This is a genomic window from Micromonospora sp. NPDC047548 (genome assembly GCF_040642975.1).
Classification (GTDB): Bacteria; Actinomycetota; Actinomycetes; order Mycobacteriales; family Micromonosporaceae; genus Micromonospora.
The window spans coordinates 57,243-169,462 of record NZ_JBEYTI010000011.1 but is presented as its reverse complement, the minus strand read 5'-3'; the positions used below and the strand labels follow the sequence as shown (position 1 = coordinate 169,462).

The 112,220-nt window shown below is 74.2% G+C and carries 103 protein-coding genes, 1 other RNA gene and 8 pseudogenes (2 of these 112 cut by a window edge); 56 read left to right on the top strand and 56 right to left on the bottom strand.

The genetic code is table 11. The annotated features are described in order from the left end of the window. Together ABZ807_RS14775 and ABZ807_RS14770 are read left to right on the top strand one after the other, a co-directional pair. A protein-coding gene (locus ABZ807_RS14775; RefSeq protein ID WP_357156810.1) for a TetR family transcriptional regulator crosses the window boundary here: on the top strand, positions 1–441 show its 3' portion. The gene continues 132 nt to the left of window position 1, outside the view; the window shows 441 of its 573 coding nt (coding positions 133–573); the start codon falls outside the window, past its left edge; its stop codon occupies positions 439–441. An 86-nt stretch (positions 442–527) separates the two neighbouring features. Next, entirely contained in the window at positions 528–1,676 is a 1,149-nt protein-coding gene (locus ABZ807_RS14770; protein WP_357156808.1) for a polysaccharide pyruvyl transferase family protein, read from the top strand. 59 nt (positions 1,677–1,735) lie between these two features. Here ABZ807_RS14770 and ABZ807_RS14765 read toward each other — a convergent pair whose 3' ends face one another. Next, a complete protein-coding gene (locus ABZ807_RS14765) occupies positions 1,736–1,933 on the bottom strand; it encodes a hypothetical protein (RefSeq protein WP_357156805.1) in 198 nt (65 codons plus the stop codon). A gap of 173 nt (positions 1,934–2,106) precedes the next feature. Beyond that, the gene (locus ABZ807_RS14760; RefSeq protein ID WP_357156803.1) at positions 2,107–2,982 is read right to left on the bottom strand and encodes a PfkB family carbohydrate kinase; all 876 of its coding nucleotides are present in this window, start codon (positions 2,980–2,982) and stop codon (positions 2,107–2,109) included. 61 nt (positions 2,983–3,043) lie between these two features. On the opposite strand from ABZ807_RS14760, the gene ABZ807_RS14755 reads away from it, so the two are divergent. After that, positions 3,044–6,193 (top strand): DEAD/DEAH box helicase, encoded by a 3,150-nt coding sequence (locus tag ABZ807_RS14755; RefSeq protein ID WP_357156801.1) that lies wholly within the window; start codon positions 3,044–3,046, stop codon positions 6,191–6,193. Positions 6,194–6,213: 20 nt separating this feature from the next. Continuing rightward, positions 6,214–7,161 (top strand): SWIM zinc finger family protein, encoded by a 948-nt coding sequence (locus tag ABZ807_RS14750; protein ID WP_357156878.1) that lies wholly within the window; start codon positions 6,214–6,216, stop codon positions 7,159–7,161. Positions 7,162–7,278: 117 nt separating this feature from the next. Here ABZ807_RS14750 and ABZ807_RS14745 read toward each other — a convergent pair whose 3' ends face one another. Then, positions 7,279–7,536, bottom strand: a complete 258-nt coding sequence (locus tag ABZ807_RS14745; protein ID WP_357156799.1) for a DUF3040 domain-containing protein — start codon at positions 7,534–7,536, stop codon at positions 7,279–7,281. 661 nt (positions 7,537–8,197) lie between these two features. Then, on the bottom strand, positions 8,198–8,869 hold the full coding sequence (locus ABZ807_RS14740; protein WP_357156797.1) for a bifunctional DNA primase/polymerase: 672 nt from the start codon (positions 8,867–8,869) through the stop codon (positions 8,198–8,200). A 248-nt stretch (positions 8,870–9,117) separates the two neighbouring features. Here ABZ807_RS14740 and ABZ807_RS14735 point away from each other — a divergent pair, with 248 nt between their 5' ends. The 5 genes from ABZ807_RS14735 (at position 9,118) to ABZ807_RS14715 (ending at position 14,030) form a co-directional block, all read left to right on the top strand. Then, positions 9,118–10,344: a helix-turn-helix domain-containing protein gene (locus ABZ807_RS14735; RefSeq protein ID WP_357156795.1), complete on the top strand. Its 1,227-nt coding sequence runs from the start codon at positions 9,118–9,120 to the stop codon at positions 10,342–10,344. A gap of 16 nt (positions 10,345–10,360) precedes the next feature. Next, the gene (locus tag ABZ807_RS14730; protein ID WP_357156792.1) at positions 10,361–10,939 is read left to right on the top strand and encodes a flavoprotein; all 579 of its coding nucleotides are present in this window, start codon (positions 10,361–10,363) and stop codon (positions 10,937–10,939) included. 323 nt (positions 10,940–11,262) lie between these two features. Continuing rightward, entirely contained in the window at positions 11,263–12,093 is an 831-nt protein-coding gene (locus tag ABZ807_RS14725) for a Nif3-like dinuclear metal center hexameric protein (protein ID WP_357156875.1), read from the top strand. Beyond that, on the top strand, positions 12,090–12,827 hold the full coding sequence (locus ABZ807_RS14720) for a C4-type zinc ribbon domain-containing protein (protein ID WP_357156790.1): 738 nt from the start codon (positions 12,090–12,092) through the stop codon (positions 12,825–12,827). The genes ABZ807_RS14725 and ABZ807_RS14720 overlap by 4 nt, the downstream gene beginning before the upstream one ends. Positions 12,828–12,830: 3 nt before the next feature. Then, positions 12,831–14,030, top strand: coding sequence for a bifunctional RNase H/acid phosphatase (locus ABZ807_RS14715; protein WP_357156788.1), 1,200 nt, complete (start codon positions 12,831–12,833; stop codon positions 14,028–14,030). A gap of 499 nt (positions 14,031–14,529) precedes the next feature. Here the strand turns inward: ABZ807_RS14715 and ABZ807_RS14710 are convergent, their stop codons facing one another. After that, positions 14,530–14,667 carry a hypothetical protein gene (locus tag ABZ807_RS14710; protein WP_357156786.1) on the bottom strand — a complete coding sequence of 46 codons (138 nt, stop codon included), beginning with the start codon at positions 14,665–14,667 and terminating at the stop codon, positions 14,530–14,532. 90 nt (positions 14,668–14,757) lie between these two features. Here ABZ807_RS14710 and ABZ807_RS14705 point away from each other — a divergent pair, with 90 nt between their 5' ends. Then, a complete protein-coding gene (locus ABZ807_RS14705) occupies positions 14,758–15,462 on the top strand; it encodes a hypothetical protein (RefSeq protein ID WP_357156784.1) in 705 nt (234 codons plus the stop codon). Between the two features lie 10 nt (positions 15,463–15,472). On the opposite strand, the pseudogene ABZ807_RS14700 reads toward ABZ807_RS14705, so the two are convergent. The 3 genes and pseudogenes from ABZ807_RS14700 to ABZ807_RS14690 form a co-directional block, all read right to left on the bottom strand. Continuing rightward, positions 15,473–16,189 (bottom strand): annotated as a pseudogene (locus tag ABZ807_RS14700) (M28 family peptidase); the annotation flags it as partial. A 78-nt stretch (positions 16,190–16,267) separates the two neighbouring features. Beyond that, positions 16,268–16,591 (bottom strand): annotated as a pseudogene (locus tag ABZ807_RS14695) (PA domain-containing protein); the annotation flags it as partial. Positions 16,592–17,122: 531 nt separating this feature from the next. Continuing rightward, positions 17,123–17,884: a sulfite exporter TauE/SafE family protein gene (locus tag ABZ807_RS14690; protein WP_357156782.1), complete on the bottom strand. Its 762-nt coding sequence runs from the start codon at positions 17,882–17,884 to the stop codon at positions 17,123–17,125. A 188-nt stretch (positions 17,885–18,072) separates the two neighbouring features. Between ABZ807_RS14690 and rnpB the strand changes: the two genes are divergently transcribed. Continuing rightward, positions 18,073–18,489: RNase P RNA component class A (gene rnpB / locus ABZ807_RS14685), an RNA gene on the top strand. 295 nt (positions 18,490–18,784) lie between these two features. Here the strand turns inward: rnpB and ABZ807_RS14680 are convergent. Continuing rightward, positions 18,785–19,027, bottom strand: a complete 243-nt coding sequence (locus ABZ807_RS14680; protein ID WP_357156780.1) for a DUF6444 domain-containing protein — start codon at positions 19,025–19,027, stop codon at positions 18,785–18,787. A gap of 381 nt (positions 19,028–19,408) precedes the next feature. Between ABZ807_RS14680 and ABZ807_RS14675 the strand changes: the two genes are divergently transcribed. From ABZ807_RS14675 to ABZ807_RS14660, 4 genes and pseudogenes are all read left to right on the top strand, one after another. Beyond that, positions 19,409–21,838, top strand: a complete 2,430-nt coding sequence (locus tag ABZ807_RS14675; RefSeq protein ID WP_357156778.1) for a PKD domain-containing protein — start codon at positions 19,409–19,411, stop codon at positions 21,836–21,838. Positions 21,839–21,873: 35 nt separating this feature from the next. Next, positions 21,874–22,389, top strand: a complete 516-nt coding sequence (locus tag ABZ807_RS14670) for a hypothetical protein (protein ID WP_357156776.1) — start codon at positions 21,874–21,876, stop codon at positions 22,387–22,389. 191 nt (positions 22,390–22,580) lie between these two features. Then, a pseudogene (locus ABZ807_RS14665) lies at positions 22,581–22,729 on the top strand (AlpA family phage regulatory protein). Between the two features lie 87 nt (positions 22,730–22,816). Further along, on the top strand, positions 22,817–23,224 hold the full coding sequence (locus ABZ807_RS14660; protein ID WP_357156774.1) for a VOC family protein: 408 nt from the start codon (positions 22,817–22,819) through the stop codon (positions 23,222–23,224). Between the two features lie 49 nt (positions 23,225–23,273). On the opposite strand, the gene ABZ807_RS14655 is transcribed toward ABZ807_RS14660, so the two are convergent. Further along, positions 23,274–23,672 carry a hypothetical protein gene (locus ABZ807_RS14655; protein WP_357156772.1) on the bottom strand — a complete coding sequence of 133 codons (399 nt, stop codon included), beginning with the start codon at positions 23,670–23,672 and terminating at the stop codon, positions 23,274–23,276. Positions 23,673–23,737: 65 nt separating this feature from the next. Between ABZ807_RS14655 and ABZ807_RS14650 the strand changes: the two genes are divergently transcribed. The 3 genes from ABZ807_RS14650 (at position 23,738) to ABZ807_RS14640 (ending at position 25,713) form a co-directional block, all read left to right on the top strand. After that, entirely contained in the window at positions 23,738–24,310 is a 573-nt protein-coding gene (locus ABZ807_RS14650; protein ID WP_357156770.1) for a GNAT family N-acetyltransferase, read from the top strand. Between the two features lie 117 nt (positions 24,311–24,427). After that, complete coding sequence (locus ABZ807_RS14645) at positions 24,428–24,754, top strand: PadR family transcriptional regulator (protein ID WP_357156768.1); 327 nt, start codon at positions 24,428–24,430, stop codon at positions 24,752–24,754. Further along, entirely contained in the window at positions 24,748–25,713 is a 966-nt protein-coding gene (locus ABZ807_RS14640; protein ID WP_357156766.1) for a hypothetical protein, read from the top strand. Before ABZ807_RS14645 ends, ABZ807_RS14640 begins: the two co-directional genes overlap by 7 nt. 24 nt (positions 25,714–25,737) lie before the next feature. On the opposite strand, the gene ABZ807_RS14635 is transcribed toward ABZ807_RS14640, so the two are convergent. The 3 genes from ABZ807_RS14635 to ABZ807_RS14625 all read right to left on the bottom strand — a co-directional run bounded on the left by ABZ807_RS14635 (position 25,738) and on the right by ABZ807_RS14625 (position 28,256). Beyond that, positions 25,738–26,241, bottom strand: coding sequence for an NUDIX domain-containing protein (locus ABZ807_RS14635; RefSeq protein ID WP_357156764.1), 504 nt, complete (start codon positions 26,239–26,241; stop codon positions 25,738–25,740). A 230-nt stretch (positions 26,242–26,471) separates the two neighbouring features. Beyond that, positions 26,472–26,915, bottom strand: a complete 444-nt coding sequence (locus tag ABZ807_RS14630) for a hypothetical protein (protein WP_357156762.1) — start codon at positions 26,913–26,915, stop codon at positions 26,472–26,474. 195 nt (positions 26,916–27,110) lie between these two features. Continuing rightward, positions 27,111–28,256, bottom strand: a complete 1,146-nt coding sequence (locus tag ABZ807_RS14625; RefSeq protein ID WP_357156760.1) for a hypothetical protein — start codon at positions 28,254–28,256, stop codon at positions 27,111–27,113. A 72-nt stretch (positions 28,257–28,328) separates the two neighbouring features. On the opposite strand from ABZ807_RS14625, the gene ABZ807_RS14620 reads away from it, so the two are divergent. The 3 genes from ABZ807_RS14620 (at position 28,329) to ABZ807_RS14610 (ending at position 31,179) form a co-directional block, all read left to right on the top strand. Further along, on the top strand, positions 28,329–29,762 hold the full coding sequence (locus ABZ807_RS14620; protein WP_357156758.1) for an RNB domain-containing ribonuclease: 1,434 nt from the start codon (positions 28,329–28,331) through the stop codon (positions 29,760–29,762). A 213-nt stretch (positions 29,763–29,975) separates the two neighbouring features. After that, positions 29,976–30,674, top strand: coding sequence for an NADPH-dependent F420 reductase (npdG, locus tag ABZ807_RS14615; RefSeq protein WP_357156756.1), 699 nt, complete (start codon positions 29,976–29,978; stop codon positions 30,672–30,674). Positions 30,675–30,735: 61 nt separating this feature from the next. Continuing rightward, positions 30,736–31,179, top strand: a complete 444-nt coding sequence (locus tag ABZ807_RS14610; protein ID WP_357156753.1) for a VOC family protein — start codon at positions 30,736–30,738, stop codon at positions 31,177–31,179. Positions 31,180–31,223: 44 nt separating this feature from the next. On the opposite strand, the gene panB is transcribed toward ABZ807_RS14610, so the two are convergent. Together panB and ABZ807_RS14600 are read right to left on the bottom strand one after the other, a co-directional pair. Continuing rightward, a complete protein-coding gene (panB, locus tag ABZ807_RS14605; RefSeq protein WP_357156751.1) occupies positions 31,224–32,069 on the bottom strand; it encodes a 3-methyl-2-oxobutanoate hydroxymethyltransferase in 846 nt (281 codons plus the stop codon). 160 nt (positions 32,070–32,229) lie between these two features. Further along, complete coding sequence (locus ABZ807_RS14600; protein WP_357156749.1) at positions 32,230–33,990, bottom strand: NAD+ synthase; 1,761 nt, start codon at positions 33,988–33,990, stop codon at positions 32,230–32,232. A 217-nt stretch (positions 33,991–34,207) separates the two neighbouring features. Here ABZ807_RS14600 and glnA (ABZ807_RS14595) point away from each other — a divergent pair, with 217 nt between their 5' ends. From glnA (ABZ807_RS14595) to ABZ807_RS14580, 4 genes are all read left to right on the top strand, one after another. After that, complete coding sequence (glnA, locus tag ABZ807_RS14595; protein WP_357156747.1) at positions 34,208–35,557, top strand: type I glutamate--ammonia ligase; 1,350 nt, start codon at positions 34,208–34,210, stop codon at positions 35,555–35,557. Between the two features lie 81 nt (positions 35,558–35,638). Next, entirely contained in the window at positions 35,639–36,064 is a 426-nt protein-coding gene (locus ABZ807_RS14590; RefSeq protein ID WP_357156745.1) for a DUF350 domain-containing protein, read from the top strand. A gap of 35 nt (positions 36,065–36,099) precedes the next feature. Further along, a complete protein-coding gene (locus ABZ807_RS14585) occupies positions 36,100–36,792 on the top strand; it encodes a WYL domain-containing protein (RefSeq protein ID WP_357156743.1) in 693 nt (230 codons plus the stop codon). Positions 36,793–36,982: 190 nt separating this feature from the next. Further along, a complete protein-coding gene (locus ABZ807_RS14580) occupies positions 36,983–37,363 on the top strand; it encodes a VOC family protein (protein ID WP_357156741.1) in 381 nt (126 codons plus the stop codon). A gap of 123 nt (positions 37,364–37,486) precedes the next feature. On the opposite strand, the gene ABZ807_RS14575 is transcribed toward ABZ807_RS14580, so the two are convergent. Further along, a complete protein-coding gene (locus ABZ807_RS14575) occupies positions 37,487–37,987 on the bottom strand; it encodes a hypothetical protein (RefSeq protein ID WP_357156739.1) in 501 nt (166 codons plus the stop codon). Positions 37,988–38,175: 188 nt separating this feature from the next. Next, entirely contained in the window at positions 38,176–39,105 is a 930-nt protein-coding gene (locus tag ABZ807_RS14570) for an LD-carboxypeptidase (RefSeq protein WP_357156737.1), read from the bottom strand. 79 nt (positions 39,106–39,184) lie between these two features. Here ABZ807_RS14570 and ABZ807_RS14565 point away from each other — a divergent pair, with 79 nt between their 5' ends. After that, positions 39,185–39,952 (top strand): type 1 glutamine amidotransferase, encoded by a 768-nt coding sequence (locus ABZ807_RS14565; RefSeq protein ID WP_357156735.1) that lies wholly within the window; start codon positions 39,185–39,187, stop codon positions 39,950–39,952. Position 39,953: 1 nt separating this feature from the next. Beyond that, on the top strand, positions 39,954–43,022 hold the full coding sequence (locus ABZ807_RS14560) for a bifunctional [glutamine synthetase] adenylyltransferase/[glutamine synthetase]-adenylyl-L-tyrosine phosphorylase (protein ID WP_357156733.1): 3,069 nt from the start codon (positions 39,954–39,956) through the stop codon (positions 43,020–43,022). Positions 43,023–43,034: 12 nt separating this feature from the next. On the opposite strand, the gene ABZ807_RS14555 is transcribed toward ABZ807_RS14560, so the two are convergent. Further along, on the bottom strand, positions 43,035–44,666 hold the full coding sequence (locus tag ABZ807_RS14555; protein WP_357156731.1) for an FAD-dependent oxidoreductase: 1,632 nt from the start codon (positions 44,664–44,666) through the stop codon (positions 43,035–43,037). 91 nt (positions 44,667–44,757) lie between these two features. Here ABZ807_RS14555 and ABZ807_RS14550 point away from each other — a divergent pair, with 91 nt between their 5' ends. Next, a complete protein-coding gene (locus ABZ807_RS14550) occupies positions 44,758–45,393 on the top strand; it encodes an XRE family transcriptional regulator (protein WP_357156729.1) in 636 nt (211 codons plus the stop codon). A gap of 225 nt (positions 45,394–45,618) precedes the next feature. Here the strand turns inward: ABZ807_RS14550 and ABZ807_RS14545 are convergent, their stop codons facing one another. Next, entirely contained in the window at positions 45,619–47,205 is a 1,587-nt protein-coding gene (locus ABZ807_RS14545; protein ID WP_357156727.1) for a hypothetical protein, read from the bottom strand. Positions 47,206–47,249: 44 nt separating this feature from the next. Between ABZ807_RS14545 and mptB (ABZ807_RS14540) the strand changes: the two genes are divergently transcribed. Then, a complete protein-coding gene (mptB, locus tag ABZ807_RS14540; RefSeq protein WP_357156725.1) occupies positions 47,250–48,650 on the top strand; it encodes a polyprenol phosphomannose-dependent alpha 1,6 mannosyltransferase MptB in 1,401 nt (466 codons plus the stop codon). A 13-nt stretch (positions 48,651–48,663) separates the two neighbouring features. Continuing rightward, complete coding sequence (gene mptB, locus ABZ807_RS14535) at positions 48,664–50,145, top strand: polyprenol phosphomannose-dependent alpha 1,6 mannosyltransferase MptB (RefSeq protein WP_357156723.1); 1,482 nt, start codon at positions 48,664–48,666, stop codon at positions 50,143–50,145. Positions 50,146–50,190: 45 nt separating this feature from the next. Here mptB (ABZ807_RS14535) and ABZ807_RS14530 read toward each other — a convergent pair whose 3' ends face one another. From ABZ807_RS14530 to glnA (ABZ807_RS14520), 3 genes are all read right to left on the bottom strand, one after another. Further along, the gene (locus tag ABZ807_RS14530) at positions 50,191–51,180 is read right to left on the bottom strand and encodes a hypothetical protein (RefSeq protein ID WP_357156721.1); all 990 of its coding nucleotides are present in this window, start codon (positions 51,178–51,180) and stop codon (positions 50,191–50,193) included. After that, positions 51,177–51,542, bottom strand: a complete 366-nt coding sequence (locus ABZ807_RS14525; protein WP_357156719.1) for a helix-turn-helix transcriptional regulator — start codon at positions 51,540–51,542, stop codon at positions 51,177–51,179. Before ABZ807_RS14525 ends, ABZ807_RS14530 begins: the two co-directional genes overlap by 4 nt. A gap of 100 nt (positions 51,543–51,642) precedes the next feature. Continuing rightward, positions 51,643–53,067: a type I glutamate--ammonia ligase gene (gene glnA / locus ABZ807_RS14520; RefSeq protein ID WP_357156717.1), complete on the bottom strand. Its 1,425-nt coding sequence runs from the start codon at positions 53,065–53,067 to the stop codon at positions 51,643–51,645. 316 nt (positions 53,068–53,383) lie between these two features. Here glnA (ABZ807_RS14520) and ABZ807_RS14515 point away from each other — a divergent pair, with 316 nt between their 5' ends. Continuing rightward, positions 53,384–53,731 (top strand): RDD family protein, encoded by a 348-nt coding sequence (locus tag ABZ807_RS14515; RefSeq protein WP_357156872.1) that lies wholly within the window; start codon positions 53,384–53,386, stop codon positions 53,729–53,731. Positions 53,732–53,803: 72 nt separating this feature from the next. Here ABZ807_RS14515 and ABZ807_RS14510 read toward each other — a convergent pair whose 3' ends face one another. After that, positions 53,804–54,493: a DUF4191 domain-containing protein gene (locus ABZ807_RS14510; protein WP_357156715.1), complete on the bottom strand. Its 690-nt coding sequence runs from the start codon at positions 54,491–54,493 to the stop codon at positions 53,804–53,806. 193 nt (positions 54,494–54,686) lie between these two features. Between ABZ807_RS14510 and ABZ807_RS14505 the strand changes: the two genes are divergently transcribed. Continuing rightward, positions 54,687–54,857: a hypothetical protein gene (locus ABZ807_RS14505; RefSeq protein ID WP_357156713.1), complete on the top strand. Its 171-nt coding sequence runs from the start codon at positions 54,687–54,689 to the stop codon at positions 54,855–54,857. Beyond that, positions 54,854–57,859 carry an AAA family ATPase gene (locus ABZ807_RS14500; RefSeq protein ID WP_357156711.1) on the top strand — a complete coding sequence of 1,002 codons (3,006 nt, stop codon included), beginning with the start codon at positions 54,854–54,856 and terminating at the stop codon, positions 57,857–57,859. Before ABZ807_RS14505 ends, ABZ807_RS14500 begins: the two co-directional genes overlap by 4 nt. A 20-nt stretch (positions 57,860–57,879) precedes the next feature. Here ABZ807_RS14500 and ABZ807_RS14495 read toward each other — a convergent pair whose 3' ends face one another. Together ABZ807_RS14495 and lipA are read right to left on the bottom strand one after the other, a co-directional pair. Beyond that, on the bottom strand, positions 57,880–59,535 hold the full coding sequence (locus tag ABZ807_RS14495) for a hypothetical protein (protein ID WP_357156709.1): 1,656 nt from the start codon (positions 59,533–59,535) through the stop codon (positions 57,880–57,882). Between the two features lie 60 nt (positions 59,536–59,595). Beyond that, positions 59,596–60,585, bottom strand: coding sequence for a lipoyl synthase (gene lipA / locus ABZ807_RS14490; protein WP_357156707.1), 990 nt, complete (start codon positions 60,583–60,585; stop codon positions 59,596–59,598). 466 nt (positions 60,586–61,051) lie between these two features. On the opposite strand from lipA, the gene aspS reads away from it, so the two are divergent. Next, positions 61,052–62,368 (top strand): aspartate--tRNA(Asn) ligase, encoded by a 1,317-nt coding sequence (gene aspS / locus ABZ807_RS14485; RefSeq protein ID WP_357156705.1) that lies wholly within the window; start codon positions 61,052–61,054, stop codon positions 62,366–62,368. Positions 62,369–62,458: 90 nt separating this feature from the next. Here aspS and ABZ807_RS14480 read toward each other — a convergent pair. Then, positions 62,459–62,952, bottom strand: a pseudogene (locus ABZ807_RS14480) (TetR/AcrR family transcriptional regulator); the annotation flags it as partial. A gap of 18 nt (positions 62,953–62,970) precedes the next feature. After that, a pseudogene (locus ABZ807_RS14475) lies at positions 62,971–63,123 on the bottom strand (DUF4166 domain-containing protein); the annotation flags it as partial. A gap of 159 nt (positions 63,124–63,282) precedes the next feature. Here ABZ807_RS14475 and ABZ807_RS14470 point away from each other — a divergent pair. Genes ABZ807_RS14470 through ABZ807_RS14460 form a run of 3 tightly spaced genes read left to right on the top strand, consistent with a single transcriptional unit; the run spans position 63,283 to position 64,894 of the window. Further along, complete coding sequence (locus ABZ807_RS14470; RefSeq protein ID WP_357156703.1) at positions 63,283–63,894, top strand: helix-turn-helix domain-containing protein; 612 nt, start codon at positions 63,283–63,285, stop codon at positions 63,892–63,894. A gap of 9 nt (positions 63,895–63,903) precedes the next feature. Continuing rightward, positions 63,904–64,089 (top strand): DUF6069 family protein, encoded by a 186-nt coding sequence (locus tag ABZ807_RS14465; protein ID WP_357156701.1) that lies wholly within the window; start codon positions 63,904–63,906, stop codon positions 64,087–64,089. Between the two features lie 46 nt (positions 64,090–64,135). Beyond that, on the top strand, positions 64,136–64,894 hold the full coding sequence (locus tag ABZ807_RS14460; RefSeq protein ID WP_357156699.1) for an SRPBCC domain-containing protein: 759 nt from the start codon (positions 64,136–64,138) through the stop codon (positions 64,892–64,894). Between the two features lie 81 nt (positions 64,895–64,975). On the opposite strand, the gene ABZ807_RS14455 is transcribed toward ABZ807_RS14460, so the two are convergent. The 3 genes from ABZ807_RS14455 to ABZ807_RS14445 are packed head-to-tail and all read right to left on the bottom strand — an operon-like array spanning position 64,976 to position 67,945. Further along, on the bottom strand, positions 64,976–65,368 hold the full coding sequence (locus tag ABZ807_RS14455) for a VOC family protein (RefSeq protein WP_357156697.1): 393 nt from the start codon (positions 65,366–65,368) through the stop codon (positions 64,976–64,978). A gap of 59 nt (positions 65,369–65,427) precedes the next feature. Continuing rightward, positions 65,428–66,069, bottom strand: a complete 642-nt coding sequence (lipB, locus tag ABZ807_RS14450) for a lipoyl(octanoyl) transferase LipB (RefSeq protein WP_357156695.1) — start codon at positions 66,067–66,069, stop codon at positions 65,428–65,430. A 28-nt stretch (positions 66,070–66,097) separates the two neighbouring features. After that, complete coding sequence (locus ABZ807_RS14445) at positions 66,098–67,945, bottom strand: DUF2079 domain-containing protein (RefSeq protein ID WP_357156693.1); 1,848 nt, start codon at positions 67,943–67,945, stop codon at positions 66,098–66,100. A 187-nt stretch (positions 67,946–68,132) separates the two neighbouring features. On the opposite strand from ABZ807_RS14445, the gene ABZ807_RS14440 reads away from it, so the two are divergent. Further along, the gene (locus ABZ807_RS14440; RefSeq protein ID WP_357156691.1) at positions 68,133–69,365 is read left to right on the top strand and encodes a PHB depolymerase family esterase; all 1,233 of its coding nucleotides are present in this window, start codon (positions 68,133–68,135) and stop codon (positions 69,363–69,365) included. A 42-nt stretch (positions 69,366–69,407) separates the two neighbouring features. On the opposite strand, the gene ABZ807_RS14435 is transcribed toward ABZ807_RS14440, so the two are convergent. The 6 genes and pseudogenes from ABZ807_RS14435 to ABZ807_RS14410 all read right to left on the bottom strand — a co-directional run bounded on the left by ABZ807_RS14435 (position 69,408) and on the right by ABZ807_RS14410 (position 73,457). Next, on the bottom strand, positions 69,408–70,307 hold the full coding sequence (locus ABZ807_RS14435; protein ID WP_357156689.1) for a TIGR01777 family oxidoreductase: 900 nt from the start codon (positions 70,305–70,307) through the stop codon (positions 69,408–69,410). A gap of 387 nt (positions 70,308–70,694) precedes the next feature. Further along, the gene (locus ABZ807_RS14430; RefSeq protein WP_357156687.1) at positions 70,695–70,994 is read right to left on the bottom strand and encodes a hypothetical protein; all 300 of its coding nucleotides are present in this window, start codon (positions 70,992–70,994) and stop codon (positions 70,695–70,697) included. After that, positions 70,991–72,595 carry an AAA family ATPase gene (locus tag ABZ807_RS14425; protein WP_357156869.1) on the bottom strand — a complete coding sequence of 535 codons (1,605 nt, stop codon included), beginning with the start codon at positions 72,593–72,595 and terminating at the stop codon, positions 70,991–70,993. The genes ABZ807_RS14430 and ABZ807_RS14425 overlap by 4 nt, the downstream gene beginning before the upstream one ends. Before the next feature lie 64 nt (positions 72,596–72,659). Beyond that, a pseudogene (locus ABZ807_RS14420) lies at positions 72,660–72,899 on the bottom strand (hypothetical protein); the annotation flags it as partial. Beyond that, a complete protein-coding gene (locus tag ABZ807_RS14415; protein ID WP_357156686.1) occupies positions 72,893–73,159 on the bottom strand; it encodes a hypothetical protein in 267 nt (88 codons plus the stop codon). The pseudogene ABZ807_RS14420 and the gene ABZ807_RS14415, both read right to left, overlap by 7 nt. 1 nt (position 73,160) lies before the next feature. Next, on the bottom strand, positions 73,161–73,457 hold the full coding sequence (locus tag ABZ807_RS14410) for a hypothetical protein (RefSeq protein WP_357156684.1): 297 nt from the start codon (positions 73,455–73,457) through the stop codon (positions 73,161–73,163). Between the two features lie 323 nt (positions 73,458–73,780). Between ABZ807_RS14410 and ABZ807_RS14405 the strand changes: the two genes are divergently transcribed. The 4 genes from ABZ807_RS14405 to ABZ807_RS14390 all read left to right on the top strand — a co-directional run bounded on the left by ABZ807_RS14405 (position 73,781) and on the right by ABZ807_RS14390 (position 75,478). Beyond that, positions 73,781–74,020, top strand: coding sequence for a winged helix-turn-helix domain-containing protein (locus ABZ807_RS14405; RefSeq protein WP_357156682.1), 240 nt, complete (start codon positions 73,781–73,783; stop codon positions 74,018–74,020). A gap of 305 nt (positions 74,021–74,325) precedes the next feature. After that, positions 74,326–74,526 carry a hypothetical protein gene (locus tag ABZ807_RS14400; RefSeq protein ID WP_357156680.1) on the top strand — a complete coding sequence of 67 codons (201 nt, stop codon included), beginning with the start codon at positions 74,326–74,328 and terminating at the stop codon, positions 74,524–74,526. A 78-nt stretch (positions 74,527–74,604) separates the two neighbouring features. Then, positions 74,605–75,264 (top strand): 2'-5' RNA ligase family protein, encoded by a 660-nt coding sequence (locus tag ABZ807_RS14395; protein WP_357156678.1) that lies wholly within the window; start codon positions 74,605–74,607, stop codon positions 75,262–75,264. Positions 75,265–75,298: 34 nt separating this feature from the next. Beyond that, on the top strand, positions 75,299–75,478 hold the full coding sequence (locus tag ABZ807_RS14390) for a hypothetical protein (protein WP_357156676.1): 180 nt from the start codon (positions 75,299–75,301) through the stop codon (positions 75,476–75,478). 177 nt (positions 75,479–75,655) lie between these two features. Here the strand turns inward: ABZ807_RS14390 and ABZ807_RS14385 are convergent, their stop codons facing one another. The 5 genes from ABZ807_RS14385 to ABZ807_RS14365 are packed head-to-tail and all read right to left on the bottom strand — an operon-like array spanning position 75,656 to position 77,028. After that, positions 75,656–75,919, bottom strand: a complete 264-nt coding sequence (locus ABZ807_RS14385) for a hypothetical protein (protein ID WP_357156674.1) — start codon at positions 75,917–75,919, stop codon at positions 75,656–75,658. Further along, on the bottom strand, positions 75,913–76,146 hold the full coding sequence (locus ABZ807_RS14380; protein WP_357156672.1) for a hypothetical protein: 234 nt from the start codon (positions 76,144–76,146) through the stop codon (positions 75,913–75,915). Before ABZ807_RS14380 ends, ABZ807_RS14385 begins: the two co-directional genes overlap by 7 nt. A gap of 34 nt (positions 76,147–76,180) precedes the next feature. Further along, positions 76,181–76,330, bottom strand: a complete 150-nt coding sequence (locus ABZ807_RS14375; protein ID WP_357156670.1) for a hypothetical protein — start codon at positions 76,328–76,330, stop codon at positions 76,181–76,183. A 19-nt stretch (positions 76,331–76,349) separates the two neighbouring features. Further along, positions 76,350–76,769 (bottom strand): type II toxin-antitoxin system VapC family toxin, encoded by a 420-nt coding sequence (locus ABZ807_RS14370; protein WP_357156668.1) that lies wholly within the window; start codon positions 76,767–76,769, stop codon positions 76,350–76,352. Beyond that, on the bottom strand, positions 76,759–77,028 hold the full coding sequence (locus ABZ807_RS14365; protein WP_357156666.1) for a type II toxin-antitoxin system prevent-host-death family antitoxin: 270 nt from the start codon (positions 77,026–77,028) through the stop codon (positions 76,759–76,761). The genes ABZ807_RS14370 and ABZ807_RS14365 overlap by 11 nt, the downstream gene beginning before the upstream one ends. Before the next feature lie 392 nt (positions 77,029–77,420). Here ABZ807_RS14365 and ABZ807_RS14360 point away from each other — a divergent pair. Together ABZ807_RS14360 and ABZ807_RS14355 are read left to right on the top strand one after the other, a co-directional pair. Continuing rightward, positions 77,421–77,655: pseudogene (locus ABZ807_RS14360) on the top strand (winged helix-turn-helix domain-containing protein). 19 nt (positions 77,656–77,674) lie between these two features. After that, a complete protein-coding gene (locus ABZ807_RS14355) occupies positions 77,675–77,845 on the top strand; it encodes a hypothetical protein (RefSeq protein ID WP_357156664.1) in 171 nt (56 codons plus the stop codon). A 131-nt stretch (positions 77,846–77,976) separates the two neighbouring features. Here ABZ807_RS14355 and ABZ807_RS14350 read toward each other — a convergent pair whose 3' ends face one another. The 4 genes from ABZ807_RS14350 to lpdA form a co-directional block, all read right to left on the bottom strand. Further along, positions 77,977–78,891 carry a TIGR03621 family F420-dependent LLM class oxidoreductase gene (locus ABZ807_RS14350; RefSeq protein ID WP_357156662.1) on the bottom strand — a complete coding sequence of 305 codons (915 nt, stop codon included), beginning with the start codon at positions 78,889–78,891 and terminating at the stop codon, positions 77,977–77,979. 218 nt (positions 78,892–79,109) lie between these two features. Then, positions 79,110–80,447, bottom strand: coding sequence for a low temperature requirement protein A (locus ABZ807_RS14345; RefSeq protein WP_357156660.1), 1,338 nt, complete (start codon positions 80,445–80,447; stop codon positions 79,110–79,112). A gap of 162 nt (positions 80,448–80,609) precedes the next feature. Continuing rightward, positions 80,610–82,445 (bottom strand): 2-oxoglutarate dehydrogenase, E2 component, dihydrolipoamide succinyltransferase, encoded by a 1,836-nt coding sequence (gene sucB, locus ABZ807_RS14340; protein WP_357156658.1) that lies wholly within the window; start codon positions 82,443–82,445, stop codon positions 80,610–80,612. Between the two features lie 67 nt (positions 82,446–82,512). Beyond that, positions 82,513–83,904 carry a dihydrolipoyl dehydrogenase gene (gene lpdA, locus ABZ807_RS14335; RefSeq protein WP_357156656.1) on the bottom strand — a complete coding sequence of 464 codons (1,392 nt, stop codon included), beginning with the start codon at positions 83,902–83,904 and terminating at the stop codon, positions 82,513–82,515. Positions 83,905–84,082: 178 nt separating this feature from the next. On the opposite strand from lpdA, the gene ABZ807_RS14330 reads away from it, so the two are divergent. After that, on the top strand, positions 84,083–84,412 hold the full coding sequence (locus ABZ807_RS14330) for a hypothetical protein (protein WP_154943981.1): 330 nt from the start codon (positions 84,083–84,085) through the stop codon (positions 84,410–84,412). A gap of 332 nt (positions 84,413–84,744) precedes the next feature. Here the strand turns inward: ABZ807_RS14330 and ABZ807_RS14325 are convergent, their stop codons facing one another. After that, on the bottom strand, positions 84,745–86,316 hold the full coding sequence (locus tag ABZ807_RS14325) for a leucyl aminopeptidase (protein WP_357156653.1): 1,572 nt from the start codon (positions 86,314–86,316) through the stop codon (positions 84,745–84,747). Positions 86,317–86,502: 186 nt separating this feature from the next. Between ABZ807_RS14325 and gcvT the strand changes: the two genes are divergently transcribed. Then, positions 86,503–87,633 carry a glycine cleavage system aminomethyltransferase GcvT gene (gcvT, locus tag ABZ807_RS14320; protein WP_357156650.1) on the top strand — a complete coding sequence of 377 codons (1,131 nt, stop codon included), beginning with the start codon at positions 86,503–86,505 and terminating at the stop codon, positions 87,631–87,633. 132 nt (positions 87,634–87,765) lie between these two features. Here gcvT and ABZ807_RS14315 read toward each other — a convergent pair whose 3' ends face one another. From ABZ807_RS14315 to ABZ807_RS14300, 4 genes and pseudogenes are all read right to left on the bottom strand, one after another. Further along, the gene (locus ABZ807_RS14315; RefSeq protein WP_357156648.1) at positions 87,766–89,055 is read right to left on the bottom strand and encodes a DUF2314 domain-containing protein; all 1,290 of its coding nucleotides are present in this window, start codon (positions 89,053–89,055) and stop codon (positions 87,766–87,768) included. A 65-nt stretch (positions 89,056–89,120) separates the two neighbouring features. Continuing rightward, positions 89,121–89,894: an adenosylcobinamide-GDP ribazoletransferase gene (gene cobS / locus ABZ807_RS14310; protein WP_357156646.1), complete on the bottom strand. Its 774-nt coding sequence runs from the start codon at positions 89,892–89,894 to the stop codon at positions 89,121–89,123. After that, positions 89,884–91,830 (bottom strand): bifunctional adenosylcobinamide kinase/adenosylcobinamide-phosphate guanylyltransferase, encoded by a 1,947-nt coding sequence (locus tag ABZ807_RS14305; protein ID WP_357156644.1) that lies wholly within the window; start codon positions 91,828–91,830, stop codon positions 89,884–89,886. The genes cobS and ABZ807_RS14305 overlap by 11 nt, the downstream gene beginning before the upstream one ends. Positions 91,831–93,210: 1,380 nt before the next feature. After that, positions 93,211–94,020 (bottom strand): annotated as a pseudogene (locus ABZ807_RS14300) (serine/threonine-protein kinase); the annotation flags it as partial. Positions 94,021–94,174: 154 nt separating this feature from the next. Here ABZ807_RS14300 and ABZ807_RS14295 point away from each other — a divergent pair. Further along, positions 94,175–94,375 (top strand): hypothetical protein, encoded by a 201-nt coding sequence (locus tag ABZ807_RS14295; RefSeq protein ID WP_088961023.1) that lies wholly within the window; start codon positions 94,175–94,177, stop codon positions 94,373–94,375. Further along, on the top strand, positions 94,375–95,175 hold the full coding sequence (locus ABZ807_RS14290) for a site-2 protease family protein (protein ID WP_357156642.1): 801 nt from the start codon (positions 94,375–94,377) through the stop codon (positions 95,173–95,175). Before ABZ807_RS14295 ends, ABZ807_RS14290 begins: the two co-directional genes overlap by 1 nt. A 68-nt stretch (positions 95,176–95,243) precedes the next feature. On the opposite strand, the gene ABZ807_RS14285 is transcribed toward ABZ807_RS14290, so the two are convergent. Both ABZ807_RS14285 and ABZ807_RS14280 read right to left on the bottom strand, forming a co-directional pair. Next, complete coding sequence (locus tag ABZ807_RS14285; RefSeq protein WP_357156640.1) at positions 95,244–96,242, bottom strand: aldo/keto reductase family protein; 999 nt, start codon at positions 96,240–96,242, stop codon at positions 95,244–95,246. Positions 96,243–96,299: 57 nt separating this feature from the next. After that, complete coding sequence (locus tag ABZ807_RS14280; protein WP_357156638.1) at positions 96,300–101,531, bottom strand: WG repeat-containing protein; 5,232 nt, start codon at positions 101,529–101,531, stop codon at positions 96,300–96,302. Positions 101,532–101,693: 162 nt separating this feature from the next. Here ABZ807_RS14280 and ABZ807_RS14275 point away from each other — a divergent pair, with 162 nt between their 5' ends. From ABZ807_RS14275 to ABZ807_RS14265, 3 genes are read left to right on the top strand one after another with little or no spacing between them, the layout of a single operon-like run. Continuing rightward, positions 101,694–102,545 carry an ABC-2 family transporter protein gene (locus ABZ807_RS14275; RefSeq protein WP_357156636.1) on the top strand — a complete coding sequence of 284 codons (852 nt, stop codon included), beginning with the start codon at positions 101,694–101,696 and terminating at the stop codon, positions 102,543–102,545. Further along, positions 102,538–103,350: an ABC-2 family transporter protein gene (locus ABZ807_RS14270; protein WP_357156634.1), complete on the top strand. Its 813-nt coding sequence runs from the start codon at positions 102,538–102,540 to the stop codon at positions 103,348–103,350. The genes ABZ807_RS14275 and ABZ807_RS14270 overlap by 8 nt, the downstream gene beginning before the upstream one ends. Continuing rightward, positions 103,347–104,333, top strand: coding sequence for an ATP-binding cassette domain-containing protein (locus ABZ807_RS14265; protein ID WP_357156632.1), 987 nt, complete (start codon positions 103,347–103,349; stop codon positions 104,331–104,333). The genes ABZ807_RS14270 and ABZ807_RS14265 overlap by 4 nt, the downstream gene beginning before the upstream one ends. A 12-nt stretch (positions 104,334–104,345) precedes the next feature. Here the strand turns inward: ABZ807_RS14265 and ABZ807_RS14260 are convergent, their stop codons facing one another. After that, complete coding sequence (locus ABZ807_RS14260; protein ID WP_357156630.1) at positions 104,346–104,918, bottom strand: XRE family transcriptional regulator; 573 nt, start codon at positions 104,916–104,918, stop codon at positions 104,346–104,348. A gap of 54 nt (positions 104,919–104,972) precedes the next feature. On the opposite strand from ABZ807_RS14260, the gene ABZ807_RS14255 reads away from it, so the two are divergent. Then, positions 104,973–105,809, top strand: a complete 837-nt coding sequence (locus tag ABZ807_RS14255; protein WP_357156628.1) for an AzlC family ABC transporter permease — start codon at positions 104,973–104,975, stop codon at positions 105,807–105,809. Next, entirely contained in the window at positions 105,803–106,111 is a 309-nt protein-coding gene (locus ABZ807_RS14250) for an AzlD domain-containing protein (RefSeq protein ID WP_357156626.1), read from the top strand. Before ABZ807_RS14255 ends, ABZ807_RS14250 begins: the two co-directional genes overlap by 7 nt. 52 nt (positions 106,112–106,163) lie before the next feature. On the opposite strand, the gene ABZ807_RS14245 is transcribed toward ABZ807_RS14250, so the two are convergent. From ABZ807_RS14245 to nadA, 3 genes are all read right to left on the bottom strand, one after another. Then, on the bottom strand, positions 106,164–106,808 hold the full coding sequence (locus ABZ807_RS14245; RefSeq protein WP_357156624.1) for a DUF3043 domain-containing protein: 645 nt from the start codon (positions 106,806–106,808) through the stop codon (positions 106,164–106,166). Between the two features lie 40 nt (positions 106,809–106,848). Continuing rightward, entirely contained in the window at positions 106,849–108,204 is a 1,356-nt protein-coding gene (gene murA, locus ABZ807_RS14240; protein ID WP_357156622.1) for a UDP-N-acetylglucosamine 1-carboxyvinyltransferase, read from the bottom strand. Positions 108,205–108,433: 229 nt separating this feature from the next. Next, a complete protein-coding gene (nadA, locus tag ABZ807_RS14235; protein WP_357156620.1) occupies positions 108,434–109,633 on the bottom strand; it encodes a quinolinate synthase NadA in 1,200 nt (399 codons plus the stop codon). A 68-nt stretch (positions 109,634–109,701) separates the two neighbouring features. Between nadA and ABZ807_RS14230 the strand changes: the two genes are divergently transcribed. The 3 genes from ABZ807_RS14230 to ABZ807_RS14220 form a co-directional block, all read left to right on the top strand. Further along, positions 109,702–110,838, top strand: coding sequence for a glycerate kinase (locus tag ABZ807_RS14230; RefSeq protein WP_357156618.1), 1,137 nt, complete (start codon positions 109,702–109,704; stop codon positions 110,836–110,838). 247 nt (positions 110,839–111,085) lie between these two features. After that, positions 111,086–111,454 (top strand): iron-sulfur cluster insertion protein ErpA, encoded by a 369-nt coding sequence (gene erpA, locus ABZ807_RS14225; protein ID WP_357156616.1) that lies wholly within the window; start codon positions 111,086–111,088, stop codon positions 111,452–111,454. Positions 111,455–111,649: 195 nt separating this feature from the next. Next, positions 111,650–112,220, top strand: the 5' portion of a protein-coding gene (locus ABZ807_RS14220; RefSeq protein ID WP_357156614.1) for a carbohydrate kinase family protein. It continues 407 nt past the right edge of the window; the window shows 571 of its 978 coding nt (coding positions 1–571); it begins with the start codon at positions 111,650–111,652; its stop codon lies off the right edge, out of view.

Sequence of the window (112,220 nt, the reverse complement as noted above, 5' to 3'; positions counted from 1 at the left end):
AACTACTTCCGGTCACGCGACGCCATGCTCGGCGCGCTCGGCGAGCGGATCATGGAGCGGTTCGCCCCGGACGAACGCACTCTCGCCGAGCTGGGCGCCCGGGAACCCTCGCTGGAACTGTTCACCGACTACGTCCGCTACATCGTCGCGCGCACCACCGCCCAGCCGGAGCTGACCCGGGCGCTGATCGAGCTGCGGCTGGAGGCGGTGCGCCGGCCGGAGCTGGCCCGGATCCTCGGCGACACGCTGCGCCGTGGCTACCGCGACGACGTCGCGTTCCACGTCGCCGCCGGGCTGCCCGGCGGGGCGTTCGAGGTCGCCCTGCTGCACTACGGGCTGGACGGGCTCCTGCTCGACCTGCTCACCACCTCGATCGACGCCGGATTCGACCCGGACGAGGTGGTCTCCGCCCTCGTGTCCCGGCTGGTCGCCTGCGGGTGAACACCTCCCTGCCGCCGCCTGAGCCCGAGGTATGCCACCGGCCGCAACGGGAAACCGCCCGGGACGTACCTCGGGAGGAGTGACGGATGACAGACGGCGCCGGCCTGACCATCGGTGTGCTCGGCTCGTACGGCGGACGCAACCTCGGGGACGAGGCGATCCTCACCGGCCTCCTGGCCGACCTGCGCCAACAGGAGCCCCACGCCCGGATCATCGTCTTCTCCCGCAACCCGACGCACACCACGCTCGCCCACCCCGATGTGGAGGCGGTGCCCTGGGAGGGGGTCAGCCGGGTCGACTCCGCCGAGGTGCTCGCCCAGCTCGACCTGCTGATCCTCGGCGGCGGGGGCATCCTGTACGACCGGGAGGCCCGCCGTTACCTGCGCGTCGTCCGGGTCGCCCAGGAGCGGGGCCTGCCGCTGCTGACGTACGCGGTGGGGGTGGGGCCGCTGAATGACGGGGTCGACACCGGGATGGTCCGGGAGACCCTGGCCGGCGCCGTCGAGGTGACCGTGCGGGACCAGGAGTCCCGGATGGTGCTGGAGGAGGCGGGGCTGATCAACCCGGTCACCGTCACCGCCGACCCCGCGTTCCTGTTGGCGCCCGAGGAGTTCCCCAGCCAACTGCTGCGCGACGAGGGGGTGCCCGCCGGCAAGCGCCTGGTCGGGCTGAGCGTCCGCGAGCCCGGCCGGGCCGCCGAGCGGCTCGACGTCGACGGGTATCACCGGCTGATCGCCCAGATCGGCGACTTCCTGGTGCATCGGATCGACGCCTACGTGCTCTTCGTCCCGATGGAGCGGGACGACATCCGGCACTCGCACGGCGTGATGTCCCACATGACCGCCGCCGACCGGGGCCGGATCCTGCACGGCGACTACTCGCCCCGGCAGGTGCTCGGCCTGATGAAGCACCTCGACCTGGCGGTCGGCATGCGGTTGCACTTCCTGATCTTCGCCGCGATGTCGGGCACGCCCTTCCTGCCCCTGCCGTACGCGGGAAAGGTCTTCGACCTGGCCCAGCGGCTCGGGGTGCCGGCGCTGCGCGGCGTGGAGCGGGAGGTGGAGGGCCCGCTGCTCGCGGAGGTCGACCAGCTCTGGGACGAACGCGAGTCCCGGGCGGAGAACACCGCCCGGCTGGTGGCCGAGGTCTGCGATCAGGCCCGGGGCACCTCCCACGTCACCCGGGCCGTGCTGGACAGCCTGCGTTCCCGGGCGTTGGCCCGGGCGGACGCCTGACCGCCCCGCCGACAACGCACGGCGGCGGGTGCGGCGCGCCGGGCGGCCACCCGGACGGCTCAGACGGCCGGGCCGCGCCAGCAGTAGCGGTACCGGTCGCCGACGGACTCCAGTTCGTAGATCTGCGCGTCGGCCAACCCCTCCGGACCGAGGTGGTGGTGGGTCAGCGGGGGACGGTTGTTGCTGTCCAGCTCGACGTCGACCGTCTCGCCGTCCGCGGGGCCGTCCACCAGGGGAATCCGCACCGTTGATGCCATGGGCCCATCCTGCCCCGACGATCGCCGGCCCGCAGGAATTGCCGGGGCAGCGGGCCGGGTCGGCCGGGACCATGGTCCGGGAATGGACGACATCGAGATCGATCCCACGCTTGCGCCGGTCCTGGCCCGCACCGGCGAGGAGCTGACTGACGGCGAGACCGGCGTGCTGTGAGTCAGGCCCGCGGCAGCAGCCCGGGCGGGTACTCCATGCCGTCGTGGGTGCAGGCCGCGGCGGCCACCGCCGCCGCGTACGCCGCGGCCTCCGGCAGCGCCGCGCCGCGCAGCCGGGCGGCGACCAGGCCGGCGGCGAAGGCGTCCCCGGCGCCGTTGGTGTCCACCACCGGCGCGGCCGGTGCGGTGGCGGGCACCCGCACCGGCGCGCCGCCGCCCGGGTGCAGGTCGGCGCCGTCCGCGCCCCGGGTCACCACCACCGTGCGGGGCGCCAGCCCGGCGGCCACCGCCGGGGCCCGGTCGCCCAGCCGTACGCCGCTGACCAGGACCAGGTCGGCGGCCTCGGCGAACGGGCGGTGGTAGGGGTTGTGTCCGTCCCAGTCGTGCAGATCGGTGGAGAGCGGCACCCCGTCGGGCAGCGCGGCGCGCAGCACCGGCAGCCGGTCCCGCGCCCAGTCCATGATCGAGACGTGCACGTGGGCGGCGGCCCGGACCAGCCCGGCCAGCTCCTCGTCGGCGAACGGGGCCGCCGGGCCGGTCCAGGGGGACGGGTCGTGCAGCGACATCCGCCGCCCGGCCGGGTCGACCAGGTTCACGGACTGCCGGGTGCCGCCCGGGTTGTCGACCAGCACGGTGTGCACCGAGGTCCGGGCCAGCGCCGCGCGCACCACCTGACCGGCGGGATCGGTGCCGAGCACGTCCACCAGGGCGACCCGCAGCCCGAGCGCGTGCGCGGCGAGGGCCACGCCGGCGCCGGTGTTGCCGATCCGCGATTCGATCGGGGGGACGATGAGCGAGTCGGCGGCGGGCGGCGGGACCGCGGGCACGCGTACCCGCAGATCCACTCCCAGGCCGCCGACCACGAGCAGGTCGAACATGGCGCCGACGGTAGCCGGTGGACACCGCCTATCCTGGGCCGGGCGTCGACGAGGGGGAGCCGTGCTGGTCATTCACGGGTTGTGGCTGCTCGGCGTCGGTCTCGTCGTCTGGGCGGAGGACAGCCGGCTGCCGGCCCGGGCGCCGCGCCGCCCCGGTCGGGCCCCGCGCGAGCGCCCCCACCCGTTCGCCGCCGACCACGCCGCGCTGGCCGCCGCGCTGGGCGACGTCCCGGCCGGGGCCGGCTCGCTGCCGCTCACCCTGCCCACCCGGGCCGGCTCCCCGCTGGACTCGCCCGAGCTGGTGCGGACCACCGTCGCCGAACCGGTCCGCGGCCCGGTCACTCTGGCCGGGTGGCGGGTGCCGGTCCTGACGTACGCCCCGGACGACGCGCTGACCGTGCTGCGCGCCCTCGACGGGCCTGCCGCCGTGCCGGGCGCCACCCTGCGCCACCTCGCCGAGCTGGCCGAGTTCGCGGTCGACCTGGTGTCCCGGGGCCGGGTCCTGCCCGGGCTGGCCGAGCCCGCCCCGCCCCACGGCCGCATGGTGGCGGGGGCCCGGGCGCTCTGGCGGCCGCTGCTCACCGGCACCGACGCGGGCTGGGCGCGGTCGCTCGCGCTGGCCCTGCCCCCAGCCGCCCGGGCCGCCGCCGGGCCGCTGTCCGCCGCTGCGCCGCCGTCCGCCGCCGGGCGTGGAGCCGGCCGGGCCGCCGCCCCCGGCGATCCCGGGCCGGGCGGGCTGGTCGCCGACGCGCTGGACGCGCTGACCGACGCCGCCGCCCGGGTCGCGCTGGCCGACACCGACCTGGCCCGCGGCGGCCGCCGCGACGGGGTGGTCGCCGGCTGGCTGACCGCGCTGTCCGGGCCGGCCCGGGAGTTCACCGCCGACCCCGCCGCGCTGGCCACCCTGGGCGCCGAGCTGGACAGCTGGCAGCGTGACGCCGCCGGTGGCGCGGTACGGGCCAGCTTCCGGCTGGTCGAGCCGCCGGTCGACGAGATGGTGGATCCGCTGGTGGTGGTGCCCGCCGACCCGGCCACCGTGGTCCGGCACGGCGGCCGCTGGCGGGTCGAGTTCGGCCTCCAGCCCGCCGACGAGCCGAGCCTGCACGTCGACGCCGGCCAGGTCTGGCGCGCGCCGGAGACGGTGCCCGTGCTCGCCGGCCGGCGGGACGACCCGCAGGAGACCCTCCTGGCCGAGCTGGGCCGGGCCGGCCGGCTCTGGCCGGAGCTGGACGCCGCGCTGCGCACCCCCGCTCCGGAGGAGTTGGAGCTGGACGTCGAGGGCGCGCACCAATTCCTGCGCGACGGTGCCCCGGTGCTGCACGCCGCCGGCTTCGGGGTGCTGCTGCCGTCCTGGTGGCAGCGCCCGTCGGCGCGACTCGGCGCCCGGTTGCAGGCCCGCGGCCGCACCGCCCCGGGCACCGTCGCCGGCGCCTCCGGCGGGCTCGGGCTGGACGCGCTGGTCGACTACCGGTGGGAGGTGGCGCTCGGCGACGAGACGCTCGACGCCGACGAGTTGGCCGCGCTGGCCGCGCTGAAGACCCCGCTGGTGCGGCTGCGCGGCCGGTGGGTGGAGCTGGACCCGAAGCGGCTCGCCGCCGGGCTGCGGCTGCTGCGCTCCTCCGGCGAGCTGACCGTCGCCGACCTGCTCCGCCTCGGCCTGTCCGGGGCCGACCGTCCCGAGGCGCTGCCGGTGTTGGAGGTGACCGCCGACGGGCCGCTGGGCGACCTGCTCGCCGGGGAGGCCGAGCGCCGGCTCACCCCGCTCGACCCGCCGCCGGGCTTCAAGGGCACCCTGCGGCCGTACCAGCGGCGGGGGTTGGCCTGGCTGGCCTTCCTCCAGTCGCTCGGGCTCGGCGGGGTGCTCGCCGACGACATGGGGCTGGGCAAGACGGTGCAGCTGCTGGCCCTGCTCGCCGGGGACCCGCCGGCGGCCGGGCCGACCCTGCTGGTCTGCCCGATGTCGCTGGTCGGCAACTGGCAGCGCGAGGCGGCGAAGTTCACCCCGGGGTTGCGTGTGCACGTGCACCACGGCGCGGACCGGGCGCGGGGCGAGGAGTTCACCGACGCGGTGCACGCCGCCGACCTGGTGGTGACCACCTACTCGGTGGCGGCCCGGGACGCGGTCGCGCTCGCCTCGATCGGCTGGCACCGGGTGGTGGTGGACGAGGCCCAGGCGATCAAGAACGCCTCGACCCGGCAGGCCGAGGCGGTCCGGTCGCTGCCCGCGCGGCACCGGGTCGCGGTCACCGGTACGCCGGTGGAGAACCGGCTGGCCGACCTCTGGTCCATCATGCAGTTCGCCAGCCCCGGGCTGCTCGGCCCGGCCGCCAGCTTCAAGAAGGCGTACGCGGTGCCGATCGAGCGGCACGGGGACGCCGAGGTCGCCGCCCGGCTCCGCCGGATGACCGGCCCGTTCGTGCTGCGCCGGCTCAAGACCGACTCCTCGATCATCTCCGACCTGCCGGAGAAGCTGGAGATGGAGGTGCTCTGCAACCTCACCGCCGAGCAGGCGTCGCTCTACCGGGCCATCGTCGACGACATGCTGGCGAAGATCGAGTCCAGCGACGGGATGGAGCGGCGCGGCCTGGTGCTGGCCACCATGACCCGGCTCAAGCAGGTCTGCAACCATCCCGCGCAGCTGCTGCGCGACGGCTCGGCCCTGCCCGGGCGCTCCGGCAAGCTGGAACGGTTGGAGGAGATCCTCGACGAGGTGCTGGCGGCGGGGGAGAAGGCCCTGCTCTTCACCCAGTACGCCGAGTTCGGCGGGATGCTGCGCGGGCACCTGTCGGCCCGGTTCGGCCGCGAGGTGCTCTTCCTGCACGGCGGGGTCGGCAAGGCGGACCGGGACGCGATGGTCACCCGGTTCCAGTCGCCGGGCGGCCCGGCGATCTTCGTGCTGTCCCTCAAGGCCGGTGGCACCGGGCTGACCCTCACCGCCGCCAACCACGTCGTCCACGTCGACCGGTGGTGGAACCCGGCGGTGGAGGACCAGGCCACCGACCGGGCGTTCCGGATCGGCCAGCGCCGGCGGGTCCAGGTACGCAAGTTCGTCTGCGCCGGCACGGTGGAGGAGAAGGTGGCCGCGATGATCGCCGACAAGCGCAGCCTCGCCGCCTCGGTGGTGGGCAGCGGCGAGCAGTGGGTCACCGAGCTGTCCACCGCCCAGCTGCGCGAGCTGTTCGCGCTGGAGGCCGGGGCGGTGGTCGAGTGACCGGCCCGGAGCCCAGCGCAGTGCCGGGCGAGCCCGACCGCGACGCGGGTGCGGCCGGTGGTGGCCGGTTCGCCGACTTCGGGCGGCCCCGGCGGGTCGACGGCGGGCTGAAGGCGCGCAGCACCCGGGGTGCGATCGGCGTCTCCTGGTGGTCGCGGCGCTTCCTGGAGGTGCTGGAGTCGTTCGCCCTCGGCACCCGGCTGACCCGGGGCCGGTCGTACGCGCGGAAGGGCCAGGTGCTCCGGCTCGACGTGACGCCCGGCCGGGTCGAGGCCACCGTGCAGGGCTCCCGGGCCGAGCCGTACCGGGTCCGTATCGAGCTGGCGGTGTTCCCGGCGGCGCTCTGGGAGCGGGTCGAGCGGGACCTCGCCGCGCAGGCGTTCTTCAGCGCCCGGCTGCTCGCCGGTGACCTCCCGGCGGAGCTGGAGGAGCTGTTCGCCGCCGCCGGCGCCCCGCTGTTCCCGAGTGGGGTGGCGGAGCTGACCCAGCGGTGCAGCTGCCCCGACTTCGCGGTGCCCTGCAAGCACCTCGCGGCGACCTTCTACCTGCTCGCCGAGGCGTTCGACGCGGACCCGTTCCAGCTGCTGCACTGGCGCGGCCGGAGCCGGGCCGAGCTGCTCGACCGGCTGCGTACCCTGCGCGCGGGCGCGACCGATCCCGCCGGCCCGCCGCAACCGTCCGACCCGGACATTCTCGACCCGGCCGCAGCCGGGTCGGGCCCGGAGCGGACGCCCGGCGAGGAACCGGCCGGGGCGGCGCGGGTGCTCGCGGGACTGCCCGCGATTCCGCTGGGCGAGGCGGTGGACCGGTTCTGGCTGCCGCCGGTGCCGCTGCCCGACCGGCCGCCGAGCCTGGTGACCGGCCCTGAGCTGCTGCTGCGGCAGCTCGGCGCGCCCGCGCCCGCCATCGGCGGCCCCGGCCTGCTGGAGCGGCTGCGCCGGGCGTACCGGACCTTCGGCCGGTCCTGATCCCGCCTCCCGCGGCGGATCGTGGACAGGCGCCGTCCGCTGTGGACGCCACCTGTCCACCATCCGGGCCGGGCGGCGCGGCGCTGGCGTCGGCGGGGGGCCGTGGTGGCCGGCGGGTCATAGCCAGCGGCGGCGGAAGTGCCACATCAGGGCGGCGTTTGCCGCCAGCACCACGGCGCAGATCGCCCCGGCCATCCGTCCGGCCAGCACGGTCATCGCCGGCAGTGACGCCCACAGCACGATCGTCAGCATCATCAGCCAGCGCCCGCGTCGGGCCCGCGCCCGATGGTCGAGTCTCGCGAAGAACTTCGGGTCGCTCTCCCGGAGGTGCCGGGTGATCTGTTCGAATCTGCGCTGATCCTCTTTGCTGAGCATGGCGATGCCTTCCCCTCACGGCTTCAGCGGTCCGGCAGCTTACCCGCTGCGGCGGCGGCTCACGCCCTTCCGCTGCTGCCATTTGGGCCGGTGGCGGGGCCCGGGACGCGGATCAGGAACGGCTCAGCACCGGCTTGTCCCTGCCCTAAGTTTGGCTGTGCTCGTGAACGCGGCGAAAAGCGCCGCGCGGGCGGGAAACGTGACGTCCGGGCCATCGGCGACCCTGTCGCCCCTGCTCCGGACGCCGACGCCTGCGCCGGGCGAAACCGGCCGTCCGACGCCGTGCTGAGCGGCGCCTCAAGCGTGTCGGCGTCTCGAAGAAATCGGGATTGCTGCATGGCGGACGGATTGGTGCATGGCGGACCAGAATGTGCCACCACGCGGATCGTGGCCGACTGACCCGCGCGGGGTCAGCGGGCGGGACGGGGGGAGCCGGCGGGCCGGGAGCCGGCGGGCCGGGCGTGCTCCGGGCGGGAGCCACCCGGGCGGGTGCCCGATCGGCGGTGGGGCCGCCGGTGGTGTGGTGGCGGCTCGGTGCCGCCGGCGGGCCACGTCGCGTCGTCCCTGGCCATCACGTACCCCCGCTCCCGGCGCGTCCGCGCCGTCACCGGTTCAACGACCCCGGCACCGTCAGGGACGCTGCCGGGACCGGACTGGCGGATCATTGACCCCGCCGGGGGAGCGGGAGCTGGCCGGGGAGCAGCTCCGGGGCCAGCGTCACCCCGGTGGCCCGCAGCGCGTCGACCAGGGTGTTCTGCACCAGGCACGAGTCGGGCAGCTGCCAGCGTGCCTGTTCCGGGGCGATCGCCCAGTGCACCGGGCCCTCCGGCAGCCGGGTGGGCGGTGCCGCGATCCACGAGCCGGGCCCGTGGCGTACCACGTGGAAGCAGTGTTCCAGCTCCGGCCGCAGCGGGTCGCCGGGCCGGACGAGGAACATCCAGCGACCGGTCGGGGTCACCACCACCGGGCCCCGGACGGCGGGGGCGGCCGGGTGCGTCGGGATCGCGTCGACGACGTGCCGCCCGAGGTGGGCCGGCACCTCCAGCACGTCGAAGGCTCGCCCGGTGGGCAGCAGCACCCCGTGTGGCCGGCTGCGCCACCAGGTCGCCACCCGGGCCGGGTCGGTGCTGGCCCCGTGCTCCCAGTCCTCCAGCGCCGGGTGGCAGCCGACGGTCGGGCAGCCGACCCGACCGCAGACGAAGCGGCTGCGCGCCAGGCAGGCGCCCGGGGTGACGTCCCAGCCGTGCACGGCGTACCGGACGGCGATCCGGCGTAGCCGGACCCGCTCGATCGGTGACAGCTGGGCGACCCGCGGTCCGACGTTCCCCCACATTTCCCGTCATCTCCCCTCGCCCCGACCGGACATCCGTCAGGCAGCATGTCGAGCGCCGTGACTGCCGTAACCCGCGATCGTTGAGCTGTCGAAAGGCTCGTGCAACTTGCACGAAAGCTACGAGGACTGGCCGTATGGCTGACGTACAACCTGTGCGACCAGCGAAAACCTGAGACGGACGGAGTGCCGCACCCGCAGGAGAGCCGTCCGGAGTTCCACCGGACAGGCGACCAGGGGGAGGAGCAGTGATGGACGAGCTACCCATCGGGCGGCGGGTGGCCTACTGGCGGGGCCGGCGCAAGATGTCGCAGCAGGTCTTCGCCGACCGGCTGGGCAAGTCCAAGAGCTGGGTCGACAAGGTCGAGCGCGGGGTGCGCCGGCTCGACAAGTTCTCTGTCCTCTACGAGATCGCCGACATCCTCCAGGTCGACGTGCAGCTGCTGCTCGGCAAGGACCCGGAACGGCGTACCGACGCGCTCAACTGCATCGACCAGATCGAGGTGCAGGAGATCCGGGCCGCCCTGGAGCGGTACGACTCGATGAGCGCCTACTTCGACGCCGCGCCGTACCCGCCGCCGCTGGCCGACATGCGCAAGGCCGTCAACCACGCCTGGCTCACCTACCAGTACGGCCGCTACGGGATGCTGACCCGGGCGTTGCCGAAGTTGCTGCGCGACGCCCAGGCGGCCGACGCGGGCTACCGCGGCGACCAGGCGTGCGAGGCGGCCCACCTGCTCGGGCAGGTCTACCAGATCGCCTCCTCGGTGCTGCGCAAGCTCGGCGAGTGCGACCTGGCCTGGCTGGCCGCCGACCGCTCGATGGCGGTCGCCCAGCGGGCCGACGACCAGCTGCTGGCCGGCGTCGCCACCACCCGGGTCTGCAACGCCCTGGTGGCCATGGGCCGGGCCCGCCCCGCGCTGGAGCTGAACGTCACCATCGCCAACCGGCTCGCCCCCGGCGGCAGCAACGACGCCTGCCCGGACCGGCTCTCCGTCTACGGGATGCTGCTGCTCCAGGGCGCGATGGCGGCCGCCCGGATCGGCGACTCCGCCACCGTGGACGACCTGCTCAACGGCGCCCGGGAGGCGGCCACGCTGCTCGGCGGCGACCAGAACCACTACTGGACCTCGTTCGGCCCGACCAACCTGGAGCTGCACCGCGCCGCTGCCGCAGTCGAGCTGGGCGACGGTGGCCGGGCGGTGGAGATCCACCAGCTCATCCCGGAGCCCGCGTTCAACGCGCTGCTGCCCGAGCGCCGGGCGCACCACCTGCTCGACATCGCCCGGGGCTTCGCCCAGATCGGCGACGTGGCCAACGCCGGGGAGATGCTGCTGCGCGGCGACCGGCTCGCGCCCTCGGAGATCCGCTGCCGGCCGATCGCCCACGAGGTGATGTCGGACGTGCTGCGTCGCACACGTGGTACGCCACCGTCGCCGATAGCGGAGTTGGCTGGGCACATGGGAGTAGGGGTATGAACACGGTGCCGGCCGGATGAGCGGCCCGCACCCGAGCAGCGAGCGCCGCGAGGTGCTCTACGTCATCGCCTGCGGTGCGCCGCTGGCCCGCCACGTCGGTCGTCTCGTCGAGCTGGCCCAGCGGGACGGCTGGGAGGTCTGCCTGGTGACCACGCCCGACGGGGCGAAGTTCGTCGACCGGGCCGCGCTGGCCCGGCAGACCGGTCATCCGGTACGCACCCACTACAAGAACGCGGGCGACCCGGACCTGCTGCCCCCGGCCGACGCGATGATCGTCTGCCCGGCGACGGTCAACACGGTCAACAAGTGGGCGGCGGGGATCACCGACACCCTCGCCCTCGGCCTGCTGGTCGAGGGGCAGGGCATGGGGTTGCCGGTGGTGGCGGTCCCGTTCACCAACGCCGCGATGGCCGCCCACCCGGCCTTCCGGGCCGGCCTGGCCCGGCTCGGCGAGTGGGGCACCACGGTGCTCTTCGGTGAACACGTGTTTCCCCTGCATCCGCCGGGCACGGGCGAGCGGCACCTCCAGGCCTTCCCCTGGGAGGTCGGGCTCTCCGCCCTGCGCGACCGGGCGCGCGTCACGTCCGCCGTCTGAGCCGTCCCGACCCGCGCCGTGGTCGCCCCTCCGCCGTGATCGCCCCTCCGCCGTGGTCGTCGCCCCCGGTTGCGGCGTGTCGCGGTATCCGGGCGCCCCGGATACCGCGACACGCCGCAAACCGTGTGGATCATGCGGGCCGGGGCCGGGGCCGGGGCGGGGTGGTGGCGGGGCCGTGGCGGGGTGGTGGCGGGTGGATCGCGCCGGGCGCGGCGGGGGCTGTGCCGGGGGACACGGGTGGCGGGCGAGGCCGTGGTTGCCCGTGTGCGCCGGTAAGCTGACCCGCCGTGAGCACAACCGCAGCGCCGCCGACCGTCGCCGACGTGGTGGCGGTCCTGGAGCGCCGGTATCCGCCGTCCTGGGCCGAGGACTGGGACCGGGTCGGCCTGGTGCTCGGTGAGCCCAGCGCCGCCGTACGCCGGGTCGCCTGCGTGGTCGATGTGGTGCCCGAGACGGTCGCCGAGGCGCGCGCCACCGGCGCCGACATGATCGTCGCCCACCATCCGCTGCTGCTGCGCGGCGTCTCCTCGGTCGCCCCGACCACGTACAAGGGGCGGATCGTGCACGACCTGATGCGTGCCGGCGTCGCCCTCTACGTCGCGCACACCAACGCCGACGTGGCGGCCCCGGGCGTCTCCGACGCGCTCGCCGCCCGGTTCGGGCTGACCGGGCTGCGCCCGCTGCACCCCCCGTCGCCCGGTGCCCCGGCCGACGGCCCGGGCCGGGGCATCGGTCGGATCGGTGAGCTGCCCGCCCCGATGACCCTGGCCGAGCTGACCCGGCACGCCGCCGCCGTGCTGCCCCCCACCACCTGGGGAGTTCGCGCCGCCGGGGATCCCGCGCGTATGGTGCGTACCCTCGCGGTCAGCGGCGGCTCCGGCGACGCCTTCCTGGCCGAGGCGACCGCCGCCGGGGTGGACGCCTTCCTCACCGCCGACCTGCGGCACCACCCGGCCGGCGAGCATCTCGCCGCCGGCGGCCCTGCCCTGATCGACGCCGCCCACTGGGCGACCGAACGACCCTGGTTGGACGACCTGGCCGCCCACCTCCGGGACGACCTCGGCGTCGAGACCGTGGTGTCCGACCTGGACACCGACCCCTGGACCGTGCACGCCGCCGCGCTCGCACTGGACGACAAGGAGCCCCGACCGTGAAGGCTGAACCCCAGGTCCAGCGCCGCCTGCTCGATCTGCAGGCCATCGACACCGCCCTCGCCCAGCTGGCCCACCGCCGCCGCACGCTGCCCGAGCGGGTCGAGCTGGAGGCGCTGGCCCGTGAGCTGTCCGCGCTGGAGGACGAGCGGGTCCGCGCCCAGGTCGCCGTGGACGACCTGGACCGGGACATCGCCCGGCTGGAGAAGGACATCGACCAGGTCCGCGCCCGCAAGAACAAGGACGAGGCCCGGCTGGCCGCCGGCTCCGGCCCGGCCCGCGAGCTGGAGGCGCTCCAGCACGAGCTGGTCTCGCTCAACCGGCGGCAGGGTGACCTGGAGGACGCCGAGCTGGAGGTGATGGAGCAGCGGGAGACCGCGCAGGGCCTACTCGACGGGATCGAGGCCCGGCTGGCCGAGGCGCGCGAGCGCCGGGCGGCGGCCGAGCAACGGCGGGACGACACCCTGGCCGGGATCGCCAAGGAGGAGGAGTTCAAGAAGGCGGCGCGCAAGCCGCTCGCCGGCGACCTCCCGGGCGACCTGGTCACCCTCTACGACAAGATCCGCGAGGACACCGGTCTGGGCGCCGCGCTGCTCACCGCCGGCCGTTGCGGCGGCTGCCGGCTGGACCTCTCCGGCGCCGACGTGGCCCGGATCCGCAAGGCGGCCCCGGACGAGGTGGTCCGCTGCGAGGAGTGCCGACGGATCATGGTCCGCACCAACGAGTCGGGTCTGTAGCCGGTGGCGGTGCGCGCGGTCGTCGTCGAGGCAGACGGCGGGTCCCGGGGCAACCCGGGGCCGGCCGGCTACGGCGCGGTGGTCCGGGACCCGGCCTCCGGCGAGGTGCTGTTGGAGCGCTCCGAGGCGATCGGGGTGTCCACCAACAACGTCGCCGAGTACCGGGGGCTGATCGCCGGGCTGGAGGCCGCCGCCGAGCTGGGCGCGGCCGAGGTCGAGGCGCGGATGGACTCCAAGCTGGTGGTCGAGCAGATGTGCGGCCGCTGGCAGATCAAGCACCCGGGGCTGCGTCCGCTCGCCGCGCAGGCCGCCGCCCTGGTCAACCGCTTCGAGTCCGTCCGGTTCAGCTGGATCCCGCGCGAGCGCAACCGGCACGCCGACGCTCTGGCCAACGCGGCGATGGACGCCGCCGCCGGCAAGCCGCCGAAGCGGGTCGCCGCCGAGCCGCCCCGCGAGGTGGCCGCCGCCGACTCGGCGGCCCGTGCCCAGGCCCGCGAGGTCGCCGCCCGCGCCGTCACCCGCACCGCCGGCACCGACCCGGCGACCACGAAGCCCTCCTGGGAGCCGCGGCCCAGCTTCACCGCCACCCGGCTTGTCCTGGTCCGCCACGGCGAGACCGAGTGGACCGTCCAGCACCGCTACGCCGGCCGCGCCGACGTCCCCCTCTCCGACCAGGGCCGGGCCCAGGCCCGGGCCACGGCCGCGCGGGTGGCCGAGCTGGCCCCGTCCGTCGCGGCCGTGCTCAGCTCACCGCTGTCCCGGTGTACGGCGACCGCCGAGGCGATCGCCGAGGCGCTCGGCGGCATCCCGGTCCGCCGGCAGGACGACTGGATCGAGTGCGACTTCGGCGACTGGGACGGGAAGACCTTTGCCGAGGTACGCGACCAGTGGCCGGGGGAGTTGGACGCCTGGCTCGCCTCGACCCGGATCGCGCCGCCCGGCGGGGAGTCGTTCACCGCCGTCGCGGCGCGGGTCGACCGGGCGGTGGCGGCGCTGCGCGAGGCGTACCCGGGGGAGACCGTGGTGGTGGTCTCGCACGTCTCGCCGATCAAGCTGGCGTTGCGCGACGCCCTGGTGGCCGGCGACGCCTTCCTGCACCGGCTCTATCTGGACGCTGCCGGCATCTCGGTGTTGGACATGTGGCCCGACGGCGGCGTGGCGGTGCGCAGCGTCAACGACACCGCCCATCTCGCCGCGCGCTGACGGTCCACCCGGTCAGCCGGGCGCGCCGTTCGGCGCAGGCGGGCGGCCGTTCGGCGCAGCGGCGCACCCGGGTCGAACGTGACCGCTGTCACACGCGGTCCGCCCGGGCGCCCGCACCGACGGCGCCCGGGCGGCTCCTCCGCCGGGCCTCCCCTGCTCTGGCGCCCGGGCGGTCGGCGTGAGGTCCGGCCCACCCTGTGCCGACGCTGTGGAGCTGATGTCGTAAACGGATCAGGGCCGGACATCCGGCCCTGATCCGTTCCTTGCCTCAGTCGGGAGGATGTGCGGCCCGGCCCGGCCGGCTGATTCGTTCGCGTCATCAGCTCCACAGCGTCCGGCACCTCCACCGCCCCGGACGGCCTCCGGCAGTGCACATGGGCCGAGACCAGATCCCGCCGGACGGCCTCCGGCAGTGCCAAGAACGCCCGGGAACTCGCGCAGGTGGCCGTGGCCGCCTGCTGGGACGAGACGCTGCTGGCTGGAAAGTGCGGGCGGCGGCTCAGCGGCGTCGGTTGCGCGAACTGAGGGCCCCGTTGAGCCGGCGCAGCATCCGGGCCAGGGTGTCCCGGTCCGCGGGGTCCCAGTCGCCGAGGATCGTGCCGTAGAGCCGGGTGCGCGCCGCCTGCACCGCGGCCATCCGCTGCAACCCGGCCGGGGTGGGCGAGACGACACCGCGCTCGGTCTCGGCTTCGCCGTCGGCCCGCTGATCGGCGGCCTGCTCGGCCAGGTGAGCTGGCGGCTGCCGTTCTTCGTCTGCGGCGTGTTCATGGTGCTCGCGCTGGCCGTGGCCTCCCGCAAGCTCCGTGAGCCGGCCCACCGGCAGGCGCCCGTACGCGTGGGTCAGATCTTCGCCACCTACCGCAGGCCGGCGTTCGTCACGCTCTGCGTGGTCACCGCCGCCTACAACTTCGTCTTCTTCGTGGTGCTCGGCTACACGCCGCTCTTCCTCGGCCTGGACATCGTCCCGCTGGGGCTGGCCTTCACCGGCTGGGGCCTCGGCCTGGCCCTGCCGTTCTGGGTCGGCTTCGCCGTCCTCGCCGTGGGCGTGCTGGTCTACCTGGCCTTCGCCCACCTGATGGCCGCCGGCTACGGCGAGCGGGTGCTCTGGTCCCGCTGGAACCGCGCCGCCCGACAGTCGGAGCACGCCCCCCGAGGAGCCGGTCGGCGAGGCGTACTGACCTCTCCCGACGTCGGGCCGCCCCGTCTCAGCGTCGTGTCGAGCCGGCTTTCCACACCGCGACGGACGTCCAGTCGACGAGGATGTCGCAGCAGCGGGCCGGGCCCCCGTGGTGGGGACCCGGCCCGCCGGCTCTGCGGGTGTCGCGTCACATGGCGTGGTGCCCGTGCGCGTCGGCGCTGTGCCCGGCCCCGTGCGACTTGCCCGGGGCGCGCGGCTCGTCGTTCACCGGCGAGGTGGCGTACGCGAACGTGATGATCGCCGTGGCGATCGCGTCGGCGTTCACGTCCAGGGCGAAGGTGTTGACGTTGCCGTACAGGTCGTACCCGGCGCCGAGCTGCGCGTACAGCGCGGCGTCGCCGCCGTGGGCGACCGGCGTCATGCTGTCGCACGACTGGTGGTAACAGGGGTCGTACGCCGCACCGGCCACGCCGCCGAACAGCGCCGCCTCGGCCGCCGACTTGCGGCCCTCCGCGCCGGTGAACAGACCGCCGGACGGGATGTCGATCCCGGCGGCGATGAACGGCCCGTAGTCGGAGCGGCCGGTGAAGTCGGACGGGACGGTGGCCAGCCCGCGGGAGGCGAAGAACCCCTCGAAGACGTCCTCGATCTCCGCCGAGCCCTTCGGACCCGGGCCGGAGCCCTGGGCCGCCGAGTCGTCGCCGTCGTAGACGCCGAAGACGTAGTTGGGCGAGGCGACCATGTCGAAGTTCAGGTAGAGAGCGATGTCGGCGACCTGCTGCTCGGACAGCTGGTCGACGTAGAACTCCGACCCGAGCAGGCCGGCCTCCTCCGCGCCCCACCAGGCGAACCGCACCGCGTTGTTCGGCTTGACCTTGGCCATCTGCAACGCGACCTCGAGCAGCGCGGCGCTGCCGCTGCCGTTGTCGTTGATGCCCGAGCCCTCCGGCACGGAATCCAGGTGCGACCCGGCCATCACCACGTTGTCCGTGCGGCCGTCGCGGGACTGGGCGATGACGTTCTCGGTGTGGCGGATCTCGGAGGTGGTCTCGGCGCTGATCCGGAGGATCAGGCCGGGGGTGGTGGCGAGCTGCGCCCCCAGCGGGTACGACACCGAGACGGTCGGAATGCCGACCGGCCCGCCCAGCGTGCCGCTGAACAGTTCGTGCCGGTCCGGGTTCGCCTCCGGAGTGCCGTTGCCCTGGTTCATGATGATCGCGCCGACCGCTCCGGCCGCCTCGGCGTTCGCCGCCTTCTCGCCGAAGCCGCAGGTGCCGCGTTGCAGGAGGGCGATCTTGCCGGTCACGTCGATGCCGGCGAAGTCGCTGGCCTCACAGCCTGAGGAGGAGGCCCGCGGCGGGCTGAGCGCCAGGTCGACGCCGACGACCGGCGCCTCGGCGGTGCCGGCGCCCGAAAACTCCATCAGGTCGTAGTCGGTGCCGTCGACATAGGTCGTCGCCGTCGGCGCGACCTGGGCGAACGCCGAGCCCATCTCCTCGAAGAACGGAAACTCGAACGGCTGCCGGGTCACCTGGTAGCCGGCCTGCTCGAGCAGCCCGGCCACGTAGTCGGCACTGGCGTCGTAGCCGGGCGTGCCGGACGCACGGGTGCCGCCGTTGGTGTCGGCTATCGACTGGAAGGCGTCGAGGTGGCGTAGTACGCCATCCACCGTGACGGCCTTGGTCAGTTTCTTGACGGAGTTGTTGTTGGGATCGGCCTGGACCGGCCCGACGAGGGCCACCGATCCGATGAGGGCGCCGATGGACACGCCGGCGACCGCCTTGTGGAGAGACACCACGATGTGCCGCACCTCCTTGGGTGACGAGGACTACCGACGCAAGTCAGCTCCGTGCGTCGGCGGCCCCTGAATGTAGACGCAGCTCGTTGCGGTTGGAAGGTCTATGTGTAGCAATCATCGGACCGTACGGCCGTGTCGCGATCCGTCCCGGACGGGTCAGCGCAGCGCCCGCCAGAGCAGGTAGAGGCCGATCACCGTGCCGAAGGCCACGATCAGCGTCTTGAGCACCACCGGCGGCAGCCGGCGGACCAGCCGGGCGCCCGCGTACCCGCCGACCAGAGTGGCCGGCGCGACCACCGCGACCGCCGCCCAGTTCACCGGGCCGAACAACGCGAAGACCACCACCGTGGTCAGCCCGACCAACGCCGAGAGCAAATTCTTGATCGCGGTGACCCGGGCCAGCGTCGCGTCCAGCACCAGGGCCAGGCCGGCGACCAGCATCACCCCGAGGGCCGCGCCGAAGTAGCCGCCGTACACCGCGCCGAGCCCGACCATGGCCTGCACCGTGACGGTACGGCGGCGCGGCGACAGGTCGCGCGGATGCCCGACCAGCCGGCGCAGCGGGTCCTGGAAGGCGAGCACCGCCGTCGCGCCGAGCACCAGGAACGGTACGACCAGCTCGAACGCCCGAGCCGGAGTGGCCAGCAGCAGCAGGCAACCGACGATCGTGCCGATGATGGTGGTGGGCGCCAGCGCCGCCAGCCGGCGGGCCGGCGGCAGGTCGCCGCGGCTGCCCGCCACGCTGGCCAGGTAACCGGGGCAGACCGAGACCGAGTTGGTGACATTCGCGGGCACCGGCGGCAGGCCCGCCGCGATCAGCGCCGGGAAGGTGATCAGCGAACCACCCCCGGCCACCGCGTTGACCGTGCCCGCGGCGAGACCGGCGGCGAGCAGCAGCACGGCGTGGGAGAGATCCATGGTGCCCCGAGGCTAGTACGCCCCGGTTCCCGCCGCGCGACCCGCCGTGACGATCGCCATCCCCTGAACCGCCTGTCGGGGCGGAAATGGGTGTCCCCTCCGGCGGCTGCCCACACCGTCGGCTACGTGGCGGTTCCGGGGCGGAAATGGGCGGGCCGGCCGCGTCGTTAGGATGAAGGCGCGACGGACGAGTCGACCGGGCGGTCGCGTCGGCGGGCTCCGGCCCGCCGCCGAGGAACGTCCGGACTCCACAGGGCAGGGTGGTTGCTAACGGCAACCCGGGGTGACCCGCGGGACAGTGCCACAGAAAACAGACCGCCGGCCCAAACGGGTCGGTAAGGGTGAAACGGTGGGGTAAGAGCCCACCAGCACCCCGGGTGACCGGGGTGGCTAGGTAAACCCCACCCGGAGCAAGGCCAAGAAAGGGCCGTCACCGCAAGATGACGACCCGGCGCAGACGCTTGAGGGCTGCCCGCCCGATGTCTGCGGGTAGGCCGCAGGAGCCTGTCGGCGACGGCAGGCCGAGATGGATGGCCGCCGCTGGCGCATACGCCGCGAGGGGTATGCGCCGGGCACAGAATCCGGCGTACAGGTCGACTCGTCCGTCGCCCACCAGGTCAGCCGCCATTACATGGTGGCTGACCTGCTGTTTCTTCGGTTGCTGCTGGTCGTCGTTGGTTGTCGTCGGTCGCCGTTTGACGGCCCCGTGACGGCCCACACGGCCCCGTGACGGCCCACACGGCCCCGTGACGGCCCACACGGCCCCGTGACGGCCCACACGGCCCCGTGACGGCCCACACGGCCCAGTGACGGCGGTGGCGGTGGTGTGATGCCCGCGCCGGCACGCGAGGGTGATCAGCTGATGCTCGGTCGCCTGCGGTTTCGGTTCCGGGATGTCGATCACCTGCGGGCACACCATCGCGATCTCGGTAGCGTCGGCCAGGCTGTCCCCGCACCCGGCACACACCTGCGGGAGATGCCGCACGACCACGTCCGGATCAGCGACCCGCTCGAGGGTGACACCGTCCTGACCTGTCGGCCGTCCCGGACCCGGCCCGAACGGCCCCGCAACGACTTCGGCGCCGGCTTGGCCAGCCCGTCCGATGAGGGAGGCTTCGACGAATTCGACGAGTACTGCTTCAAGCCTCCACAGCAGACACCGGACCCGCCCAGCCACCTATCCAGTTACTTTACGTCCAGCTATCGCCGCTGCCAGCCTTCCGGGCGGCCCGGGCCCTGAGCGACCTGGTCTCTCCCGCCCCGAGCCGGCGGCGACATCTGATCATGCGAGTCCGTCTCATACTTTCATACATCTACATTAGACTATCTTCGTGAGTAGAATCCCTCGCGAACCCGCCGGAGCGCATCGGCGCCCCGCCGGGTGGCACGGGGGTGCCCTCACCCCGCCGCAGTTCCTTTCCTACCGGAACCACGCACCGCGGCGGCCCTACGGTCCGGCGACGGCTGCGTGACAGCTGTCAGGAGAACGGCTTGGCATTCAGCGGGCGGCATCGCATTCTCGCGATGCTGGCAATCAGCACACTGGGGGTGGGACTGCTTCAGGCCCCGGCCTCGGCAGAGTCCACCTCGACGACGTACGGACCGGACAACCCGGTCCTCCTGGAATCCTTCTACGAGCCCACCCCGGACGGACGGGCGGCAGCCGGTCTGACGGCACCGACCTCGCTCGCTCCGCTCGCTCCCAGCTCCGTCCGCAGGCCGCCCGGCTCGCCGGGCGCCGACGGCCGGGCCGCGGAGTGCATGAGCCAACCCGGTGTCGGGAGCGTGGAAGGGCGTACCCACAACCGCTTTCTGTGGTGTCAGTCCATCTTCGTCGGCAGCAAGGTCTACAGCGTGGACCGGAGGGTGTACGTCGGTCAGGCGGTCTTCGCCATGAACGCCGTCGCATACGGCCGGGACGACGGCAACCGCACCGTAGAGGTCTTCTTCCGCTCCGAGCCCGGCAGCCTGCGGATTCTGGAGGGCGACCGAGGCGAGCTGTCCAACGCGATCTTCCAGGTGTTCGCCGACTGCACGAGCTGGCTCACCGGCTGCTCCGCCGGCGGGGCGTCCGCCACGAACACGTTCTCCGGCTGGAACACCGACGGGTCCTGGCACTCCTGGACCGTCGCCTCGTCCGAGTTCCGTGGCGTGGGGCCCGATATGGTCAGTCGACACGACTGGGCGCTGACCATCGACGCGTACTCACCCGGCACGCCGGACGCCGGTGGCAAGGCCCTGCCCTCGCACCGGATCCGCTGTGACACCGCGCAGGTCGGCTTCTACAAGCGGCCGAAGGCCTGCATCATGGACGACGTCATCCCGCACCTGCAGTACTCGCTGCAGAGCCCGAACTACTCGGAGGTCTCCGCGCACGTGCACTGCGCGATGACCCCGGGCTGCCAGACGTGGCCGGGGCCGCGAACGGACCGGGTCATCCCCGGCCGGTACACCGGCAACCGGAACGATCCGGGCCTGCACCGGATCACCGAGAAGTTCCCGGTCGACGCGTCCGACAACAACAGGACGTACTACTCGAAGAACTCCGCGGCCAAGGACCAGGCGTGCGCGACCCTGCCGTCGTACGTGCTGGACCGGACCACCCAGCAGTGCGACGAGTTCCCGTTCGCCTCCACCATCGAGGGGGCGGGCAAGGGTGACGGCAACTTCTCCGTCCTCGGGGTGACCAGCCGGCACAACAGCTGCGCCGGCAACGCCCTCGCCAGGTTCTACCGCGACGACCGGATCCTGGTCTGGCAGCCGGGGCTGTCGGACGAGGCCCTCGACACCTACTACGTGGAGATCACCGACGTGCCGACGGGCAGCACCGACGAGTGCCTGCCACCCGAGGACGACCCGGACGAGCCAAACCTGCCGCCGACCGCGAACGCCGGGCCGGACACCACCGGCGACGAGGGCTTCACCATCGTGCTGGGCGGCTCGGTCAGCGACCCCGACGGCAACCCGCCGACGGCGCAGTGGACGTACTCGCCGGGCCCGGACTCCGATCCCGGCATGTCCTGCACATTCCACGACTCGCGCAGCGCGAACACCACCATGGAGTGCAACGACGACGGGACGGTCACCGTCACGCTGACGGCGTTCGACGGAGTGAACGCGGCGGTCAGCGACAGCGCCGTCGTCACCGTGCGGAACGTCGATCCGAGGCTGCGCCGGCTCGGCGTACTGGCCCCGTCGATGGCCGCCGCGACCGAGGACGTGGAGTACGGCATCACCTCGCCACAGCCGTGGCAGGTGTTCCGGGTCGGCGACCCGGTGCCGTTCAAGGCCCGTTTCCTCGATCCGGGCAGCAACGACACCCACTCCTGCGCGATCGAGTGGGACGACGGGCAGACCAACACCTTCGACTCGTACGCGGACCGCTGCGAGGCGACCCACACCTTCACCCACCCCGGGATGTACACCATCAAGCCGAAGATCACCGACGACGACGGTGGTCTCTCGCCCGCAGCGAGCGTCATGGTGATCGTGTACGACCCGAACGCCGGATTCATCACCCAGGGCGGCTGGCTGGACTCCCCGGCCGGCGCGCTGGTCGACGATCCGGCGGCGCAGGACAGGCTGACCGTCGAGTTCAACCCGCAGTATCTGCCCCCGGAACCGGGACCGGCGCTCAGCGGCGGCAAGGTTGCCGCGGCACTGCGGGGAACCGGGTTCGACCTCACCTCCACCACCCTCGAATGGCTGGTGGTCACGCCTGACCAGAAGGCCGCCGTGAAGGGCACCGGCACGATCGGCGGGGCGGCCGGGTACGGCTTCGTCGCGTACGGTCTCGACAAGCCGGACGCGGTGCGCCTGGTGGTCTGGCCGCTGTCGGCGGGGGACTATCCGCAGCAGACACTGGTGTACGACAACCGGCCCGGAAAGAGCTACGACCTGGACCTCAGCGACCCGCAGCCGCTCGGCGGCGGATCGGTCCAGGTGCACCAGTAGTACCACCGGCGCCCGTACCGTGATCGGGAGGATCGATGACCGCTGCCTTCGACGGCCTGCTGAGCGTGCACTACAGCCAGGCGTACGTGGTCAGCGGCGACGAGCCGCCTGATCCGGTACGGGCGTTCGCCGGTCAGGTCAACGGCCTGTGCGGGGCCCGCGTGCCCGGCGCACTGTTTCTGGTGACCGGCCGGAACACCGGCGAGGTCGGCTTTCGGGCCGACGTGGTAGACGGGCCGCCACCGGTCGACCCGCAGTGGGAGGAGGTCGTCGAGGTCTCCTTCACCGCGCTGTCGGACGACGTCAACCTGATGGACTGGCACCAGGAGGCGTATCCGCTGCCGCTGCGCGAGTTGGTCACCTACCGGGTGCGCTACTGCGCCCGGGGCATGGACGCGGGCAAGACCTACCTCGGCGAGCCGGGGGTCACCCTGCCGTTGGACCACTACCTGCTGCTCTTCTGGCCGGTGCCTGCGGAAGCGGACCGGATCGTCCGGCGGACCAGCCGGATCGCGGCGTACTGGCACGACGAGGGTTTCGTCGCCGGCTGACCGGGCCGACACTGCAGGTGACCCGGCGTTCGACCCGGTTGTAGGTGAACCACACGGCCCCGGTGTCGGTGGCGGACTTGGTCCCGGTGAACACCCGCTGGTCCCGGCCGTAGGTGGATGGGGCTGGCTCGCCGGCTACGTCGTCATGGGCAAAGAAGCTGCGGTTGGTGGGTTCGGGGGAGATCCGAACCATGCTCGGCGGCATCTCGCGGCAGCGCGTTTACCAGATCACCAACCGGCGCGATTTCCCTGAGCCTGTAGCCACGCTTCGATGGGCAACGTCTGGCTTGATGAAGACGTTGAGGCGTGGATCGCCGCCAAGCGTGGGGACCTGGACTAGCGCTGGGGCAGGCGTCCTCGGGCGCGGATATGCCCGTCTTGTGGGGTTTCGTCGCGCACCGCTGGCGGGCTGTGCCAGGCTCGCGGCATGGCTCGTGACGACCTGCCGAACCCGACCGAGGACATTCTGCTCGCCCATTTCGTCGTGGCGGCGGACGTCGCCCGGTCGGCGGCGTTCTACCGGGACGTCCTCGGCGGCACGGTGGTCCGGGAGGCTGAGCCGGCGATCGTCCGGCTGGCCAACAGCTGGGTGATCATCGCCGTCGGCGGCGGACCGACCGAGGACAAGCCCGAGGTGACGCTGGAGACCCCGACCGACCCGCACCGGACCAGCGCGTTCCTCAACATCCGGGTGGCCGACATCCAGGCCGTCTACGACGACTGGCGGTCGCGGGGTGCGCGGTTCCTGACCCCGCCGCAGGACCGGGGCAGGGAGATTCGCTGCTACCTGCGCGACCCGGACGGCCACCTGATCGAGGTCGGCCAGACCGTCTGAAAACCACCTGGCCCGGCTCGATAGCCGGCACGTGGGACGGGCTGGAGACCTACCGGTGGGCAGCTGAGGCGCCGCGTCCTCGCCACACCATTGCGACGAGAATGAGTTCGACTGCGGACAGTGTCAGGGCACCAACGGCCCACCAGCCGGCGAATCCGGCGAAGCTCGAGGCGAGAAGCAGCCCGAGACCGAGCCCGCCTGCGCCGCCCAGGCCGAGCAGCACACGCGGTGTGTACTCAAGCGATGGCAGCGCTCGCACCAGCGTTACCAGCAGCCAACTGGCGCCCGGAGCGAGCAGCGCAATGCCGATCAGGTCCAGTCGGGAGGGCCCGTGACCGGGGCCGAACGTGACCAGCCGTGGACCCTCCACACCGTCCGGCAGGGCTAGTACCAGGACGCCAGCCCCGGTAAGCACCAGCGCGGCTGCGAGCCGCTGACGCACAGTCATGCGCCTCATTATCGGCGTCGTTGGACGCGCTGCCCATCCGCTCTTCGCCCGCCTACAGTCCACCCGTGCCGATGCTCGCCCCGCCCGCCGTACCGCCCGGATCGCTGGCCGCGCTGACGCAGCCCGAGCTGCGCGCGGACGGCGTACACCTGCGTCCCTGGCTGCCGTCGGACCGTCCCACGGTGGTGGCCGCCTACGCCGACGCCGCGATCCGGCGCTGGCACTGCCGGTCGATGACCGACGACGAGGCCGCCGACTGGATCGCCGCCTGGCCGGGCCGGTGGCGGGCGGAGGCCGGTGCCGGGTGGGCGGTGTGCGACGCGGGGGAGCCCGTCGGGCAGGTCAGCCTGCGCCGGGTGGTCCTCGCCGAGGGGCTGGCCGAGGTGTCGTACTGGGTGCTGCCGGCCGCCCGGGGCCGCCGCGTCGCCCCGCGGGCGCTCGCCGCGGTGACCGCCTGGTGCTTCGACACCCTCCGGCTGCACCGGGTCGAGCTGTGCCATTCCACGGTGAACGACGCGTCGTGCCGGGTGGCGCGGCGCGCCGGCTTCACCGCCGAGGGTACGAAGCGCGGCGAGGGACTCCACGCGGACGGTTGGCACGACATGCACCTGCACGCCCGCCTTCACAGCGACACCTGACGCCGGCGGCCGCCGCTGCCCCCGTCACCCGGTCCCGGCCAGCGAGCGGGTGCTGGGCGAGGACCGCCCACGGGAACCGGGCAGCCCCCTATGTAGAGTTCCGATATAGTCATCGCCATGCGGATGACCATCCCGGTCGCCAAGGTGCTCTCGGCGCTGCTCGCCGAGCCCGGCACCGAGCGCTACGGCCTGGACCTGATGAAGCTGACCGGCCTGCCCAGCGGCACCCTCTACCCGGTGCTGCACCGCCTCCAGGACGCGGGCTGGCTGGCCGCCGACTGGGAGGAGGTCGACCCGGCCGTCGCCGGCCGGCCCGCCCGGCGTTACTACCGGCTCACCGCCGAGGGCGTGGTCGCCGCCCGGCGGGCGCTCGCCGAACTGCGCGCCCTCGCCCCACAGACCGGCCCGTCCCTCGGCGGCGCGGCCGGAGCACCCGCATGGTGACCCGACGCGTCGCGGAGGCGCTGCTCCGCGCGGCCGCTCGGCGCTGGCCCGTCGCGCTCCGCGAAGACCTGCGCCGGGAATGGGCCGCCGAGCTGCACGTCCTCGCCGAGGCCGGGCAGCGGGCCCGGATGCTGCGCTTCGCCGCCAGCCTGGCCACCAGCCGGGCGGGCGCGCCGCTGGTCGACCGCGCCGTCTGGCACCGGCAGTTGCGGCGTACGGCCACCGCGCTGCTGCTGGCGCCGCCCGCCTGCGTCGCCATCGTGATCGTCGCCGTGATCGCAATGACCACGGTGCACTTCGCGCTGGAGATGAGGTTCGCGTGGGCGCAGCACGTGCAACAGCCGCTGTGGTCGGCGCTCTGCGCCGGGCTGGGTGTGCTGCTCGCGCTGCTGGTGGCCCGCGCGGCCCGGCACGGGGTCCGGGTCGGGCCGCTGGCCACCGCCGTCGGCATCGTGCTCCCCGTCGCGATCACCGTGGTCGTGACGGAGGTCCTGCTCTCCGGCGACGGGGAGCAGTTGGCCCGCGTGCTGCCCGGCGTGCTGCTCTGGCTGGCCGGGCTGACCCTGGCACTCTGGGGCGCGGCGGTCCTGGCCGGGCGGGGACGGCTCCGGCTCGCCTGGACGGTCGGTGTGCTCGGAGCCTTCGCCGCCGCCGACATCGCGGTGATCGCCACTGTGGTCGCCGCCATTCCGCCCATCGACCCCGGGCAGCCGCTCACCGACCTGCCGCCCGACGGCGTCGACCGGATCTCCGCCCCGCTCTGGCTGCTCACCTGCTGGACCGACTGGTCGTTCGGCTTCTCCCGGCCGACCGACTGGGAGCGGTTCCTCATCACCGATCTGGTGCTGATGGAGCCCAACTTCTACCTGGCCTGCACCCCGTACGCGCTCACCTGGGCGATCCGGACGGCGCGCGCGGCGCCCGCCGCGGAGCTGGCGCCGGCGGGCGCGACCGCGTGAGCCGCCGACCGGCGGTTCCCGGGCTCAGCCCGCGGCGCAGAACTCGTCCCAGGTGGTGCCGGCGGGCAGGTACCAGGCGGTCGGGGCGCCGCCGAGCGCCTGCGCGATCACCAGCCGGGCGTGCGGGTCCAGTTCGGGCAGCCGGTCCGGCGGGAACCACTCCACCGCCACCGACTCGTCGTCGTTGACCCGGGCCGTCCCGGAGACGAGTCGGCAGTGGAAGCCGAGGTTGAGGTATTCGCAGCGGTCGCCGTTGGGATAGGTGTGCGGGTGCGAGACGACGCTGCTGAGGCGCACCGGCTCGACGTGCAGGCCGGTCTCCTCCTCGACCTCGCGCACCACGGCGGTGGCCGGCTGCTCGCCCGGCTCGACGAAGCCGCTCACCACCGACCAGCGGCCGTCGTCGGAGCGCCGCCCCAACAGCAGCTCACCGGCGTCGTTGCGGACCACCGCGCTGACACTCGGTAGCCAGAGCAGATCGTGGCCGATGTGCTTGCGCATCCGCAGGATGTAGTCCGGTACGCCCATCCGGCGACCCTAACCGTCGCAACCCCGCCCGCACGGCGCTCCGGCGGGCCTCAACCCGACCAGGCGGCGATGCGGCCCACCCGCTGGTAGTGCCGGCCGGTGGTGGCCGCGCCGCGGTACCGGCCGTGCAGCGGTACCGGCCGCGCCGCGGTACCGGCCGTGCAGCGGAGCCGGTCGTGCAGCGGAGCCGGTCGCCGAGCGGGACGGGGTGACGGCGTGACCGCCCCGACTCACGCCGGGCACGGCACCCGCTCCAACGCCGCCGGACCGGCGTCGGGGCGTACCACCTGCGCGAAGCAGCGCGTCGTGGTGGCCTGCTGCCAGCCGAAGACGCTCGCGGCGGTCTTCGCCACGCGGACCCGGAAAACCAGGCGCACCCCGGCCTCCCGGCCCTGGCCGCCACCCTCCACGGCCAGCACCTCGACGCCGTCGACCCGGTCCGCGGCGCCGCGCAGGGCCGCCTCGCCGGCCGCCGGGTCGGCCAGCAGTTCAGCCCGGGCCCGCTGCGCGATGGCGGTCGCCTCGCGGTCGGCCCGCCGTTCCAGCCGCTGCTGCGACCGGTCCCGCAGCAGCGGCACCGCCACCGTCACCACCGTCACGGCCAGGACCGTGACCACGCCCGCGGCGAGCAGGCCGCGGCGTACCCGTGCCGATTTTCTGCCCCCGAAGCGCATCGGGGGATTCTCCGCCACCGACCGGCCTTCCGGCTGCCCCGTCCACCCGGGTACGGCTTTCCGCGTTCGGCCCCGCGGCCCCGACCAGCACGTCTACTGTGGAGGTCGTCGCGACTATTTGCGCGATCCGGTGGCAGCCGGGCTGCTCCCGGTGCACAGTGATCTCATGAACGACAGCGGAAGCGGTGGGCACCACTACTGGTGCACCCGACACCACCGGGTCGAGACCGATGCCGACGTGTGCCCTGCGAGGCACGTTCTCGGACCGTACAACTCGTCCGCCGACGCGGAGAACGCCCTGCAGACGGTGCGGGAGCGCAACGAAGCGTGGGAGGCCGAGGACGCCCGCTGGGCCGGGGAGGGCAGCTGAACGGCGCGGGACGGCCCGTGTCGAGGAACTCCGTGCCTCCGCAGCGGGGGCACGCGAGCGCATGTCCCCAAGGAGGGAACCGAGATGGCCGAAGCACAACAGGCCACCACCCGCCCGGCCGCCAGGAAGTCCGCCGCGGCGGAGCGGACCGCGGGCGCCACCCGCGCCACCGCGGCACGTCGGTCCACCACGACCACGGCGGCGGCCCGGAAGGCGCCGGCCGGCAAGGCCTCGGCGAACGCGTCGGGCGCCGGCTCGGGACGGGCCCCGGCCACCACGGCGATCGCCGCGAAGAAGACGGCGGCGAAGAGGACGGCAGCGAAGAAGACGGCGGCGGCGAAGGCCCCGGCGTCCAGGACCGCCGCGAAGAAGGCCCCCGCGTCCAAGGCCGCCGCGAAGAAGGCCCCCACGTCGAAGGCGACGGCGCCGAAGGCCCCCGCCAAAAAGGCCGCCGCGAAGACCACGAGCGCGGCGAGGAGGACCACCTCCGCCGCGAAGAAGACCGCGCCCGCGGCGAGGAGGACCCCGGCCGCGAAGGCCTCGACCGCCGCCCGCACGGTCACCTCCACGGGTAGGAAGGCCACCGCCGCGGTCAAGAAGACCACGGGCCCGGCGAAGAAGACCACCGGCGTCGCGGCGAAGAAGACCACGGCGGCGAAGAAGACCACCGGCGTCGCGGCGAAGAAGACCACGGCGGCGAAGAAGACCACCGGCGTCGCGGCGAAGAAGACCACCGCGGCGAAGGCGACCGCCAGGAAGGCGCCGGCGTCGAAGACCACCGCCAAGAAGGCACCGGCGAAGAAGGCGACCGCGACCTCGTCGACCACCACCCGCAAGGTGACGGCGAAGAAGGCACCGGCGACGAAGAGCACGGCCGCCAGGAAGGCCACCGCCCGCAAGGCGCCGGCGCGCCCGGCCGCCGCCCGGGCCACCGCGCCCGCCGGCGCCCGGTCCCGCGCCCGCAAGGCCACCGGCTGACCGTACGGCGACCGCCGCCGCAACGCCGGAGAGCGGATCACGTGCCGGACTGCCAGGATTGACCCGTGGTCATCCGACGCGTACTGGCGCCCCGCATCGACTTTGGCGCGCTGCGCCGCGAGCTGGGACTGCCCGAGGGCTTCCCGGACGCGGCGCAGCGGGAGGCGGACGAGGCCGCCGCCGCGCCGCCGGCCGCCGCTGCCGACCGCACCGACGTCCCGTTCGTCACGCTCGACCCGGCGACCTCGCGCGACCTCGACCAGGCGATGCACCTCGCCCGCCGCCCCGGTGGCGGCTACCGCGTGCGGTACGCCATCGCCGATGTCGCCGCGCACGTACGCCCCGGCGGCCCGCTGGAGGAGGAGACCTGGCAACGCGGGCAGACCGTCTACCTGCCCGACGGCAACGTCCCGCTGCACCCGCACACCCTCAGCGAGGGGGCGGCCAGCCTGCTGCCCGACGTGGACCGGGCGGCGGTGGTCTGGACCGTCGACCTCGACGCCGACGGCGCGACGACCGGCGTCGCGCTGGAACGGGCCCGGGTCCGCAGCCGGGCCAAGCTCGACTACGACGGGGTGCAGGCCGCCGCCGACGCCGGGCGGCTGCCCGAACCGATCGCCCTGCTGCCCGAGATCGGCGCCCTGCTCACCGCCCGGGGCCTGCGCCGGGGCGCGGTCAACCTGCCCCTGCCCGAGCAGGACGTCGAGCCCGACGGCGACGGCTGGCGGCTGGTGCTGCGCGGCCCGGTGCCGATGGAGGACCACAACGCGCAGATCTCCCTGCTGACCGGGATGGCCGCGGCCGACATCATGCTCGCCGGTCGGATCGGGCTGCTGCGCACCATGCCGCCGCCGAAGCCCGAGGCGGTGGCCCGGCTACGCGCCGCCGCCGCCCCGCTGGGCGTGCGGTGGCCCGACGGTCTCGGCGTGGGCGAGGTGCTGGCCGGGCTGGATGCCTCGCAGCCCCGGGCCGCCGCCTTCGTCGACCAGGCGGCGGAGTTGATGCGCGGCGCCGCGTACACGGCGTTCGACGGCGAGCTGCCCGAGCAGCCGGAGCACGGCGGGGTCGCCGCCGCGTACGCCCATGTCACGGCCCCGTTGCGCCGGTTGGCCGACCGGTACGCGACGGAGGTCTGCCTGGCCCTGCACGAGCAGCGGCCGGTGCCCGACTGGGTCCGCGCGGCGCTGCCGAAGCTGCCTGAGGTGATGGCGGCGACCGACCGGACGGCGGGCGCCGCCACCCGGGGCGCCATCGAGCTGGCCGAGGCGGTGCTGCTGCAACACCGGGTGGGGGAGATTTTCGAGGCCGCCGTGCTGGACGTGGACGCCCCGTCGAACGGGCAGTCGAAGCCCGGGCGGCCGCCCGGCGGCACGGTGGCGCTCGACGCTCCGCCGGTCCGCGCCCGCTGCACCGGCGAGCTGCCGCTCGGCGAGCGGATCCGGGTCCGCCTGGTCACCGCCGATCCGGCGGCCCGCAAGGTCCTCTTTGCCCGCGCCTGAGCCCCACCCCCGCCCGACCCGCCCGCCCGCACCCGGGCGCGCCCGCGTCCGCGCCCCCAAGATCCGCGCACTTTCACTGAAAGTGTGGCTTCCCGGCGCGCGGAGGCCGCACTTTCAGTGAAAGTGCGGGCTGCGAGGGCGGGGGGCGGGGCGGGGGGATTGTCACAGTGGCTCGTGCTGCTGGGGGGCGGGACGGTTTGCGAGGATGGCCGCATGGCTTACGACGCGACCACGCTGCCCGACGTCTCCGGGCTGACCGTCGGCATCATCGGTGGCACCGGCGACCAGGGGCGGGGCCTCGCCTACCGGTTCGCCCGGGCCGGGCAGACCGTGCTGATTGGTTCCCGTTCCGCCGAGCGGGCCGCTGAGGCCGCCGCCGAGATCGCGGCGCTGCCCGGCATCCCGGCCGGGGTGGACGTGACCGGGGCCGGCAACGACGAGGTGGCCCGGCGCAGCGACGTGGTCGTCATCGCGGTGCCGTGGGACGGGCACGCCGCGACCGTCGCCGCCCTCGCGGAGCCGCTCGCCGGCAAGATCGTGGTCGACTGTGTCAACCCGCTCGGCTTCGACAAGCAGGGCCCGTACGCCCTCCCGGTCGCCGAGGGCAGCGCGGTGCAGCAGGCCGCCGGCCTGCTGCCGGACTCCCGGGTCTGTGCGGCGTTCAACCACGTCAGCGCGCCGCTGCTGGCCGACCCGGAGGTCGACCGGATCGACCTGGACGTGCTGATCTGCACCGAGGACCGGGAACTCGTCGACATCGTCGGCGCGCTGGCCGCCCGGATTCCCGGCATGCGCGGCATCTACGCCGGCCGGCTGCGCAACGCCCACCAGATCGAGGCGTTCACCGCCAACCTGATCGCCATCAACAAGCGATACAAGGCGCACGCCGGCATCCGCGTCACCGACCTCTGAGCAGTCCGCCGCGACACCGCGGTACGGCGGCGCTGTCGTACCGCCGTGGCATCATCGCCCGATGGAATGGCAACTGGTGATCGACTGCCGGGATCCGTCACGCCTCGTCGCGTTCTGGGCGGAGGCGCTGCGATACCGGCCCCAACCGCCGCCGGACGGGCACCCGACCTGGCGGGCCTGGTACCTGGCCAACGGCATCCCGGCCGAAGAGCTGGGCGACGGCGACTGCCTGGACCGGCTGGAGGACCCGACCGGGGCGGGCCCGCGGATCTGGTTCCAGCCGGTCCCGGAGTCCCGGTCGGTCAAGAACCGGCTGCACATCGACCTCAAGGTCGGTGGCGGCCGGGGCGTGCCGGTCGCCGAGCGGCGGGTCGTGGTCGACGCCGAGGTGCGCCGCCTGACCGGGCTCGGGGCGCGGGTGTCGGGCTCGATGGACGACCCGGAGAACGGCTACTACTCCTTCCAACTCGCCGACCCGGAGGGCAACGAGTTCTGTGTGGTCTGAGTGGGCAGCGGTGCGGCCCGGACGCCGCACCGCTGCCGTCATACTCAGAAGGTGTGCTCGGCGGCCGGGAACTCGCCGCCGCGCACCTCGTCGGCGAAGCGGCGGGTGGCCTCGGTGAGTGTCCCGGCGAGGTCGGCGTAGCGCTTGACGAAGCGCGGGGCCTTGCCGGTACGCAGGCCGGCCATGTCCTGCCAGACCAGCACCTGGGCGTCGGTGTCCGGGCCGGCGCCGATGCCCACCGTCGGGATCGGCAGCTCCGCGGTGATCCGCTTGGCCACCTCGCCCGGCACCATCTCCAGCACCACCGCGAAGGCGCCCGCCTCGGCCACCGCCCGGGCATCGGCGATCACCTCGTCGGCGGTGTCGCCCCGCCCCTGGACCCGGTAGCCGCCCAGGGTGTGCTCGCTCTGTGGAGTGAAGCCGATGTGCGCCATCACCGGGATGCCGGCGCCGACGATCGCGGCGATCTGGTCGGCGCAGCGCCGCCCGCCCTCCAGCTTCACCGCGTGGCAGCCGCCCTCCTTCATGAACCGCACCGCCGTGCGCAGGGCCTGGGTCGGGCCCTCCTCGTACGAGCCGAAGGGCAGGTCACCGACGATCAGCGACTGCCGGGTCGCCCGTACCACGGCCCGGACCAGCGGCAGCAGTTCCTCGACGGTCACCGGCAGGGTGGTTTCGTAGCCGAACACGTTGTTCGCCGCCGAGTCGCCGACCAGCAGCACCGGGATGCCGGCGGCGTCGAAGATCGAGGCGGTGTACTGGTCGTACGAGGTGAGCATCGCCCAGCGGTCGCCGCGTTCCTTGGCGGCGATCAGGTCGCGGGTGCGTACCCGCCGGGTGGCCGAGCCGCCGTAGAGGGCGGTCACCTCGGTCGGGGTGGACTCCACCATGACTGTCTCCTTTCCCTCGAGGCCGCCGTCGCGGTCCCCGGGTTCCGCGCCGATCGTCGCACCGGACGACCGCCTCACGGCAGGGCACAGTGCAGGATTTCACTCGGAACCGGCGCGGCGGGACCGGGACCGGTCGCCGCCGCGCCGGGAACGGGTCCGCTCAGCCGTGCTCGCGCCAGCGGTTGGTGATGGGCAGCCGCCGGTCCCGTCCGAACGCCTTCATGGAGATCTTCGTGCCCGGCGCGGACTGCCGGCGCTTGTACTCGGCGAGATCCACCATCCGGAGCACCTTGTCGACGACCGCCGGGTCGTGCCCGGACTCCACCAGCCCGTCGCGGCCCAGGTCCCCGTCGACGTAGCCGATCAGGATCGGGTCGAGCACGTCGTAGTCCGGCAGGGTGTCGCTGTCGAGCTGGCCGGGGCTCAGCTCGGCCGACGGCGGCTTGCCGATCGAGTTCTCCGGGATCGGCGGGGTCTCGCCCCGGCTGGCCGCGTCGGCGTTGCGCCACTTCGCCAGCCGCCAGATCAGCGTCTTCCAGACGTCCTTGACCGGGTTGAACCCGCCGACCGAGTCGCCGTACAGGGTCGAGTAGCCCACCGCCAGCTCGCTCTTGTTGCCGGTGGTGAGGACCAGGTGGCCCTCCTGGTTCGACAGCGCCATCAGGATCACGCCCCGGACCCGGGCCTGGAGGTTCTCCACCGTCACCCCGGACAGCGACATGTTGGCCAGGAAGCTGTCCACCATCGGCTGGATCGGCTCGACCCGGTAGTCCAGGCCGGTCCGCTTGCCCAGGTCCTCGGCGTCGACGCGGGAGTGCTCCGAGGAGTGCTGGCTGGGCAACGACACCCCGACCACCCGCTGCGGCCCGAGCGCGTCGACGGCGAGCGCGGCCGCCACCGCCGAGTCGATGCCGCCGGACAGGCCCAGCACCACCGACGGGAAGCGGTTCTTGTTGACGTAGTCGCGCAGGCCGAGCACCAGCGCCTGCCACACCTCGGCCTCGTCGGCGACCGGTTCCAGCACCCCGCCGGTGGCGGCCGGGCCCGGCGGCGCGGGGGGAGTCGCCGGGACCTCCCGCCGGACCAGCCGCATCCCGTCGGGCAGTTCGGCGGCGTCCGGGCCCCGCTCGCCCGCCTCGGGCAGCTCGACGTCGTGCACCAGCAGGTGCTCGACGAACTGCGGGGCGCGGGTGAGCAGCGTGCCGTCGGCCGCCACGATCATCGAGTCGCCCTCGAAGACCAGCTCGTCCTGGCCGCCGATCATGTTGACGTACGCGATCGTCGCGCCGGCCTCGGCGGCCCGGCGGCGCACCAGCGGCAGCCGGATGTCGTCCTTGTTCAGCTCGTACGGCGAACCGTTGATGTTGACGACCAGCCCCACGCCGGCCTGCCGGGCCACCGCGAACGGGCCGCCGGCCTGCCAGAGGTCCTCGCAGATGGTCAGCGCGACGTCCACCCCGCCGATCCGGACGACGGTGAGGGTGCCGCCGGAGACGAAGTAGCGGTCCTCGTCGAACACCCCGTAGTTGGGCAGGTGGTGCTTGAAGTAGGTGGCCACGATCCCGCCCCGGTGCAGCAGTGCGGCGGCGTTGCGGGCGCCCCGGCCCGGCTGGGCGTCCCCGCTGACCTGCGGCGGGCCGTCCGCGTCGAGGTAGCCGACCACGACCGGCAGGTCGCCGAGGCCGTCCGCGGCCAGGTCGGCCGCGAGCCGCTCCAGCGCGGCCTTCGACGCCGCGACGAAGGAACGGCGGAAGACCAGGTCCTCGATCGGGTAGCCGGGCAGCATCATCTCCGGGAAGGCGACGAGCTGGGCGCCGGCGTCGGCCGCCTTGCGGCTCCAGGCGCGGACCAGCTCGGCGTTGCCGGCGAGGTCGCCGACGGTCGGGTTGACCTGTGACAGGGCGAGACGCAGGGTGGGCATGTCCTCATCTTGCCCCAGCGCCGTCGTACCGAAGCGGCGGCCGGGACGAGACGGCGGCCACCCGCGCGGGAGGCCGGCCACCGGCGGGCAGGACGCGGCGGGACGGGCGGCGGCGCTTCGCGTAACGTCGGCGTAACGAGGCCCGGGGAGACTGGGCGGTCAGGTCGGGCACGGCCCGGTCGAGGGCCGACAAAGAGTGTCGCGAGGGGTTGGGGAAGTGGACCGTCAGCAGGAGTTCGTCCTCCGTACGCTGGAAGAGCGGGACATCCGGTTCGTCCGGCTGTGGTTCACCGACGTGCTCGGCACGCTCAAGAGCGTGTCGGTCGCCCCCGCCGAGCTGGAGGCGGCCTTCGAGGAGGGCATCGGCTTCGACGGCTCCGCGATCGAGGGCTTCGCCCGGGTCTTCGAATCCGACATGGTGGCCATGCCGGACCCGACCACCTTCCAGGTCTTCCCCTTCGAGGGCGGGGTCAGCGGCGAGAGCGCCCGGATGTTCTGCGACATCCTGCTCCCCGACGGCAGCCCGTCCTGGGCGGACCCCCGGCACGTGCTGCGCCGGGCCATGTCCAAGGCGGCCGAGAAGGGCTTCACCTTCTACACCCACCCCGAGATCGAGTTCTTCCTGCTGGAGAACGGCCCGCAGGACGGCTCGGTGCCGATCCCGGTGGACACCGGTGGCTACTTCGAGCACACCACACACGCCGTCGCGCGGGACTTCCGCCGCCAGGGCGTGCTGGCGCTGGAGCGGATCGGCATCTCGGTGGAGTACAGCCACCACGAGGTGGCCCCCGGCCAGCAGGAGATCGACCTGCGTTACGCCGACGCGCTGACCACCGCCGACAACATCATGACCTTCCGGCACGTGGTCAAGGAGGTGGCGCTCTCCACCGGCGTGCAGGCCACCTTCATGCCAAAGCCCTTCACCGACCAGCCGGGCAGCGGCATGCACACCCACCTGTCGCTGTTCGAGGGGGAGCGCAACGCGTTCCACGACGCCGGCGACCCGATGAAACTCTCCAAGGTGGCCAAGTCGTTCATCGCCGGCCTGCTGACGCACGCCCGGGAATACACCGCGGTCACCAACCAGTGGGTCAACTCGTACAAGCGGCTCTTCCCGCTGGCGCTGCCGGACCGGATCACCGAGAGCCCGGCGTACGTCTGCTGGGGCCACCTGAACCGGTCCGCGCTGGTCCGGGTGCCCGCGTACGGCAAGCCGAACTCGGCCCGGGTGGAGGTCCGCTCGCTGGACTCGGCGACGAACCCGTACCTCGCCTTCGCGGTGCTGCTCGGCGCCGGGCTCAAGGGCATCGAGGAGGGCTACGAGCTGCCGCCGGGGGCCGAGGACGACGTCTGGTCGCTGACCAGCGCCGAGCGTCGCGCCATGGGATACGAGGCGCTGCCGGAGAACCTGGCCGAGGCGATCGACGTGATGGCCGGCTCCGAGCTGGTCGCCGAGGTGCTCGGCGAGCACGTCTTCGACTTCTTCCTGCGCAACAAGCGTGCCGAGTGGGAGCAGTACCGCCGCGAGGTCACCCCGTACGAGCGGCAGCGTTACCTGTCGCTGTAGATCACGGTGGCGCCGTGCCGCTATCGTCTCGATCACCGCGCCGGCACCCCCGTCGGGGCGTAGGAGGTCGGGAGGCCGTCGGTGCTGGAGGATCTGCTCACCGGAGCATGGCAGAGCGTCGTGTTCGGTGTCGTCGGGGTGGCGCTGATGGCGGCCGGCTTCGCGCTGGTCGACCTGCTCACCCCGGGCAGGCTGCGGGAGCTGATCTGGGTGCGGCGCAACGGCAACGCCGGGTTGCTGCTCGCCGCCAACCAGCTCGGCATCGCCGGGATCGTGTTCACCGCGATCCTCACCAGCTACAGCGACTTCGCCAAGGGGCTCGCCTCCACGGTGATCTTCGGGCTGATCGGGCTGGCCATCATGGCACTGGCCTTCTTCGTGCTCGACCTGCTCACCCCGGGCCGGCTCGGCGAGATCATCTGCTCGGACGAGCCGCACCCGGCGGCCCGGGTCAGCGCCGCCACCCACTTCGGCGCCGCGCTGATCGTCTGCGCCTGCATCGCCTGAGCGCCGCTGTCGTACCCCCGGCTTAACCTCCGGGGGTGAACCGGACCGACCGTCTCTACGCCCTGGTGGAGGAGCTGCGGGCGGTCTCGCCCCGGCCGCGCAGCGCTCGCTGGCTGGCCGGGCGCTTCGAGGTGAGCACCCGCACCATCGAGCGGGACATCGCCGCCCTGCAGGGCTCCGGCGTGCCGATCTGGGCCGAGCCCGGCCGCACCGGCGGCTACGCGGTCGACCGGGCGCACACCCTGCCGCCGGTCAACCTCACCGCCGCCGAGGCGGTCGCGATGGCCGTCGCGCTGCACCGGCTCGGCGGCACGCCGTTCGCCGGGGCGGGCGCCACCGCGCTGCGCAAGGTGCTGGCGGTCATGCCGGCCGCCGACGCCGCCGAGGCGCACCGGCTCGCCGGCCGGGTGCACCTGATCGGCGACGGGCCGGCCACGCCCGTCCCGGCCACCGTCGCCGACGCGGTCTCCGCGCGGCGCGTGCTCCGCCTGCGGTACGCCGACCGCGCCGGCACGGCTTCGGTACGCGAGGTCGAGCCGCTGGGCTACCTCGGCAACCCGCGCCACTGGTACCTGCTCGCCTGGTGCCGGCTCCGCGACGGGCTGCGCTGCTTCCGCACCGACCGGATCCTCGGGGTGGAGGCGCTGCCCGAGGTGGTCGCGCGGGAGTTGCGCCTCGACGACCTGGACATCCCGCACGAGCGGGTCCGGGCGCTGAGCCTGGTCTGAGCCGGCTCAGCCCGCTCTCGCTGGCCGGCTGCCGTCTGGCGCTGTCGCGGCAGGCTGGGCGCGGCCGACCGAGGGGCGGCATGTCGGGATCGCCGTCGGAAACACCGACAGGACGCTGTCGCCGGCCGGGTCGAGGCTGACTCCTGACGAGCCCGGCCGACCGGCCGGCGCATGGAACGGGAGGCGACACATGTCCACGATCACCAACGCGGTCAGCTGGTTCGAGGTCGGCACCGACCGGCCGGAGGAGACCGGGAAGTTCTACACCGACGTGTTCGGCTGGGCGTTCGACGAACAGGGCAGCCCGGAGGCGTCGTACCGGGTGGTGGCGCCGGGGCCGGAGGGGTCGATCCAGGGCGCCGTCCGGGCCACCGGTGGGGCCGGCCCGAACTACGCGGTGTTCTATGTGCGAGTGGCCGACGTGGCCGAGACCTGCCGCCAGGCCGAGGCGGCCGGCGGCAAGGTGCTGGTGCCGCTGAAGTCGAACGACAACGGCCTCACCTTCGCCCACCTACTCGACCCGGTCGGCAACCACTTCGGCGTCTTCGCACCGCCGCCCGCCGGGGCCTGAGCCCACCGCCTGCCCGCGCCGCCGGGGCCGTGCCCGGTGGATCGGGTACGGCCCCGCCGCGGGGGTGGTCCGGCCGGGAGGAAGATCAGGCGGTCGGGGAGGGGAACGGCGGGGCCACCCGGGTCACTTGCCGGTCATGCCCTCGCCGCCGTGGTGGGCACGGCCGCCCGGGCCCGGGAAGACGCCGGCATCGACGGCCTTGGTGATCGCGTCGGCCTGCTCCTGGGTGAGCTTGCCGTCCTTGACCGCCTGGGCCAGCCGGTCCTCGAGCGCCGCCTGCCGGTCCTTGAGCGCCGCCTGCCGGTCCGCGTCGGAGGGGCGCTCCGGGCGGTCGGCCTTGCGCTGCTCGCGCAGCTTCTCCAGCGCGGCGGTCACCTTGTCGGTGGGGACGCCGAGCTCGGTGGCCAGCTCCTCGGCGAACTTGCCCTGCCGGTCGGCCCGCTGCTCCTGGTGGTCGGCCTTCCGCTCCTGCCGGTCGGTGCCCTGGTCGGCGCCGCTGCTCGCGCTCGGCGACGGGGTGGCGCTCTCGGCGAAGGCCACCGTCGGGGCGGCGATCCCCACGCCGAGCACTCCGGCCGCGGCCAGCCCGACCAGCAGGTGCTTCTTCGACATCGTGCGGGACATCCAGTCCTCCAGTGATCGGTGGTGGTGCAATGACCTCACCGACAGTGACCACCAAACCTGGACGACACCCGTGCCGACCCTGTCCCCCAGCTGAAAATCCCACCCCACCCCGTGTTGATCAAGAAGTTTGGGTCTGGGAGATCGCCCTCCGGTGACGCAAACCTCCTGATGAACGCCGCCAGAAGGGGTCAGTGGACGGCGGGGGAGACGGTGAGGGTGCCGGTGGTCGCGTCGAGGGTGGCGGGGGTGCCCAGGGGGACCGTCAGCTGGCCCTGGCCGTGGCCGACGGGGAGGCCGCCGAGGACGGGGACGCCCAGGTCCCCGAGACGCTCGGCGAGCACGTCGACGATCGTGGTGTCCCAGCCATCCGCGCACTCGGTGAACTGGCCGACCGCGACCCCGGCCACGCCGTCCAGCACGCCCGCGCGGCGCAGGTGGGTGAGCATCCGATCGACCTTGTACGGCGGCTCCTGCACCTCCTCGACCAGCAGCACCGCGCCGGTGAGGTCGGGCATGTCCGGGGTGCCGATCGAGGCGGCGATCAGGCAGAGGTTGCCGCCGAGCAGCGGACCGGCCGCCCGGCCGGGCACCCGTACGGCGAAGGTCTCCTCCGCCGGCACGGCGTCGACGGTCACCGGCTCGGTGGTCATCAGCGCGGCGTGCAGCGACTCCGCCGAACGCAGCGGCGTCCGCTCGTCGAGCCAGGCCGCACCCGGGCCGTGCACGCTGGCCAGCCGGGCGCCCCGCCAGAGCGCGAACTGCAACGCGGTGATGTCCGAGAAGCCGGCGACCACCTTCGGGTCCCGCCGCACCGCGGCCATGTCGACCAGGTCGACCACCCGCTGCGCGCCGTAACCGCCCCGGGTGCAGATCACCCCGCGCACCTCGGGGTCGGCGAACGCGGTGTTCAGGTCGGCGGCGCGCAGCGCGTCGTCGCCGGCGAGGTAGCCCCGCCGGGCGTACGCGTTCGGCGCCAGCACCGGGCGCAGCCCCCAGCCGGTCAGCAGCTCGATCCCCCGGGCCACCCGCTCCGGCCGGGTCGGTCCGGAGGGCGACACGAGCATCACCGTGTCACCGGGGCGCAGGGCCGGCGGGCGGAGGCATTCTTCGGTGATCACAGCGGCAGAGCCTAACCCGCGCCGGGACAGCGGCCGAGCCGTTCCAGGTGGCGGCGGCGCACCCGCTAGCCTCGACACCGTGGCGACCGCGCTGGTGATCGAGAACGACCCGACCGACGACCTCCGCCGGCTGGGGGAGTGGCTGACCGAGGGAGGCCTCGACCTGCGGGTGCTCCGTCCGCACGCCGGCGACGCGCTCCCCGCCGACCTGGAGGGGTACGCCGCGCTGGTGGTGCTCGGCGGCGAGCAGCAGGCGTACCCGCTGCCCGACGGCAGCCCGGGCGCGCCCTGGTTCCCGGCTCTGGAGGGGCTGCTGCGCAAGGCGGTCCGTTACCGGGTGCCCACCCTCGGCGTGTGCCTCGGCGCGCAGCTGCTCGCCACCGCCCACGCCGGCCTGGTCGAGCGGAGCCCGTCCGGGCCGGAGGTGGGCCCGGGCGTGGTGGGCAAGCGGGACGCCGCCGACGCCGACCCGCTCTTCCGGTACGTGCCGCTGATCCCGGATGTGCTCCAGTGGCATTCGGACGAGATCACCGAGCTGCCCCGCGGCGCTACCCTGCTGGCCGCCTCCACCCGTTATCCGCACCAGGCGTTCCGCCTCGGCGACCGGGCCTGGGGGTTGCAGTTCCACGTCGAGTGCGACACCGCGATGATCGCCGACTGGGCCCGGGACTCCGACCTGCTGGCCGAGCTGGGCTACGACCCGGAGCTGGTGGTGGCCGCCTGTGACCGGGTGATGGCCGACGTGGAGGAGGTCTGGCAGCCGTTCGCCATCCGCTTCGCCGCGCTGGCCCTCGGCGAGCTGGACGACGGCACCACCCGGCGCAGCCTGCCGTTGCTCGGGCAGTGAGATGACCAGACCGGCCAGGGGACGGCTCGCCCGGTACGGCTTCGGCACCGCCCAGGGGGACGGCGGCGCCCGGGCGGCCGACCTGCTCGGCCCGGACGGGCTCGGGCTGTGGCGGGTCGAGGAGCAGGAGCCCGCCGACGAGCGGGCCGCCGAGCTGCTGGCCGCGCTCTCCCGGGCCGCCGACCCGGACCTGGCCCTGCGCCAGTTGCACCGCCTGGTTGAGGCGGAACGCCGCGCCGCCGGCACCGGCAACGGCGGTGGCCCGGTCGGCACGGCCGCCTCCGCGCTGCTCGACGCGGTGCACGCCGACCTGGGACTGCGCCGCCGGCTGGTCGCCGTGCTCGGGGCCTCCTCGGCGCTCGGCGACCACCTGGTTGCCAACCCGGGGCAGTGGACGATGCTGGCCACGGCACCGGACGGGCTGGCCCCCGCCGCCGACGGTCGGCTGGACCTCGCTGCCGCCGGGCGGCTGGACCCCGTTGCCGCCGGGCGGCTGACCGCCGCCACCCAGCCGGTGGCGGTGCTGCGGCAGGCGTACCGGTTGGCGCTGCTGCGGATCGCGGCGGCCGACCTGACCGGGGGGCGCGGCCTGGAGCAGACCATGGCCGCGCTCTCCGCGCTGGCCGACGCGACCCTGGCGGCGGCGTACGAGATCGCCGTCGACGAGCTGCCCGAGGGCACGCCCCGGCCCCGGCTCGCGGTGGTGGCGATGGGCAAGTGCGGCGGCGACGAGCTGAACTACGTCTCCGACGTCGACGTGATCTTCGTGGCCGCCGACGACGAGGACCTGACCGTCGCCACCACGGTCGCCACCCGGCTGATCCACGTCTGCGGGCTGGTCGCCTGGCCGGTGGACGCCGCGCTGCGGCCGGAGGGCAACCGGGGGCCGCTGGTGCGCACCCTCGCCAGCCACCTGGCGTACTACCAGCGCTGGGCCCGGACCTGGGAGTTCCAGGCCCTGCTCAAGGCCCGGCCGGCGGCCGGCGACCTGGCCCTGGCGCGGGAGTGGGTCGACGCGCTCGCCCCGCTGGTCTGGACCGCCGCCGAGCGGCCCGAGGCGGTCTCCGACGTCCGGGCCATGCGCCGCAAGATCATCGAGAACATCCCGCCGAAGGAGCTGGAACGCGAGATCAAGCGCGGTCCGGGCGGGCTGCGCGACATCGAGTTCGCCGTCCAGCTGCTGCAACTGGTGCACGGCCGGGGCGACGAGTCCCTGCGGGCGCCCGGCACCATCCCGGCGCTGCGCGCGCTCGTCGCCGGCGGCTACGTCGGCCGCGCCGACGGCGAGGCACTGCTGCGCGGGTACCACTTCCTGCGCGGCGTCGAGCACCGGCTCCAGCTCCAGGGCCTGCGCCGCACCCACACCGTGCCGACCGAGCCGGCCGCGTTGCGCTGGCTCGCCGCCGCGCTCGGCTACACCGCCACGCCGGGCCGCAGCGCCGTGGAGAGCTTCCGCGCCGAGTGGGTCGCCCACGCCACCGAGGTACGCCGGCTGCACGCCAAGCTGCTCTACCGGCCGCTGCTGGAGTCGGTGGCCCGGGTACCCGCCGACGGGCTGCGGCTCACCCCAGAGGCGGCCCGGCACCGGCTGGAGATCCTCGGCTTCGCCGACCCCGTCGGGGCGCTGCGTCACCTCCAGGCCCTCACCGGCGGCGTCAGTCGCACCGCCGCGATCCAGCGGACCCTGCTGCCGGTGTTGCTCAGCGAGTTCGCCGACGCCCCCGAGCCGGACCGGGGCCTGCTCAACTATCGCCAGGTCTCCGAGAAGCTCGGCAGCACCCCCTGGTACCTGCGGCTGCTGCGGGACTCCGGGCCGGTGGCCCGCCGGCTGGCCCGGGTGCTGTCCTCCTCCCGGTACGCCGCCGACCTGCTGGCCCGGGAGCCCGAGGCACTGCGGCTGCTGGCGGAGGAGAGCGAGCTGGCCCCGCGTACCCGGGAGGTGCTCTGCGACGGCTTCGCCGCCGCTGCGGCCCGCTACCCCGACCCCGAGCAGGCGATCCGCGCGGTGCGCGCGGTGCGCCGGCGGGAGCTGGTCCGGATCGCCTGCGCCGACCTGTTGAGCCGGGCCGACGGGCTCGCCCCGCGCCCGGACCGGGGCTCGCCGGCCGCGCCGCTGGCCGACGTGACCGGGGTGGGCACCGCGCTGGCCGACGTCACCGACGCCACCCTGGCCGCCGCGCTGCGCACCGCCCGCGCCGCCCAGCCGGCGCCGCCCGGGCTGCGGTTCGCCGTGATCGGCGTGGGCCGGCTCGGCGGGTACGAGTCGAACTACCTCTCCGACGCCGACGTGCTCTTCGTCTACGACCCGCCGGCCGGGGCCGACGAGAGCGCGGCCAGCGCCGCCGCGCACGGCATCGCCGAGGAGCTGCGCCGGCTGCTCGGCGTGCCCGCCCCCGACCCGCCGCTCGGCGTCGACGCCGATCTGCGCCCCGAGGGTCGGCAGGGCCCGCTGGTGCGCAGCCTCGCCGCGTACGCCCAGTACTACGCCCGCTGGTCGAAGGTGTGGGAGGCGCAGGCGCTGCTGCGGGCCCGGTTCGTCTGCGGCGACGCCGACCTGGCCGCCGAGTTCGAGGCGATGATCGACCCGGTCCGCTGGCCGGTCGACGGGCTGACCCGCGAGCAGGTGGTGGAGATCCGCCGGATCAAGGCCCGGGTGGAGAACGAGCGGCTGCCCCGCGGCGCCGACCCGGCCACCCACACCAAGCTCGGGCGGGGCGGCCTGGCCGACGTCGAGTGGGCCGTGCAGCTGCTCCAGCTCCGGCACGCGGGTACGCACCCGCAGCTGCGCGGCACGCGTACCCTCGACGCGCTCGCGGCGGCCCGGGACGCCGGCCTGGTCGATCCGACGGACGCCGCCGAGATGGCCGCCGGCTGGACCCTGGCGGCGCAGGTCCGCAACGCGCTCATGCTGGTCCGCGGGCGGGCCGGCGACCAGCTGCCCCGGCACGGCGTGGAGCTGGCGGGTGTGGTGCGGCTGCTCGGCCGCGACGACCCGGGCGAGTTCCTCGACGAGTACCTGCGCACCGGTCGGCGCTCCCGGGCGGCGATGGAACGGGTGCTGGAGGGCTGAGCCGCGTCGCGGCTACCGGCGGCGCACCAGCACCAGGTGGTCGACCAGGGTGGCGGGCTGCCCGTCCGGGCCGGTGACGTCCCGGCGTGGCGCGTCCAGCCGCTCGGTGTGCCAGCCGTCCGGGTCGAGGTCGAGTTCGGCCAGGGTCTCCTCCGGGGTGGGGAAGCGCCGGTCCGGGTGGGCCAGGCGGGACGATGGCGGAACCTCGCCGTGCTCGACGATCAGCAGCCGGCCGCCGGGCGCCACCGCCCGCGCCGCCGCCCGCAGCACCTCCGCCCGGGGGAACTCCAGCGGCGACTGGAGGAACTGCGCGGAGACCAGGTCGAACATTCCGTCCGGGAAGGTGCGGGTGAGGTCGTGCCGCCGGAAGTCGATCCGGGACGCCATCCCGGCCGTGGCCGCCTCCGCCGCCGCCCGTTCCAGGGCGGTGGCGGAGACGTCCACCGCGGTCACCCGCCAGCCCCGCCCGGCCAGCCAGATCGCGTCGCCGCCCTCGCCGCAGCCGAGGTCCAGCGCGGTGCCGGCCGGCAACGGGCCCGCGACGTCAACCAGGTGCGGGTTGGCCCGCCCGCTCCAGACCCGGTCCCGCCGCTGGTAGAGGGCGTCCCAGTGGCGGGCGGTCTCGGCGTCCACGGCGTCCGCGTCGGTCCGGGCCCCAGTGTCCGCGCCGGTCCGGGCGCGCAGCGCGGCGACCGCCTGGTCGGTCTCCTCGGCGATCAGGTCGGCGTTGAGCGCGGTGGCGGCCTTCAGGCCCGCCGCCGCGGCGACGATCACGGTGGCCTGCGGGTCGGCCGCGTTGCCGGCCACCCACACCCCCGGCACCTCGGTCGCCCCGGTGGCGTCGGCGGTGACGTGGCTGCCGAGCACCTGCCCGGCGACGACGAAGTCGCTGGTCGGCAGCCCAAGGTCGGCCACCAGCCCGACCCGGGCGTGGAACCGGGGTGAGACCACCAGGGCCTGCCGGGCGACCACCTCGCCGGAGCCCAGCCGGACGCCGGTGAGCCGGTCGTCGGACAGCTCCAGCGCGGTGACCTCACCGGCGACGACGGTGACCCCCCGCGCGGCCAGCTGCTCGGCCTGGTCGTCCGGCAGCGGCGGCCCGGTGTGGGTGAACACCACCACGTCGTCGGTGAGCTGGCGGAACAGCAGCGCCAGGTGGGTCGCCGTCGGACCGGTGGCGAGTACCCCCACGGCCTGGTCGCGTGCCTCCCAGCCGTGGCAGTAGGGGCAGTGCAGCACGTCCCGGCCCCACCGCTCGGCGAGGCCCGCGACTGCGGGGAGTTCATCGGCGAGGCCGGTGGCGATCAGCAGCCGTCGGGCCCGCACGGTCTGGCCGTCGGCCAGCTCGACCGCGAACCGGGCGCCGTCGGCGTCGTCGGGCAGCCGCCGGGCCGCGGTCACCCGGCCGTCGAGGATCGGTACGCCGTACCGGGCGATCTCGGCCCGGCCGGTCGCGTAGAGCTCGGCGGGGGGCAGGCCCTCGCTGGTCAGGTAGTTGTGCACGTGGCCGGCGGGGGCGTTGCGCGGGCTGCCGTCGTCGACCACCAGCACCGACCGGCGGAACCGGCCCAGGGCGAGGGCGCCGCTCAGCCCAGCCGCGCCACCGCCGACGACCACCACGTCCTGGACCACTGCTTCCGTCATCGTCCGAGCCTCCTCCGGGCGGGCCGGGTGCCGCCCTCACGTTCCGGATCGTCCGCGCTCCTGGGCCAGGATGACAAGTATTGTTGCCGTTATGGCAAACAACGGAGGATCGGCGCACGCCGTGACGACCGCGGCGGCGTCGGACGAGGTGCTGGCGTCGGTCGGGCCGCGCCTGCGGGCGCTGCGCCAGCAGCGCGCCGTGACGCTGGCCCAGCTCTCCGCCGCCACCGGGATCTCGGTGAGCACCCTGTCCCGGCTGGAGTCCGGCGGCCGCCGCCCCACCCTGGAACTGCTGCTCCCGCTGGCCCGGTTCCACCGGGTGCCGCTCGACGACCTGGTCGGCGCGCCGGAGACCGGCGACCCCCGGGTCCGCCCCCGGCCGGTGGTCCGCAACGGGGTCACCATCGTGCCGCTGACCCGCCGGCCCGGCGGCGTGCAGGCGTACAAGATGGTCTACCCGCCGCGTGGGTCGGCGGGGGAGCCGGAACAGCAGGTGCACGAGGGGTACGAGTGGCTCTACGTGCTCTCCGGGCGGTGCCGGCTGCTGCTCGGCGGGCACGACCTGACCCTGGAGGCGGGGGAGGTCGCCGAGTTCGACACCCGTACGCCGCACTGGTTCGGCAACCCGTACGACACCCCGCTGGAGATCCTCAGCCTCTTCGGGCCGCAGGGGGAGCGGCTGCACGTCCGTGCCCGCCCCACCCCGGTCCGACCCGACCTCACCTGACGTGAGCCGACCCGTCCTGGCCGGGCCGGCGGTGCGGTCCCTTTGGAGCTGATGACGCAGACGAATCACCCATCCGCCGCCGCGGCCTCCCGCCGCCATCTGGACTCGCCGCCATCTGGACCCGGCGCCACCGCCCGTGAATCGTTGGCGACATCAGCTCGAAAGGGCGGGGAGGAGACACCCGGGAGCGTCCGCCCGTCCGTGACCGCGGCCGGGCGGGACAGCTCAGCCGCCGAGGGTGTACGTGCCGGCCCGCGGCACCGTCACCGTCGTCCACTCCCCGTCGGCGGCGACGGTGGCACCGCCGGAGGCGGTCAGCCAGCGGGTGTGCCGTACCCGGACCGGCACCGTCGCGGCGGCCGGCGCGTGGAAGGTCAGCGACGCGGCGTCCTGCCGGACCAGTTCGCCCGGCGCGCCCACGATCGGCGTCGGGTCGGTCACCGCCCAGAGCCGCCAGCGGCCGTCCGACCAGACTTCGGTCAGGTACGGCAGCCCCGCCTCGACCAGCTCGGCCTCGGCCCGCCCCACCCACGAGAGCGGGGCGTCCGGGACGGCCACGTACTGCACCGCGTTCGCCGCGAGCCAGGCCCGGTAGCTCTGCGCGGTCAGTGGCACCCCGGTTCCGGTGGCCCCCGGCACCGTGGTGAAGAAGAGCGGGTTGCGGGCGATGTCGGCCTGCCGCAGCCAGCCCCGGGCCAGCGGCACCTCGCCGAGCTGGGCGGCCTCCCAGTAGTTGCGGGTCGGCGGGACCTCCACCCGGCCGCTGAGCCCGCGCCGGGCCAGCTCGGCACGCAGCGGGGCGAAGTACGACCGGGCGGCGGTCGGGTCGTCGACGCTGCGCAGGTCGGCGGCGACCACCGGGGGCTGCCACGCGCAGACCGCGGCCAGCAGCACGGCGAGCGCCACCCCGCCGGTGGTACGACCCCATGGCGTGACGCGCAGCCGGTCGGTCAGCCAGCGGGGCGGCCGGGCGGCCGCGGCCAGCACGGGCAGCGCGAACATCACCACCAGCCGGGTGGCGTTCAACCCGACCGGGGTGTGCACCGACGCCGCCACCAGCACCCCCGCCGCCGCCAGCAGCGCCCCCACCCGCACCGGCCGGTACGCCACCAGCGCCGCCACCAGGAGGCTGGTCAGCACCGTCCGCAACGTGTCGGTGCGGCTGATGTTCATCCAGCCGCCCTCCCCGAAGAGCAGCCCGGTCACCCCCAGCGGCAGCGCGGCGGCGACGCCGAGCAGCAGGCCGTCGGCGTACCGGCGGGTGAGCAGCAGCGCCGCGCCGGCCAGGCCGACGAAGAGGCCGGCGACGGGGCTGGTCGCCGAGGCCAGCAGCGCGCCGGCCACGACCAGGGCCGGGCGTGCCCAGCGGCGGCCGGGCGGGGCGTGCGCCGGCAACGTCAGGGCGAGCAGCGCGGCCAGGCCGAACGCGACGCCGAGGGCGTACGTGACCCGGCCGGAGACCAGGTTGCCGGCGATGGTGAGCACCCCGACGAGGCTGCCGAGCAGCGGACGGGGCACCGGCGTGCGCACCAGCAGCGCGGCGAACGCGGTGGCCGCCGCGACCAGGGCGAGGACGCCGGTGACGCGGACCCCCAGGGCAGCCATCAGCGGCGGGCTGACCAGGCTGTAGCCGAGCGGGTGGATGCCGGCGTACCAGCGCAGGTCGACCAGGGCGGTGCCGTGCGCGGCGAAGAAGTCGGCCCGGGCCACCTGGGCGGAGAGGTCCGAGCCCATCGGCGGCAGGGCCAGCCACACCCCGCCCAGCCCGGCGGCCCAGACGGCGGAGAGCCCCACCACCCTGCTGCCCCGCATGCCCACCTCCGGTCCGCGACCACCGTACTGGCAGCATGTCGGACGTGCCTCACCACCTCACGCGCTGGATCGGACTGGCCGGCTCGGCGTTGCTCGCCGTCGCCGCATACCTCGGTGGCGCGCTGCCGCACTCACCGCTGCGGGCCACCCCGGTCAGCATCTGGCAGGGCCGGCACGGGCCGCTCGTCGTGGGCGCCTGGCTGGTCGGCACCGCGCTGATGGCCTGGGCCTGGTGGTCGCTGCGCGACCGGGTGCCGTCCGCCCGGTGGGCGCTGGTCACCGCCGGGCTCTGGCTGGTCCCGCTGCTGGTCGCGCCGCCGCTGGGCAGCCGGGACGTCTACGCGTACGCCTGCCAGGGCGCGAGCTACGCGGCCGGGATCAACCCGTACGAGCAGGGCGTCTCGGCGCTGCCCTGCCCCTGGCTGGACACCATCTCGTACATCTGGCGGGACACCCCCGCCCCGTACGGGCCGCTCTTCGTGATGATCTCCGGCGCGATCGTCAAGGCCACCGGCTCGCTCTACGCCAGCATCGCGCTGTTCCGGCTGATCGCCGTGGCGGGGGTGGCGCTGACCGCCTGGTGTTTGCCGGTGCTGGCCCGCCGCTGCGGGGTGCCGGTGCGCCGGGCGCTCTGGCTGGCGCTGGCCTCCCCGCTGGTCGGCGTGCACCTGGTCTCCGGGGCGCACAACGACGCGCTGATGGTCGGGCTGCTGGTCGCCGGGCTGGCCGTGGTGGCAGCCCGGCCCGGGCGCACCGGCCCGCTGCTGGCCGGGGGAGTTCTGCTCGGGCTCGCCGCCGCCGTCAAGGTCACCGCGTTGGTCGTGGTGCCGTTCGCCGCGCTGGTCGCGATCGTCGGGCCGTACCGGATCAGGGCGCTGCTGCGCGACGGCGGCCCGGTGGTCGGGGGCGCGGTCGCCGCGGTGGTCGGGGCGACCTTCGCCGCCGGCCTCGACTTCGGCTGGGTCTCCGGCCTGGCCCGCGGTGGCGACGTGATCGCCTGGACCTCGCCGCCCACCGCGGTCGGACAGACCGTCGGGTACGTCGCGGCGCTCTTCGGCGCGCACGTCGACGCGCTGCCGGTGACCCGGGCGATCGGCATGGTGGTGCTCGCCGTGCTGCTGGTCTGGCTGTGGTGGCGGGCCCGCACCCGCGACCCGCTGTGGCACGCCGGGCTGGCGCTGGCCGCCACGGTCGCGCTGGCCCCGCTCTTCCACCCCTGGTACTGGACCTGGCCGCTGACCGTGCTGGCCGCCACGGCGCTGCGCGCCGGCTGGTTCAGCGTGGTCACGGTGGTCTCCTCGTTCCTGGTGCTGGCCGACGGCTCCGGCCTGGCCCGGTACACCAAGATGCCCGGTGCACCGCTGATGACGCTGTTGGTGATCGTGGTGGCCGTCCGGTTGGTACGGTCGGCTCGGGCGGCCCGCCGGCCGGTCCCCGCCGACTGAGGAGAGGCTGCCGGTGACCGAGCCCGGGCCACCGCCCGCCGGCCGGGCCCGACCCGCCAGGTACGCCGGCCTGGCCGGCGCGGTGCTGCTCGCCGTCGCCGGGTGGCTGGGCGGGGCGCTGCCCGACATCCCGCCCACCGGCCCCTGGCGGGCCGGGTACGGGCCGTGGGCGCTGGGCTGCTGGCTGGTCGGCACGGCGCTGCTGGTCGGGGCCTGGTGGTCGCTGCGCCGGGGCGCGCCGTCGACCCGGTGGGCGTACCTCACCGCCGGGCTCTGGTTGGTTCCGCTGCTGGCCGCGCCGCCGCTGGGCAGCCGGGACGTCTACTCGTACGCCTGCCAGGGCTGGGCGTACGCCGCCGGTCGCGACCCGTACCGTGTGGGGGTGGCGGCGGCCGGCTGCCCGTGGGTCGACTCGGTCGCGCCGATCTGGCGGGACACCCCCGCGCCGTACGGCCCGTTCTTCGTGCTGCTCGCCGCGCTGGCTACGACCCTCGGCGGTGGCCTGGTCGGCACGATCGTGCTGCTGCGGCTGGTCGCGCTGGCCGGGGTGCTGCTGGCCGCGCTCTGCCTGCCCGGGCTGGCCCGGGCCGCCGGGGTGCCCACCGCCCGGGCGGCCTGGCTGGCGCTGGCCTGCCCGCTGGTCGGGGTGCACCTGGTGGCCGGCGCGCACAACGACGCGGTGATGCTCGGGCTGCTCCTGCTCGGCCTGTTGGTGCTGGTCCGGCTGCCCGGCAAGCCGAAGCCGCTGCTGGCCGCCGGGGTGCTGCTCGGTCTGGCGGTGACGGTGAAGGCCACCGCCGTGGTGGTGCTGCCGTTCGCGGCCCTCACGGCGGTGCTCGGCCGCTACACCCCGCGCGCGCTGCTGCGTGACGGGGGCTGGCTGGCCGGCGGCGTGCTGGCCGCGCTGGCCGCCACCTCGGCGCTGTCCGGGCTCGGCCTCGGCTGGATCGCCGGCCTGGCCCGCAGCGGCGACACCGAGCAGTGGACCTCGCCGCCCACCGCCGTCGGCGTCGTCGTGGACTACCTGGGGCAGCTGGCCGGGCGGGAGCCGGCCGCGGTGCCGGTCACCCGGGCGGTGGCGCTGGTGCTGCTCGCGGCGCTGCTGGTGGCGCTCTGGTGGCGGGCCTGGACGGCGCTGCGCGCTCTCAACGACGCCCGGCAGCGGGTGCACCGGCTGGCGGCGGCCCGCCCCCGGATCACCCTGTACGCCGCCGGCGTCGCGCTGGCCGCCACGGTGGTGCTGGCCCCGGTCCTCCACCCCTGGTACGCGACCTGGCCGCTGCTGGTGCTCGCCGTCTCGGCGACCCGCACCACCTGGTTCGTGCTGCCCTGCGCGGTGGCCTCCTTCCTGGCCCTGCCGGACGGGACGTCGTTGGCCCGGTACACGAAGGCGCCCGGGGCGATCGCCATGACGGCGCTGGTGGTGGTGTTCGCCGGATGGGCGTTGCGGAACGCGCTCAGGGCCAGGACGGCACGCCCGACCGCCGCGCGATGAGGGGGCGCCCCGCGTCTGCCATGCGCAGGCGTGGGGTCTGCGGCGTCAGCGGTGTGCTCCGCAGGTCGGGCAGCGGACGTCGGCGGGTCGTTGTCGTCCCACCCGACGCCGGATCGCCACTGCCAGTGGCAACACCGCCGGGCCGAGTAGGGTGACGGCGACAGCGGTGGCCGCAAGTCCGCCCCAACTCGGGTTGGGCGTGTCGCGCAGGCCGCCGACGGCGCCGGCGATGACGCGCAGCGAGAGCAGACCGACCGGGGTGAGCAGCACCAGGGTTGCCCACACCCCGCGCAGGTCCTGCCGCAGTGCCAGCCCCGCCCCGAGCAGCAGGGCGGCGAGGAGCAGGATCACGCCGGCGGCCGGCACGATTCGCGCCCCCGCCCAGGCCTCGTAGCCCCAGTACTCGCCGGGTGTCAACGCGACGGCCATCAGGGCGACGGCGGCCCCGCCCAGGGCCGGTGCGGTGTACCGCACCGGTGCGGGTAGCCGGTCCGGCAGTGCCAGCGCCACCACTCCGAGGGCGATCTGCGGCAGCAGCACGAACAGTGGCGGTCGGCCCGGACCGGTGTGTGCGCCGATCGGGATCACCGCGAGGGTGAGCGCCAGGGCGATCACGACCGCGACCCGACCGGGACGACCCGGGGCGATGGCTACCACGACGGCGGCCACCAGCCAGCCCACCCAGGCGATCGCCCCGGCGCTGCCAAACGGCCCGAAGGTGCCACTGTGTCCCAGCTCGGCCGGCGCCGGATACGTCGCAGCGCCGGCCCAGATCCCGGCCAGGGTGACGGCGGTGTAGAAGGCGAGCACGGCCGCGAGGCGTACCCCTGGAATGAGGTCGGTGGCCGCGGCGGCGCGCAGCCGCTGACGCAGGCCGCCGCGCACGAGGTCCGCGGCGTCCGCCGACGAGGGCCAGCGCCGTTCCGGTCCGGCCAGGTCGAGGTACGTCCCGACGATCTCGGTGCCGCGCGCCCGCCGGTAGTCCGCCGGGTACGCCCGCAGCAGCCGCAGGTAGCGGCGCTCCAGCTCGGTCATGCCAGCCCTCCGGCGGTACGGGGGGCGACCTGCCGGGCGACGCGGGAGCCCTTCCGTAGCCGGGCGGTGGCCGCCTCGACGTTGCGACGCAGCCGTTCGGTCTCGGCGGTCAGGGTGGCGTCACCGGTGGCGGAGAGGCGGTAGTAGCGGCGCAGCCGGCCGTCCACCACCTCCTCCCGGTCCACCTCGACCAGACCGGCGTCGACCAGCCGGTCCAGCGCGCCGTAGAGGGTGCCCGGGCGCAGCGACAGCCGCCCCTCGGAGAGGGCGGCGACCTCGCCGATGATGCCGTAGCCGTGCATGGGCTCGCGGGCCAGCGCGGTCAGGATGAGGAAGGTGGGTTCGCGTAGCGGTGTGTCCATCCCGGCAATATATCGGTCGCGAAGGTATGCCGCTGTCCCGAAGCGCGCCCGGGCCGGCCCCGCGATCGCGGAGCCGGCCCGGCCGGTGTCGGACGACTGCTCAGCAGTCGAAGTACATCGCGAACTCGTGCGGGGTCGGGCGCAGGCGCACCGGGTCGACCTCGTTCGCCCGCTTCCAGCCCACCCAGGTGGAGATCAGGTCTGGCGTGAAGACGCCGCCGTCGAGCAGGTAGTCGTGGTCGGCCTCGAGGGCGTCGAGCACCTCGGGCAGCGAGCCCGGCACCTGCTTGACGCTGCCCCACTCCTCCGGCGGCAGGTCGTACAGGTCCTTGTCGATCGGCGCCGGTGGCTCCATCTTGTTCTTGATGCCGTCCAGGCCGGCCATCATCATCGCCGAGAAGGCGAGGTACGGGTTGCTGGACGGGTCCGGCACCCGGAACTCGACCCGCTTGGCCTTCGGGTTGCTGCCGGTGACCGGGATGCGGGTGCAGGCGGAGCGGTTGCGCTGCGAGTAGACCAGGTTGACCGGCGCCTCGAAGCCCGGCACCAGCCGGCGGTACGAGTTGACCGTCGGGTTGGTGAAGGCCAGCAGCGACGGGGCGTGGTGCAGCAGACCGCCGATGTACCAGCGGGCGGTGTCCGACAGGCCGGCGTAGCCGGTCTCGTCGTAGAACAGCGGCTCGCCGTTGAGCCAGAGGCTCTGGTGGGTGTGCATGCCCGAGCCGTTGTCACCGAAGAGCGGCTTCGGCATGAACGTCGCGGTCTTGCCGGCGGCCCAGGCCTCGTTCTTGATCAGGTACTTGAAGAGCTGGAGCTGGTCGGCGGACTGCAGCAGGGTGGAGAACTTGTAGTTGATCTCCGACTGCCCGGCGGTGCCCACCTCGTGGTGCGAGCGCTCCACGGTGAAACCGGCGTCGACGAGGCGGCGGACCATGCTGTCGCGCAGGTCGGCGTAGTGGTCGACCGGCGGCACCGGGAAGTAGCCGCCCTTGTACGCGGTCTTGTAACCGCGGTTGCCACCGGGCTCCTCACGGCCGGAGTTCCACGCGCCCTCGATCGAGTCGATGTAGTAGAACGACTGGTGCGCGGAGGTCTCGTGGCGGATCGAGTCGAAGATGTAGAACTCCGCCTCGGCGCCGAAGTACGCCGTGTCGGCGATGCCGCTCGCCGCCAGGAACGCCTCGGCCTTCTTCGCCACGTTGCGCGGGTCCCGGGAGTACGCCTCGCGGGTGAACGGGTCGTGGATGAAGAAGTTCAGCGCCAGGGTCTTCTGCGCGCGGAACGGGTCGATGAAGGCGCTGGCGACGTCCGGGAGCAGGAGCATGTCCGACTCGTGGATCGCCTGGAAGCCGCGGATCGACGAGCCGTCGAACGCGAGGCCGTCGGTGAAGACGCTGTCGTCGAAGGACTCCGCCGGCAGGTTGAAGTGCTGCATCACGCCGGGCAGGTCACAGAAACGTACGTCGACGAACTTCACGTCCTCGTTCTTGAGGTATCGCAGGAGTTCCTCGGGATTGGCGAACACACGTCCTCCTGGCACGTCCACGGGGTGGCTGGGCACTGGCGACGCTATGTCGGCGCGGTTGCCCGGCCGTGTCTCCTCTGTTTCCGCCGTGTTACGTCGCTCGCGGAGCGTCATCTGCGCCGCTCAGCCCTCGCCGGGTCACCGTTCGGACGATACCCGCCAGGACGGTGTATGGCTAATTGATGCGGTTGGCCCGATTCCGTGATGCGTGCCGATCCGGGAGGCACTGCGCGCCCCGCTACCCTTGACCGCTGTGACCAGCCCCGCCGCCGTACCGGTACCGCCCGCCGCGGACCCCGCCTTCACGCCCCCGACCATCGGCCGCCGCTTCGGCGCCCTGCTGATCGACTGGCTGCTCTGCCTGCTGGTCGCCCGGGGCTTCGCCGACCCGGTCCGCGACGGCTGGGCGCCCGTCCTCGTGCTGATCCTGGAGTACGGCTTCTTCCTCGGGCTGTTCGCGCAGACCCCGGGCATGTTCATCACCAGGATCCGCTGCGTCGACTGGGCCGACGGCGGCCGGATCGGGCTGGTCCGAGCCCTGCTGCGCGGCCTGCTGCTCGCCCTGGTGGTGCCCGCCCTGATCATGGACGGGCGCCGGCGCGGCCTGCACGACCGGCTCACCGGATCGGTGATCGCCGACGCCCCCCGCCCCACCCGCTCCTGACACCCCCGGGCTGGCGCCGGGAACGGGAAAGAGCCGGGCCCGTCGGGCCCGGCTCTTCGCGTACGGCGGGGGTCAGCGGCCCCGCGACTGGCGGAACGCGCCGCCCGGCGGCCGCATGTTCTTCGGAATCGCGCCCTTGGGCATCTGCGGGCGGGCGGTGAGCGCCTTGAGCCGCTTGTCCAGCGCGTTGACGTCCTTGCCCTGGAGGTTGCGCGGCAGCCGCATCAGGGTCATCCGCAACTTGCGGATCGGCAGCTCGCCCTCGGCCTGGCCGATGACGTAGTCGTAGAGCGGCGCCGAGCCGATCACCTTGGCCAGCCGGCGCTTCTCCTGGCCGAGCAGGCCGCGGACCCGCTGCGGGTTCCCCTCGGCCAGCAGGATCACGCCGGGCCGGCCGATCACCAGGTGCACCATGTCCATCTGGGTGGTGGAGCTGACCGCCGGGGTGACCCGCCAGTCGCCGCGCATGCTCTCCATGATCTGCGCCGCCGCGCCGGGCTGCCCCTCGGCGGCGTTCATCATCGCCTTGTTGGACCGCAGGTTGAGCACGATCAGCACGGCGAGCAGGGTGATCAGGATGCCCAGCGGCAGCCAGAGCCAACCCCAGAGGATCACCGCGACCACCGTGAGCGCGAGCGGGATCAGCACCGCCGCGGCGGTCAGCGGCGCGAACCACCTGTCCTGCTTGGCGGTGAACTTGAACACCATCCCGATCTGCTTCAGCCGCTGGCCGAACGAGACCTTCTCCTGGGGCTTTGCCATGCCGCAGAGTCTAGTGGGCGTCGCCGGCGCAGATGATCCGCGGCCGGCTGAGTACCTTACGTCGCCTCAGCGGCCGTTTCCGCCCCGGGTAAGGAGGGCGCCCGGCCGAAGATCAGGCGGCGCACCCATGCCCCGGGGGCACCTTCCGGCGGAAAGTCGACGTCAGCAGGCAACGACACCGAAGGAGCCCGACATGTTCAGCAACGACGCAGACCTCCTCCTCTCCATCCACCGCTCCCACGCCGCCGAGCTCCAGGCCGACGCCGAGGCGGCCCGGCTCGCCCGGTCCCTGCCGCGCCGGCACGGCCGTAGCTGGCTGAGCCGCCGCACCCGCCCGGGCCGCACCGACGCCGCCCGCCAGTGACGACCCTGGCCGCCGCCGTCCCGACGGCGGCCGGCGCCACCGCCCGGGCAGTGGTGCCGGAGCGCCCGGTCGGTGGGGACGGCGCCGGCGACGCGCGTGGCATGCTCGGTGCCGTGACCGTACGCGCCGCCAGCACCGTCCTCGTCGGCCGCCAGGGCGAGGTGGGGTCGCTGCGCACCGCCCTGGCCCGCGCCCGGGCCGGGGAGCCCACCACCGTCCTGGTCGGCGGCGAGGCCGGCGTCGGCAAGACCCGGCTGCTGGAGGAGTTCGGTGCGCTGGCGGGCGCCGCCGGCGCCCGGCTGCTGATCGGCCAGTGCCTGGAGCTGGGCGAGGCCGGCCTGCCCTTCGCGCCGTTCGCCGCCGCGCTACGCGAGGTGCTGCGCCGCGACGGCCCCGGCGTGTTCGACGGGTACGAGCCGGAGTTCGCCCGCCTGCTGCCGGAGCTGGCCCGGGGGCCCGCCGCCGTCGCCGCGCCGGCCGGGCCGACCCTCTCCGACGCCCCCCGGGGCTACCTGTTCGACCTGGTCGGGGAGCTGTTCCACCGGCTCGCCGCCGACCAGCCGCTGGTGCTGGTGATCGAGGACCTGCACTGGGCCGACCGGTCCACCCGCGACCTGATCGGCTTCCTGGTCCGGGCCGCCCGCACCGCCCGGGTGCTGCTGGTCTGCACGTACCGCACCGACGAGCTGCACCGGGGCCACCCGCTGCGGCCCTTCCTGGCCGAGCTGGATCGGGCCCGAGGGGTCGAGCGGATCGAGCTGGGCCGCCTCGACCGGGACGGCACCGCCGCGATCCTCGCCGACATCCTCGGCGCCGAGCCGGCCGCCCGGGCCGTCGACGACGTGCACGGACGTACCCAGGGCAACCCGTTCTTCATCGAGGAGCTGGCCGCGGCCGGCGACCCGGTCGGCTGCGCCGCCCTGCCGGAGACCCTGCGCGACCTGCTGCTCGCCCGGGTCGACCGGCTCCCCGACGCCGCCCAGCGGGTGCTGCGCATCGCCGCCGCCGGCGGCACCCGCTTCGCCCACCAGCTCCTCGCCGAGGTCGCCGGCCTGCCCGAGCCCGAGCTGGAGGACGCGCTGCGCGCCGCCGTCGCCGCCCAGCTGGTCGTGGCCGACCCCGACGGCGACTACGAGTTCCGGCACGCCCTGGTCCGCGAGGCCGTCCACGACGAGCTGCTCCCCGGCGAGCACGCCCGGCTGCACGCCCGGTACGCCGCCGCCATCGAGGCGCAGCCGCACCTGGTCGCCGCCGGCCGCGCCCCGGCCGAGATCGCCCATCACTGGTACGCCGCCCACGACCACCCCCGTGCCCTGGTCACCGCCCGCGCGGCGGCCTGCGCCGCCGCCGACCGGTACGCGTACGCGGAGCAGAGCCGGCTGCTGGAGCGGCTGCTGGAGCTGTGGGAGCTGGTGCCCGACGCCGCCGACCGGCTCGGCATGGACCACCTGGCGGTGCTGGAGGAGACCCTGGACGCCGCCACCACGGCCGGCGACTACAGCCGGGCGGTCACCCTCACCCGGGCCGCGCTGGCCGAGGTGGACCCCGACACCGCGCCGCTGCGCGCCGCCCGGCTGCTGGACCGGCGGGGGCGGCTGCTCGCCCTGCTCGGCAAGAGCGACGGCAGCACCGAGCTGCGCGAGGCGTACCGGCTGGCCGGCGGGGTGCCGGACGGGCCGGAGCGGGTCCGGCTGCTCGCCGACATCGCCGCGCACCTGGTGAAGATCGATCCGCAGCAGGCCGCCGCGGTCGCCGCCGAGGCGGGTACGGCCGCCGACGCGGTCGGCGAGGACCTGGCCCTGCTGCCCACCCGGATCGCCATGCTCTGCCGCACGGACGCCACCCCCGACCTCGGGCTGGCCGAGCTGCGCCGGGCCGAGGCGCTGGCCCGCGCCGCCGGCGCCGCGCCGGCGCTGGTCAGCGCGCTGGTCCACCTCTCCGACGTGCTGTTCGAGCTGGGCCACTACGCCGAGTCCGCCGAGGCGGCCGCCGCCGGGGTGACCGAGGCGCGTCGGGTCGGCATCAGCCGCTCCACCGGGGCGTACCTGCTGTCCAACCAGGCCGAGGCGCTGCTCGCCCTGGGCCGCTGGGACGAGGCCGACGCGGCCTGCGCCGACGCGGCCCGGATCGACCCGCCCGGCGTCTCCGGCCTGCACTGGCTCCAGCTGCGCGCCGGGCTGCGGCTGGCCCGGGCCCACCCCGCCGCCGACGATCTGATCGGCCGGGCGCTGGGCTTCCTCGCCCGGCCGTACCTGTGGCCGAACCACCGGCTGCCGCTGCACGAGCTGCGGATCGAGGCGGCGCTGGCGGCCGACGACAAGGTGGAGGCGGCCCGCGCGGCCCGCGCCGCGCTGGCCGACGACCGCCTGCCGCACCTGCCCCGCGAGGGGTGGCCGGTGCTCAGCGCCGTCGCCCGCACCGCCGCCCGGGTCGACGACCGGGAGCTGTCCGCCGCGGTCGCCGCGCTCGCCGCCGAGCTGCCCGTCCGGCAGCCGGCCGAACGGGCACACGCGGCCCAGGTCGCCGCGCTGCTGGCGGCCGGCGGTCGCGCGTTGCCCGCGTGGCGTACGGCGGTCGGGGCGTGGCGGGCCGACGGCCAGCCGTACCCGCTGGGCCGGGCGCTGCTGGCGCTGGCCGAGGCGGCCGCCGCGGCAGGGGAGCGGGACGAGGTCGCCGAGGCGGTGGCAGAGGCCGCCGGGATCGCGAAGCGGTTGGGCGCGACCCCGCTGGCCGAGCAGGCCGCCACCCTCGCCCGCCGGGTCGGCCTGCGCGGGGCGCCCCGGGGCCGCCCCGGCGCGGACCTGCTCACCGCACGGGAGCGGGAGGTGCTGCGGCTGGTCGCCGAGGGGCACAGCAACAGCCGGATCGCCGAGCAGTTGTTCATCTCGCCGAAGACCGCCAGCGTCCACGTCTCGCGGATCATCGCCAAGTTGGACGTCACCAACCGCGTCGAGGCCGCCGCCCTCGCCCACCGCCTCAACCTCCTGGACCCCCCACCCTGACCCCGCGCGGCGGGGGTGGGTCAGGGAAGGGGGAGCCAGATGCGCCAGCCATCGATCGTGACGGGGTGCCGGTTGGCGGGCGGGGTGAGGTCGAGCCGTCGGGCGAGGGGGGAGTCGACCGGGGCGACGTACGCCGGGGCCGGCGACTCGCGGACCGCCCGGCGGTACGCGGGCAGCCGGTCGAGGCCGGGGCGCAGCGTCTCGTCGAGCACCGCGCAGACGATCTCCTCGCCAGCGGCGAAGGTGAGCCGGTTGCAGGTCCAGTATTCGCCGTACACGTGCCGGACGCCCCGTTCGCGCAGCGCCTCGACCAGCGCGCGGTGCCGTTGCGCCTCCGCCCGGTTGGCCGGGACGGTGGCCAGCGCGCCGGCGGTGGCGACCGTGGCGGTGGCGAGCAGGGCGACCAGCGTGCCGATGGCCGCGAGCCGCCGGAGGTCGACCGGGCCGCGCCGCCGCGCCGCCGTCCACAGCGGCCAGAGCAGGGCCGGCAGCGAAACGGCCAGGCAGGACAGGTAGCGGGAGCTCTCCACCGGCGTCCGCCCGGCGGCGCTGCTCACCGTGTAGGCCGCCAGGGTGCCCACCGCGCCCGCCACCAGCGCGAGCCGTACCGCCGCGCCGGCCCGCCGTGCGGCATCGCGGCCGTGTGCCGCCGGCCGTCGGCCGTCGGCGCTGGCACTGCCATGGTCGCCGGCCGGGGCGTGCGGCGGGTCCTGTCGCGCGGCGCGCAGCGCCCGCCAGGCCGACAGCCCGGCCAGCACCAGCAGCACCGGCAGGGCGGCCGCCCACCAGAGCTGCCAGGTCGCGCAGTGGCCCGGGGAGCAGAGGCCCATGCCCAGCGCAGGCCCGAGCACCAGCCCGCCGTGCACCCGGTCCGCCCAGCTCGCCGCCGCGTCCCCGCCGCCGGCCGTGACGGCCGCGGCGAGCGGGTTGCTGCCATGCGCCAGGCCGTACCCGAGCAGCGGCGCCGCGCCCAGCAGCGCGGCCCCGGCCAGCAGCGCGCCGCAGCGCCCGCGCAGGTCCCGTCCGGTGGTGGCGACGAGCACCGCGCCGAGCGCCAGCAGGTACGGCAGCAGCAGCGGGTCGACCCAGACGGTCAGCCCGGCGAGGAAACCGAACGCGGCGAACCGCCACCGCCGTCCCGCCGGCCGGCCGGCGGCCAGGTCCAGCGCCAGCAGGGCCAGGCCCACCCCGATCGGGTTCAGCTCGGGGTAGCCGCCCCCGGCGATGAGCTGGTTCTTGACGATCCGGTCCGCGCCCAGCGCCAGCAGGCCGACCACGAGCAGCGCGAACCAGCGGTCCCCGCCGAGGCGGCGGGTCAGCCGCCAGCTCAGAAGCAGCAGGAGCGCGTACAGGGCGAGCAGCGGCAGGCGCAGCGCGAGCACCGAGGGCCCGGTCAGCGCGACGAGCGGCGCGGCGAGGTACGCCTCCAGCGCACCCATGTACGCCTGCCCGTAGAAGAAGACCGGGAAGTCCTCGCCCCGGGCGATGTGCAGCGCGGCGAGCCCCATGGTCGCCTCGTCGCTGTTGGTGCGCGGAGTGTCACCGAGGAGCACCGCGAGCCGGTAACCCACTCCGGCGAGGCCGACCAGCAGGGCGAGCAGCACCGGCGGGGGCCACCGGGGCGCGCGCGGACGGTCGGCGTCGCGCGCCGCCTGGCGTACCCCGGTGGTGGTCATGCCTGTGATCATGACATCCGGGCAGGGGCCGGCGGCCGGTGACACGGCCGTCGGCCGGCCTCAGCCGGCGGTGGTGACGCCCTCGCGGGCCTCCAGGGCCTGCCGGTAGAGCCGCCCGGCCCGGTACGACGAGCGCACCAGCGGCCCGCTCATCACGCCGGCGAAGCCGATCTCCTCGGCCTCCTCGCGCAGCTCGACGAACTCCTCCGGCTTGACCCAGCGGGTCACCGGGTGGTGCCGGGGGGAGGGGCGCAGGTACTGGGTGATGGTGATCAGCTCGCAGCCCGCCTCGTGCAGGTCGCGCAGCGCCTGGGAGACCTCGGCCCGCTCCTCGCCCATGCCCAGGATCAGGTTGCTCTTGGTGACCAGGCCGTCGGCGCGGGCCTGGCGGATCACGTCCAGCGAACGCTCGTAGCGGAACGCCGGCCGGATCCGCTTGAAGATCCGCGGCACGGTCTCGACGTTGTGCGCCAGCACCTCGGGGCGCGAGCTGAACACCTCGGCGAGCTGCTCGGGGACCGCGTTGAAGTCGGGGATCAGCAGCTCGACGCCGCAGCCGGACTGCAGGGCGTGGATCTGGCGGACGGTCTCGGCATAGAGCCAGGCGCCACCGTCGGGCAGGTCGTCGCGGGCGACGCCGGTGATGGTGGCGTAACGCAGCCCCATCGCGGCGACCGACTCGGCGACCCGGCGCGGCTCGTCGGCGTCGAACTCGGCCGGCTTGCCCGTGTCGATCTGGCAGAAGTCGCAGCGCCGGGTGCACTGGTCGCCGCCGATGAGGAAGGTGGCCTCGCGGTCCTCCCAGCATTCGTAGATGTTGGGGCAGCCGGCCTCCTGGCAGACGGTGTGCAGCCCCTCGCGCGAGACCAGGCCGCGCAGCTGGGTGTACTCCGGGCCCATCTTGGCCTTGACCTTGATCCACGGCGGCTTGCGCTCGATCGGCGTCTCGGCGTTGCGGGCTTCGATCCGCAGCAGTCGCCGCCCCTCGGGTGCGGCAGTTGCGGGACGACTGGCCTGCTCGGTCGTCGGCGTGGAGTGCTCGATCGTCACGAAAACGAGACTACGCCCGACGGTGGCGGTCGATGAACCGCGGGCGACCGGCGTCACGCCGCAGACGTTGTGACACCGGACACCGGAGGCCGGAGAATGACGTCACACCCGTCCCGGGAGGGGTGCTAGCGTCTGCGGCAGAGCTGTGACGGAGCCGAGTAGGGCCCCGACCCGCCAGTGCAGAGAGCCGCCGGTTGCTGGAAGGCGGTCTGGCGCCGGGGCGCGAAGACCCTCCCGAGCTGCGGGAAGAACGGCGTGTGTGTAAGGAAGGGCCCCTTCTTGACGCTTCCGGCAGAGGAAGGCCCCTGTTGACACCCGCCCAGTAGAGCCCGCCCGGCTGGCCCCGGTGAAAAGGCGACGAACGAGGCCCCCGTTCGCGGGGGCGAAGGTGTGGTGGCACCGCGAGGTTCCCGCTCGCCCACACCTCCCGGGGATCGCGTTGCGATTGATCGAGGAGGTAACCGCCGTGCAACGCATCCTTTCCACCCAGCTCCACGCCCAGGTCGGCCGTACCGTCAAGATCGCCGGCTGGGTGCACCGCCGCCGGCTGCTCAAGTCGGTGGCCTTCCTGATCGTCCGGGACGCCGCCGGCCTGACCCAGGTGGTGGTCACCGACCCCGCCGTGCGCGCGCAGGTCGAGGCGCTCACCGAGGAGACGGTCGTCGAGGTCGTCGGCACGGTGGTCGCACAGCGCGGATCCGCCGCTCCCGAGGTCGCGACGGCCACCGCCCCCGTCGGGGTCGAGCTCACCGACCCGACGGTACGACCGCTCGGCCCGCCCGCCGTGCCGCCGCCGTTCGACCTGTACCGGCCGGCGCTCACCGCGACCCTGCCCACCCAGCTCGACCACGCGCCCACCGCGCTGCGGCACCCGACCCGCTCGGCGGCGCTGCGGATCTCGGCGGCGGCGGTGGCCGGCTTCCGGGCCACCCTCGACGCCCGCGACTTCGTGGAGATCCACACCCCGAAGGTGGTCGGTTCGTCCACCGAGAGCGGGGCGAACGTCTTCGCGCTGGACTGGTTCGGCCGGCCCGCGTACCTGGCGCAGTCGCCGCAGTTCTACAAGCAGCTGATGGTCGGCGTCTTCGAGCGGGTCTACGAGGTCGGGCCGGTGTTCCGGGCCGAGCCGCACGACACCGTCCGGCACCTGGCCCAGTACACCTCGCTCGACGTGGAACTGGGCTTCGTCGCCGACCACCGGGACGTGATGGACGTGCTGCGGGAGACCCTGGCCGGGATGCTGTCCGGCGTCGCGGGGCGGGCCGGCGGGGCGGTGGCGGTCCTCGGCCTCGACCTGCCGGAGGTGCCGGCCGAGATCCCGGCCGTGCACTTCACCGAGGCGCTGAAGATTGCCGGCGCGCCGGCCGACGAGCCGGACCTCGCTCCCGCGCACGAGCGGGCGCTGGGGGAGTGGGCGCGGCGGGAGCACGGTTCGGACTTCCTCTTCGTCACCGGGTACCCGATGGCCAAGCGGCCCTTCTACACCCATCCGGACCCGCAGCGGCCGGGGTACTCCAACGGCTTCGACCTGCTCTTCCGGGGGCTGGAACTGGTCACCGGCGGTCAGCGCCTGCATCGGTACGACGACTACCTGGCGGCGCTGGCCGCGCGCGGTGAGCCGGTCGAGCCGTACGCCGGCTACGTGGACGCGTTCCGGCACGGGATGCCGCCGCACGGCGGCTTCGCCATCGGCCTGGAACGCTTCGTCGCCCGGCTGACCGGGGCGGCCAACGTCCGCGAGGTCACCGCCTTCCCCCGCGACCTCCACCGCCTCACCCCGTAGCGGCGCCCACCGCCCGTCGACCCGGGTAGGTCGGCGGGCGTGCCGGCCGCTCTCCCGGCTGACCGGAGCCGATGTCGAACGGCCGGGGTGTCAGGGGTGGGGGCGGATTCTGGTGCGGAGGGTGCGGCGGGCGAGGGGCCCAGGTCCTCGATGACGTCGATGAGGACGGCGAGGTGGTCCAGCGCGTCGAACGCGGGGTCGACGCCTTCGAAGAGTTCCAGGCCGATGAACGCGGCGGAGATCGCGCGGGCCAGCCCGGCCGGGTCGGCGACCGGGGCGAGCGGCGAGTCGCGCAGCAGCCTGCGCAGCACTGTCTCGATCTCGGCCGTCCACAGCCGCAGCGCGGCCGCCGTCGCCTCGGAGAGCCGCGCGTCGGTCTGCGCCCCGGCGAGCAGTTGCGCCAGCACCGCCACGTTGCCCGCGGAGCGTTCCTGTTCGTGCAGCCCGCGCCCGAGGTCGAGTAGCTCGCGCAGCGAGCCCACGGTGGAGAAGCGGTCCCGGTACACGGCGACCCGGGCCGCCGTCGCGCTGCGGCACGCCTCGGCGAGCAGCTCGTCGACAGTGCCGAAGTGGTAGTCGACCAGGACCCCGCGCAACGGCACGTCGGTGCCGGTCTCCGGGAACAGCACGTGCCGCAGGGTGCCCAGCCGCAGGAACGGCGCGGTGAAGGCGGCACCGCGCCAGACGCGGTCCATCACGCCGGTGCCCACGCAGCCCAGGTCGCTGCTGCCGTCGACGCCGAAGCGACGCCGCAGCTGCGGGTGCAGCCGGTCGAAGTCGGCGCCCAGGGCGCGCTGGAAGACGGGGGTCCTCCGCGCCGCTGCCGCCGAGCGGCCCGCCGCGCCCGCCCGGGCGGCTCCACCGAAAGCATGTTTTGTCTTGACAAGAAAACTTGTCGGTGGGAGGGTGTGGGCATGTTCGACATCGCAGTGATCGAGGACCCGGCGGCGGCCGAGGCGTCGCTGGATCCGGTGCGTGCCCGGCTGCTCGCCGCGCTCGCCGAGCCGGCCTCGGCGACGATGCTCGCCGCCCGGGTCGGCCTGGCCCGGCAGAAGGTCAACTACCACCTCCGGGCGCTGGAGCAGCACGGCCTGATCGAGCTGGTCGAGGAACGCCGCAAGGGCAACGTCACCGAGCGGATCATGCGCGCCACCGCGGCGTCGTACGTGATCTCGCCGACCGCCCTCGCCGCCGTGAGGCCGGATCCGGCTCAGACGCCGGACCGACTCTCCGCGCGGTGGCTGCTGGCCATCGCCGCCCGGCTCGTCCAGGACGTCGGCGGGCTGATCACCGGCGCGGACCGGGCCGGTAAGCGGGTCGCGACCTTCGCGATCGACGCCGACGTCCGGTTCGCCTCGGCGGCCGACCGGGCCGCCTTCGCCGACGAGCTGGCGGCCGCCGTCGCCGGCCTGGTCGGCAAGTACCACGACGAGCGGGCCCCCGGCGGTCGCCAGCACCGGGTGGTCCTCGCCCTGCACCCCAGCGTCAATGCCGCGTCCGACACCACCGCATCCGAGGAGTCGTGACATGAGCGGGTGACCCGGCACGCGAGGACCATCTGGAGCGCGCTCGCCGCGACGGTGCTGGCGGCCTCGTTCATCCCGGTCTTCGTCGAACGGGCCACCGTGGACACCCGGATCATGCTCTGCCTCATCCACCTCGCGGTCGCGGTGGCGCTGCTGCCGATGCTCCGGCACCGCACGCCGGCCCGCGCCCGCTGACCCCGCTCGACGACCCACTCCGATCACCGCGCAGAGAGGCGCCACCATGGGACACCCGTTCGAACTCAGCAAGGACATCGCGCTGCCCGGCACGCCGGAGCAGGTCTGGGCGGCGCTCGCGACCGGCCCGGGCATCGACTCCTGGTTCATGGGCCGCAGCGAGGTCGAGCCCGGCGAAGGCGGCCGGACCCGGTTCGCCATGGCCGGCCACGTCGAGGAGTCGACCGTGACGGCCTGGGAGCCCGGAAAGCGGTTCGCGCACCGGACCGAGCCCGGGCCGGACGGCACCTTCATGGCCATCGAGTACCTCATCGAGGGCCGCGAGCAGGGCGGCACCGTGCTGCGGTTGGTGCAGAGCGGCGTCCTCGGCGACAACTGGGAGACCGAGTACGAGGCCATGCGGACCGGCTGGGACATGTACCTGGAGACGCTCGCGGCGTACCTGGCGCACTTCCCCGGCCGTACCGGCACTCCGGTCTCGGCGTTCCGGCCCGGGGCGGGCGACCCCGACCAGGTCTGGGCGGCGGTGGCCGGCGCGTTCGGGCTCACCGGGCCGGTCACCGGGGGCGAGCCGGCCCGGCTCGAACTGCCCGGGCTGCCGCCGGTCGTCGGGGTGGTGGACCTCGCCGGCCTGCCGACGTACTTCGGCGTACGGACCTCGGACGCGCTCTACCGCTTCATCCACTCCGGCACCGACCGCGGCAATGTCCTGGTGCTCGGGCACCACATCTTCGCCGCCGGCCCGGACCTGGCCCGCACCGAGCAGGCCTGGCAGGACTGGCTGACCCGCCTGCCGATCGGCTGATCGCAGCGCCGTCGACGCGCGGCACGGCCCATCCGGGGGCGGGTGGGTCGTCCGCCGTGCCGGCCCGGGGCCGGCCGATCGCTAGGCCGGGCCGAGCAGGTCCCAGCGGTTGCCGGCGATGTCGCGGAACACCGCGACCCGCCCGTACGGCTCGGTGCGCGGGGGCTTCACGAACTCGACACCCGCGTCGACCATCCGCCGGTGGACCGCGTCGAAGTCGTCGACCTGGAGGAAGAAGCCGACCCGGCCGGCGACCTGGTCGCCGACCGCGCCTGCCTGGCGCTCCCCGTCGGCGCGGGCCAGTAGCAGGCCGGTTCCGCCGCCGGGCGGGCGCACCACGACCCAGCGCTTGGGGCGCCCGTCGTTGGTCAGCGACGGGGAGTCCTCGACCAGGTCGAAGCCGAGCACCTCGGTGAAGAAGGCGATCGCCGGGTCGTACTCGGCGACGACCAGGGTGACGAGATCTATCCGCACCTCGACGAGGGTAGGTGGTCGCCCGGCAGTTCGGCGAGGCGGTGCCGGCAATGCTCGCGTCAGACCTCGACGAGGGTGGGCAGGCGGCGCTCGACCACCGGCAACACGTCGGCGACGGTCACCGGGCGGCCCAGCTCGGCGGTGAGCGAGGTGACCCCGGCGTCCCGGATGCCGCAGGGCACGATCCGGTCGAAGTACGTCAGGTCGCAGTCGCAGTTGATCGAGAAGCCGTGCAGGGTCACCCCACGGGCCACCCGGATGCCGATGGCGGCCACCTTGCGGGCCGGGCCGCGATCGTCCTCGGGCACCCAGACGCCGCTGCGCCCCTCGATCCGGCCGGCGGCCAGCCCGAACTCGGCGCAGACGTCGATCAGCAGCTGCTCGGTGCGGCGCACGTAGGCGACCACGTCCACCGGGTCGGGCAGGCGCAGGATCGGGTAGCCGACCAGCTGGCCCGGCCCGTGCCAGGTGATCTTGCCGCCCCGGTCCACGTCGACCACCGGGGTGCCGTCCACCGGCCGGTCCCACGGCTCGGTGCGCTTGCCGGCGGTGTAGACGCTCGGGTGCTCCAGCAGCAGCACGGTGTCGCCGCGCTCACCGGCCACCACCGACTCGTGCAGTCGGCGCTGCTCGTCCCAGGCGGCCTGGTAGTCGAGCAGGCCGGCGTGGACGGCCGTCAGGCCGGAAGTCGTCGCGGTCACCCCTTCAGCCTAGACCCGCCGCCGGCCGTCACCGAGGGTGAGCCTCGTCGCGTTCGGCGGCGGAGACCTCCCAGAGCCAGACGTCATCGACGCGCCGCGGGGGGCCGAGGAGGGCCGTCGCGGTGCGGCGCAGGGCGTCCTCGTCGAGGTCGTACTTCGCCCCGTGCACCTGGTCCGGCAGCACCACCGCCTCGACGCCCCAGTAGCGCAGGTCGGCCAGGGACAGCTGGATGCTGCCCTCGGTGACGACCGGCGCCAGGCCGGTCCGGCCGGCCTGGTCCATCAGCGAGTCGAAGGTGCGCGGCGGCGGGCCGATCCGGCCCCGGCCGGCGGGGCCGCCGGGGCCGAGGAAGAAGCCGGACGGGATGCGGAACTCGCCCTGCCGGTGGGCCAGCGCGTACGCCTGCCAGCGCTGCCCGTCCGGAGTCACGTCCAGGGTCAGCGGCAGCGGGGTGAGCACCCCGCCGGGCGAGACGTGCTGCCGCCACGTCCCGGCGGTGATGAACTCCGGCACCGGCGGTCGGGCGCTGGTCAGCAGCGGCATGGGCACCAGCGGCAGCAGCGCCACCGCGAAGCCGAGGCCCCAGGCCGCCGCCACGCCCCGCCGCCGGGGCGGGCAGGCCCGGAGCTGGTCGACCGTGTACGCCAGCAGCACGCCGATCACCGGCGCGACCACCAGCGCCAGCCGGGACGGCAGCGCGGCGTTGACCACCGGCAGGTTGTCCAGCACGCCGAACGGCAGCAGTTGCCCGGTGCGCCGCCCGTCCCACTTGGCCAGCGGCCCCCAGGACAGCACCGAGAACAGCACGGCGGTGACGCCCAGCGCGGCCAGCGTGGCCCGGCGGCCCGGGTCGGCGCGCCGCCACAGCGCCACGAAGCAGCCGGCGGCGAGCAGCAGCAGCGGGATCCCGAAGAACGAGTTCTCCTCGGTCGGGTTGGGCGCCAGCGCGGTGCCCAGTCCGGCCACGCCGGCCAGCGACCGTTGCGGGTACGCCCCGAACGCGGCGATGTCCTCGGAGTGGATCAACGGGTCGAAACCGGTGCCGTGGAAGCGCTGCGGGCCGGCGAAGTGCAGCCACAGCGGGTACGCCAGCAGCACCCCCGCCACCAGCGCGGTGACGCCCAGCCCGCGCAGGAAGGTGGGCAGCGCCGCCCGCGCCTCGGCCCGGCGGGCCGGGTGCAGCGCCCAGACGGCGAGGAAGACCGCGAGCGCCAGCGCGGTGAAGAAGAGCCCCTCGGCGGCGATGGAGAAGGCGACCGCGACCAGCACGCCGAGCACGATCCCTCCGCGCAGCCAGCGCCCGGGCCGGCGCAGCGCGAACACCCCCCAGGCGAGCAGCGGGACCAGCCAGCCGGCGGTCCAGTTCAGGTGAGCGTTGGCGTGCGAGACCATGCCGGGGGAGTAGGCGACGAACAGCGCTCCGATGCCGGCGGCCAGCCGGCTGCGGACCAGGTGCCGGGAGAGCAGCCAGTACCAGGCCAGCGCGGTGGCGACCAGGTTGAGGGTGAGGATCACCAGGAACGTCGCCGGCGGCCCGATCAGGTACGTCAGGGGGGCGAAGACCGCCGCGTAGACGGTGATCGAGGTGTTGACCGCGAGGTTCACCCCGTCCGGAGCGTTGATCAGATGGGTGTAGAGCGGGTTCTCCCCGTGGGTCAGCGCGTGCCCGCCGAAGGCGAGCAGCCACTCGAAGAGCGCCTGGTCGCTGGAGTTGACCGTGATGGCCTGGGTGTTCGGGTCGCGCCACAGGCCGCTGGTCACCCAGACGGCCAGCGCCACGGCGACCAGCGCCACCAGCAGGTCGGCCCGGCGGCCCCGGCCGGTGGCGGGCGCTGCGGGCGGCTGGCCGGCGGCCAGGGGCGGGGAGTTCGGCACGGAGCGGACGTTACCAACCGGATGTGGACACGCCGGGCCGGACACGGAACGCCGACGCGGGCCCCCGACCGCTATATCGGCGGCGGCGAATATGTGAGTGGTGGCCATGTCGCCGGCTTGAAACACGGACGTAACGTCTCGGCAACTCGGGGGTGACCCAGTTCACACGCTGCAACAGGAGGTCGCCGTGCACCGTTCCCCATCCGTCCTCGCCCGGCTCGCCGGGGCGCTGGCCGGGGCCGTCGTCGCCGCGGCCGCCCTGGTCGCGGTCGCCGTGCCCGCCCAGGCCGCCACGCTGACCCAGGTCACCGGCTTCGGCTCCAACCCCGGCAACCTCGCCATGTACGCCTACCGCCCGGACGGACTGCCCGCCAACACGCCGGCCGTGGTGCTGCTACACGGCTGCACCCAGAACGCCTCCGGCTACTTCGCCAACTCCGGCTGGCAGAAATACGCCGACCAGTGGAAGTTCGCCCTGATCGTGCCGCAGCAGTCGTCGGCCAACAACTCCAGCTCCTGCTTCAACTGGTTCGAGATCGGGGACACCACTCGCGGCCAGGGCGAGGCGCTGTCGATCAAGCAGATGGTCGACTACGCGAAGAGCACCTACGGGGTCGACCCGAGCCGCGTCTTCGTCAGCGGCCTCTCCGCTGGCGGGGCCATGAGCGCGGTCATGCTCGCCACGTACCCCGACGTCTTCGCCGCAGGCTCGGTCATCGCCGGCATCCCGTACCGCTGCGCCACCAGCACCACGAGCGCCTTCTCCTGTATGAACCCGGGCGTCGACAAGACCCCGGCGCAGTGGGGCGACCTGGTCCGCGGCGCCTACTCCGGGTACGCCGGGCCTCGGCCGAAGGTCGCGATCTGGCACGGGACCAGCGACTACACCGTGGCGGTGGCCAGCGCCACCGAATCCCGCGACCAGTGGACCAACGTGCTCGGTGTCGCGCAGACCCCGACCAGCACGGCGTCGCTGCCCGGCGGCACCAGCCTGGAGGTGTACGGCAACGACGTGGTCCGCCTCTACCGGGTCTCCGGGATGGGACACGGCACCCCGGTCGACCCGGGCTCGGCGATCGACCAGTGCGGCACCGCCACCTCGTACTTCCTGGACACCATCTGCTCGACGTACCGGGACGCGCTCTTCTTCGGCCTCGACGGCGGCGCCTCGCCCAGCCCGACCCCGACGGCGACCTCGTCCCCGACCGCCTCGCCGAGCCCGACGCCGTCGCCATCGCCGACCACCTCGCCGGTCTGCGTCACCGCCAGCAACTACGCGCACGTGGCCGCCGGCCGCGCCTACCAGTCCGGCGGCTACGCGTACGCCCTCGGCAGCAACCAGCGGATGGGCCTCTACAACACCTTCTACACCAGCACCCTCACGCAGACCGGTCCCAGCTACTTGGTCATCGGCTGCTGAACCAGCCGGTCGAGGGGCCCCGGCGTCGCCGGGGCCCCTCGCTCACCCGGTCAGACCGGCGTGCAGGGCGCTCGGGAGATCCGGATGGGTGTAGGCGAAGTCGGCCTTCGACAGGACACCGGGGAGAACTCTCGCGCTGGTCAGGGCCTCCTGGGCGAAGCCGCCCAGGGCGACCTTGAGGGCCAGGGCGGGGATCGGGATGATCGCCGGGCGATGCAGCTGGCGGGCCAGCTCCCTGGTGAACTCGGCGTTGGTGACCGGGTTCGGGCCGGCCACGTTGACCGGGCCGCCGATGTCGTCGCGGTCGAGCAGGAACGCCACCGCGTCCAGCCAGTCCCGCATCGAGATCCATGGCAGCCACTGCCGGCCGCTGCCCAGCTTCCCGGCGATGCCCAGCCTGAACGGCAGCAGCTGTGGCTTCAGCAGCCCGCCGTCGCGGTGCAGCGGCAACCCGGTCCGCAGCCGCACCACCCGCACCCCGGCGTCCTCGGCTGGCCGGGTCGCCGCCTCCCAGACCCGGCAGACGTCGGCCAGGAAACCCTCGCCGGCCGGGGAGTCCTCCTCGACCACCCGGTCGCCGGTGTTGCCGTACCAGCCGACGGCGGAGGCGTTGAGCAGCACCGCCGGCCGGTCGATGGCCGGCAGTCCGGCGACGGTGATGGCGAGGGTGGTGGTGCTGTCCACCCGGCTCGACCGGATCAGCTGCTTGTAGTCGTCGTTCCAGCGCTTGTCGCCGACGCCCGCGCCGGCCAGGTTGACCACCGCGTCCGCCTCGGCCACCACGGCCGGGTCGAGCTGCGCGGCGGACGGGTTCCACTGTCGCTCGTCGGGGGTGCGCGGCGGCCGTCGCACCAGCCGGGTGACCTGGTGCCCGTCGGCGGTGAGGCGGTCGACCAGCCGGGTGCCGAGGAAGCCGGACACGCCGGCCATGAGGATCCGCATGGTCATATCTTCCGGTACGGGGCCGGATCCGGATGCGTTCAGCCGGTTTGCGGGTCGGGCCGCCGCCGGGGACGGGCGGGCGGCCCTCGACTCGGCCACGCCGACCGGATCCAGGCGCCTCCCGTACGACCACCTGCGGGAGAAGATCCGTTTCTACGAGGGCGCAACTGGGGCGGCTACCGCGCCGTAGCTGGCCGCCTCACCACGGGCTACCGCCATACCTTGACCACCTGGTCGACCTCGTTCACGAGGCGGCTCCAACTCTCGAGACGCCGGACCGGGCCGGACCGGTCGAGCCGCGAGAGCAGTTGGCGACGGTGCTCGTCGAACCGCCCCTTGACCGTCTCGCGGCGCCGCCCGGTGACCTCGGCCGCCCGGAGAATGCAGTCACGGAGCAGTCTCCACCGCCCCGACCGCAGTCGTGATCTCGTTCAGTCTGGCCTGGTGGCCGGCGTTGTCGGCGTCCCGGTGTACCACGATCAGGTCCGTGTCGCCGTCCATCAGCTTGATGCCGTTCTCCACCCGGGATTCGACGTCCTTGCCGACCTTTGGGAGCCGCTCGAACGCGGGATGACTGAGCTTCACGTCGACGCCGCGTTCGTAGAACAGCAACTCGATGTGCTCGGCCAGCGGCTGGTCCGAACTTCCCTCGGCGATGAATAGCCCCGAGTACGTCCGATCGCTCATGCCGTGAGACCCGGCGGCAGGCGCAACCCAGCCGAAGGGGGATTGGCCAGGTAGGCCACCACGTCGGCCTCCGAGAAGGTGGGCCGCCCCGGCTGGGCACGCCAGGATTTCCGGTACGGCAGGAGCGACAGCGAACGAACCACCCCCCTGTCCGGGGTCGAACTCGGTCTGAGCTGCGCCAACAGCAGGTCGGCCGGGTCGCAGAGCTGCACGACCCCGGGCGCGTGGGTGTTGACGATGACCTGGCGGAACGGGTTCGCGTCGCCCGGCGGGTCGGTCGGGTCGACGGCGAGGTCGCGTACGAGCTGCACCATGGCGGGGAGGTTCGCGGGGTGGATTCCGTTCTCCGGCTCCTCCATGCAGATCAGCCCGGTGAACTCCGCGTCCTCCAGCAGTACGCAGAGGGCCAGGAAGCGCAGAGTGCCCTCAGACAGTGCACGCGCCGGCAGTCTGAGCCCACCCCTTTCCTGCAAGAAGAGGGTGAAGATCTCACGGGCCTCGTCGAACTCGACATCCAATGCGTCGACGTTCACACCGGCGAGGTCGGAGAGCCTGCCGGCCACCGTCGCGTACATCCGCTCCGGATCGATCGACCAGTCGGGCGCGTGCGCGACCCGGTAGAGAGTCTTGGCCAGGTGCCGACCGTTGGGAGTGAGCGATTCCGGGTCGTTCTGCTCGTCGGGTGCCCGTAGCGCCGAGGGCTCCAGAGCCAACCGCCGCCAGCTCTGCATCTCTCGCCGAGCCGCCAGGACGGTCGGGTAGTCGCTCGTGTTCATGGTGCTCAGAACGGTGCGGTTGGCGCGCTCGACGAGACGGGACCGCATCTCGCTCCGGCGCTCGCGTTCGGCGTGAACGTCCACGACGAGGCCGTCTTCCTGGCGCCTCTTGGTGGAAAGAAAGATCCTTCCACGGTCCGCCGCACTGACGACCGCATTGAGGAAAGCCGCCGATGCGGGGAAGCGCAGGCGCGCCGGGGCGTCGCCGATCTGTCGTAGATCTTCGCGAACCAAATGGAAGCGACGCAGCCCGTGTTCGCCCTTCGCGGGCTCGTAGCGAAGCGTCACCTCGTATCGGAGGCAGGTCGCAGATGGCCGCGCGCGTTCGCCCAAGTCGTCCTCGACCTCGCCCGGCACGATCATCTCCGCGGCCAGGGTCATTTCGTGTCGTTTGCCGCGGTATCCATCCCAGAAGAGATCGCGAGGGTCACTCCCGGTGTTGCCGGCGGCGCTTCGTACTCGTTGCGTGGCCTGCTGGAGGGAATCGGTGGCGAGGTACGACAGAAATTCGATGGCGTCGAAGACGTTCGACTTGCCCATTCCGTTGGCACCGGCGATGCAGGTGAAAGGCCCGAACTCGACATCGACGTCGAGCAGGTTCTTGAACCCCCGCACCTCCAGACGCGTCAGCATGGTCAGGGCGCCCGGTGCGGCGTCCTTGAAATGCGACCAGCGCAGGTCGTCGTACTTGCGCCACTGGTCATCGCAGCCCTCCGGGAAGATGCGGCGCTCCATCGGCTTGCCGGTGCGGCTCGCCTTCCTCTCTTCGAGGGTGTGGAGGTCGTCCAGGCGCTTGATGAAGAGCAGGTAGGTGATCTGCTCGATGACCTCCAGTGGGGTGTTGGGGCGAGTGTTGGGGCGAGTCCGCGTGCGATCGGCGGATAAGTGCCCAGCTGAGGAAGCGGTCGAAGAGTTGGGCCGGCACGGGAGCGTCGTGCGGGTTCAGGGTGTGCAGTTGACCGGCCGCATCGTGCAGCAGCCCACCCAGGTAGACCAGCAGCGCCACCCGGTCGTGCGCGTACTCCCGCAGGAGGGTGAGTCGCGCGGTCGCGCAGGGCCAGGGCGCGGCGCAGGCCCGGCAGAGCCAGAGTGGACGCAGCGGCAGATGCGGGCGCGGCGGGCTCACCATCGGCCGCCGTTGGCCCGCCAGGTCTGCGCCGGGGTGAGCCAGCCGACCCGGCCGACCTGCGGGTTGGCCCGAGTCACCTCGTCCCACCAGCGGCTGTTCGGCGGCGGCGCCGGGGGTTCGGTCGGGACCGGCGCGTGCCGGTCCGGGCACGTGGCCCAGCGCAGGCCGCACGAGCACCAGCGCCGTCCGCGCCGCCAGGTCCGCCGGTGTCGCGGCCCGAGCAGCACCGGCCCGTCGTTGCGCTGCCGGCCCGGCCACACCTCAGTGCCGCCCTTCGGGTACGCGGAGCTGTCGGTCGGCGCGCGCCATCAACTCGTCGACCGCCCGCTCGGACAAGCCCCGTGAGTGCAGCACCCGCCTCCCCCACCGGTGCAGGCGGCAGGGATACGGGGTGCGGTCGCTGCGGCACATCGGCCCGGCCGGCCAGGACTCGGGGGAGTGCACCACCACCGCCCGCACCGCCGTCCGCACATGTTCGCCCGTCACGTATTGAGGCATCGGCAGCTCGCCGAGCACCTTCTCCACCGCGTCGACCGGCTCGTTGACCAAGGGCTGCACGCGTACCGCCTTCCTCTCGCTGATCGGGGTTGCGGCGCCGAGGCGGATGGGGGCAGCCGTTGCGCGGCGACTGGAGCCCAGCACCCACCCCGGGCCAGCTCGATGCACCCGTCGGTGGCGACGGGCGTGATCCGGCACCCGGCCGACCTCTGGGGGTGGTCGACCGGGTGCGTCTTTCGGGACGACCAGCCGGTGGTTTGCAGACCTGGGAGCCGGTCGAGGGAAACTTTGTCAGACTAGCTTGGCAAAGTCAACGGAGTAGTTCGTACTTGTCTTGCAATGTTGCTTGTGATCAAATGGCGGGTGCAGACCAGGGAGCCCATATGCCCGCCAAACCCAAGTGGGCGCAGCTAGCGGATCTCATCCGCGAGCAGATTGCGTCCGGAGAACTCGCACCCGGCGACAAGTTGCCGTCCACCGCTCAGCTTCGGCTGGAGCACGGCGTGTCGGCCGGTGTGGTGCGCCAAGCCATCCTCGTGCTCCAGACCCAAGGGCTGGTTGAGGGTGTGCATGGCCTCGGCGTGTTCGTCGCTGAGCGCTCGACCGAGAGTGGCGAACGCTGACCGTTTGCGAGTGCAGTGCAGCGAGGCTGGCTATTGACCAGCACTTAGAGGGCATCTCATCCAGGTCTGGTCTGATACACGCTGGTTGGTGCCCTACTGGTCGCCCGCGGCGCCGCCCGCGCCGTAATCGCTTCCCATCCAGCCCGTGATCGTTGGCGGCTCAGCTGTAGTCGCCCCGGCGTGTCGACTTGCTCAGCTGCCAACGTTCCAGTCCTGGACGGGCGCCATCCTGACGCGACCATCAACCCGAAACAGACACACCATCACGTACCTGAACGGGATGCCCTTTTATAAGGGAGCAGGGCGTGGCCCCGCCGAGCAAGATCGTTAGTGAGCAGGAAGTCCTCGCCTGGTTCGTCGAGGGGCGGACCTACCGTTGGATGTCCGGCGAGTACCTCCGCAAGTACGACATCGTCATGACCGGGTCGAGCTGGAGCTACTTCCGGGAGAAGCACGGCATTACGCGCCGCCTGGTCAGGACGACGATCTCATTCCGTGGTCGGTGAAGCCTGAGCACCGCTCTGTGTACTTCCTGCTCATGCTGCGGGTGGAGGCCAGACGTCGTGCGGGCAAGAGGTTGAGCGATGATGACCAGGTCAGGCCCAGTGGGTTCAAGCGCAAGCTTGAGGACGGCGACCAGGTCGTCGACTACGACCAGGCTTCGGAGGCTGGCTTCATCCTCTCGTGCCTCGGCGTCCTGGAATCGACATGGACATTATCAGGCCAGCCTCGCGGAGTTCCCGACGCTCGACCTGATCCCGGCTGCCTGGCTTCACCTGACCGTGCAGGGGATCGGCTTTGTCGACGAGGTCACGGACGTGGAGTTCAGCAGGCTGACGGACCTGGTCCAGCGCCGGCTCGGGGCGCTGACCCCACCAACGGTGACCTTTCACCGGCCTGTCGTCCGGCCGGAGGCGGTCTACCTACCTGCTGACCCGCCCGAGCCCGTCAGAAGCTTGCGCGATGTCGTACGCCACGCCGTGGCCGAGGTTCTGGGCGACGATCGGGTCGACCAGCCGGTACGGCCTCCGGGCGAGTACCGGCCGCACGTCAGCCTGGCCTACTCGAACGCCGAGCAGGACGCGGAGCCGATCGCCAAGGCGTTGAGTGAGGTCCACGCCGAACCGGTCTCCTTGACGCTCGGCCACGTCGACCTGCTGACGTTCCACCGTGATCGGCGGATGTACGAGTGGACGAGAGCGATACCGCTTCCGATCGGGGGTGGCGGATCCACCCGCGTGTGATCCCGAGGCTAGGTTTCTGCGCGTACGGGGGCGGGTGACGGCGGAACGGCTGGTCCTGCTGGTCCTGCTGGACCGGGTGGATTGGTTCATCCTGGAGCGCCCCGTGCTGGTCTGGCCGTGCCAGACCTACTGGGTCGACTACGGCACCGAGGAGCTTTGCGTCGACCGCCGCGACGGCCGAATCACCCGTACCCCCCGCTGGGTCTGTCGCTGATCCATCGACCTCTCTCGTCGGGCGACCGGGCCCGGGGTGGTTGGGGTTGTGCGTCGCTTTGGAGCTGATGACATCAACGGATCAGGCGGACGGTGCTGACCGTCCAAGCCGGCTTCCTGGTTGGCAGTGGTTGGTTCGCAGCGCGTAGCGGCCCTGGCGGGGTGGGAATCGTGAAGGTCAGGTTCGCCGACGCGGGATGGCCCAGCCGAGGAAGCGGTCGAAGAGTTGGGCCGGCTCTGGCGCGTCGTGCGGGTTCAGGGTGTGCAGTTGACCGGCTGCGTCGTGCAGCAGCCCGCCCAGGTAGACGAGCAGCGCCACCCGGTCGTGCGCGTACTCCCGCAGGAGGGTGAGTCGCGCGGTGGCGCACGGCCGGGGCGCGGCGCAGGCCCGGCAGAGCCAGAGGGGACGTAGCGGCAGGTGCGGGCGCGGCGGGTTCACCATCGGCCGCCGTTGGCCCGCCAGGTCTGCGCCGGGGTGAGCCGACCGACCCGGCCGACCTGCGGGTTGGCCCGGGTTACCTCGTCCCACCAGCGGCTGTTCGGCGGCGGCGCGGGGGGTTCGGTCGGGACCGGCGCGTGCCGGTCCGGGCACGCCGTCCAGCGCAGGCCGCAGGAGCACCAGCGCCGTCCGCGCCGCCAGGTCTGCCTGTGTCGCGGCCCGAGCGGCACCGGCGCGTCGTTGCGCCGCCGGCCCGGCCACACCTCAGCGCCGCCCTTCGGGTACGCGGAGCTGCTGCTCGGCTTGGGCCGCCAGTTCGTCGACCGCCCGCTCGGACAGGCCCCGGGAGTGCAGCACCCGCCGCCCCCATCGGTGCAGGCGGCAGGGGTACGGGGTGCGGTCGCTGCGGCACATCGGGCCGGCTGGTCTGGCCCTAGTCTGGGCGCTTTACCGCTTGTAGCGTCACCAACTCGCCCAGCCCAGCGAAGTCGTTGGGGTTGGTGGTGTAGAGCGGCAATCCATGTGTGTGGGCGATGGAAGCGATCATGAGATCGGCGATGCGGCGACGAGTGCCGCGACCGGAGGCGAGAACCGCGGCGGCGATGAGACCGAAAGCGCGAGCTGCCTCGGCGTCGAAGGGCAGTGGATCAAACGTCGCTTCGACGTGCTGCAGGACGCTCATTCGGCGGGCTCGTTCACGAGGGTCATCAGTATGGTGCGGCCTGGCTGACAGTTCTGCGAGCGTGACGGCGCTGATGACCATCTCGTCCGGCAGGTGCTCGGGATCGAGCGCGGCGAGGTGAATGACGATGTTGGTGTCGATCAGGCCGCGCAGGGGGAGGTCACCACTCACGGTCGAACAGATCCTGCTCGATGGCACTGTCGATGTCGGCTCGGAACGTGGACGCATCGAGCACAGGGGAGGTGGCGAAAGCGGCCATCACCTCCGCCCGCGGTGCGAACGTGCGCCGTCGGATCGGGATCAGTCGACCGATCGGAGTGCCGTTTCGCGTGATCGTGAACGACTCGCCGCGCTCAACACCACGCATGATGGTGCCGGAGTCGTTGCGAAGCTCGCGCTGTGTGATCTCACGAGAAGCATGCTCAGCCACGCCGCCAGTCTAGAATGGGCAGCTCGCCGAGCACCTCTTCCACCGCGTCGACGGGCTGGTTGACCAGGGGCTGCACGCGTACCGCCTCCGCTCGCTGATCGGGGTTGCGGCGCCGAGGCTGGCGGGGACAGCCGTTGCGCGGCGGCCGGAGCCTGGCACCCACCCCGGGCCAGCTCGATGCACCCGTCTGTGGCGACGGGCGTGATCCGGCCCCCGGCCGACCTCCGGGGGTGGTCGACCGGGTGCGTCTTTCGGGACGACCAGCCCGTGGTTTGCAGACCTGGCAGCCGGTCATTGAGGGCTTTGCATGACAAGGTGTGCAGGTAAGGTGTGACTAATGCTTATTTGTTGTGGCTAGTGGTTCATGGTCGAATGGCGGTGCGGACTTGGGAGTGTGGATGCCCGCCAAGGCAAAATGGGCGCAGCTTGCCGACCACATCCGTGGGCGAATCGAGTCCGTTGAGCTTGCGCCGGGAGAGAAGCTGCCGTCGACCGCGCAGCTCAAGGAGGAGCACGGCCTGTCGCAGTCCGTCGTGCGACAGGCGATCCTGCGTCCAGCAGATGCAGGGCTGGGTCGAAGGCGTGCACGGTGTCGGCGTGCTCGTCGCCGAGCGGCCCACGGACTGACGGCACCGTGTTGCACCGGGTGACAGCGGAGCGGCTCGTCCTGCTCAACCGGGTCGAGTGGTTCCACCTCGACCGTCCGGTGCTGGTCTGGCTCGGCCAGACCTACTGGGTCGACCGGAACGCCGACGAACTCTGCGTCGACCGCGGCGATGGCCGGATCACCCGCACCCCGGGCTACGTCTGCCGCTGATTCCGCATGGTGTCCAGGACTGGCCGAGCCTGAATCGTTTACGTCATCAGCTCCAAAGCGTCCCCATGAGAGGGTCGCTTCCCGGCCGGGGCCGGCCCGCTGCCGAGCCCCCGGGGCGGCAGCGCAGCAGCTCAGGCCAGCCGGGCGAGCACCGGAGCCAGCGGCTCCAGCGCGTCCTTGCGTACCACGAAGCGGGTGACGCCCCAGCGGCGCTGGTGTTCCGCGACCGCCGCGACGATCTCGTCGGAGGTGCCGATCAGCACGAACGGCGTGGCCAGCAGCTCGGCGACGGTCAGGCCGACATCGCGCGCGTGCTGCGCTGCGGCGGCCTCGGCGTCGTCGGTGACCACCACCCGCTGCACCAGCGCCTCCAGCGCGGGCGGGTCGTCCCGGCCGGCCGCGCCGGCGGCGACGTGGGCCAGCTGCGCCTCGATCTGGTCGGTCCGCCAGCGTGCGTCGTGGGCGTGGCCGTCTTCCCGGGTACGCCCGAAGCCGGTCAGTCCCACCACGTCGGCGTGCGCGCCGGCCCAGCGCAGCAGCGTGGAATTGGCGGTGCCCATGGTCAGCGGGATGCGGGCCTGCACCGGGCGGGGCGCGGTCAGCCGCGCGCCCCGGATTGCCAGCTCGGGGGAGTCCACGGTGACCTCCTCGCCGTCGAGCAGGGCGCGGACCGCCTCGGTGACGGCGATGCAGCGCCGCACCCGGCCGGCGACGTCCGGGCGTTCCCGGCCGACGGCGCGCCATTCGGCCGGGGTGTGGCCGGCGCCGACGCCCAGCCGGGCCCGCCCGCCGGAGATCAGGTCGAGGGTGGCCACGTCGGTGGCGAGCAGCATCGGCTCGCGGACGCCGAGGTTCGACACGTTCGAGCCGAGCCCGATCGTCGTGGTCACGGACGCGGCGGCGGCCAGCGCGACGAACGGGTTCGTGCAGGAGCCGGGGTGATCGGGGGCGAGTAGCGCGTCGAAGCCGGCGGCCTCGGCGCGGCGGGCCAGGTCGAGCCAGCTCGCCGCGTCGGTCGGGGTGGCCTGGAGGGAGAAGATGGTCACCGGGCCAGCCTGCGCCGCCGGGGGCCCCGCTGGCCAGCCCGGACGGGCCGATTCTGCTGACCGGCGAATCCTCAGTCGGGCAGCGGCACGCCGAGCAGCTCCTCGGTCGTCCCGCCGCGCACCGCGTTCAGTGCGGCCACCATGGGTCCCATGCTGTCCCGCGCCTCCATGCCCTCGGCGGTCTCCTTGCCGGGTGCACCGCGACGCTGCCGGGGAGTCTACGTCCTCTCGTCGTCGGTGTCGGGCTCGTCCTCGTGCCAGCGGGCCCGCCAGGCGGCTTCCTGGGCCTCGTGGTTGACCCGCTCGTCGTGCACGGCCCGGCGCAGGGCATGCCGCGCGTCCGTGAACACCACCACCTCGACGGCGATCAGCCCGACGCAGATGGCGGTCAGCAGCGCGAGGGCACCTAACGCCGACAGGCGCTGTGCGACCGGCATGGCGGCGGTCAGCACCACCAACACCCCGACCCGGGTCCAGGTGAGGGTGTGCAGGGTCCGCAGCTGGAACAGCATGTTGGTGGCCAGATAGCAGATGACTCCGCCGAAGAGCAACGGCACGGCGGGACCGAACGACTTCTCGGCCAGCCCGCCCGCCGGCTCGGTGACCTCGCTGACGAGGTTCTCGCTGCCGAGGGCGAACAGGATCACCCCGGCGATCATCGGCAGGTACAGGTACGCGTAGGCGTCCCGGGCCATGGTCCTGCGCGCCCGGCCGGTGGCCGCGTGCAGCGCGATCCTGGCGGCCGGGCCGATCAGGTCGAAGTGGGCCCACCACAGGGCGGCGGTGAACACGATGCCCAGGGTGGCCGCCGCGACGCCGGGCCAGGTGACCGGCTTGCCGAGGAGGTTGCCGCCGACGCCGACCGAGATGATGGACTCGCCCAACGCGATGATCAGGATGAGGTCGTAGCGTTCGGTCCAGTGCTCGGCCGAGGTCACCGCCCAACCCCAGGCGCCCGCCACCAGCCCGGTGCCGTACTGGACCAGCACCACTGCGATCCACAGCAGGTCGCGGACGAACGCGGCCCGGCCCGGGTCGGCAATGGCCGCCGGGACCAACGCCGCGACCAGCAGCAGCAGGGTGCTGGCCAGCAGCTCCGGCAGGAATCGTTTCAGGTGCCCACGGTCGGTCGGGTTGTCCCGCACCCCACGCACGAAAAGGACCAGGTGCACCGCCCGGACGGCCACGTAGCTGCCCGCCACCACCAGCGGGCCGGCGAACCCCTCCTGGCGATCGCCGAAGGCGGTCGGCAGGGCCAGCGCGAAGGCGAACAGGGAGGCCATCGCGGCGACCATCAGCACCGGGACGTAACCCTCACCGAGCCGAATCCGGGTGGCGGCCATGCTGTGGATCACCCAGCACCACCAGAGCACGGCTAGCACCAGCATGGCGTGCAGCAGTTGCTTGCCGCTGATCTCGGCGGCGGTCGCCCGGATGATGATGAAGAACGACACGACGAAGACCAGGTCGAAGAAGATCTCGAACTTGTCGACCCGGGCGCCTGGCGCGATGGCGACGGCCGGTCCCAGGCGCCCCCGCCGCTGCCTGTCGCTCACCCGTCAACTCTCGCAGCGTCCGGCGCGCCCGGGGCCGATTCGGCGTAGTCCGTCGCCAGGCCCCGGCGTTCCCCGACCGTCCTCGGCCTGCCGGGCGGCCGTCCCCGCAACGGCGAAGGGCGCCCCGGTCGGTCAGACCGGGACGCCCTTCGGTGAGGGTGTTTACAGACCCAGCTCGGCCTCGAAGTTGCCGCCCTCCAGCCGCTCCTTGACCGCGACCAGGAAGCGGGCCGCGTCGGCGCCGTCGATCAGCCGGTGGTCGTAGGAGAGGGCCAGGTAGACCATCGAGCGGACCGCGATGACCTCGCCCAGCTCCGGGTCGTTGACCACGACCGGGCGCTTGACCACGGCACCGGTGCCGAGCATCGCCGACTGCGGCGACGGCACGATCGGGGTGTCGAAGAGCGCGCCCCGGCTGCCGGTGTTGGTCAGCGTGAAGGTCGCGCCGGCCAGCTCGTCCGGGCTGATCTTGTTGGCCCGGGTGCGCTCGGCCAGGTCGGCGATCCGCTTGGCGAGACCGCCGAGGTTGAGGTCACCGGCGTTGTGCACGACCGGCACCATCAGGCCGCGTTCGGCGTCCACCGCGATGCCCAGGTGCTCGGCCTCCGGGTAGGTGATCGTCCCGGCGCCCAGGTCCATGCTGGCGTTGACGACCGGGTAGGTCTGCAGCGCCTCGATGGCCGCCAGGGCGAAGAACGGCAGGAACGACAGCTTGACGCCGTGCCGCTGCTGGAACGACTCCTTGGCCTGCACCCGCAGCTTGGCGATCTTGGTGACGTCCACCTCGATCACCGTGGTCAGCTGCGCCATCTCGTGCAGCGACTGCTGCATCCGCTTGGCGATGGTCGCCCGGATCCGGGGCAGCTTCTCGGTGGTGCCGCGCTTCGCGCTCGGCTGCGGCCGGGCGGCGGCCGGCTTGGCCGGGGCCGCCGCGGCGGCGGCGGGCTGCGCCGGAGCCGGCGCGGCCTTGGCCGCCTTGGCCTTCTCCGCCGCCTCCAGCACGTCCTGCTTGCGGATCCGGCCACCGACGCCGGTGCCGTTGACCGAGGAGAGGTCGACGCCGTGCTCGCTGGCCAGCTTGCGCACCAGCGGGGTCACGTAACCGGCGGCCTCCTCGCCGCCACCCTGGGCGGGGGCGGACGGACGCCGCGGCGGCGCGCTCGGCCCGCCCGGTTGGGCGGCCTGCTCGGCCTTCGCCGGCTGGGCGGCGATCTCCGCCTCGGCCGCCGGCTCGTTGTACGACAGGCCCGGGGTCGGCTCCTCGACCACGGGCTCCGGCTTGGCCTCGGCCTTCGGCTCCGGCTCGGGCTTGGCCTCCGCCCTGGGCTCGGGCTTCGGCTCCGGCTTTGCCGCGGCCGGGGCGGCCCCGGCCGCGCCGATGATCGCCAGGTCGGCGCCGACCTCGGCGGTCTCGTCCTCGGCCACCTTGATCTCCAGCACCGTGCCGGCGACCGGGGACGGGATCTCCGTGTCGACCTTGTCGGTGGAGACCTCCAGCAGCGGCTCGTCCACCTCGACGGTCTCGCCGACCTGCTTGAGCCAGCGGGTGACCGTACCCTCGGTGACGCTCTCGCCCAGGGCCGGCATCTTCACCGGGGTGCCCTCGCCCGACGGCGCCGGGGCGGCCTGGGCCGGCGGCTGCTGCGGGGCGGGCTGCTCCTGCTCGGGCTCCGGGCCCGGGCCCGCCGCGGCGGCCGTCGGCTCGGCGGCCGGCGCGGCCGCCTGCTGCGGGGCGGCCCCGCCGCCACCGGCCTGCTCGCCCTCACCGGCGATGACGGCCAGCTCGCTGCCCACCTCGGCGGTCTCGTCCTCGCCGACCACGATCCGGCTCAGCACGCCCGCCGCGGGCGACGGGATCTCGGTGTCCACCTTGTCGGTGGACACCTCAAGCAGCGGCTCGTCGACCTCGACGGTGTCGCCCTCCTGCTTGAGCCAGCGCGTGACGGTGCCCTCGGTGACGCTCTCGCCGAGCCGGGGCATGGTGACCGATACCGGCATGTTCTCCAGACTCCTTCATTTCCCTGATGGGATCATCGCCCGTCGCCGGACGCCGCGGTTGTCGTGGTCAGGCGTGCGCGTGCAGCGGCTTGCCGGCCAGGGCCAGGTGCGCCTCGCCCAGGGCCTCGTTCTGCGTCGGGTGGGCGTGCACGAGCTGCGCCACCTCGGCCGGGTACGCCTCCCAGTTGTAGATGAGCTGCGCCTCGCCGATCAGCTCACCGACCCGGGCGCCGACCATGTGCACGCCGACCACCGGGCCGTCCTCGACCCGGACCAGCTTCACGAAGCCGGCGGTCTTGAGGATCTGGCTCTTGCCGTTGCCACCCAGGTTGTAGTTGTAAGTCTTGATCTTGTCAGCGCCGTACTGCTCCTTGGCCTTCGCCTCGGTCAGGCCGACCGATGCCAGCTCGGGGTCGCAGTAGGTGACCCGTGGGATGCCGGCCTCGTCGATCACGGCCGGGTTCTGGCCGGCGATCTCCTCGGCGACGAAGATGCCCTGCTGGAAGCCGCGGTGGGCGAGCTGGAGGCCGGGCACGATGTCGCCGACCGCGTAGACGTTCGGCACGCTGGTGCGCAGCCGCTCGTCGGTCAGCACGTAGCCGCGGTCCATCTTGACGCCCTGCTCCTCGTACCCGAGGTTGGCGGTGCTCGGGCCGCGCCCGACGGCGACCAGCAGCAGCTCGGCCTCCACGGTGTCGCCGCCGGCGATCGTCACCTTGACGCCGCTCTCGGTCTTCTCGACCTTCTCGAACGGCTTGCCGACCTTGAAGTTGATCTTCCGCTTGCGGAAGGCCCGCTCCAGCGCCTTGGACGACTCCTCGTCCTCGGCGGCGACCAGGCGGGGCAGCGCCTCGATGATCGTGACGTCCACGCCGAAGGACTTCCACACGCTGGCGAACTCGACGCCGATCACGCCGCCGCCGAGCACGATCGCCGACGACGGCACCCGGTCCAGGACCAGCGCGTGGTCGCTGGTGATGACCTTCTCACCGTCGACGTCCAGGCCGGGCAGGCTCTTCGCGTACGAGCCGGAGGCCAGGACGACGTTGCGGCCGGTGTAGCGCTTGCCGTCGACCTCGACGACGTTGCTGCCGACCAGCTTGCCGTGGCCCTCGACGATGGTGATCGCCTTGTTGCTCTTGAGCATCCCCTGGAGGCCCTTGTAGAGCCGGGAGATCACGCCGTCCTTGTACGAGTTGACCCCGGCCATGTCGATGCCGACCAGCTCGGCCTTGATGCCGAACTGCTCCGACTCGCGGGTCTGGTCGGCGATCTCGGCGGCGTGCAGCAGGGCCTTGGTGGGGATGCAGCCGTTGTGCAGGCAGGTGCCTCCGAGCTTGCCCTTCTCGACCAGCGCGACCGTCAGGCCCAACTGGACGGCGCGCAGGGCGGTCGCGTAGCCGCCGCTGCCACCTCCGAGAATCACGATGTCGAAGGTCGCTTCGTTCGGCTCGCTCACGTCCAACTCCCAGGTCGCGTCGCTGCATAGGGGGTCACGGTGGGGTAACAGGGACACACCCCACCTCGGTCATCTTGTCACTAGGGGATGCGAAGCGCGTACTGAGGTGCCCAACGACACGTCGGCGGCACGTACTCTTGGCACCGTCTTCGATGACGGACGGGGGAGGAGTGAGTCGGTGGGGCTGTTCCGGCGACGCAAGCAGACGGGCGCGGTCAGTCGCGGTCGCCCCGCCGACCGGGCCGATCTGGACCATCTTGAGAACTTTGTCCGGACCCGGCGTGGTGTCGAGGCGTACATCGAGCCGCGGACGACGGTCACCGAGACCACCGTCATCCTGATCGCCGACGACGGGGAGTGGACCCGCCGCCGCGTCGACGGCCCGGAGGGCGCTCGCCGCTTCGCCCACCGCCTGGCCATCCCGATCTACGACGTTCGACTGATGGGCTACCCCCAGCGGATGCGCGACTACAACGAACGCCGCAAACGGCGCCCCGAGCTCTTCTGACCCCGCCTCGCCCGCCCCGCCCCGCCCCGCCCGCCTCGCCCGCCTCGCCGTCGTCGCGTGCGGGCGTTCGGGCCGTGGGCGGCACGCAATATGCGGCAAGTCGCGGTGTCCCGGGCGAGTCCAGGCAGCAACATGCCGCAAACGGTGTGGATCTTGGTGCGGCGCGGGGCGGCGCGGGGCGGTGCGGGGCGGCGCGGTGCGGCGCGGGGCGGCGCGGGGCGGCGCGGGGCGGGCTCTGCGCGTACTCGTGGGGAGTGGGACGGGCGGGTGGGTGTGGACGCGGACGGGGCGCCCCCTGGTGGGAGGCGCCCCGTCGTGGTGTCACATCGTCGTCAGCCGTTGGCGGCGACGTCCTCGACCAACTGCACCAGGGTGCGGACCGGGACGCCGGTGCCGCCCTTGGTCCAGTAGCCGGTCGCCTCGCCCGAGTGGTAACCCGGGCCGGCGATGTCGATGTGCGCCCAGGCCACGTCCTCGGTGACGAACTCGCGCAGGAACACCCCGCCCTGGAGCATGTGCCCGGCCCGGTCCATGCCGGCGTTGACCTGCGAGATGTCCGCGACGTCGGAGTCCATGCCCTTGCGCACGTCGTCCGGCAGCGGCATCGGCCAGGCCGGCTCGCCGACGGACTCGCCGACGGCCTTGACCCGCTCGCACAACTCGGGGGTGCCCATCACGCCGGCGATCCTCTTGCCCAGCGCGATGACCTGCCCACCGGTCAGGGTGGAGGTCTCGAAGAGGTAGTCGGTGCCGTCCGCGCAGGCCCGCGCCATCGCGTCGGCCAGGATCATGCGGCCCTCGGCGTCGGTGTTGAGCACCTCCACCTTCTTGCCGTTGAACATGGTGATCACGTCGCCCGGCCGGTAGCTGGTGCCCGACGGCATGTTCTCCGCCATCGGCAGGTACCCGGTCACGGCCACCGACGGCTTCAGCGTGGCGATCGCCAGCATCGCGGCGCCGACGGCGGCCGCGCCGGCCATGTCCGACTTCATCTCCCACATGCCCTGGGCCGGCTTGATCGAGATGCCACCGGTGTCGAAGGTGATGCCCTTGCCGACCAGCGCCACCCGCTTGCCGTTCGCCCCGCCCTCCGGCGTGTACGTGAGCTTCACCAGGCGCGGCGGGGCCTCCGAGCCCTGCCCGACGGCGATGATGCCGCCGTACCCGCCGGCGGCCAGGGCCGCCTCGTCCAGCACCTCGACGCCGAGCCCGGCGGCCCGGGCGGCGGTGGCGACGGCCTCGGCGAAGGCCGGCGGGCGCAGCTCGTTCGGGGCGGTGTTCACCCAGTCCCGGCTGATACGCACCGCACCGGCCACGGCCGTGGCCCGGTCGATCTCGCCCCGGGCGGTCGCGTCACCGGCGTCCGGCACCGCGATCAGCACCTCGGCCACCGGCGTGCGTCGGGTCGGCTGCGGCTTGGTCTTGTAGCCGGCGAACCGGTAGCCGCCGAGCAGCGCGCCCTCGGCGACCGCGCGCAGCGCGGCCGGGGCGTCGGCGTCGTCGGGCAGCGGCAGGGTCAGCGCCACCCGGGCCGCGCCGGCGAGCGCCCGGACGACCGCGCCGGCCGACCGGCGCAGCGTCTCCGGGGCGGGGGCGGCGCCGGTGGGCTCCGGACCGAGCCCGACCGCGGCGACGATCGGCGCGGTGACGGTGCCCAGCGTGGCCAGCTTGGTCACCTCGCCTGGAGCGCCGGTCGCGCCGAGCAGCGCCAGCGTCTCGGTCAGCTTGCCGTCGAAGGCGGCGGCGATGCTCTCCGCGCCGCTGGCGAGCAGCAGGGTGCCGGCGAGGCCGCTGGTGGCGCCCTGCTCTCCGGTCTGGCTGTGCACGCCGATCACGATCGCGTCGACGGCGAGCTCTGCGGGGTCGGTGTCGACCAGGCTCAGGGTGGTGCTGGGCGATGTCACTGAAGCTACTCCGGGCGGGCCGGGCCGGTCGCGTCGTCGCGTACCGGCGATGAAGGTCTCCGGCGGCAACCTACCCGCCGAAAGCTTGGCTGTCCCGCCGATGGCTGTCCCGGCGGGTCACGCCGATGCTAACCAGCGGCGGGTACCCCGGTAACCAGCGGCGGGTACCCAGGTAAGTTGCCACCCATGACGGACGTGACCTCCGACGCCGCCGCGACCCGGCTGCGCCGTTCCCCGCTGCACGAGCGGCACACCGCTCTCGGCGCGAAGTTCGCCCCCTTCGGGGGCTGGGAGATGCCGCTGGAGTACGCCGGGGGCGGCGTGCTGAAGGAACACGCGGCGGTGCGGACCGCCGTGGGCGTCTTCGACGTCTCCCACCTGGGCAAGGCGCGGGTCACCGGGCCGGGCGCGGCGCAGTTCGTCAACGCCTGCCTCAGCAATGACCTGGGCCGCATCGGTCCCGGCCGGGCGCAGTACACGCTCTGCTGCGACGACGCGACCGGTGGCGTGGTGGACGACATCATCGCCTACCTGCACGCCGACGACCACGTCTTCCTCATCCCGAACGCGGCGAACACCGCCGAGGTGGTGCGCCGGCTGCGCGCCGCCGCGCCGGCCGGAGTCACCGTCACCGACGAGCACGAGGCGTACGCGGTGCTGGCCGTGCAGGGCCCGCGCTCGGCGGAGCTGCTCGGCGGGCTGGGCCTGCCGGTGGAGCACGGCTACATGAGCTTCTCCGCCGCCACCCTGGCCGGGGTGGAGCTGACGGTCTGCCGCACCGGCTACACCGGCGAGCTGGGCTACGAGCTGGTGGTGCCGGCCGCGCACGCGGTCGCGGTCTGGGACGCGCTGTTCGCCGCCGGGGAGCCGTTCGAGCTGCGGGCCTGCGGGCTGGCCGCCCGGGACACGCTGCGCACCGAGATGGGCTACCCGCTGCACGGGCAGGACCTGTCGCTGGAGATCAGCCCGGTGCAGGCTCGCTCCGGCTGGGCGGTGGGCTGGGACAAGCCGGCCTTCTGGGGCCGCGACGCGCTGCTCGCCGAGAAGTCCGCCGGCCCGAGGCGTACGCTGCGCGGCCTGGAGGCCGTCGACCGCGCCATCCCGCGCCCCGGCATGACCGTGTACGTCGGCGACGCCCGGGTCGGCACGATCACCAGCGGCACCTTCAGCCCGACGAGGAAGGATGGCATCGCCCTGGCGCTGCTCGACACGGCCGCCGAGCTGGCCGACGGCGCCCTCGTCGAGGTCGACATCCGCGGCCGCCGCGCCCAGATGCGCCTCACCCGCCCCCCGTTCGTCCAGCCCTCGGTCAAGTAACCCCCCGGCCTTCTCCGCCCGGCCCGTTGATCAAGAAGTTTGCGTCTGCCGGAGCCCCGAATCTGACGCAAACTTCTTGATCAACAATGCGGGGCGGACCGGCGGGCCGGGGTGGGTGGGCCGGGGAGGGGGTCAGGCGGTGGGGGGTTCGCCGGCGTCCAGGACGGCCTGGGTCCAGCCGCCCTCGGTGACGCCGGTGCCATCGAGGAGGGCCCAGTCGACCACGTCGGCCGCCTCGACGACCACGGGAGAGCCGATCCGGACGGTGGGGTCGGTGTTGGCCTCGCTGGCGCTGGCGCCCACGATCCGCTCCGGCGCCTCCCACGAGGTCACCCCGGCCCAGACGAACTCGGGGCCCTCGTCGCCGGGCAGGCCGTACTTGACCACCAGCTGCGAGTCCGGTGGCAGCTGGCCGGCGAGGAAGCGGGCGCGGACGCCGTCCAGCCCGGCCCGGGCGGTGGCGATCGCCTTGCTCATCGCGTCACCGGGCCGGGCGTAGCGGACGTCCGGCTGGATGCCGGAGAAGAGCGTCGCGCAGGCCGCCGCGTAGTACTTCCCGGGCGGGCCCGGGTGCCCGGGCGGCGGGCGCAGGCTGAGGAACGAGTCGGCCTCCGGGTCGGTGGCCGGGTCCAGCTCCAGCCGCAGCAGCACCGGGGCCGTCGCGCCGTGCTGCTCCGGATTGCCGTACGCCACCGCGATGTCGTGCCCGGTCACCGTGGCCAGCACCGGCAGTTGCACGAACGCCGGCACCTCCTCGCCGCTGAGCCCGTCGGTCCAGTCCCGCAGCAGCCGCCGGGCGGCCCCGGTCATCACCGCGCCCCAGGCCCGGGTGAGGTGGTCCGGCACGCCCTGGGTCTGCAACTCCAGCAGCCCGAACCGGCGCAGCCCCTTGGTGGTGAACCAGAGCCCCTCCGCGTCGGAGGAGTATGGCACCAGCACCCAGTCGACCAGGCGTACCCGGCCCTGGGCGTCGGGCAGCGAGCGCAGCGCGGTCGCCGGGTCGAGGAACTGCAACCCGAAGACGTCCACCACGTCGCCGTCGACGGACTCGGCGACCGCGGCGGCCACCGCGCGGGCCGCCCACTCGTGCGCCGGCGGCCAGCCCGGCCGGTACTCGGCCTGCACCACCACCAGGTGGCTGGCCGCGGCCAGCCGGCCGAGCTGCGCCTCGGTGGCCCCGAACGCGGTGAGCAGGTCCGGCGGCAGCTGCGGGAACTCGTCGACCGACCGGGTGTCCACCGTCATCAGTGGGCTGTCCAGCATCTGCGTCGCCAGCCCGTGCACCGGCTCGGCCAGCCGGCCCTCCAGCGCCCGCACGGCCGTCTTCGGGCTCACCCGCGGCAGCCCCGCCATCGGCACCAGGTAGGTCGCGCTCAGCGACTCCGGCACCGGGATGGGCAGGAAGTCGTCCGTGATGAGCAAGTCGTCCCCCGGAAGGCCGTGCCGGTGCTGTCGGGGCAAACGCTACCCGCCGTCCGGTGCCGCGTTCAGCCGGACAGCACCAGTCCGAGGTAGACCAGTGTGGTGACCACCTCCACGCCGGCGCCGAGCACGTCGCCGGTGACGCCGCCGAACCGGCGTACCACGTGGCGCAGCAGCCCGACCGCCATGGCGAGCGCCGCCCCGACGGCGAGCGGCCCCTGCCATGGGCGGCCCGGCACCGCCGGGACCGCCGCCAGCGCGACGGAGGCCGTGCCGACCGCCAACGCGACCGGCCCCACCGTCCCGGCGACCAGCGCGCCCAGCCCCTCCGGCCGGGCCGCCGGCACCCCGCGCCGGCAGGCCACCGTCACCGCGAGCCGCCCCGCCGCCGTCGCGGCGACCACGGCCGCGAGCGCCGCCGGCCAGGACCGCCCCGCCAGCTCCGCGAGGGCCGCCGCCTGGAGCAGGAGTACGACCACCAGCGCGACCACCCCGAACGGCCCCACGTCCGGCTTCTTCATGATCTCCAGCGCCGCCGCGCCCCGCCGGTACGACCCCAGCGCGTCCACGGTGTCGGCCAGCCCGTCCAGGTGCAGGCCCCGGGTGAGCAGGGCGGCGCAGCCCACCGTCACCCCGGCGGCGACCAGCGGGGGCGCGAGCGCGGCCAGGAGCAGCAGCACCCCGGCGAGCACCGCGCCGAGCAGCGCGCCGACCAGCGGGGCGAGGGCCATCGCGGTGCCCGCCACCGGGCGGTCGATCCGGCCGGCGCGGACCGGCAGCGTGGTGAAGGTGGTCAGCGCCAGCCGCAGGCCGTCGGCGACCCGCGGCTCAGCCGGCACGCCAGCCGGACGGGTCCGGCTCCGGCTCGGTGCTGGTTGGTCCGGGGCCGGCCGGTTGCGGCTCGGTGAAGTCCGGCTCGACGGTGGTCGGCCCGGGGCCCGCCGGTTGCGGCTCGGTGAAGTCCGGCTCGGTGCTGGTCGGTCCGGGGCCGGCCGGTTGCGGCTCGGTGAAGTCCGGCTCGTCCTCGTCGGGCTCCCCGCCGCCCAGCCGGGGGTGGGCCGGCAGCGCGGCGGTCAGCGCCAGCACCGAGCGCAGCAGCGGCAGGGCGGTCAACGCGTTCGCCCCCTCGCCCAGGTCCAGCCGCAGGTCCAGCAGCGGGGTCAGGCCGAGCACGTCGGCGGCGAGCCGGACGGCCGGGTGGCCGCCATGGTCGGCCAGCAGGCACCAGTGCCGGGCCTGCCCGGCCAGGTCGCGGCTGATCATGCCGGCGGCCAGGCCGACCGGGCCGTCGAGCATGACCGGCACCCGGCGGGCGGTCGCGCCGAGCAGCACGCCGGTGGCCACCGCGATGTCGCCGCCGCCCAGCTCGGCCAGCACGTCCTTGGCGTCGCGGGGGGAGCGGCGGGTGCGGTGCAGCGCGTCCCGGACCGCCGCGCAGCGGGTCATCCACGCCGCGTCGTCGATCTCTCCGCTGGCGGTGATTACCCGGCCGAGTACCGCCGGGGCCTCCGCGCCGGCGGTCGCCGCCAGCACCGCGGCGGCGGCCGCCTCCGTGCCCGCGCCGCACGCCCCCAGCACCAGCAGTTGCACACCCGCGTCGGCGGCCTCCTCGGCCAGCCGCCAGCCGTAGCGCAGGGACGACTCGACGGCGGTGGCGCCCAGCGCCGGCTCGTGCTCCATCGGAGCGGCGGAGGGGGTGTCCACCACCTGGAGGCTGGCGCCGCTCTCGGCGGCCAGCCGGGCCAGCGCCCCCCGGCCGGCGCGGGCCTGCCGGGCCCGGCGCGACGACTCGCCGGGGACCGTGCCGGCGGCGGCGCCGCCGGCGTGGTCGCCGTGCAGCAGCAGCACCCGCACGGTCGCCCAGGGGGTGGGGGTCGCGGTGCCCTGGGTGGCGGCGGCGAAGCCGACCACCCGTTGCAGCGCGCCGAACCCGGCGCCGGGCACGTCCAGGCTGGCGAGCCGGTCGACGGCCTGCGGGCCGGCGTACTCGTCGGGCATGGGCAGTTCCATGCCGGGCTGGATGACCAGACCGGTGGCGACCATCGGCAGCGCCATGGTCGGCGCCGCCCAGGCGGCGCCGTTGGCGTTCACGGGCGCGGCCGGGGCGGCCGGCGCGGTCGGGGTCAGCACATCCGGCAGCGGCGTCTCCGGCGGCGCGCCGGCCGCGGGCGTCGCGTCCTGCCGCGCCGGGCCCGCCTGGGCGGGCACCCCGGCCGCGCGCGGCGTGACGGCGGGCTTGAGCCAGGCCGGCTGGCCGGCGACCACCAGCACCACGGCGTCGCAGGCGTCCGCGACGGCCCGGTTCGCCGCGCCCAGCGCGTCGGTGAAGGCCCGGCCCAGCGGGGTGGTCGGCACCAGCGACAGCCCCACCTCGGGGCTGACCAGCACGATCCGCGCCTCGCTGTCGCGGACCGCCGCAGCGAGCTCCGCGATGGTGGCCACGTCGTCGGCGGGCTGGTGCGCCGGGTCGAGCAGCACGGTCACCCAGCCGCCCAGGTCGTCCACGAGTAGCGTCTCGTTCGGGCCGGCGGCGGCGATCACGTCGGCCAGCCGGCGCGGGTCGTCGGCGGTCTCCTCGGTGGTCCAGCCGCCCGGCCGGCGTTCCCGGTGCGCCGCCAGCCGGGCGGCCCACTCGGTGTCCTCCGGGTCGGCGTCGGCGGAGGTCGCCACGTAGCGCACCGTCGGGGCGTCGCCCACCAGGGACTCGGCGAACTCCGACTTGCCCGAGCGGATACCGCCGAGCACCAGGACCGTGTTCCACCCGTCAACGGACATGCCCGTACCTTAAAGCCGCCCGGCGTGCCCTCGCCGGGCGGCCCGTGGTCAGCCGCAGTGCTCGAAACCGCTGGCGTAGCTGGCGCCGCCGGTCGACCCGCCCCACTTCACGCAGACCCCGCCGGCCCCGGCGCGGACCGGGCCGGCATAGTACTCGAACGCGCCGCTGTCGGTGCTGCGGGTCTTCCCCTGCACCTCCAGGAACGCCGACGTCGTGGTGCGCTCGCCGACCGCGGTCTCCTTCATGGTCACCACGCAGTTGGCCTTCGCGGCCCCGTTCCAGAGCAGGTACACCTTCCCCCGCCGGACGCCGTTCGAGGTCAACGCCGCGGAGTCGATCACCTGGTAGCCGCTGCCGCAGGCCTGCGTCGGCGTGTAGGGATTCGGCTTCGGCGGTGTGGTCGTGGTCGTCCCTGGCTGCGGGGCGGCGGTGGTGGTGGATGCGCTGGCTTCCGGCTCCGCCCCCGGTCGCGGGCTCGTCGTGCCAGTCGTGCCGGTCGTGCCGGTCGGGCCGGCGGTCGGCGTGGCCGAGGCCGGCCGGGAGCCGGTGGCGCTCGCGCCGGGCGTCGGCTTCCCGCTGCTGGTGCTGACGCCCGGACCCGGCGTGGCCGGCGTGGCCGCCGCGGCCTCGGTCAGTTCCGGGCCGCGCCGAGCGGGCTCGTCCGGCAGGAACGCCAGCACGGCGCCCACGGCGGCCAGCACGGCGACCACTCCGCCGGCCGCGCCGACCAGGGCCAGCCGGCGCCGCCGGGACGCGCCACCGGCCCGGTCCTCCCGGGTCGGGACGGCTTCCGGTGCGGCGTACGGGCTGGGATGGCCCGCGGGCGGCGTCGCCTGCTGGCCGCCCATCGCCGCCGGGTACGGCGGCTGCGGCTGCCCGGTGGCGGCCGGAAAGGACCAGCCCGGTCCGGGACCGGCCGGGCCGGCCGCCGGAGTGTGCGCGCCTGGCGGCGGCGGGACGTGCATTCCGCTCTGCTGCCCCGGCGGCAACCCGGTTCCCTGGGGAGCGACGGGCCGGCCCGGACCGACGCCGGGCACCGCCGACGGGCCGGCGGCCACCTGGGCGCCGTGCGGGTCCGGACCGGGGTGCGCGCCGGGGCCGGGCTGCCCCGCCGGGCCGGGTCGGTGCGCCGGCCCGGCCGTCGGTAGCGCCCCTGAGCCGGTGCCCGGACCAGACGTCGGTCCGGGTGTCGGCTGCGCCACCGCCGCGCCGGCGGCCGTCCCGCCCGACGGACCGCCCCCGATCGGCCCGCCAGCCGGGCCGCTCGGCCCGGCCGTCTGCGCCGGGATGCCCGCCCCGGGCAGCGCGGGCCCGTCCAGCGCCCACGGCGGGCGCGGCGGCACCCTGAGGACGGCGAGCGTGGCGTCCCGGGCGTCCAGGGCCGCCTCGGCGAGCCGTTCCGCGCTGGGCCAGCGGTCACCGGGGCTCTTGGCCAGGGCCCGCCCGACCACCTCGGCCACCGCCGGCGGGGTGCCCGGCGGCAGCGGCGCAGGCGCCTCCTGGGCGTGCCGCAGCGCCACCTGCAACGGGTTCTCCCCGACGAACGGGGGCTGCCCGGTCAGGCAGTAGTAGGCCACCGCTCCGAGCGCGTAGACGTCGGTGGCCGCCGAGACCGGCTGCCCGGTCGCCTGCTCCGGCGACATGTACGAGGCCGTGCCGAGCACCATGTGCGCCGCGGTCAGCGAGGCCATCGTGCTGGAGCGGGCGATGCCGAAGTCGACCAGCACCACCGTCCCGTCCCGCTTCACCAGCAGGTTGCCCGGCTTGACGTCCCGGTGCACGATGCCGGCGGTGTGCGCGGCGTGCAGCGCGGCGGCGACCTGCGCCACCACCGACATGGTCGACGTCGGGTCGAGCCGGCCGGCGCGCCGGATCCAGGTGACCAGCGGATCGCCGTCGACGTACTCCATCACCAGGTAGCTGACCTGGCTGCCGTCGGCGAGCGTCGCCGAGCCGAAGTCGTGCACCGCGACGATGCCCGGATGCCGCAGGGCCGCCATCATCCGGGCCTCGGCGTGGAACCGGGTGGTGAACTCCGGGTCCTCCACCAGCGCCGGCAGCAGGACCTTCACCGCCACCTCCCGGTCCAGCAGCATGTCGACACACCGCCAGACCGCGCCCATGCCGCCGGTCGCCACCCGTTCGCCCAGCCGGTACCGATTGCTCAGCACCACTCCTTGAGTCAGCACCGCGCCACCGTACCGGTCCGGGACGCTCGTGGTGATCACCGGCGGCCGGCCGCGGTGCCGCCCCGGGGGTGAGCGTCGAGCCGTCGTGCGGGCGGCCGACTACGCTTGCGGGGTCCGTCCCCGGGGACGGTGTAGCGGCGAGGGGAGACGCGGCATGGCGTGGAGCTGGCGGTACGAGGGCGCGAACGGCGCGTCGGTCGACGGACCGGCGGAGTCGTTCGGCAGTCAGGCGGACGCCGAATCGTGGATCGGCCAGACCTGGCGGGAGCTCGCGGCGTCCGGCGTCACCTCGGTCGCGCTCGTGGAGGACGACCGGGTGGAGTATCGGATGAGCCTGCTGCCGACGGCGGAGTGATGGGCTACGACCGCCCGGGCGGCGAGCCGCTGGTGCTCGGCGTGCCCCGGGCGGCGTTCCGGCCCAGCCCGGTCTTCCTGGCCCTGGTCGCGCTCTTCGTGGGCAGCGGGGTGATGGCCTGGAACCGGTTCGGCAACGTCCGGTTCGACGTGTTCCTCTTCGTGGTCTCGGGCTGGCTGGTCTCGCTCTGCCTGCACGAGTACGCCCACGCGGTGGTGGCGTTCCGGGCCGGCGACCGGGACATCGCCCACCGGGGCTACCTGACGTTGAACCCGTTCAAGTACACCCACCCGCTGCTGTCGATCGTGCTGCCGGTGGTGGTGGTGCTGCTCGGCGGCATCGGCCTGCCCGGCGGCGCGGTCTGGGTGGACCGGCACGCGATCCCGGGCCGGCTGCGGCACACCCTGGTCAGCCTCGCCGGCCCGGCCACCAACGTGCTGTTCACGCTGCTGCTGGTGGCGGCGCTGCGGATCGGTACGGGGACCCTCGGCGGGCCGGTCGAGTTCTGGGCCGGGGTGGCGCTGCTGACGTTCCTCCAGCTCACCGCGAGCGTGCTCAACCTGCTCCCGGTGCCCGGCCTGGACGGCGGCAACATGATCCAGCCCTGGCTGAACCCGCAGTGGCGGCGGATGTACGACATGTTCGCCCCGTACGGCTTCATCCTGCTGTTCGCGCTGCTGTGGAACCCGCGCATCGGCGGCTGGTTCTTCGACGGGGTATTCGCCGTCGGTGACCTGCTGGGCCTGCCGAGCTGGCTCTACGGCCTGGGGCTGCACCTGATCCGCTTCTGGCAGGGCTGACCCCGCCCCGGCGTACCCGGGAAGGGTCCTGGGCCGGCGCGGACGCCGCGCCGGCCCAGGGGAGGGTGTCACGGGCGCTGGGCCGGGCTCTCCGTCTTCGCCGCGTCCCGCTCGGTGACCGGCTCGACGATCTCGTCGATCGCCTTGAGCAGGTCGGCGTCGAGCTTGACGCCCGCCGCCTTGACGTTGTCGTGCACCTGCTCGGGGCGGGACGCCCCGACGATCGCCGAGGAGACGTTCGGGTTCTGCAGCACCCAGGCGATGGCGAGCTGCGGCATGGTCAGCCCGGCCTGCTCGGCCAGCGGCCTGAGTCGCTGCACCCGGGTTAGCACCTCGTCGGTCAGCCACTTGGCGATGAACCCGGCGCCGGACTTCTCGTCGGTGGCGCGGGATCCGGCCGGCGGCGGCTGACCCGGCAGGTACTTGCCGGACAGCACGCCCTGGGCCATCGGCGACCAGACGATCTGCCCGATGCCCAGCTCCTCGCTGGTGGGGACGACCTCGGTCTCGATGACCCGCCAGAGCATCGAGTACTGCGGCTGGTTGGACACCAGCGGGACCCGCAGCTCGCGGGCGAGCTGGTGGGCCTCGCGGATCTGCGAGGCCTTCCACTCGGAGACGCCGATGTAGTGCGCCTTGCCGGAGTGCACGATGTCGGCGAACGCCGACATGGTCTCCTCCAGCGGCGTGCTGTAGTCGTACCGGTGGGCCTGGTAGAGGTCCACGTAGTCGGTGCGCAGCCGGCGCAGCGAGCCGTTGATCGACTCCATGATGTGCTTGCGGGACAGGCCCCGGTCGTTGCGGCCCGGCCCGGTCGGCCAGTAGACCTTCGTGAAGATCTCCAACCCCTCCCGGCGCTCGCCCGCGAGGGCCTTGCCCAGCACCTCCTCGGCGCGGGTGCCGGCGTACACGTCGGCGGTGTCGAAGGTGGTGATGCCGGTGTCCAGGGCGGCCCGGACGCAGGCCAGCGCCGCCTCCTCCTCGACCTGGGAACCGTGGGTGATCCAGTTGCCGTACGAGATCTCGCTGACCATCAGGCCCGAACGGCCTAGGTGTCGGAATTCCATGTCCTCGACCCTAGTCCGGTCGGATCATGGCCACCGGTCGGCGCGGCGGCGGGTGGTTCAGAGCACCGGGTGCGCGTCGGTCAGCAGCAGGTCGATTTTGGCCAGCACCGCGTCCCGACCCGGGTGCACCGGGTCGATCAGCGGCTCGCCGCGCCGGTCCAGCGCGCCCCACCGGCCGGTGCGGTCGTTGGCCAGGAACGCCACCGGGTGGATCACCAGCTCCGGATGGGCCGGTGCGACCAGCACCCTGCCGGTGCGGTCCACCACGCCCCGGAAGCCGCCCAGTTCCACCACCGCCAGCCCCTCGTCGGTGAAGCCGTCGAGCCGACGGCCGTTGGCCAGCGCGGTGCGGAAGCCGTCGTAGCGGGTCGGGACGACCAGCCGGCCATCACGGTCGACCGCGCCCCAGCCGCCCCGGCGCACCGCGGCGGCCCCGCCGGTGAACGGCCGGACGTCCTCGAAGCCCGCTGGCACCACCACGGTGTCCTCCGGGTCGATCGCCATCCAGTCCGCCTCGCCGCCGCGCGACACCCAGGCCAGGCCGTCGGAAAAGGCCCGCACCGCCGCGTACGAGGGGCCGATCAGGGTGGTGCCGGCCTCGTCGATCAGCTCCCAGTCGGGGGCGTCCGGGCGGCGTACCCAGGCCAGGCCCTCACGAAAGGGCTGCGCCTCGGCGTACCGGTAGTCGAGGACCAGCTCACCGTCGGCGTCTGCGTATCCCCAGCGGTCCAGGCGGCCGTCGAGCGTGGGCACCGGGGACCGGCGTCCGCGCAGGACCTCCTCCCGGCTGCGCGGGTACGGCCCGAAGCCGCCCTCCGCGACCGCCCGGGTGTGCACCGCGTCCAGGCAGACCCGGATCCGCTCGGTCAGCTCCGGGTCGTCGGCCCGGCGCAGGTCCAGGGCCCGCTCGAAGTGCTCGCAGGCCTCCATCAGCCGTCCCTGGTCGTAGCAGGAGCGGCCCGCGTGCTCGTGCAGGGCCGCCCGCAGCCGGTCTGGCAGCTCGGCCGAGTTGGCCTCGGCGAAGAGCCGATCCGCCTCGGCGAACTCGCCTTTCCAGCGCAGCACCTCCGCCAGCCGGGCCCGGGCCAGCGCGGTGCGCCGCAGCTCCCCGGTCGCCTCCGCGTAGGTGAGGGCGAGCCGGCTGTCGGCGAGCGCGTCGTCCAGGTCGTGGGCGACCCGGGAGACCACCGCCCGCAGGCTGAGCAGCCGCGCCCGGGCCCGGTTGTCCAGGGACACGCCGAGCTTCTCGGTCAGCCGCCGCCGCAGCGCCCGCAGCTCGTCGGCGTCGTCGACGACCTCGCGCAGCGTCTCCGGGTCCAGCCGCCACTGGTACGAGGCCAGGACCTGCTCCGGGTCGGCCGGCGGCGCGGTGGTGGCCGGCGGCGCGGTGGTGGCCGGCGGCGCGGTGGTGGCCGGCGGGTCCACCGCAGTGGACGGGGTCGCCTTCGGGGTGGCCGGGGCAGCCGGTGCCGGTTCGGCCGTGGGGGCGGCGGCCGGGGGCGCCGGGACGGGCCGGGCGAACTGCTCCGGGGCGTCGGCGGGCGGCGTGGAGACCGGCGCGAGGGCCGGCGTCGACGCCGATGGTCCGGTCGGATTGGCGTCGGTCGGTGACAGGGGTCCCGAGACGGGCCGGACGGGCTGCTCGTCGGTGCCGTCGCCGGGCGGCGCGGAGACCGGCTGGATGGACGGCGCCGCGCCTGGGGTGCTCGGTCCGGCCACGGACGACGGGGCGCCCGACACCGGCCGGACGGGCTGCTCGGGCGTGACGTCCGGCGGTGTGGAGACGGGTCGGGCCGGCATCGCGGCAGCCCCTGGCCCGTCCGGTCCGGCCGTTCCCGCTCTGCCGGCGTCGGCCGGTGGTGCGGAGACCGGGGCCGACGGACTCGGGACCTCGGCCGAGGAGATGGACTCGGGGTGAGCAGTGCCGCCGAACGTGGCGTGATCGGCCGCCGGTTCCTGGTCGATCGCCGTGCCCAGGTCGGTCCGCCTCCCCAGCTCCGTCGGCCGCCCATGGGAGCCCGCGTCGGCCAGCATGGTCTGCTCGGCCAGCATGGTCTGCTCGGCCGGGCTGGCCTGGTCGGCCGGTGGCGGAAGGGGCGGCCCGGCCGGCGACGGGACGGGTGGTGCGGTTGCGGGAGCAGGTCCCGGCGACGAGGCGTCCGCCCCGTCGGCGGACGGGCCGGTGGCGTTGTCCGAGAAGTCCGAGAATCGGTCGGCGAAGGCGCCGCCGGGCACCGGCGGTCCCGACCGGGGCCGAACCGCCGCCGTGTCGTGGGCGGCCGTGGGGACCGGCGCCGGCGCGGACACCGGCCGGGCGGGCGGGACCGGGACGGCGGACTCCGCGGCCACCGGCGACGCCGGAACCGGCGCGGCGGGCGACGCGGGGCCGGCCTCGGAGGACCCCGCCGACGCCGACACCGGCGCGGCCGCATCGGCCTCGGCCGGGTGCGGTGCGGCGGGCTCCGCGCCGGTGGCCTGGTCTGGCACGGCCTGGTCTGGCACGGCCTGGTCTGGCACGGCCTGGTCCGGCACGGCCCGCTCCGGCGCCGGCACCGTCGGCGCGGGCCGTGCCGGTGGGGCGGGCGGCCCGGAGGCGGGCGCGACCGGGGGCGTCGCCGGTTCAGACGCGGCGGCGGGCGCGGCCTGGTCGGCGACCGGCCGGTGCGCGGGGGGCGCGGAGACCGGCCGGTGCGCGTCGTCGTGCGAAGACGGCCCGGCGAACCGTCCGTCCGACGGGTACCCGGATCGGGTGGCAGAGACCGGCTGCCCGGGCGGGGCGGACCCCGGGGCCACCGACCGGAATCCGGCCTGCGGCGGATCGGCCGGGGTCGGCGGCGTCGCGTCCGAAGACGGGCGGACGGCCGGCGCGGGCGTGGCCGCCTCCGCCGCACCGGACGGGGCGGACACCGGGCGGTCGTCTCCGCCAGCTCGGGGGTCGGTCCCGTCGGTCGGAGTCGGCGCCGACTCCGGCCCGGCGGGGCGAAACCAGGCCTCCGAGCTGTTCGGTTCCGACCTGGGTGCTGCCGGTGGCTCGGGGGAGGTGGGTGGCGGCGCAGGCGGGACGTACCGGCGCGGCTTGTCCGGCGTGATGGCCAGGGACGGGCCGGCGGTCGACGGGGCCGGTCCGGACGGGCTCGCCGGGGTGGACGGAGCGGGGGCCGGGCCGGCCGGGCGCTGCGGCGTGACCCGGTCCCGGGGCTCGGGTGCGGGCGGCCCGGAGACCGACCGGTGACCGACGGGCACTCCCGACACCGGTGGCTGGCCTGCCGCCGCCCGGGACGGCGGCTGCTGGCCGGACGGCGGGGAGAAGGACCGCGGGCCGGCGGCCGCGCCGGGCACGGGCCACGGCGCGGCAGGAGGTGCGGAGACGGGCGGCGGGGCGGCGGGCGGCCCGGAGACGGGGCGGGGCGCGGCCGGCGGCCCGGACGCCGGCTGCTGCCCGGGGGTCGGACGGCCGTGCGGCGGCGGCACCCGGTGGTCGGTGTGGTGGCGGGACTGCGCGCCGGGGGCGCCGGACACGGGTCGCCCGTCGGCCGGGAGCGCGGACGCCGGTCGGTGGTCGGCCGGGGCCGGGGCCGGGCGCTGGGCGGTCGGGGCGGCGTCGCCGGGCGCGGTGGGGCGCCCCGCGGCCTCCTGGCCGGGCCGGAACTCCATCCGCAGCCGGGCGGCCGGGGGCGACGAGACCGGCGCGGTGTGGTCGGGGCCGGGTGAAGCCGAGACGGCCCGGTCGTCGCCGGCCCGACCCGGTGTGCCGGCGGGGGCCGGCGACACGGGGCGTGGCACACCGGAGACCGGGTGCGTGACCCCGCGGCCGGCGCCGCCGGGCGGCGCGCCGGCGGCGCGTGGCGGAACGACGTCCCGCCCGTGGGGGGCACGTGGGTCGGTGACCGGGCGGACGGGCCCGCCGGCCCCCGAGACCGGCGCACCCGAGGTGGGAGCGGGGGAGACCGGGGCGGGGGAGACGGGCGCGGCCGGTGCCGGGCCGCCGGACGACGGCGCCCCGGAGACCGGCGCGGGCGAGCCCGGGCGCGCCGGGCCGTGGGCGGCGGGCCGCTCCTCGTGCCAGGCCGGGCGGCCGGGCCGCTGCTCCGGGTGCCGGCCGTGCTCCGGGGCGGGCCCGCCCCGACGGCTGCCGTCACGGTCCGCGCCGGGACGGCTCCACTGCTCGCGGTACGCCTCGGCGGGCGGCGCCGCCTCGCGGGGCCGGCGGTCCGGGTACGCCTCGGCACGGGCGGCCGCCTCGCGCGACGGCCCCCGCTCGTCGGGGTGGCGGCGTTCGTCGTACCCGTGCTGCCGGCGCTCGTCGGACACCCGCGACGGTGGGCGGTGCCCGTCGTCGTACCCGTTCAGGGCGGACCGGTGGTCGGCGTACCCGCGGGCGGGCGGGTGCTCGTCGTGGCCGCGGGGAGCCGACGGGGGTTCGGCGTGGCGCGGCTGCCGGCGCTCGTCCGGCTCGCGGTAGCGGTCGGGGACCTCCTGGTCGGGGCGGGTCCGCCGGTCGGCCGGGAACTGCTCGTGACCGTCCCACCGGCGGCCGTCCTCAGTCGAACGGCGGTCGGTCGGACGGCGGTCGTCGGTCGGACGGCGGTCGTACCCGGTGGCGGGCCGGCGGGGCGGCGGTGCCTCGTCCGGCTCGGGCATCCAGCCGGGCTCCACGCCGCGGGCCGGCTCGTGCCGGGGCCCGGGGGAGACCGGGGTGACGCCCGGGGCGGGGCGCTGCGGCCGGGCGTCGTACCGGTCGGGGGCGCCGCGGTCGCGGTGCCACGCCGCCTCGCGGGGCCGGTCGGCGCCCTCGCGGGGTCGGTCGGCGCCCTCGCGGGGTCGGTCGGCGCCCTCGCGGGGTCGGTCGGCGCCCTCGGGGCGGCGGTCCGCCCAGGCGGTACGGGCGGCACGGGAGGCGGGAGCGTCCGGCTCGGGCTGGCGGCGCTCGCGCTGCCAGGTCAGGTCGGCGGCCGGCCGCCGGTACGCCTCGTCGTCGTGCCGCCGGTACGCCTCGTCGTGGCGCTGCTCGCCCACCGGGTGGCCGCCCCAGCGCGGCGGCTCCTCGTCGTGTTCGTCCCAGGACCGCCCGAGGTACGTCCCGTCGGGGCGGGTCGGCGCGAGCGGGGGCACCTCGGTCCGGCCGACCACGGCGGCCCGGCCGCGCGGAGGCGGTGGCGGGGTGTGCCGGGCCCCGATGTCGCCGGGGTAGCGCTGGCCGGGGAACTGCGGGTGCCACTCGGTGGTCGGCTCGACGACCCAGGAGGGCTCGGCCGGATCGTGCCAGCGGTCGCGGTAGCCGCCCGTCATCGGGGGCCCTCGTCGCCGCCCGTGCGGCGCGGCCCGATGCCCGGCTCGCGTCGCTCGCTCACGGCGGTGTCACCTCGTTGGAAATTGTCGTGCCGGGGCCTCCACCTGCCGGTAGAGTCACCCAACCCCGGCACGGCATGGCTGCGGATGGAGGGTAACGGCGTGGGCTCGGTCACCGCCACTGTGGCACCGCCCACGGACTCAAACGTTATCCTATGGTTTCGGACATTCTGGGCGATATCTCGATCCGGCTTCCGGCGATACGCCACCTATCGCCAGGCTGCGGCGGCCGGTGTCGTCACCAACTCCGTCTTCGGGTTCCTCCGCTGCTACGTGCTGCTCGCGGTGGCCGGCAGCGCCGGCAGCGCCGCGGGGTACGACCGGGCGCAGCTCGCCACCTTCGTCTGGGCCGGGCAGGGGCTGCTGGCGGTGATCCTGCTCTGGGGCTGGGCCGACCTGGCCGACCGGATCCGCACCGGCGACGTCGCCGGCGACCTGCTCCGCCCGGTGCACCCGGTGACCAGCTACCTCGCCACCGACCTGGGCCGCGCCGGGTACGCCGCGCTGGCCCGCCTGCTGCCGCCGATGCTGGTCGGCCCGCTCTTCTTCGACGTGCACCTGCCCGCCCGCTGGTCGACCGTGCCGCTCTTCGGCGTCTCCGTGGTCACCGCGGTGGTGCTCTGCTTCGGCTGCCGGTTCCTGGTCAACGCCGCGGCGTACTGGCTGCAGGACGTCCGGGGGCCGATGATCCTCTGGACGCTCGGGTCGGGGGTGCTGGCCGGGCTCTACTTCCCGCTGCGCTTCCTGCCCGAGCCGCTCCAGCTGGCGCTCTGGCTCGGCACCCCCTTCCCGAGCCTGCTCCAGACCCCGCTGGACGTGCTGGTCGAGCGGGACCCGCCGGTCACCCAGCTCGGGCTGGTCGCCCTCCAGCTCTGCTGGGCGGTGCTCATCCTGGCCGCCTGCCGGCTGGTGCAGCGCCGGGCGGAACGGCGGCTGGTGGTGCAGGGTGGCTGAGGCGGGCGGCACGGTCACCGCGTACCGGGGGCTGCTGCGGGCGCAGGCGCGCTCGCAGACGGCGTACCGGGCGTCCTTCGTGGTGGACCTGCTGGGCAACGTCGGGGCCACCGCCTTCGACGTGGTCACCGTCCTGGTGATCTACGGGGTGACCCGCGAGCTGGGCGGCTTCACCCTGCCCGAGACGCTGGTGATGGTCGGCATCTCCTCCTGCGCGTTCGCCACCGCCGACCTGCTGGTCGGCAACATCGAGCGGCTGCCCCGGTACGTGCGCACCGGGCTGTTCGACGCGGTGCTGCTGCGGCCGCTCGGCGCGCTGCCCCAGCTGCTGCTGATGGACCTGCCGCTGCGCAAGGTCTCCCGGGCGCTGTTCGGCCTGGCCGTGCTGGTGGTGGCGCTGGCCACCGCCGGGATCGGGTGGACGCCCGGTCGGGTGCTGCTGGCCGTCGTCGCCCCGCTGGCCGGGGTGGTCTTCTTCGGGTCGGTCTTCGTGGCCACCGCCACCGTCTCGTTCTACTGGGTCGAGTCGGGGGAGCTGGCCAACTCGGTCACCTACGGTGGGCGGGACTTCACCTCGTACCCGGTCACGGTCTTCGAGGGCTGGTTCCGGGCGGCCTTCGCGTACGGGCTGGGGTTCGCCTTCGTCAGCTACCAACCGGCGCTGGCGCTGCTCGGCCGGGCCGACCCGCTCGGCCTGCCGGCCTGGGCGGGCTGGGCCGCCCCCGGCGTCGCGCTGGTCGCCGCCGCGGGCGCGGCGGCGGCCTGGCGCGTCGGTGTCCGCCACTACCGGAGTACGGGATCATGAGCCTGGTGATCGACGCGCAGGGGCTGCGCAAGGAGTTCACGGTACGGGTCAGGGCCGGTCGGCTGCGCCGCGAGAAGCGGACGGTCACCGCGGTCGACGGGGTGGACCTGCGAGTGGAGCGCGGCGAGACCCTCGGCTACATCGGCGCCAACGGCGCGGGCAAGTCCACCACGCTGAAGATGCTGACCGGCGTGCTGACCCCCTCCGCCGGGGAGGTGCGCGTCTGCGGGCTGCGCCCGGTCGCCCAGCGCACCCGGCTGGCCCTCGGCATCGGCGTGGTCTTCGGCCAGCGCTCCCAGCTCTGGTGGGACCTGCCGCTGCGCGACTCGTTCGACCTGCTCCGGCACGTCTACCGGGTGCCGGCCGGCGACCACGCGGCCCGGCTGCGCCGCTGCCGCGAGCTGCTGGACCTCGACGAGTTCCTGGACACCCCGGTGCGGCAGCTCTCCCTCGGGCAGCGGATGCGCGGCGAGCTGACCGCCGCCCTGCTGCACGGCCCGCGGGTGCTCTTTCTCGACGAGCCCACCATCGGCCTGGACGTGGTGAGCAAGCAGGCGGTCCGCGACTTCCTCGGCGAGCTGGGTCGGGCCGGCGACACGACGCTGGTGCTCACCACCCACGACCTGGCCGACATCGAGCGGCTCTGCCGCCGGCTGGTGGTGATCGACCACGGCCGGGTGGTGCATGACGGGTCGATCGCCGCCCTGCACAGCCGGTACGGCTCCCGCCGGCTGGTCGTCGCCGAGCTGGACGCCGCGCTGGCCACCCCGCCGGCGCTGCCCGGGGCGCCGCTGGAAAGGGTCGAGGCCGACGGGCGTCGCCTGGTCTACGCCTGCGAGTCGGCGGGCGCGGCGGAGGTGGTGGCCGGGCTGGCGGGCCTGGCCACGCTCCGCGACATCGCGATCGTCGAGCCGGACATCGAGGAGGTGGTGACCCGGCTCTACCGGTCGCCGGCGAGCCGGCAGGCCCCGGTCACCGGTTGACTCTGCCGCCCCTCAGGGGTGCTCCATCACCAGCACCGCGAAGGTGCCGGGGGTCAGCGCCTCGTACCGGTGCGGGGCGTCCCCGGGGAACGTCGCGTAGTCGCCCGGGCCGAGCTCGACCAGGTCGGACTCCGGGCCGACGCGCATCCGGCCGGCGGCGACCACGACGTGTTCGACGCTGCGCGGGGTGTGCGGCTCGGCGACCCGGACGGCGCCCGGCTCCAGCTCCATCATGTAGACGTCGCGCCGGCCGTGTGCCGAGCCGGCGGCGAGCAGGGTGGCGGTGAAGTCGGCGTGCTCCGCGTGGACCCGGGGGCCCTCGCCGGCCCGGATGACCCGGACGCTGGCCGGCGGCGGCTCGACCAGCCGGCTGAACGGCACGCCCAGCGCGACGCCCAGCGCCCAGAGCGTCTCGAGGCTCGGGTTGCCGGCCCCGGATTCGAGCTGGGACAGGGTGGACTTGGCGATGCCGGCGCGGCGGGCCAGCGCGGTCAGCGAGATGCCGGCCCGCTCGCGCTCGCGGCGCAGGGCCGCCGCGATGGTGGCCAGCAGGGGAGTGGTGTCCACGGCCGTTGTTCGCTCCATCGTTCTGTTTGTTCGGTTTGACGAACGCGTCGAGGCTGTTCATCATAATGTTCCATGCGTACGGCTCATCGAACACCGGACACCCGGATGCTTCGCGACGTGGCCGCGATCGGGGCGGCAATGGTCGCGGTCGGCGCCTCCTTCGGCGCGGTGGCGGTGGCCGCCGGTCTGCCCGACTGGGCGACCGTTGCGATGTCGACGGTGGTCTACGCCGGTGGCGCGCAGTTCATGGCGGTCGGGCTGGTCGCCGCCGGCAGCCCGCTCGCCGCGGTCCTGGCCGGCCTGCTGCTCAACGCCCGGCACCTGCCGTTCGGTTTGACCCTCGGCGACAGCCTCGGCCGGCAGCGCTGGCGGCGGCTGCTCGGCAGCCACCTGATGACCGACGAGGCGACCGCGTTCGCGCTGGCCCGACCCGCCGGCGAGGCGCGGAGCCGGGCGTTCTGGCTCGCCGGGACGCTGCTCTTCCTGGCCTGGAACGCCGGCACCCTGCTCGGCGTGCTCGCCGGCGGCGCGGTCGGCGACCCGGCCACCCTGGGGCTGGACGCCGCCTTTCCGGCCGGGCTGATCGCCCTGCTGCTGCCGACCCTGCGCGACCCGGAGACCCGGCGGGTGGCGCTGGCCGGCGCGGGCCTGGCCGTGCTGTCGACCCCGGTGCTGCCGGCCGGGCTGCCGGTGCTGCTGGCGCTCGGCGCCCTCGCCGTGCCGGCCCTCCGCCGGCACCGGAGACCGGCCGCCGACCCGCTTGCCGCCGGCCCGTCCGGTGCGGCTGGCGCGCCTGGCAGCGTCGTCCCGTCCGGCGCCGCCGGCTCGCTGGCGCGCGGTCGGGCCGGTGCCGGACTCCGGGAAGCCGGACCGAAGCCGGTCCCGCAGCCGGAGGAGACGCCGTGCTGATCGCCGTGATCCTCGCCCTGGCGGCCGGCACGTACGGCTTCCGGGTCGCCGGAGTGCTGCTGCGCGACCGGCTGGACCTGCCCGAGTGGTCCCGGCGGCTGCTGCCGGTCGGCGCCGCCGCCCTGCTGGCCGCGCTGGCCGCGACCGCCGCGTTGACCGAGGCGGGCGGCTTCGCCGGTTACGCCCGGCCGGCGGGCGTGCTGGTCGGGGTGCTGCTCGCCTGGCGGCGGGCGCCCTTCGTCCTGGTGGTGGTCGCGGCGGCAGCCACCACGGCGCTGCTGCGTCTGGCCGGGGTGCCATGACCGGGGCCCCTCCCCGCTGCTGCGGGAAGGGGCCCAGGGTGGACCGTTCGGGTCAGATCTTGTCGCCGATGTTGACCTGGGGTGCGGGCGCCCGCATCCGGCGGAAGGTGATCGACCGCATGATCGCGTAGAGGTAGAGCGAGCCCATCCGCTGGCCGCTGTTGGGGAACCGCTCCCGGACCAGCTTCTTGATCTTTCGGGAGATCAGGACCGAGTCGACCACCACGCCGAGCGCGAGCGCACCCCAGACCAGGTTCGAGGCCAGCCGGATCGCCGGCGGCATGGCCTGGTTGGAACCGATCAGCACGATCAGCGCGCCGCCGAAGAACCAGGTGCCGACCGTACGCCGGGAGTCGACCACGTTGCGGGCCAGCAGCCGCTCCGGGCCGCGGTCGCGGGGGCCGCCCTCGCGGCGGAACTCCGCCGCCGCCTCGGCGCGGGCCGCCCGGCGCTGCTCCCGGGCCTCCTCCTTGGTCAGCGGCTTCGTCGGGCCGGCGGGGCGCCGACCGGCCACCGGCCGCTTCGGGGTCTCCCGGCCCAGTTCCTTCTTGCTCGGGGTGTAGCCCCGGGGACGCGTGGCAGACGGCTCCTCGGTTGCCATGGGGGCGGCGGAGGAGTCGGGACGGTCGGCGGACTTGCGACGAAACAACGACGGCACGAGGTGAAGGGTAGCCAAACACCACCGCCCGGTGCACATCACGGGTGCACCGGGCGGTTCTCAACGGGGGTGAGTTCGGTTACGGACGCTCGACGTGCGCGCCCAGGCTGGCCAGCTTCGCCTCGAAGTCCTCGTAGCCGCGGTTGATCAGGTCGACGCCGTACACCCGGGAGGTGCCCTCGGCGGCGAGCGCCGCGATCAGGTGGCTGAACCCGGCGCGCAGGTCCGGGATGACCAGGTCGGCCGCGTGCAGCTTGCTCGGGCCGGCGATCACCGCGGAGTGCTTGAAGTTGCGCCGGCCGAAGCGGCACGGGGTGCCGCCCAGGCAGTCCCGGTACACCTGGATGTTGGCGCCCATCGTGTTCAACGCCTCGGTGTAGCCCAGCCGCTGCTCGTAGACCGTCTCGTGGACGATCGACAGGCCGCGGGCCTGGGTCAGCGCGACCACGAGGGGCTGCTGCCAGTCGGTCATGAAGCCCGGGTGCACGTCGGTCTCCAGCGCCACGGCGTTGAGCTCGCCGCCCGGGTGCCAGAACCGGATACCGCCCTCCTGGCCCGGGTCGCCGAGCTTCGGCGCGCGGGCGTCGGTCACCTCGTACGCGCCGCCAACCGAGCGGAAGATGTTCAGGAAGGTCATCATGTCGACCTGCTGGGCGCCGAGCACCTCGACGTCCCCGCGGGTGGCCAGCGCCGCCGCGGCCCAGCTCGCCGCCTCGATCCGGTCCGGGATGGGCCGGTGGGTGTAGCCGCTGAGTCGCTTGACGCCCTGGATCTCGATCACCCGGTCGGTGTGGACCTTGATGATCGCGCCCATCTTCTGCAGGATGCAGATCAGGTCGATGATCTCCGGCTCGACGGCGGCGTTGCGCAGCTCGGTGACACCCTCGGCCATCACCGCGGTGAGCAGCACCTGCTCGGTCGCGCCCACGCTCGGGTACGGCAGGGCGAACTTGGTGCCGTGCAGCCCGTTCGGCGCCGACAGGTGCAGCCCCTCCGGGGTCTTGTCGACCGTCGCGCCGAACTCGCGGAGCGCCTGGAGGTGGAAGTCGATCGGGCGCGGGCCGATGTGGCAGCCGCCCAGGTCGGGGATGAAGGCGTGCCCGAGCCGGTGCAGCAGCGGGCCGCAGAACAGGATCGGGATCCGGCTGGAGCCCGCGTGCACGTTGATCTGGTCGGTGCTGGCGCTCTCGACGTTGGCCGGATCGAAGACCAGCTCACCCTCCTCCGCGCCGTCGGTGACCTTCACCCCGTGCAGGCCGAGCAGCCCGCGGACGACCTCGACGTCACGTATGCGCGGCACGTCGAACAGGCGGCTGGGGGTGTCGCCCAGCAGGGCGGCGACCATCGCCTTGGAGACGAGGTTCTTCGCGCCGCGCACGCGGATCCGCCCTTCCAGCGGCGTGCCTCCGTGTACGACCAGGACGTCGTCGGTCAACGCAACCTCCAGCGCGCGTCGGGTGGTGCAGTGTCGAGGGTGGGGTGGGCTGTGCAGCTGTCTGCCGGCTGTTCAGCTACCCGGAATGGGACCGGCGCCAAACCGTGCACGATGTCGTCGCCCGGCAGCATAGTCCTCGGTTGCCCAAATGGAATCGGTCACATCGCCAGGCAAGGCACGAACCGGGGATTCCGGCATGTTTCCGTACCAGCAATGTGACCGTGGGTGATCAGCTGGCGGTCGGCGGCGGGGTGTCGGCGCCCGGCAGCGCGAGCATCTGGTCCAGCGCCACCCGGGCGTGGTGCGCGGTGTCCGGGTCGACGGTGATCTGGTTGACCACCCGCCCGGCGACCAGCTCCTCCAGTGCCCAGACCAGGTGCGGCAGGTCGATCCGGTTCATCGTCGAGCAGTAGCAGACCGCCTTGTCCAGGAACATGATCTGCTTGTCCGGGTGGGCCAGCGCCAGCCGGCGGACCAGGTTCAGCTCGGTGCCGACGGCCCAGGCCGAGCCGGCCGGGGCCGCCTCGATGGTCTTGATGATGTACTCCGTCGAGCCCACGTGGTCGGCGGCGGTGACCACGTCGTGCCGGCACTCCGGGTGCACCAGCACGTTGACCCCCGGCACCCGCTCGCGCACGTCGTTGACGCTGTCGAGGGTGAAGCGGCCGTGCACCGAGCAGTGCCCCCGCCAGAGGATCATCTTCGCGTCGCGCAGCTGCTCCGGGGTGAGCCCGCCGTTGGGCTTGTGCGGGTCGTACAGCACGCAGTCGTCCAGCGAGAGGCCCATGTCCAGCACCGCCGTGTTGCGGCCCAGGTGCTGGTCGGGCAGGAAGAGCACCTTTGACCCCTGCTGGTACGCCCAGTCCAGGGCCCGCTTCGCGTTCGACGAGGTGCAGACCACGCCGCCGTTGCGCCCGACGAAGCCCTTGATGTCGGCCGAGGAGTTCATGTACGTCACCGGGACGGTGTCCGCCGCGACGCCCAGCTCGGTCAGCACGTCCCAGGCGGTCTCGACCTGCGACAGCACCGCCATGTCCGCCATCGAGCAGCCGGCGGCCAGGTCGGGCAGGATCACCTGCTGCGCGTCCGAGGTGAGGATGTCGGCGCTCTCGGCCATGAAGTGCACGCCGCAGAAGACGATGTACTCCGCGTCCGGCCGGGCGGCGGCCTCCCGGGCCAGCTTGAACGAGTCGCCGGTCACGTCGGCGAACTGGATCACCTCGTCGCGCTGGTAGTGGTGACCCAGCACGAACACCTTCGTGCCGAGCGCGGCCCTGGCCGCCGCCGCCCGGGCCACCAGGTCGGGGTCGCTCGGCGCCGGCAGGTCGCCCGGACACTCCACGCCACGCTCGGTGGCGGGGTCGCTGCCGCGGCCGAGGAGCAGCAGCGCAGTGGCGGTGTTGGAGGGTTCCACCCAGGTCGAAGTCACGCCTCCCATCGTCCCACAGCGTGGCTGCCGCGCAGCCTTCACCGTTGTGTGCTGCCACACTGCCAGGCATGCGCGTGCTGCTCTGTCCGGACAAGTTCGCCGGCACCCTCGCGGCCCAGGAGGTCGCCGCCGCCGTCGCCGAGGGCTGGCGGGCCGTCGCCGCCGGCGACGAGCTGCTGATCCGACCGCTCGCCGACGGCGGGCCGGGCTTCGTCGCGGTGCTCGCCGACGCCCTCGGCGGCCGGCGGATCCCGGTGCCGACCGTCGACCCGCTCGGCCGGCCGGCCGCCGGTGAGATCCTGCTCACCGACGACGGCACCGCCTATTTGGAGAGCGCCCAGGCCTGCGGGCTGCACCTGCTCGCCGCCGCCGAGCGCGACCCGAAGGCGACCACCTCGTACGGGCTGGGGGCGCTGGTCACCGCGGCTGTCGAGCACGGGGCCCGCACGGTGGTGGTCGGGCTGGGCGGCTCCGGCACCAACGACGGCGGCGCCGGCCTGCTCACCGCGCTCGGCGCGACGCCGCTGGACGACGCCGGCCGGGCCCTGCCGTACGGCGGGGCCGCGCTGGCCGCGGTCGCCACCCTCGACGGCGCGCCCCGGCTGCGCGGGGCCACCCTGGTCGCCGCCACCGACGTCGACAGCCCGCTGCTCGGGCTGCACGGGGCGAGCAGCGTCTACGGCCCGCAGAAGGGCGCCACCAGGGCGGACGTGCTGCTGCTCGACGCCGCGCTGGAGAGCTGGGCGGGGGTGCTCGAACGGGACCTGCCCGGCTGCCCGCCCGGCCTGGGCGCGCTGCCCGGCGGCGGCGCGGCCGGCGGCCTCGGCGCGGCGATCCTCGCCCTGGGTGGGCGCTGCGAGTCCGGCATCGACCTGGTGACCCGGGCGATCGGGTTGGACGCCGCGCTCGACGCCACCGACCTGGTGATCACCGGGGAGGGTTCCTTCGACCACCAGTCGCTGCGCGGCAAGGTGGTCGCCGGGGTGGCCGGGGCCGCCCGCGACCGCGGGGTGCCCTGCGTGGTGCTGGCGGGACGGGTGAGCACCGGCCGGCGGGAGGCCGCCTCGGCCGGCGTCACCGAGACGTACAGCCTGGTGGAGCACTTCGGCGGCGAGGAACGCGGCGGGGTCGAGGCGGCAATGGGCCGGCCGGCCGAGGGCCTGCGGGCGCTGGGCTCGCGGCTGGCCCGGCAGTGGAGCCGCTGACCGCCTGGCAGTGGAGCCGCCGACCGCCCGGCCGTGGCGGCCGCTGACCGCCCGGCCTGGCGCCGCTCGCCGGGCGCGGGGCGGCGCCACGCCCGCGGGCGGACCTGCGGCGGCGGTCTCGTCACGCCACCCGGGTGGCACCGGCCCGGGCGGCGTAGGATCGGATCCGGACCACACCGGGAATCACTGGACGACGCGCGACGTTGGCCAGTGCGTCCGGACCCATACCGCGCAGGGAGATTTCCACGTGACCACGCCAGCGCAGACCGAGTCGACCGAGGCCCAGGCCGCTACTTCCGTCGTCCTCACCGACGTCGCGGCGCAGAAGGTCAAGGCCCTGATCGAGCAGGAGGGCCGCGACGACCTGCGGCTCCGGGTCGCGGTGCAGCCGGGCGGCTGCTCCGGCCTGCGGTACCAGCTGTTCTTCGACGAGCGGTCGCTCGACGGTGACGTCGTCACCGACTTCGACGGTGTCGAGGTCGTCGTCGACCGGATGAGCGCCCCCTACCTGGCCGGGGCGACCATCGACTTCGCCGACCGGATCGACGCCCAGGGCTTCACCATCGACAACCCCAACGCGGGCAGCTCCTGCGCCTGCGGCGACTCGTTCAGCTGAGTCGACCAGCACGTTCGTGCGGCGGGGCCGTCCTTCGGGGCGGCCCCGCCGCCGTCTGCGCGCGGTTTCTCCCACGCTTCGCGGGGGTGACGCCCGGATGAGCGGCGGGTGGCGCGTTGTCGACCGACCCTGGACCGGCGCCCCGGGCGGACCGGTAGGCTGACCGGCGCCGTGCTCCCGACCCCGAGGGTTGACATGAAGATCGCCGTGACCGGCTCGATCGCGACCGACCACCTGATGAGCTTCCCCGGTCGCTTCGCCGACCAGCTCATCGCCGACCAGCTGCACAAGGTGTCGCTGTCGTTCCTGGTGGACGACCTGGTGCTGCGCCGGGGCGGGGTGGCGGCCAACATTGCCTTCGGCATGGCGCAGCTCGGGCTGAGCCCGGTGCTGCTCGGGTCGGTCGGCGCCGACTTCGCCGACTACCGCTCCTGGCTGGAGCGGCACGGCGTCGACTGCGAGTCCGTGCACGTCAGCGAGGTGGCGCACACCGCCCGGTTCGTCTGCACCACCGACACCGACATGTGCCAGATCGCCTCCTTCTATGCCGGGGCGATGAGCGAGGCCCGCAACATCGAGCTGTCCCCGGTCGCCCAGCGGCTCGGCGGCCTCGACCTGGTGCTGGTCAGCGCCAACGACCCGGAGGCGATGATCCGCCACTCCGCCGAGTGCCGGGAGCGCGGCTACGCCTTCGTCGCCGACCCGTCCCAGCAGCTCGCCCGGATGGACGGCGCGGACGTGATCGGCCTGATCGACGGCGCCGACT

Bases quoted from the DNA above. Each gene is read 5' to 3' on its own strand.
- ABZ807_RS14770 (WP_357156808.1), top strand. From the start codon at position 528: ATGACAGACGGCGCCGGCCTGACCATCGGTGTGCTCGGCTCGTACGGC.
- ABZ807_RS14765 (WP_357156805.1), bottom strand. From the start codon at position 1,933: ATGGCATCAACGGTGCGGATTCCCCTGGTGGACGGCCCCGCGGACGGC.
- ABZ807_RS14760 (WP_357156803.1), bottom strand. From the start codon at position 2,982: ATGTTCGACCTGCTCGTGGTCGGCGGCCTGGGAGTGGATCTGCGGGTA.
- ABZ807_RS14745 (WP_357156799.1), bottom strand. From the start codon at position 7,536: ATGCTCAGCAAAGAGGATCAGCGCAGATTCGAACAGATCACCCGGCAC.
- ABZ807_RS14740 (WP_357156797.1), bottom strand. From the start codon at position 8,869: ATGTGGGGGAACGTCGGACCGCGGGTCGCCCAGCTGTCACCGATCGAG.
- ABZ807_RS14735 (WP_357156795.1), top strand. From the start codon at position 9,118: ATGGACGAGCTACCCATCGGGCGGCGGGTGGCCTACTGGCGGGGCCGG.
- ABZ807_RS14730 (WP_357156792.1), top strand. From the start codon at position 10,361: ATGAGCGGCCCGCACCCGAGCAGCGAGCGCCGCGAGGTGCTCTACGTC.
- ABZ807_RS14710 (WP_357156786.1), bottom strand. From the start codon at position 14,667: ATGGCCGCGGTGCAGGCGGCGCGCACCCGGCTCTACGGCACGATCCTC.
- ABZ807_RS14690 (WP_357156782.1), bottom strand. From the start codon at position 17,884: ATGGATCTCTCCCACGCCGTGCTGCTGCTCGCCGCCGGTCTCGCCGCG.
- ABZ807_RS14675 (WP_357156778.1), top strand. From the start codon at position 19,409: ATGCTGGCAATCAGCACACTGGGGGTGGGACTGCTTCAGGCCCCGGCC.
- ABZ807_RS14670 (WP_357156776.1), top strand. From the start codon at position 21,874: ATGACCGCTGCCTTCGACGGCCTGCTGAGCGTGCACTACAGCCAGGCG.
- ABZ807_RS14660 (WP_357156774.1), top strand. From the start codon at position 22,817: ATGGCTCGTGACGACCTGCCGAACCCGACCGAGGACATTCTGCTCGCC.
- ABZ807_RS14655 (WP_357156772.1), bottom strand. From the start codon at position 23,672: ATGACTGTGCGTCAGCGGCTCGCAGCCGCGCTGGTGCTTACCGGGGCT.
- ABZ807_RS14645 (WP_357156768.1), top strand. From the start codon at position 24,428: ATGCGGATGACCATCCCGGTCGCCAAGGTGCTCTCGGCGCTGCTCGCC.
- ABZ807_RS14640 (WP_357156766.1), top strand. From the start codon at position 24,748: ATGGTGACCCGACGCGTCGCGGAGGCGCTGCTCCGCGCGGCCGCTCGG.
- ABZ807_RS14635 (WP_357156764.1), bottom strand. From the start codon at position 26,241: ATGGGCGTACCGGACTACATCCTGCGGATGCGCAAGCACATCGGCCAC.
- ABZ807_RS14630 (WP_357156762.1), bottom strand. From the start codon at position 26,915: ATGCGCTTCGGGGGCAGAAAATCGGCACGGGTACGCCGCGGCCTGCTC.
- npdG (WP_357156756.1), top strand. From the start codon at position 29,976: ATGGCTTACGACGCGACCACGCTGCCCGACGTCTCCGGGCTGACCGTC.
- ABZ807_RS14610 (WP_357156753.1), top strand. From the start codon at position 30,736: ATGGAATGGCAACTGGTGATCGACTGCCGGGATCCGTCACGCCTCGTC.
- panB (WP_357156751.1), bottom strand. From the start codon at position 32,069: ATGGTGGAGTCCACCCCGACCGAGGTGACCGCCCTCTACGGCGGCTCG.
- ABZ807_RS14600 (WP_357156749.1), bottom strand. From the start codon at position 33,990: ATGCCCACCCTGCGTCTCGCCCTGTCACAGGTCAACCCGACCGTCGGC.
- ABZ807_RS14580 (WP_357156741.1), top strand. From the start codon at position 36,983: ATGTCCACGATCACCAACGCGGTCAGCTGGTTCGAGGTCGGCACCGAC.
- ABZ807_RS14575 (WP_357156739.1), bottom strand. From the start codon at position 37,987: ATGTCCCGCACGATGTCGAAGAAGCACCTGCTGGTCGGGCTGGCCGCG.
- ABZ807_RS14560 (WP_357156733.1), top strand. From the start codon at position 39,954: ATGACCAGACCGGCCAGGGGACGGCTCGCCCGGTACGGCTTCGGCACC.
- ABZ807_RS14555 (WP_357156731.1), bottom strand. From the start codon at position 44,666: ATGACGGAAGCAGTGGTCCAGGACGTGGTGGTCGTCGGCGGTGGCGCG.
- ABZ807_RS14550 (WP_357156729.1), top strand. From the start codon at position 44,758: ATGGCAAACAACGGAGGATCGGCGCACGCCGTGACGACCGCGGCGGCG.
- ABZ807_RS14545 (WP_357156727.1), bottom strand. From the start codon at position 47,205: ATGCGGGGCAGCAGGGTGGTGGGGCTCTCCGCCGTCTGGGCCGCCGGG.
- ABZ807_RS14530 (WP_357156721.1), bottom strand. From the start codon at position 51,180: ATGACCGAGCTGGAGCGCCGCTACCTGCGGCTGCTGCGGGCGTACCCG.
- ABZ807_RS14525 (WP_357156719.1), bottom strand. From the start codon at position 51,542: ATGGACACACCGCTACGCGAACCCACCTTCCTCATCCTGACCGCGCTG.
- ABZ807_RS14510 (WP_357156715.1), bottom strand. From the start codon at position 54,493: ATGGCAAAGCCCCAGGAGAAGGTCTCGTTCGGCCAGCGGCTGAAGCAG.
- ABZ807_RS14505 (WP_357156713.1), top strand. From the start codon at position 54,687: ATGTTCAGCAACGACGCAGACCTCCTCCTCTCCATCCACCGCTCCCAC.
- ABZ807_RS14495 (WP_357156709.1), bottom strand. From the start codon at position 59,535: ATGACCACCACCGGGGTACGCCAGGCGGCGCGCGACGCCGACCGTCCG.
- ABZ807_RS14470 (WP_357156703.1), top strand. From the start codon at position 63,283: ATGTTCGACATCGCAGTGATCGAGGACCCGGCGGCGGCCGAGGCGTCG.
- ABZ807_RS14460 (WP_357156699.1), top strand. From the start codon at position 64,136: ATGGGACACCCGTTCGAACTCAGCAAGGACATCGCGCTGCCCGGCACG.
- ABZ807_RS14435 (WP_357156689.1), bottom strand. From the start codon at position 70,307: ATGCGGATCCTCATGGCCGGCGTGTCCGGCTTCCTCGGCACCCGGCTG.
- ABZ807_RS14430 (WP_357156687.1), bottom strand. From the start codon at position 70,994: ATGAGCGATCGGACGTACTCGGGGCTATTCATCGCCGAGGGAAGTTCG.
- ABZ807_RS14405 (WP_357156682.1), top strand. From the start codon at position 73,781: ATGCCCGCCAAACCCAAGTGGGCGCAGCTAGCGGATCTCATCCGCGAG.
- ABZ807_RS14395 (WP_357156678.1), top strand. From the start codon at position 74,605: ATGATGACCAGGTCAGGCCCAGTGGGTTCAAGCGCAAGCTTGAGGACG.
- ABZ807_RS14385 (WP_357156674.1), bottom strand. From the start codon at position 75,919: ATGGTGAACCCGCCGCGCCCGCACCTGCCGCTACGTCCCCTCTGGCTC.
- ABZ807_RS14375 (WP_357156670.1), bottom strand. From the start codon at position 76,330: ATGTGCCGCAGCGACCGCACCCCGTACCCCTGCCGCCTGCACCGATGG.
- sucB (WP_357156658.1), bottom strand. From the start codon at position 82,445: ATGCCGGTATCGGTCACCATGCCCCGGCTCGGCGAGAGCGTCACCGAG.
- gcvT (WP_357156650.1), top strand. From the start codon at position 86,503: ATGACGGACGTGACCTCCGACGCCGCCGCGACCCGGCTGCGCCGTTCC.
- ABZ807_RS14305 (WP_357156644.1), bottom strand. From the start codon at position 91,830: ATGTCCGTTGACGGGTGGAACACGGTCCTGGTGCTCGGCGGTATCCGC.
- ABZ807_RS14295 (WP_088961023.1), top strand. From the start codon at position 94,175: ATGGCGTGGAGCTGGCGGTACGAGGGCGCGAACGGCGCGTCGGTCGAC.
- ABZ807_RS14290 (WP_357156642.1), top strand. From the start codon at position 94,375: ATGGGCTACGACCGCCCGGGCGGCGAGCCGCTGGTGCTCGGCGTGCCC.
- ABZ807_RS14285 (WP_357156640.1), bottom strand. From the start codon at position 96,242: ATGGAATTCCGACACCTAGGCCGTTCGGGCCTGATGGTCAGCGAGATC.
- ABZ807_RS14280 (WP_357156638.1), bottom strand. From the start codon at position 101,531: ATGACGGGCGGCTACCGCGACCGCTGGCACGATCCGGCCGAGCCCTCC.
- ABZ807_RS14265 (WP_357156632.1), top strand. From the start codon at position 103,347: ATGAGCCTGGTGATCGACGCGCAGGGGCTGCGCAAGGAGTTCACGGTA.
- ABZ807_RS14260 (WP_357156630.1), bottom strand. From the start codon at position 104,918: ATGGAGCGAACAACGGCCGTGGACACCACTCCCCTGCTGGCCACCATC.
- ABZ807_RS14255 (WP_357156628.1), top strand. From the start codon at position 104,973: ATGCGTACGGCTCATCGAACACCGGACACCCGGATGCTTCGCGACGTG.
- ABZ807_RS14245 (WP_357156624.1), bottom strand. From the start codon at position 106,808: ATGTGCACCGGGCGGTGGTGTTTGGCTACCCTTCACCTCGTGCCGTCG.
- ABZ807_RS14230 (WP_357156618.1), top strand. From the start codon at position 109,702: ATGCGCGTGCTGCTCTGTCCGGACAAGTTCGCCGGCACCCTCGCGGCC.